This window comes from Methylobacterium sp. Leaf104, assembly GCF_001422885.1.
Taxonomy (GTDB): Bacteria; Pseudomonadota; Alphaproteobacteria; order Rhizobiales; family Beijerinckiaceae; genus Methylobacterium.
In genome coordinates this window covers 1-86,836 of record NZ_LMMZ01000006.1, presented here as the reverse complement: position 1 = coordinate 86,836, position 86,836 = coordinate 1, and the positions used below count along the sequence as shown (strand labels likewise).

At 68.7% G+C, this 86,836-nt stretch carries 87 protein-coding genes, 3 tRNA genes and 4 pseudogenes; 49 read left to right on the top strand and 45 right to left on the bottom strand.

What is annotated here, in order from left to right:
• The 3 genes and pseudogenes from ASF49_RS23550 to ASF49_RS24160 form a co-directional block, all read right to left on the bottom strand.
• Nucleotides 1-350 (bottom strand): annotated as a pseudogene (locus ASF49_RS23550) (SIS domain-containing protein); the annotation flags it as partial.
• A 1-nt stretch (nt 351) separates the two neighbouring features.
• Nucleotides 352-1,508 (bottom strand): glutamine--fructose-6-phosphate transaminase (isomerizing) (glmS, locus tag ASF49_RS07930; protein WP_156652933.1); only part of this gene is annotated, 1,157 nt, incomplete at its 3' end.
• Between the two features lie 821 nt (nt 1,509-2,329).
• A pseudogene (locus ASF49_RS24160) lies at nt 2,330-2,434 on the bottom strand (IS630 family transposase); the annotation flags it as partial.
• Between the two features lie 328 nt (nt 2,435-2,762).
• Here ASF49_RS24160 and ASF49_RS22970 point away from each other — a divergent pair.
• From ASF49_RS22970 to ASF49_RS22965, 3 genes and pseudogenes are all read left to right on the top strand, one after another.
• Nucleotides 2,763-3,706, top strand: a protein-coding gene (locus tag ASF49_RS22970) for an IS630 family transposase (protein WP_156652931.1) whose coding sequence is annotated in 2 segments (ribosomal slippage) — nt 2,763-3,099 and nt 3,099-3,706 — 945 coding nt in all. Because the reading frame shifts where the segments join, the coding sequence is not laid out codon by codon here.
• 21 nt (nt 3,707-3,727) lie between these two features.
• Nucleotides 3,728-3,790, top strand: a pseudogene (locus ASF49_RS24845) (hypothetical protein); the annotation flags it as partial.
• Nucleotides 3,787-4,386, top strand: a complete 600-nt coding sequence (locus ASF49_RS22965) for a transposase (protein WP_431739904.1) — start codon at nt 3,787-3,789, stop codon at nt 4,384-4,386. The pseudogene ASF49_RS24845 and the gene ASF49_RS22965, both read left to right, overlap by 4 nt.
• Nucleotides 4,387-4,511: 125 nt before the next feature.
• Here ASF49_RS22965 and ASF49_RS07905 read toward each other — a convergent pair.
• Nucleotides 4,512-5,036, bottom strand: a pseudogene (locus ASF49_RS07905) (IS3 family transposase); the annotation flags it as partial.
• 141 nt (nt 5,037-5,177) lie between these two features.
• On the opposite strand from ASF49_RS07905, the gene ASF49_RS07900 reads away from it, so the two are divergent.
• Complete coding sequence (locus ASF49_RS07900) at nt 5,178-6,470, top strand: Y-family DNA polymerase (protein WP_056470345.1); 1,293 nt, start codon at nt 5,178-5,180, stop codon at nt 6,468-6,470.
• 181 nt (nt 6,471-6,651) lie between these two features.
• Here the strand turns inward: ASF49_RS07900 and ASF49_RS07895 are convergent, their stop codons facing one another.
• From ASF49_RS07895 to ASF49_RS07885, 5 genes are all read right to left on the bottom strand, one after another.
• Nucleotides 6,652-6,876, bottom strand: a complete 225-nt coding sequence (locus tag ASF49_RS07895) for a hypothetical protein (RefSeq protein WP_056470342.1) — start codon at nt 6,874-6,876, stop codon at nt 6,652-6,654.
• On the bottom strand, nt 6,873-7,037 hold the full coding sequence (locus tag ASF49_RS23545) for a hypothetical protein (RefSeq protein ID WP_156652924.1): 165 nt from the start codon (nt 7,035-7,037) through the stop codon (nt 6,873-6,875). The genes ASF49_RS07895 and ASF49_RS23545 overlap by 4 nt, the downstream gene beginning before the upstream one ends.
• Before the next feature lie 217 nt (nt 7,038-7,254).
• Nucleotides 7,255-7,518 (bottom strand): hypothetical protein, encoded by a 264-nt coding sequence (locus ASF49_RS23540; protein WP_156652922.1) that lies wholly within the window; start codon nt 7,516-7,518, stop codon nt 7,255-7,257.
• Between the two features lie 30 nt (nt 7,519-7,548).
• Complete coding sequence (locus ASF49_RS07890; protein WP_056470339.1) at nt 7,549-7,929, bottom strand: hypothetical protein; 381 nt, start codon at nt 7,927-7,929, stop codon at nt 7,549-7,551.
• A 191-nt stretch (nt 7,930-8,120) separates the two neighbouring features.
• Nucleotides 8,121-8,195, bottom strand: a tRNA-Gln gene (locus ASF49_RS07885).
• A gap of 100 nt (nt 8,196-8,295) precedes the next feature.
• Here ASF49_RS07885 and ASF49_RS07880 point away from each other — a divergent pair.
• From ASF49_RS07880 to ASF49_RS07870, 3 genes are all read left to right on the top strand, one after another.
• Complete coding sequence (locus ASF49_RS07880; protein WP_056470337.1) at nt 8,296-9,048, top strand: SDR family oxidoreductase; 753 nt, start codon at nt 8,296-8,298, stop codon at nt 9,046-9,048.
• A 102-nt stretch (nt 9,049-9,150) separates the two neighbouring features.
• Nucleotides 9,151-10,770 (top strand): peptide chain release factor 3, encoded by a 1,620-nt coding sequence (locus tag ASF49_RS07875; RefSeq protein ID WP_056470334.1) that lies wholly within the window; start codon nt 9,151-9,153, stop codon nt 10,768-10,770.
• Nucleotides 10,771-11,006: 236 nt separating this feature from the next.
• Complete coding sequence (locus ASF49_RS07870) at nt 11,007-11,798, top strand: DUF2189 domain-containing protein (RefSeq protein WP_056470331.1); 792 nt, start codon at nt 11,007-11,009, stop codon at nt 11,796-11,798.
• A gap of 155 nt (nt 11,799-11,953) precedes the next feature.
• Here the strand turns inward: ASF49_RS07870 and ASF49_RS07865 are convergent, their stop codons facing one another.
• Nucleotides 11,954-12,406, bottom strand: coding sequence for a response regulator (locus ASF49_RS07865; protein ID WP_056470328.1), 453 nt, complete (start codon nt 12,404-12,406; stop codon nt 11,954-11,956).
• 57 nt (nt 12,407-12,463) lie between these two features.
• A complete protein-coding gene (locus tag ASF49_RS07860; protein ID WP_056470325.1) occupies nt 12,464-12,931 on the bottom strand; it encodes a BLUF domain-containing protein in 468 nt (155 codons plus the stop codon).
• A 252-nt stretch (nt 12,932-13,183) separates the two neighbouring features.
• Here ASF49_RS07860 and ASF49_RS07855 point away from each other — a divergent pair, with 252 nt between their 5' ends.
• The 4 genes from ASF49_RS07855 (at nt 13,184) to ASF49_RS07840 (ending at nt 18,779) form a co-directional block, all read left to right on the top strand.
• Nucleotides 13,184-14,575 carry a flagellar hook protein FlgE gene (locus ASF49_RS07855; RefSeq protein ID WP_056470321.1) on the top strand — a complete coding sequence of 464 codons (1,392 nt, stop codon included), beginning with the start codon at nt 13,184-13,186 and terminating at the stop codon, nt 14,573-14,575.
• Between the two features lie 46 nt (nt 14,576-14,621).
• Nucleotides 14,622-16,499, top strand: coding sequence for a flagellar hook-associated protein FlgK (flgK, locus tag ASF49_RS07850; protein ID WP_056470318.1), 1,878 nt, complete (start codon nt 14,622-14,624; stop codon nt 16,497-16,499).
• A 71-nt stretch (nt 16,500-16,570) separates the two neighbouring features.
• Nucleotides 16,571-18,379 carry a hypothetical protein gene (locus ASF49_RS07845; RefSeq protein WP_056470314.1) on the top strand — a complete coding sequence of 603 codons (1,809 nt, stop codon included), beginning with the start codon at nt 16,571-16,573 and terminating at the stop codon, nt 18,377-18,379.
• A gap of 76 nt (nt 18,380-18,455) precedes the next feature.
• A complete protein-coding gene (locus tag ASF49_RS07840) occupies nt 18,456-18,779 on the top strand; it encodes a porin (RefSeq protein ID WP_156652920.1) in 324 nt (107 codons plus the stop codon).
• 40 nt (nt 18,780-18,819) lie between these two features.
• On the opposite strand, the gene ASF49_RS07835 is transcribed toward ASF49_RS07840, so the two are convergent.
• Genes ASF49_RS07835 through ASF49_RS07825 form a run of 3 tightly spaced genes read right to left on the bottom strand, consistent with a single transcriptional unit; the run spans nt 18,820 to nt 20,788 of the window.
• Nucleotides 18,820-19,308, bottom strand: a complete 489-nt coding sequence (locus ASF49_RS07835) for a hypothetical protein (protein WP_056470308.1) — start codon at nt 19,306-19,308, stop codon at nt 18,820-18,822.
• Entirely contained in the window at nt 19,292-19,669 is a 378-nt protein-coding gene (locus ASF49_RS07830; RefSeq protein ID WP_056470305.1) for a rod-binding protein, read from the bottom strand. The genes ASF49_RS07835 and ASF49_RS07830 overlap by 17 nt, the downstream gene beginning before the upstream one ends.
• Before the next feature lie 45 nt (nt 19,670-19,714).
• Entirely contained in the window at nt 19,715-20,788 is a 1,074-nt protein-coding gene (locus ASF49_RS07825; protein WP_243214644.1) for a flagellar basal body P-ring protein FlgI, read from the bottom strand.
• A 308-nt stretch (nt 20,789-21,096) separates the two neighbouring features.
• Here ASF49_RS07825 and ASF49_RS07820 point away from each other — a divergent pair, with 308 nt between their 5' ends.
• Complete coding sequence (locus tag ASF49_RS07820) at nt 21,097-21,522, top strand: flagellar assembly protein FliX (RefSeq protein WP_056470300.1); 426 nt, start codon at nt 21,097-21,099, stop codon at nt 21,520-21,522.
• 29 nt (nt 21,523-21,551) lie between these two features.
• Here the strand turns inward: ASF49_RS07820 and ASF49_RS07815 are convergent, their stop codons facing one another.
• Entirely contained in the window at nt 21,552-22,094 is a 543-nt protein-coding gene (locus ASF49_RS07815; protein WP_056470297.1) for a YciE/YciF ferroxidase family protein, read from the bottom strand.
• A gap of 584 nt (nt 22,095-22,678) precedes the next feature.
• Here ASF49_RS07815 and dksA point away from each other — a divergent pair.
• The gene (gene dksA / locus ASF49_RS07810) at nt 22,679-23,098 is read left to right on the top strand and encodes an RNA polymerase-binding protein DksA (protein WP_055951344.1); all 420 of its coding nucleotides are present in this window, start codon (nt 22,679-22,681) and stop codon (nt 23,096-23,098) included.
• Between the two features lie 52 nt (nt 23,099-23,150).
• On the opposite strand, the gene flgH is transcribed toward dksA, so the two are convergent.
• The 4 genes from flgH to flgF are packed head-to-tail and all read right to left on the bottom strand — an operon-like array spanning nt 23,151 to nt 26,568.
• Nucleotides 23,151-23,897, bottom strand: a complete 747-nt coding sequence (gene flgH / locus ASF49_RS07805; protein ID WP_056470294.1) for a flagellar basal body L-ring protein FlgH — start codon at nt 23,895-23,897, stop codon at nt 23,151-23,153.
• 47 nt (nt 23,898-23,944) lie between these two features.
• Nucleotides 23,945-25,009 carry a flagellar basal body P-ring formation chaperone FlgA gene (flgA, locus tag ASF49_RS07800; RefSeq protein ID WP_056470285.1) on the bottom strand — a complete coding sequence of 355 codons (1,065 nt, stop codon included), beginning with the start codon at nt 25,007-25,009 and terminating at the stop codon, nt 23,945-23,947.
• A 14-nt stretch (nt 25,010-25,023) separates the two neighbouring features.
• The gene (gene flgG / locus ASF49_RS07795) at nt 25,024-25,815 is read right to left on the bottom strand and encodes a flagellar basal-body rod protein FlgG (protein WP_056186239.1); all 792 of its coding nucleotides are present in this window, start codon (nt 25,813-25,815) and stop codon (nt 25,024-25,026) included.
• A gap of 12 nt (nt 25,816-25,827) precedes the next feature.
• Complete coding sequence (flgF, locus tag ASF49_RS07790; protein ID WP_056470281.1) at nt 25,828-26,568, bottom strand: flagellar basal-body rod protein FlgF; 741 nt, start codon at nt 26,566-26,568, stop codon at nt 25,828-25,830.
• A gap of 285 nt (nt 26,569-26,853) precedes the next feature.
• Here flgF and fliL point away from each other — a divergent pair, with 285 nt between their 5' ends.
• The 8 genes from fliL (at nt 26,854) to ASF49_RS22960 (ending at nt 35,119) form a co-directional block, all read left to right on the top strand.
• Entirely contained in the window at nt 26,854-27,357 is a 504-nt protein-coding gene (gene fliL, locus ASF49_RS07785) for a flagellar basal body-associated protein FliL (RefSeq protein WP_056470277.1), read from the top strand.
• Between the two features lie 54 nt (nt 27,358-27,411).
• Nucleotides 27,412-28,629, top strand: coding sequence for a flagellar motor switch protein FliM (gene fliM / locus ASF49_RS07780; RefSeq protein WP_056470274.1), 1,218 nt, complete (start codon nt 27,412-27,414; stop codon nt 28,627-28,629).
• 11 nt (nt 28,630-28,640) lie between these two features.
• Nucleotides 28,641-29,156, top strand: a complete 516-nt coding sequence (locus ASF49_RS07775) for a DUF6468 domain-containing protein (protein ID WP_056470271.1) — start codon at nt 28,641-28,643, stop codon at nt 29,154-29,156.
• Nucleotides 29,153-29,968 carry a MotE family protein gene (locus tag ASF49_RS07770; protein ID WP_056470268.1) on the top strand — a complete coding sequence of 272 codons (816 nt, stop codon included), beginning with the start codon at nt 29,153-29,155 and terminating at the stop codon, nt 29,966-29,968. The genes ASF49_RS07775 and ASF49_RS07770 overlap by 4 nt, the downstream gene beginning before the upstream one ends.
• 124 nt (nt 29,969-30,092) lie before the next feature.
• On the top strand, nt 30,093-30,758 hold the full coding sequence (locus ASF49_RS07765) for an invasion associated locus B family protein (RefSeq protein ID WP_056470264.1): 666 nt from the start codon (nt 30,093-30,095) through the stop codon (nt 30,756-30,758).
• A 38-nt stretch (nt 30,759-30,796) separates the two neighbouring features.
• Nucleotides 30,797-31,210 carry a hypothetical protein gene (locus ASF49_RS07760; RefSeq protein WP_243214638.1) on the top strand — a complete coding sequence of 138 codons (414 nt, stop codon included), beginning with the start codon at nt 30,797-30,799 and terminating at the stop codon, nt 31,208-31,210.
• Nucleotides 31,211-31,403: 193 nt separating this feature from the next.
• Nucleotides 31,404-34,754, top strand: coding sequence for a hypothetical protein (locus ASF49_RS07755; RefSeq protein WP_082510984.1), 3,351 nt, complete (start codon nt 31,404-31,406; stop codon nt 34,752-34,754).
• A gap of 191 nt (nt 34,755-34,945) precedes the next feature.
• Nucleotides 34,946-35,119 (top strand): DUF3606 domain-containing protein, encoded by a 174-nt coding sequence (locus ASF49_RS22960; RefSeq protein ID WP_082510982.1) that lies wholly within the window; start codon nt 34,946-34,948, stop codon nt 35,117-35,119.
• A gap of 82 nt (nt 35,120-35,201) precedes the next feature.
• On the opposite strand, the gene fliP is transcribed toward ASF49_RS22960, so the two are convergent.
• Together fliP and ASF49_RS07745 are read right to left on the bottom strand one after the other, a co-directional pair.
• A complete protein-coding gene (gene fliP, locus ASF49_RS07750; protein WP_056470257.1) occupies nt 35,202-35,957 on the bottom strand; it encodes a flagellar type III secretion system pore protein FliP in 756 nt (251 codons plus the stop codon).
• 136 nt (nt 35,958-36,093) lie between these two features.
• Entirely contained in the window at nt 36,094-37,470 is a 1,377-nt protein-coding gene (locus ASF49_RS07745; protein ID WP_056470253.1) for a hypothetical protein, read from the bottom strand.
• Between the two features lie 366 nt (nt 37,471-37,836).
• Between ASF49_RS07745 and ASF49_RS07740 the strand changes: the two genes are divergently transcribed.
• From ASF49_RS07740 to recA, 10 genes are all read left to right on the top strand, one after another.
• On the top strand, nt 37,837-38,313 hold the full coding sequence (locus ASF49_RS07740) for a nucleoside deaminase (protein WP_056470250.1): 477 nt from the start codon (nt 37,837-37,839) through the stop codon (nt 38,311-38,313).
• Between the two features lie 5 nt (nt 38,314-38,318).
• Complete coding sequence (locus ASF49_RS07735) at nt 38,319-38,534, top strand: hypothetical protein (RefSeq protein ID WP_056470247.1); 216 nt, start codon at nt 38,319-38,321, stop codon at nt 38,532-38,534.
• A 114-nt stretch (nt 38,535-38,648) separates the two neighbouring features.
• Entirely contained in the window at nt 38,649-39,071 is a 423-nt protein-coding gene (gene flgB, locus ASF49_RS07730; RefSeq protein ID WP_056470243.1) for a flagellar basal body rod protein FlgB, read from the top strand.
• Nucleotides 39,072-39,101: 30 nt separating this feature from the next.
• The gene (flgC, locus tag ASF49_RS07725) at nt 39,102-39,512 is read left to right on the top strand and encodes a flagellar basal body rod protein FlgC (RefSeq protein ID WP_056470240.1); all 411 of its coding nucleotides are present in this window, start codon (nt 39,102-39,104) and stop codon (nt 39,510-39,512) included.
• Between the two features lie 34 nt (nt 39,513-39,546).
• Nucleotides 39,547-39,861, top strand: a complete 315-nt coding sequence (fliE, locus tag ASF49_RS07720) for a flagellar hook-basal body complex protein FliE (protein WP_056470237.1) — start codon at nt 39,547-39,549, stop codon at nt 39,859-39,861.
• 81 nt (nt 39,862-39,942) lie between these two features.
• Complete coding sequence (gene fliQ, locus ASF49_RS07715; RefSeq protein WP_056470232.1) at nt 39,943-40,209, top strand: flagellar biosynthesis protein FliQ; 267 nt, start codon at nt 39,943-39,945, stop codon at nt 40,207-40,209.
• A gap of 19 nt (nt 40,210-40,228) precedes the next feature.
• A complete protein-coding gene (gene fliR / locus ASF49_RS07710) occupies nt 40,229-40,993 on the top strand; it encodes a flagellar biosynthetic protein FliR (protein ID WP_056470228.1) in 765 nt (254 codons plus the stop codon).
• 23 nt (nt 40,994-41,016) lie between these two features.
• A complete protein-coding gene (flhB, locus tag ASF49_RS07705; RefSeq protein WP_056470225.1) occupies nt 41,017-42,084 on the top strand; it encodes a flagellar biosynthesis protein FlhB in 1,068 nt (355 codons plus the stop codon).
• Between the two features lie 135 nt (nt 42,085-42,219).
• Nucleotides 42,220-44,898 carry a cell cycle histidine kinase CckA gene (cckA, locus tag ASF49_RS07700; RefSeq protein WP_056470220.1) on the top strand — a complete coding sequence of 893 codons (2,679 nt, stop codon included), beginning with the start codon at nt 42,220-42,222 and terminating at the stop codon, nt 44,896-44,898.
• A 142-nt stretch (nt 44,899-45,040) separates the two neighbouring features.
• On the top strand, nt 45,041-46,132 hold the full coding sequence (gene recA / locus ASF49_RS07695) for a recombinase RecA (protein ID WP_056470214.1): 1,092 nt from the start codon (nt 45,041-45,043) through the stop codon (nt 46,130-46,132).
• Nucleotides 46,133-46,255: 123 nt separating this feature from the next.
• Here the strand turns inward: recA and ASF49_RS07690 are convergent, their stop codons facing one another.
• The 3 genes from ASF49_RS07690 to ASF49_RS07680 form a co-directional block, all read right to left on the bottom strand.
• Nucleotides 46,256-46,591: a c-type cytochrome gene (locus ASF49_RS07690; RefSeq protein WP_243214635.1), complete on the bottom strand. Its 336-nt coding sequence runs from the start codon at nt 46,589-46,591 to the stop codon at nt 46,256-46,258.
• A gap of 2 nt (nt 46,592-46,593) precedes the next feature.
• The gene (locus ASF49_RS07685; RefSeq protein WP_056470210.1) at nt 46,594-47,883 is read right to left on the bottom strand and encodes a PQQ-dependent sugar dehydrogenase; all 1,290 of its coding nucleotides are present in this window, start codon (nt 47,881-47,883) and stop codon (nt 46,594-46,596) included.
• Nucleotides 47,884-47,993: 110 nt separating this feature from the next.
• Nucleotides 47,994-48,410: an MAPEG family protein gene (locus tag ASF49_RS07680; protein ID WP_056470207.1), complete on the bottom strand. Its 417-nt coding sequence runs from the start codon at nt 48,408-48,410 to the stop codon at nt 47,994-47,996.
• A gap of 213 nt (nt 48,411-48,623) precedes the next feature.
• Between ASF49_RS07680 and alaS the strand changes: the two genes are divergently transcribed.
• Nucleotides 48,624-51,287, top strand: coding sequence for an alanine--tRNA ligase (gene alaS, locus ASF49_RS07675; protein ID WP_056470202.1), 2,664 nt, complete (start codon nt 48,624-48,626; stop codon nt 51,285-51,287).
• 48 nt (nt 51,288-51,335) lie between these two features.
• On the opposite strand, the gene ASF49_RS07670 is transcribed toward alaS, so the two are convergent.
• The 5 genes from ASF49_RS07670 to ASF49_RS07650 all read right to left on the bottom strand — a co-directional run bounded on the left by ASF49_RS07670 (nt 51,336) and on the right by ASF49_RS07650 (nt 53,519).
• The gene (locus ASF49_RS07670; RefSeq protein ID WP_056470199.1) at nt 51,336-51,764 is read right to left on the bottom strand and encodes a DUF2147 domain-containing protein; all 429 of its coding nucleotides are present in this window, start codon (nt 51,762-51,764) and stop codon (nt 51,336-51,338) included.
• A gap of 97 nt (nt 51,765-51,861) precedes the next feature.
• A complete protein-coding gene (locus ASF49_RS07665) occupies nt 51,862-52,416 on the bottom strand; it encodes a hypothetical protein (protein ID WP_056470196.1) in 555 nt (184 codons plus the stop codon).
• A 145-nt stretch (nt 52,417-52,561) separates the two neighbouring features.
• Nucleotides 52,562-52,637, bottom strand: a tRNA-Ala gene (locus ASF49_RS07660).
• Between the two features lie 247 nt (nt 52,638-52,884).
• Nucleotides 52,885-52,960 (bottom strand) — tRNA-Ala (locus tag ASF49_RS07655).
• A 166-nt stretch (nt 52,961-53,126) separates the two neighbouring features.
• Nucleotides 53,127-53,519: a TIGR02300 family protein gene (locus ASF49_RS07650; protein ID WP_082510980.1), complete on the bottom strand. Its 393-nt coding sequence runs from the start codon at nt 53,517-53,519 to the stop codon at nt 53,127-53,129.
• 276 nt (nt 53,520-53,795) lie between these two features.
• Between ASF49_RS07650 and aroA the strand changes: the two genes are divergently transcribed.
• Complete coding sequence (aroA, locus tag ASF49_RS07645; protein ID WP_056470369.1) at nt 53,796-55,145, top strand: 3-phosphoshikimate 1-carboxyvinyltransferase; 1,350 nt, start codon at nt 53,796-53,798, stop codon at nt 55,143-55,145.
• A gap of 5 nt (nt 55,146-55,150) precedes the next feature.
• Complete coding sequence (cmk, locus tag ASF49_RS07640; RefSeq protein ID WP_056470190.1) at nt 55,151-55,783, top strand: (d)CMP kinase; 633 nt, start codon at nt 55,151-55,153, stop codon at nt 55,781-55,783.
• Nucleotides 55,784-55,870: 87 nt separating this feature from the next.
• On the opposite strand, the gene gltA is transcribed toward cmk, so the two are convergent.
• Nucleotides 55,871-57,160: a citrate synthase gene (gene gltA / locus ASF49_RS07635; RefSeq protein ID WP_056470188.1), complete on the bottom strand. Its 1,290-nt coding sequence runs from the start codon at nt 57,158-57,160 to the stop codon at nt 55,871-55,873.
• Nucleotides 57,161-57,408: 248 nt separating this feature from the next.
• On the bottom strand, nt 57,409-58,830 hold the full coding sequence (gltX, locus tag ASF49_RS07630; protein WP_056470185.1) for a glutamate--tRNA ligase: 1,422 nt from the start codon (nt 58,828-58,830) through the stop codon (nt 57,409-57,411).
• A 182-nt stretch (nt 58,831-59,012) separates the two neighbouring features.
• Here gltX and ASF49_RS07625 point away from each other — a divergent pair, with 182 nt between their 5' ends.
• Complete coding sequence (locus ASF49_RS07625; RefSeq protein ID WP_082510978.1) at nt 59,013-61,292, top strand: ComEC/Rec2 family competence protein; 2,280 nt, start codon at nt 59,013-59,015, stop codon at nt 61,290-61,292.
• Here the strand turns inward: ASF49_RS07625 and lexA are convergent.
• Complete coding sequence (gene lexA, locus ASF49_RS07620) at nt 61,286-62,038, bottom strand: transcriptional repressor LexA (protein ID WP_056470182.1); 753 nt, start codon at nt 62,036-62,038, stop codon at nt 61,286-61,288. The genes ASF49_RS07625 and lexA overlap by 7 nt on opposite strands.
• A gap of 236 nt (nt 62,039-62,274) precedes the next feature.
• Entirely contained in the window at nt 62,275-63,066 is a 792-nt protein-coding gene (locus ASF49_RS07615; RefSeq protein ID WP_056470179.1) for a DUF937 domain-containing protein, read from the bottom strand.
• A 165-nt stretch (nt 63,067-63,231) separates the two neighbouring features.
• Between ASF49_RS07615 and sfsA the strand changes: the two genes are divergently transcribed.
• Nucleotides 63,232-63,939 carry a DNA/RNA nuclease SfsA gene (gene sfsA / locus ASF49_RS07610; RefSeq protein ID WP_056470176.1) on the top strand — a complete coding sequence of 236 codons (708 nt, stop codon included), beginning with the start codon at nt 63,232-63,234 and terminating at the stop codon, nt 63,937-63,939.
• A 50-nt stretch (nt 63,940-63,989) separates the two neighbouring features.
• Here the strand turns inward: sfsA and ASF49_RS07605 are convergent, their stop codons facing one another.
• Nucleotides 63,990-64,820: an FkbM family methyltransferase gene (locus tag ASF49_RS07605; protein WP_056470173.1), complete on the bottom strand. Its 831-nt coding sequence runs from the start codon at nt 64,818-64,820 to the stop codon at nt 63,990-63,992.
• 346 nt (nt 64,821-65,166) lie between these two features.
• Here ASF49_RS07605 and ASF49_RS07600 point away from each other — a divergent pair, with 346 nt between their 5' ends.
• Entirely contained in the window at nt 65,167-66,432 is a 1,266-nt protein-coding gene (locus tag ASF49_RS07600; protein ID WP_056470170.1) for an outer membrane beta-barrel protein, read from the top strand.
• Between the two features lie 152 nt (nt 66,433-66,584).
• Nucleotides 66,585-67,349 carry an alpha/beta fold hydrolase gene (locus ASF49_RS07595; RefSeq protein WP_056470167.1) on the top strand — a complete coding sequence of 255 codons (765 nt, stop codon included), beginning with the start codon at nt 66,585-66,587 and terminating at the stop codon, nt 67,347-67,349.
• 16 nt (nt 67,350-67,365) lie between these two features.
• Here the strand turns inward: ASF49_RS07595 and ASF49_RS07590 are convergent, their stop codons facing one another.
• The 9 genes from ASF49_RS07590 to ASF49_RS07550 all read right to left on the bottom strand — a co-directional run bounded on the left by ASF49_RS07590 (nt 67,366) and on the right by ASF49_RS07550 (nt 73,494).
• Nucleotides 67,366-68,127 (bottom strand): ABC transporter permease, encoded by a 762-nt coding sequence (locus tag ASF49_RS07590; protein ID WP_056470163.1) that lies wholly within the window; start codon nt 68,125-68,127, stop codon nt 67,366-67,368.
• A complete protein-coding gene (locus ASF49_RS07585) occupies nt 68,124-69,050 on the bottom strand; it encodes an ABC transporter ATP-binding protein (protein ID WP_056470160.1) in 927 nt (308 codons plus the stop codon). Before ASF49_RS07585 ends, ASF49_RS07590 begins: the two co-directional genes overlap by 4 nt.
• Nucleotides 69,051-69,178: 128 nt before the next feature.
• Nucleotides 69,179-69,664, bottom strand: a complete 486-nt coding sequence (locus tag ASF49_RS07580) for a F0F1 ATP synthase subunit B family protein (RefSeq protein ID WP_200930021.1) — start codon at nt 69,662-69,664, stop codon at nt 69,179-69,181.
• Between the two features lie 87 nt (nt 69,665-69,751).
• A complete protein-coding gene (locus ASF49_RS07575; protein WP_056470154.1) occupies nt 69,752-70,315 on the bottom strand; it encodes a F0F1 ATP synthase subunit B family protein in 564 nt (187 codons plus the stop codon).
• A gap of 109 nt (nt 70,316-70,424) precedes the next feature.
• On the bottom strand, nt 70,425-70,652 hold the full coding sequence (locus ASF49_RS07570) for a F0F1 ATP synthase subunit C (RefSeq protein ID WP_018044493.1): 228 nt from the start codon (nt 70,650-70,652) through the stop codon (nt 70,425-70,427).
• A gap of 109 nt (nt 70,653-70,761) precedes the next feature.
• Nucleotides 70,762-71,517: a F0F1 ATP synthase subunit A gene (locus ASF49_RS07565; protein ID WP_056470150.1), complete on the bottom strand. Its 756-nt coding sequence runs from the start codon at nt 71,515-71,517 to the stop codon at nt 70,762-70,764.
• A 115-nt stretch (nt 71,518-71,632) separates the two neighbouring features.
• Entirely contained in the window at nt 71,633-72,007 is a 375-nt protein-coding gene (locus ASF49_RS07560; RefSeq protein ID WP_056470147.1) for an AtpZ/AtpI family protein, read from the bottom strand.
• 259 nt (nt 72,008-72,266) lie between these two features.
• A complete protein-coding gene (locus tag ASF49_RS07555) occupies nt 72,267-72,920 on the bottom strand; it encodes a thioredoxin domain-containing protein (protein ID WP_056470144.1) in 654 nt (217 codons plus the stop codon).
• An 88-nt stretch (nt 72,921-73,008) separates the two neighbouring features.
• Nucleotides 73,009-73,494 (bottom strand): DUF721 domain-containing protein, encoded by a 486-nt coding sequence (locus ASF49_RS07550; protein ID WP_056470140.1) that lies wholly within the window; start codon nt 73,492-73,494, stop codon nt 73,009-73,011.
• Nucleotides 73,495-73,639: 145 nt separating this feature from the next.
• On the opposite strand from ASF49_RS07550, the gene mutY reads away from it, so the two are divergent.
• Nucleotides 73,640-74,995: an A/G-specific adenine glycosylase gene (mutY, locus tag ASF49_RS07545; RefSeq protein ID WP_056470138.1), complete on the top strand. Its 1,356-nt coding sequence runs from the start codon at nt 73,640-73,642 to the stop codon at nt 74,993-74,995.
• A gap of 10 nt (nt 74,996-75,005) precedes the next feature.
• Here the strand turns inward: mutY and ASF49_RS07540 are convergent, their stop codons facing one another.
• Nucleotides 75,006-76,115, bottom strand: a complete 1,110-nt coding sequence (locus ASF49_RS07540; RefSeq protein ID WP_056470367.1) for a site-specific DNA-methyltransferase — start codon at nt 76,113-76,115, stop codon at nt 75,006-75,008.
• Between the two features lie 152 nt (nt 76,116-76,267).
• Here ASF49_RS07540 and ASF49_RS23535 point away from each other — a divergent pair, with 152 nt between their 5' ends.
• The 7 genes from ASF49_RS23535 to ASF49_RS07510 all read left to right on the top strand — a co-directional run bounded on the left by ASF49_RS23535 (nt 76,268) and on the right by ASF49_RS07510 (nt 84,831).
• A complete protein-coding gene (locus ASF49_RS23535; RefSeq protein WP_156652918.1) occupies nt 76,268-76,699 on the top strand; it encodes a hypothetical protein in 432 nt (143 codons plus the stop codon).
• Between the two features lie 97 nt (nt 76,700-76,796).
• Entirely contained in the window at nt 76,797-77,147 is a 351-nt protein-coding gene (locus tag ASF49_RS07535; protein ID WP_431739903.1) for a septal ring lytic transglycosylase RlpA family protein, read from the top strand.
• A 77-nt stretch (nt 77,148-77,224) separates the two neighbouring features.
• Entirely contained in the window at nt 77,225-77,539 is a 315-nt protein-coding gene (locus ASF49_RS07530) for a polyhydroxyalkanoic acid system family protein (RefSeq protein ID WP_056215767.1), read from the top strand.
• An 88-nt stretch (nt 77,540-77,627) separates the two neighbouring features.
• Nucleotides 77,628-77,855: a hypothetical protein gene (locus tag ASF49_RS07525; protein WP_056470132.1), complete on the top strand. Its 228-nt coding sequence runs from the start codon at nt 77,628-77,630 to the stop codon at nt 77,853-77,855.
• A gap of 80 nt (nt 77,856-77,935) precedes the next feature.
• Nucleotides 77,936-79,759, top strand: coding sequence for an ABC-F family ATP-binding cassette domain-containing protein (locus tag ASF49_RS07520; RefSeq protein ID WP_056470129.1), 1,824 nt, complete (start codon nt 77,936-77,938; stop codon nt 79,757-79,759).
• 90 nt (nt 79,760-79,849) lie between these two features.
• On the top strand, nt 79,850-81,802 hold the full coding sequence (locus ASF49_RS07515; protein WP_243214630.1) for a BON domain-containing protein: 1,953 nt from the start codon (nt 79,850-79,852) through the stop codon (nt 81,800-81,802).
• 467 nt (nt 81,803-82,269) lie between these two features.
• Nucleotides 82,270-84,831: an HWE histidine kinase domain-containing protein gene (locus tag ASF49_RS07510; RefSeq protein ID WP_056470123.1), complete on the top strand. Its 2,562-nt coding sequence runs from the start codon at nt 82,270-82,272 to the stop codon at nt 84,829-84,831.
• On the opposite strand, the gene ASF49_RS07505 is transcribed toward ASF49_RS07510, so the two are convergent.
• Nucleotides 84,828-85,472, bottom strand: coding sequence for a biliverdin-producing heme oxygenase (locus tag ASF49_RS07505; protein WP_056470120.1), 645 nt, complete (start codon nt 85,470-85,472; stop codon nt 84,828-84,830). The two genes, ASF49_RS07510 and ASF49_RS07505, sit on opposite strands and share 4 nt — an antisense overlap.
• Before the next feature lie 112 nt (nt 85,473-85,584).
• Here ASF49_RS07505 and ASF49_RS07500 point away from each other — a divergent pair, with 112 nt between their 5' ends.
• The 3 genes from ASF49_RS07500 to ASF49_RS22950 form a co-directional block, all read left to right on the top strand.
• Nucleotides 85,585-86,028 (top strand): DMT family transporter, encoded by a 444-nt coding sequence (locus ASF49_RS07500; RefSeq protein ID WP_056470117.1) that lies wholly within the window; start codon nt 85,585-85,587, stop codon nt 86,026-86,028.
• Between the two features lie 98 nt (nt 86,029-86,126).
• A complete protein-coding gene (locus tag ASF49_RS07495; RefSeq protein ID WP_056470115.1) occupies nt 86,127-86,588 on the top strand; it encodes a hypothetical protein in 462 nt (153 codons plus the stop codon).
• Between the two features lie 144 nt (nt 86,589-86,732).
• The coding region (locus ASF49_RS22950; RefSeq protein ID WP_244472826.1) for a GTP-binding protein at nt 86,733-86,836 on the top strand (104 nt) is incomplete at its 3' end.

Here is an 86,836-nt window from a genome sequence, read left to right as displayed (position 1 = left end):
GTCGCGTCGGCCATCAGGCCCGGCACGGTGATCAGCGCGTCGACCAGGCGGCGCTCCGCCTCGGCGCCGAGGGTGCCGCGCGCCCGGCCCGCATGGATGGCCAGACACAGCAGCACGGTGAGCTGGCACGAGAACGCCTTGGTGGAGGCGACCCCGATCTCGGGGCCGGCCAGGGTCGGCACGGTGGCGGAGGCCTCCCGGGCGATGGTGGAGGTCGGCACGTTGACCACGGCCAGGGTGTGCTGGCCCTGCGCCTTGGCGTAGCGCAGCGACGCCAGGGTGTCGGCGGTCTCGCCCGATTGCGAGATGACGAGGGTGAGCCCGTCCCGGTCGAGCGGCGGCTCGCGGTANCTCCTCGGTCTTTCGGCACGCCCTGAAATCGGAGCGCCGTTGACCACCGCCAGGGTGTGCTGGCCCTGTGCCTTGGCGTAGCGCAGCGACGCCAGGGTGTCGGCGGTCTCGCCCGATTGCGAGATGACGAGGGTGAGCCCGTCCCGGTCGAGCGGCGGCTCGCGGTAGCGCGCCTCGGAGGCGACGTCGATCTCGACGGGGAGCCGGGCCAGGCTCTCGAACCAGTACTTGGCCACGAGGCCGGCATAGTAGGCCGTGCCGCAGGCGGTGATCGAGATCCGCGAGAGCCGGGCGAAGTCGAAAGGCAGGGCCTCGGGCAGCGCCACGCGGCCCTGGGCGAGGTCGACGTAGTGGGCGAGCGTGCGGCCCACCACCTCGGGCTGCTCGTGGATCTCCTTGGCCATGAAGTGGCGGTGGTTGCCCTTCTCCACCCGGAAGGCCTGGGCGACGATGCGCTGGCGCTCGCGGGTGACGGGCCGGCCGGCCTGRTCGCGGATCTCGGCGCCCGCGCGCGACAGGATCGCCCAGTCGCCCTCGTCGAGATAGGTGATCGCTTCCGTGAAGGGSGCCAGCGCCAGGGCATCCGAGCCGAGATAGGTCTCGCCCTCGCCGAACCCGATGGCCAGCGGCGCCCCGTGGCGGGCGCCGATCAGGAGGTCGTCGTGCCCGGCGAAGACGAAGCCGAGGGCGAACGCCCCGTGCAGGCGCGGCAGGCAGGCGGCCACCGCCTCGACGGGACCCAGGCCYCCSTCCATGGCGTGGCTGACGAGCTGGGCCACCACCTCGGTGTCGGTCTCGCTCTCGAAGCGCACGCCCTGCGCCTGGAGCTCGGCCTTCAGCTCGCGGAAGTTCTCGATGATGCCGTTGTGCACGACGGCGAGGCGCGCCGTGGCGTGCGGGTGGGCGTTGGTCTCGTTGGGGCGCCCGTGSGTGGCCCAGCGGGTGTGGCCGATGCCGATGCTGCCGGCSAGCGGCGCGTCGCGCAGGCGCATCTCGAGGTTGGAGAGCTTGCCCTCGGCCCGCCGGCGCTCGAGGTGSCCCTGGGTCAGGGTGGCGATGCCGGCCGAGTCGTAGCCGCGATATTCGAGCCGGCGCAGGGCTTCCACCAGCTGCCCGGCCACGGCGTCCCGTCCGACGATGCCAACGATTCCGCACATGGGTTTAAGGCCGTCGAGGTCACCGAGGCCGAGACCTTCCAGTGGGATTNCGCAGGCGCATCTCGAGGTTGGAGAGCTTGCCCTCGGCCCGCCGGCGCTCGAGGTGCCCCTGGGTCAGGGTGGCGATGCCGGCCGAGTCGTAGCCGCGATATTCGAGCCGGCGCAGGGCTTCCACCAGCTGCCCGGCCACGGCGTCCCGTCCGACGATGCCAACGATTCCGCACATGGGTGTAAGTCTCTCAAGGTTAGGTTTTCGTTACCCCGTGAGCGCCTAGGCAGCCCTAATCTCGTAGGAGCATGAAAGAATGCTTGATTAGATTTCTGGCCAATCACTTTGTATGATGATTCAAGTCAGTGTTAATCGTCATCCAAGTATCACGCTTCTGAAACATGAACGTGGTAACGCCACGAGTCGAACTGATCGATTTGCGTTAAAGGGTCGGGGACGCTGTTAACGCTAATGCGTCGCTGCATCAAGCGACTGGGTCAATGTCAGCCCCTGAGGAGCATACGCATAGGGAGACTCAAATGAAATTCGCAATTATATAACTTCGCTCGGTATAATGACGTACTAATCGTATGAAAATTTAAATTTAATTTCCTTCAACATTAATTTGTAAAAACATCAAACAGGTTTTAATTATATATGTGTTATAAATTATAAAATTCGACAAATTATATGATGTATATCTATGTCCTCTAGCGATATATAGAATTTATTGTTTTAAATTTTTAACGCTGCTACCGGCCTGGGCGGCGTAAAACGAGGGCCTTTAAGCCTCTTTCCATTTCAAGCTCAGTACCGCTATAGCGGTTTCGGTTTAATTTGGTTCGTCTCTTGCGGCGGAGATGAAGTTGGCGCACTGGACGGGCGTGACGGTGTCGACGAGGTGCCCGATGGCTGACCACAGTCCCTCGACGGTTCGCACTGAGTGCCTGTTTGAGCCCCTCAGCCGTCCGTCCCCATCTGCCTCGTGTGCAAACACGAATTCCGCCTGGCGGGGCGGAGTGGAGAGCAGATGTGGACGGACCGACATCGGGCGCGTCATGAGGCGCGTCTGAAGGACATGGTGCTGCAGGCAGGCTTGGACGAGGTCACTCGCTTCGTGGAGCGGGCAGATCCGCCAAGCAGTCCGGGAGCGACGCCTGCGCGCCAAGTGCTAGAGCGTTTTCGGCTTTAGCTGAGTCGGGGTTTTTGGGTTCACAAGGCTTTTGCGAACTGATTCCCTTGACGCTTCGGATGAGGAGCGCGACATGGGGCGACCCTACAGCCTGGACTTGCGCGAGCGGGTCGTGGACGCGGCGGCGGCAACCTCTCGGCGCCGGGCCGCCGCCCGCTTCGGGGTCGGGATCGCCACTGCAATCCGCTGGGCTGCCGCCGTCGAGGCTACCGGTACAGTGGCGGCCCATCCCCAGGGACGTCCGCGCACGTCGAAGCTCGATCCGCACGAGGCGTTCCTGCGGGGGCTGATCGCGGAGAAGCCCGATCTCACCCTGGAGGAGATGCGCGCCCGGCTACTGGCCGAGCATGACCTCGAGGTCGGGCTGGGGACGCTGTGGGCTTTCCTCGACGCCCGCGACCTCACGTACAAAAAAAGACAGCCCATGCCGCCGAGCAGGAACGGCCGGATGTGAAGGCGGCCCAGGAAGCCTGGTTCGAAGCTCAGCCAGACCTCGAGCCGGCCCGCCTGATCTTCATCGACGAGACCTGGACTGCCACCAACATGGCCCGCACCCACGGGCGCTGTCAGCGCGGCCAGCGGCTGCGCTCCGCCGTTCCGCACGGCCATTGGAAGACCACGACCTTCGTGGCGGGCCTGCGCCTGACGGGGGTGGCGGCTCCGTTCGTCCTCGACGGACCCATCAACCGCACGGCCTTCCAAGCCTATGTCGATGAGGTGCTGGTGCCCGAACTCACGCCCGGCGACATCGTCGTGATGGACAACCTCGGAAGCCACAAGGGCGCGGGCGTGCGGGCCGCCATCGAGGCAGCTGGCGGGCGACTCCTGTTCCTGCCGCCCTACAGTCCGGACTTCAACCCGATCGAAATGGCGTTCTCCAAGCTCAAAGCCCTTCTGCGCTCGGCGGCTGAGCGCACGCGCGATGGCCTATGGTCGGCCATCGGAAACCTCATCGACACCGTCACCGCCCGCGAATGCGCAAACTTCTTCAAAGCCGCTGGATATGATCCTGATTAAACCGAAAATGCTCTAGCAGCGATTGCTTGGCACCTGCGGGTTGGCGGCGCGTGGCGGGCGCTGCCGGGGAGCTTTCCGCCCTGGCGTACGGTCTACGGCTGGTTCCGGCGCTGGATCGAGAAGGGCCTGTTCGAGGACCTGATGCGAAATCGACCCGCCGGCAACGACAGCGTTGCGGACGCCGGCCGGAGCCGCGGCTGGCAATCGTCGACACGCAAAGCATCAAGTGCATCGGTGTGCGCGGACCACGCGGTTATGACGGAGCCAAGAAGCTGGTCGGGCGCAAACGCGTCGCATTGGTCGATGCCGAAGGGCACGTGCTGGCGCTCGCCGTCGTGCCAGCGAACGTGCAGGATCGCGACACGCTCCCGGCTCTCGATAATGGCAAGGAAACGTGGCCCAGCCTGCGATTGGCCATCTTCGACGGTGCCTTCACAGCCGAGCGCGGCCAAGAATGGTGCCTCGTCCATGGCATGCGCCACCGCGTCGTCGAGAAATTGCCGGACCAGAAGGGCTTCGTCGTCTTGGAGCGGCGCTGGGTCGTGGAGAGGACCTTCGGCTGGCTCAGCCATTGGGCCGGCCTACACCGCGAGCGCGCCGGTCGCCTTGACGTCGCAACAGGTCGCCTCGCCTGCGTCGCCAGCCTGATGGCCGCCAACGCCCTCAACAACCCAGCCTAAAAGAAACCGCCTCAAACAGGCTCTGATGATCGGCCCCCACGCGGTGGTCCAAGGGTAAAGTTAGTGCGCGGTAGGCCTGAGGGTCCCCCGGATCTTGGTCCGGCCGAAAGGTGAGGTTCCGGGTCTCATTTGGCGGCCCGCAGGGCCGCCGCCAGGGCGAATTCCTGGGGCGTTCGCCACCCCAGGGCGGTGTGAGGACGGCTCTCGTTGTAGTGCCGCCGCCACGTCTCGATCTTGCTCCTCGCGTCGGCCAACGACAAGAACCAGTTCGCGTTCAGGCACTCGTCGCGCAGGCGACCGTTGAACGACTCGACCAGCGCGTTGTCGGTCGGCTTGCCAGGGCGCGAGAAGTCCAACGTGACACCGTTCTCGTAGGCCCAGCGATCGAGTGCCTTCGAGACGAACTCAGGCCCGTTATCGACCTGAATCGCGCACGGTGCTCCGCGCAGCAGCGCCAAGCGGCCGACAACTGCCGCGACCTGCTCGCCCTTGATGCCTTGATCGACCTCGATCGCCAGAGCCTCGCGCGTGAACGCATCGACGACCGTCAGGGCCCGCAGCCGGCGGCCGTCGAACAGCGCGTCGGAGACGAAGTCCATCGACCAACGTTCGTTCGGCCGGAGCGCAGCAGGCTGACGCTCGCGACGAGCCGTTCCACCGGTGAGGCGCCCACGACCTGCGCCGTTGCGATGACTTCGCGTAGGATTCGTTCGAACGTAGCACTGGTCATTCCCAGGCTCATTGCGACGGCCTCGATCCCATGCAACTCGGCCGCCTCCTCGCTGAAGGTCATGGCTGCCTCAGGCGTTCTGCAATGCCTCGGCAAAGTCGTCAGGGATCTCGCCGAACTGTTCGATCCCAAGCTCGCCCGCGTGCCGGTCATCGTGCTCTCCAACAACGACGGCTGCGCCATCGCCCGGACGGCGGAGGCCAAAGCGCTCGGGATCAAGATGGGCGATCCCTGGTTCAAGATCCGCCAGCAGTGCCAGCACGAGGGCGTGCGCGTCTTCTCGTCGAACTACACCCTCTACGGCGACATGAGTGCCCGCACGAACGCGGTCTACCGGGACTTCTCGCCAGCGGTGGAGATCTACTCCATCGACGAGAGCTTCCTCGACCTCTCGGACGTGCGCGACCGGCACCGGGTGGCGGTGGCCCGGGACCTGCGAGCCACGGTGCGGGCCTGGACCGGCATCCCGACCTGCGTGGGCATCGGCCCGACGAAGACACTGGCCAAGCTCGCCAACCACATCGCGAAGTCCATCCCGGATCTCGACGGTGTCTGCGACCTGACCGCCCCGGTCGCTTACGACCACTGGCTCTGCCGGATCTCGGTGGCCGAGGTCTGGGGCATCGGCCGGGCCTCGCTCCCCAAGCTGATCGGCCTCGGGGTCGACACGGTGGCGGATCTACGCGACCTCGACCCACGTCCGGTGCGCAAGGCCATGACAGTGGTGGGCGAACGCATCATCTACGAGTTGCGCGGACTGGCCTGTCTGCCCCTCGAGCTCATGCCGGCCCAGCGAAAGGGCTGCGCGGTCACCCGCTCGTTCTCCCGGCGCATCACCGAGCGCGAGACCCTGGAGCAGGCGGTTGCCGCGCACGCGACGCGGCTCGGCGAGAAGCTTCGGCGTGGCGGCCTTGGGACCACGCATGTCTCGGTTTTCTACCACACGAGCGAGCATGACCGCGGCGATCCGATGCGCTCGGTCTCGACGACCGTGACGCTACCGGAGGCGACGAACGACACGCTGGCGCTGATCAAGGCAGCGCAGGCTGGCGTGGCGCGAACCTGGCGAGAGGCGCCTGGCGACCGGCCCTGGCGCTACAGCAAAGCCGGCGTGGTCACGACCGACCTGACGCTGCTTGAGGACGCACCGCGGGCGCTGATCGGCCGGTTGGACCGCGGGCGCAGCGCGCCGCTGATGGCGGCCATGGACGCCTGCAACGAGCGCTTCGGTCGGGGCGCCGTCGTGCCGGCCCGCGCCGGGCTTACCGAGAAGCGAACCTGGTCGACGAAGTTTGAGATGCGAACCCCGCGCTACACCACGCAGGTGAGCGAGCTCCCGACGGCCCATGCCTGAGGGAAGCCGAAAGCTCGCGCTCGAAGGCTCAGTTCGCCGGCTGCTCGACCGGCGTGGGCGACCGCAGGAAGATCAGCACGCCGCCGACGACGGATAGGCCGAGGGCGATGGCGAATAGGAGGAAGAACCAGCGAGGCATGCCACCGGATAGCATGCTTCGGCCCTCAGCTTTTGCCCCCACTCACGGTTTCTTCGCTGGCTTGGGCGCGGGACTGTCCTGCTGTCCGCCAATCTTCCAGCCTGCCATCACCGCGTGCCGCACCACGTCGTGCCCGGTGCTGATGTGCCCGTCGATCTTGTAGAGCCCTGCCTTGTCACCTGGGATGGGCTCGACGTTTCGGCCACGCTTTTTCAGGAACGCGGCCGCACGCAAGATCTCGTCGGACGTGGGGGCTTGTTGAGTCATGCTTTCTCCAAGCGGGGCAGACGGATCACGTTGTGCACGACGACACTCTCGTTCTCGGCTACGGATGGCGCCTTGTAGAGCCCACTGATCATCGCGTGCGTATCAGGCTTGCGATCGATTGCATCGTCATCGAACCCGCTTGGGGTGAGATGCTGCAGCAATCCATTTCTTCGGTCTGCCAATGTTCACGCTGGCGGACCCGACGCGGTATTCTGGCAATATCGCTTCCTCGGCATATGCCAGAGCTTCGGCTTCGCTCGTGAAGACCCCTTCAAACTGCCCCTCGTGGAAAAGCTCCACCCTTCCTAGAGCGTCAGCTGCCGGACGCAGATTGAAGCGCGCTCCCTCAACGACTTTCCGGTGCCCCCGCATTCCGCTTCAGCCCTTCTGCGGCCGGGCCAAGAGGATCGCGGTGCGCACAGCCATCTGACGATAGCTGGCGTCGGCGTTGAGGCTGGCAACGGCCCGGCTGGCGAAATCGTCAGCTCGCACCACAGCGGCGACGTCGATGGTTCGGCCTTCGCTAGAGATGATCACGTAGGCTCTCGGGTTTTCCAGAAATGCTGCAACGGCTCCGTCGAGATCGTCGACGGCAAAGACGAGCGGCGGCAGTGGGTGATCAGCGGGCAGTGACGAATCCATCGGGGCTGAATAACATGTGATGGCACGCCGTCACCGACCGAACAGCCAGATCGGCACTGCGCCCTCGGGCCGACCGGGCTTGTCCCAATAGAACGTCATATTACCGAATCGCATGTGCTTCTCGGAGACTCCGGACACCCGTTCCGCGCTGAGCACCATAGCGCCGCAGAAGTCGACTGGGATGGTGCCGATCTCCGGATGAACCCCGAACACCTCCAGCGTCGTCCATCCGAGGGCCACGGCCTCATCCGCCCAGCGATCGAGGAAGTCGACGCACGCCTCGTGCGCGCCGCCCCAGGATTGGAGCGTGAAGCCAGGGCACGGGACGACGCTGGACCGGAGGTTCAGGAAGGCCTCGCGCCAGATCTTCGCATCGGCGGGGACGAGTTTCAGCTTCGGTGAGGCTGGCATGGGATCCGGCGGCTGATGCGGGCCGGACGGGATAGGGGAGGTGGGCCTGCGAGCCTATGGCGGGAGGGCCACAGAAGCCGTTTCGTACGCCTCAGTCGACTGTGCCGACTCTTGTGCGTCTCAAAAACACGGTCTGTTCCGCTGTGGCCGAGAAGTCCGCGCGGCCATCTCCCTGAAACACAAGGAAAGTTTGGCTGGGGCGCCAGGATTCGAACCTGGGAATGGCGGTACCAAAAACCGCTGCCTTACCACTTGGCGACGCCCCATCGCGCTCGGCGGAGGTGTGTCTAGACGCAGTGTCGGGTGCTGGCAACAGGGGGAGGGGGCGCTTATGGCTCTCGCGGGTTCGGCAGGAGGGATCGGGACATGAGCGGGCGGATCGCGGTGGTCACGGGGGCGGGGTCGGGGATCGGGCGGGGCGTCGCCTTGGCGCTCGCCGCGGCGGGCTATGACCTGGCCCTGGCGGGGCGGCGCCTCGCGCCCCTCGAGGAGGTGGCAGGGCTGGCCGGGGCCGCGGGTGTTACAGCGGAAGCCGTGATGACCGATGTGGCGGATGCGGAGTCGGTGGCGCGGCTGTTCGCCCGGGTGGGCGAGCGGTTCGGGCGGCTCGACCTCCTGTTCAACAATGCGGGCGTGTTCACGCCCGCGGCGGCGATCGACGCGGTCGCCCTCGACGACTGGCGGCGCTCCGTGGACGTGAACCTCACCGGCGCGTTCCTGTGCACGCAGGGCGCCTTCCGGATGATGAAGGCGCAGGATCCGCGCGGCGGGCGCATCATCAACAACGGCTCCATCGCCGCGCAGGCGCCGCGGCCGCACTCGGCCCCCTACGCGGCCACCAAGCACGCGATTACCGGACTGACCAAGGCGACCTCCCTGGACGGGCGCCCCTACGACATCGCCTGCGGACAGATCGACGTCGGCAATGCCGAGACGGAGATGACGGCCGGCATCGCCAAGGGGGCCCGGCAGGCGGATGGCAGCATCCGCCCCGAGCCCGTGATGGATGCGCGGCATGTGGCCGACGCGGTGGTCTACATGGCGGGCCTGCCGCTCTCGGCCAACGTCCAGTTCCTGACCGTCGTCGCCACCGCCATGCCCTATCTCGGACGCGGCTGAGTTTTGCGCATCGCGCCCGAAACGCCTACAGAACAGCCCTTCGTCGCTTACCCGTCGCGAACGCAAAGCCGCCAGGCGCGGACCCGGAAATATTTGCCCGCCATGCTGATGCAGTCTGAGATCAAGCCGCCGGAGGCGAAGGCCGACCCCGTCGCCCGCCGCCGCACCTTCGCGATCATCTCGCACCCGGATGCCGGCAAGACCACGCTCACCGAGAAGCTGCTGCTGTTTGGCGGCGCGATCCAGCTCGCCGGCGAGGTCAAGGCCAAGCGCAACCGGGTGTCGACCCGCTCGGACTGGATGGGCATCGAGAAGGAGCGCGGCATCTCCGTCGTCACCTCGGTGATGACGTTCGAGTACGGCGACTGCGTCTTCAACCTCCTCGACACCCCGGGCCACGAGGACTTCTCCGAGGACACCTACCGCACCCTGACGGCCGTCGACTCGGCCGTGATGGTGATCGACGCGGCCAAGGGCATCGAGGCGCGCACCCGCAAGCTGTTCGAGGTCTGCCGCCTGCGCGACATCCCCATCGTCACCTTCATCAACAAGCTCGACCGCGAGGCACGCGACCCCTTCGAGCTCCTCGACGAGATCGAGAAGGTGCTAGCCCTCGACGTGGCGCCGGTGACCTGGCCGATCGGGCGCGGCCGGAGCTTCGCCGGCACCTACGACCTCGGCAACGGCCGCGTGCGCCGCCTCGACGCGGCCGACGATGCCGGCACCGTGGCGGTCACCGGCGTGGAGGATCCGCTGTTCGACCAGTTGCTGACCGAGGACGGGGAGGCCGCGACCTGGCGCGAGGAGGCGGAACTCGCCGAGACCGGCCTGAAGCGCTTCGATCTGGCGGCGTTCCGGGAAGGACACCTCACGCCGGTGTTCTTCGGCTCGGCCCTGCGCAATTTCGGCGTGCGCGACCTCATCGACGGGCTCGCCCGCTTCGCGCCGCCGCCGCGCGGCCAGGATGCCGACAAGCGCCTCGTGGTGCCGACCGAGCCGAAGATGACCGGCTTCGTCTTCAAGATCCAGGCGAACATGGACCCGAATCACCGGGACCGCATCGCCTTCATGCGAGTCTGCTCGGGGCGGCTGAACCGGGGCATGAAGGCCAAGCTGGTGCGCACCGGCAAGCCGATGTCGCTGTCCGCGCCGCAATTCTTCTTCGCCCAGGACCGCGCCATCGCCGACGAGGCCTTCGCGGGCGACGTCGTGGGGATCCCGAACCACGGCACCCTGCGCATCGGCGATACCCTGACGGAGGGCGAGGAGATCGTTTTCCGCGGCGTGCCGAGCTTCGCACCCGAGATCCTGCGGCGGATCAAGCTCACCGATGCCATGAAGGCCAAGAAGCTGAAGGAGGCCCTGCAGCAGATGGGCGAGGAGGGCGTGGTGCAGGTCTTCCGCCCGCATGACGGCTCCCAGGCCATCGTCGGCGTCGTCGGTGCCCTCCAGCTCGACGTGCTGAAGGAGCGCCTCCAGGCCGAGTACGGCCTGCCGATCGACTACGAGCCGACCCGATTCTCGATCTGCCGCTGGATCACCGCCGAGAAGGAGCCCGAGCTCGACAAGTTCATCGGCAGCCACGGCTCCGCCATGGCGAGCGACCTCGATGGCGCCCCGGTCTTCATGGCGACCACCGCCTTTTCCCTGCGCTACGAGGAGGAGCGGGCGCCGGACGTGCGATTCAGCGACATCAAAGATTACCAGAAGCGTGCGGCCTGAGCCGCGGCGCCAAACGTCAAGCTTTCGCACCGCAAGATCAGTATCCGAAAATCTTCGCCTTCGGACTTACATCCTAAAGACAGGATCACGAAAAGGGATTAGCGTCGGGGACATCCGCTCTCGGCGCCACCACGCACGGGCACGCGCGGCAGGAACCGCCCGGATGGGCGCGATCTGTCGAGACATCGCTTGGGCGTCGCCGTCGTGAGCTTTCCTCCTGCGTGAGGGCTTGAGCCATGACGACCCTTCCCGTCCACGATTTCGGCCACAGCATGGCCCGCCCGGTGGTGAACGCCATCGACGGGCGCGACCTCTCGACGGCCCTGCGGCGCGGCGTCGACGACTTCCTGACGATGCCGACCCACGCCCTGTTCATCGGGCTGATCTACCCCATCGTCGGCATCGTCCTGGCCACCGCCGCCTTCGGCACGGAGGTCCTGCCGCTGGTGTTTCCGCTGGCGGCGGGCTTCGCCCTGATCGGCCCCTTCGCAGCGATCGGCCTCTACGAACTGAGTCGCCGCCGCGAACAGGGCCTGCCCACCGACTGGGCCTATGCCTTCGCCAACCTGACGCGGCCGGCGGCGGGCGCGCTCGCCGGGCTCGGGCTGCTCCTGGCGGTGGTCTTCGCCTGCTGGCTGGTGGCGGCTCAGGGGATCTACTGGGCGCTCTACGGAGCGAGCGTGCCGGATTCCATCTTCGCCTTCGCCCAGGACGTGCTGACGACGCCGCGGGGTTGGGCCCTGATCGTCATCGGAAACCTCGTCGGCTTCGCCTTCTCCCTGGTGGTGCTGGCGGTCAGCGTGGTCTCGGTGCCGATGCTGGTGGACCGGGATGTCGACATGCTGACCGCGATCGAGACTTCCCTCGCCGCCTTCCGGCGCAACCCGCGCACCCTCACGGCCTGGGGCTTCGTCGTCGCCGGGCTGCTCGTCCTCGGCTCCCTGCCGCTCTTCGTCGGACTCGCCGTGGTGATGCCGATCCTCGGTCACGCGACCTGGCACCTCTACAGGCGGGTCATCCCCGCCTGAGACGTTCGCCGCGGCCGGCGCCTCGATCGGCGAGGGTTCGCCCGTCCCCGTCGATAAGACCCGGGTGCCTGGACCGATCCGGCCTGGCGCCGGATCCGAACGCCTGAGAACTTTCCCTGTTTCAGAACTTGCCCTGTTTCAGAACTTGCCCTGCTTCAGAACTTGCCCAGCATCGGAAAATCGATGCTGATCGCCGATTCGGCGGCGAGCGGCGCCTCGCGCCGGCGCGGCTTGCGGTTGATGACCTGCTTCAGCTTGGCCTTCAGCACCGACATGTCGAAGGGCTTGAGGATGAAGGCGTCGGCGCCGGCCTGGTGCGCGAGGTTGATGTCCTCGAAGTCGAAGGACGCCTCGGTCAGCAGGAAGGGCGTGTTCATCAGGGCGTCGTCCGCGCGGATCTCGCGCAGGAACGAGAGCCCGTCCATGGGCTCCATGTCGAGATCCGAGATCACGAGGGCGTAACGCCGCTGACGCATGCGCTCGAGGGCCGTGACCGCGTCGGTCACACCCTCGACGTCGGGAAAGCCGAGCCGGTTCATCAGCAGGATGACCAGCTTGAGCAACTTCTCCTGGTCATCGACGATGAGGATCGCGGGCGTATCGCTCATGGAATTTCACGGGTTCTCGAGAACGGCGCGAGGACGGCGCGCCAGGCGACCGCAGGATCAGACGAAGAGGTGGTCGATACCCTGCTTGGTCATCGACTCCGCCTGAAGCGTCGCCGCGAGGGCATGGATGGCCATTCCCTTCGGGGTTCCGCGCTGGAACATCGGGAGCAGGTTCGCCTTCTGGAAGATCGCGTCGTTCACCGGGCCACGGATCCCGGTGGTGAAGGAGTTCACGAACTCCCGCTTCAGGATCTCGCGCCACTCGACGATCTGCACGTCGCGATGCCGCGAATCATTGCTGATCCGGGCGAAGGTCTCGCTCACGGACGTGCGCTCGCCCTCGATGACCTGGGCGGCGAAGTTCTGCTCGATGACCAGGAAGCTGGTGATCACCGAGAATTCGTTCTTCTTCTGCGCCTGCCGCGTGATCTCGCCGATCTGTCGGGTGCGCGTGGGCGCATCCGCCGCGAGGTTCAATCGCGAGAAGTAGATCAGATGGACGAGGGTCGACCGTTTGGCTCTCATGATCGCGATCCAACACCTTGGTCCGGCGACCATAGGCGGGACGACGATAACGCCGCGTAAACGTCCACCTCCGCGCCGGGCGACCCGGCAAAACCTGCCGTGTCGCCACGCGGTAGGCGGTTCCTGCCGGGTCTACGTCTGAGAAAACCCTTTAAAAACAGCTATTTGTCGCTGGCACACCGATTGCTCGACGGCCTAGGGACCCGGGCGGGAACGCGCCGGCACCACCACTGTGACGCAAGGTTCTCGGCCATGGATGTCTTCACCGCGATGCAGACGGCCGTTTCCGGCCTGAAGGCGCAGTCCTTCGCCCTCGACAATATCTCGGGCAACATCGCCAACTCGCAGACGACCGGCTTCAAGCGGGTCGACACGAGCTTCGTCGATCTCGTCGCCGAGCAGCAGACGCCGAGCCGGCAGGTGGCCGGGACGGTCGCGGCCAATTCCCGCCAGACCACCACGGTGCAGGGCAGCCTGAACGCCACCGACATCGGCACCAACATGGCGCTCAACGGCGAGGGTTTCTTCGCCGTGACGTCGAAGTCCGGCGACGCCAACGGGCAGGCGAACTTCGCGAGCGGCGACACCTATACGCGCCGCGGCGACTTCGCCCTCGACAAGGACGGCTATCTCGTCAACGGCGGCGGCTCCTACCTGAAGGGCACCAGCCTCGACCCCGTCACCGGGCAGGCCACGAGCGAGGGTCCGATCCGGGTCGCCAACACGATCCTGCCGGCCCATCCGACCTCGACCATCACGTATTCGGCCAACCTGCCGAAGACGCCCGCCACCACCAACGCCAAGGCGAACGTGGCCGGCTCCGAGCTCCTCGGGACCCTGGCCTCGGGCGCCAACCCCGCCATCCTCTCCGGCACCGGCGCCGCGACGGTGTCGGCGGCCGATGCGTCGAGCTTCATCAACGGCAGCATCGCCGGCCCGTCTCTGACCGCCTACACGGCGAGCGGCGGCCCCGTCGGCATCCAGACCCGCTGGGCCAAGGTCCAGAACGCTGACACGGCGAGCGGCACCAGCGACGTCTGGAACCTGTTCTACGCCAACCAGAGCACCGTCACGAGCACCGCGACCCCCTGGACCAATGCCGGCACGGCCTTCCAGTTCAACAGCAGCGGTCAGCTCACATCGCCCTCCGCCACCGGCGTGACGATCCCGGCGCTGACCGTGGACGGGGTCAACCTCGGCAACATCCAGCTCAGCTACGGCAGCGGCGGCCTGACCGCCTACACCGCAGCGGCCGGCACGGTGACGACCAACACGCTGACCCAGGACGGCTACACCTCCGGCACGCTCAACAATCTCAGCATCACCACGGACGGCAAGGTCTCGGGCACCTACAGCAACGGCAACACGATCGCGCTGGCCAACATCAAGGTGGTGCAGTTCACCAACTCGGACGGCCTGAAGGCGAATTCGAACGGTACCTACCAGCAGACCCTCGAATCCGGCACGCCCCTCGTGGGCCTGAATGGCACCACCGTCGTGGGCAGCAACGTGGAGCAGTCGAATACCGACATCGCGAGCGAATTTTCTAAGATGATCGTAACCCAACAGGCGTATTCGGCCAACACGAAGGTCATTTCGACCTCCCAGGACATGATGTCCGCGCTGATCAACATCATTCGCTGAGGACGCCTGACACCGGACGCGATCCGACACCCAGGGGAGGGGCTTCGTGAGCTTCAACGCCATCAACACCGCCTCCGCCGGCCTGAAGGCGACTCAGGCCGCGATCGGCGTCGTCTCGCAGAACATCGCCAATGTCGGCACGGTCGGATACACGAAGCGCACCCTCGACTCGGTCTCGACGGGCGTCGGCAATTCCGGCGTCTCAGTCGGTACGATCGGCCGGGCCCTCGATGCGGCCTCGCTCAAGCAGCTGCGCATGGAGACTTCGGGCGCCGCCTATACGGGTTCCCTCTCGGCGGTGCGGACGCAGCTCGACCAGCTCTACGGGACACCCGGGACGGCCACCGCCCTCGACGGCGTCGTCAACGACTTCGCCCTGTCGCTGCAATCGCTCGCCAGCGACCCGACCTCGGCGCCGGCCCGGTCCACGGTGGTGACGAAGGCCGCGAACCTCGCCTCCACCATCGGCACCATCGCGCAAGGCGTGCAGGACCTGCGCTCGGCCACCGAGAGCCAGCTCGGCAGCGATACCGCCAAGGCGAGCGAGTATCTCGCCTCGATCGCCAAGCTGAACATGCAGGTCACCGGCACCACCGACGAGGGCGCCCGCGTAAGCCTGCTCGATCAGCGCGACCAGGCCATCACCGGCCTGTCCGCCTTCCTCGACGTGCAGACCGTCGACCAGCGCGACGGCACCGTCTCGGTCATCACCACTTCGGGCATGACGCTGGTCGACCGCGGCGCGGCGGCGATCCTGAGCTTCGACGGGCGCGGCACCCTGTCACCCGATTCGGAATACACCGACAACCCGGCCACGCGCGGCGTCGGGACGATCACCGCGACCACGCCGGGCGGCTCCCGGATCGACCTCATCGCCACCAAGGCGATCCGCTCGGGCTCGCTCGCGGCCGGGGTCGAATTGCGCGACGCGGTCCTGCCGCAGGCCCAGCGGCAGCTCGACGAACTGGCGGCCGGCCTGTCCCGCTCCCTCTCGGATCGCAGCGCCGCGGGGACGGCGGTGACGTCGGGGACCTCCACGGGCTTCGACATCGACCTCGGCGGGCTCAGCGCCGGCAATGCCGTGACGGTGAGCGTGCGGGACGCCGCCGGCACGCAGCGCAACCTCGTGCTGATGCCCTACACCTCGGACCAGCCGCCGAGCATCGACCCGGCGGACACCAACGATCCGACGGCGACGATCCTCCCGATCAAGCTGACGGGCACGGCGACCGGGCTGCGCGACGCGATTCAGACCGCCCTCGGGTCGAGCTTCAGCGTCACCAGCCAGCCCAGCGCCGGCACGGGCGGCCTGCGCATCCTCACCAATCCGACGGGCGGGGCACCGACCCTGCTCGGTGTGAGCGCCAGCGTTACACAGCCCCAGACCACGGCGGACTTCCAAAGCGGGCAGCTGCAGATTCCGCTCTTCGTTGACGGCGATGGAAAGGGCACGCTCTATACGGGTTCCTTCGACGGCGGCTCGCAGCTCACCGGGTTCGCGCAGCGCATCAGCGTGAACCAGGCGGTGGTCGGCACCACCGCCAACCTCGTGAACACCTCCTCCAAGACCCTGGCTTCGGACGCGTCGCGGCCGCAATACCTCTACCAGGCCCTCACCGGCGCGAGCCGGACCTTCGCGGCGGCGAGCGGCATCGGCGGCGTCGATGCGCCCTACACCGCGAGCGTGCAGGATTTCGCCCAGCGCATCATCGACGCGCAGGGCGCTGGCGCGGCTTCCGCGCAGAATCTCGACGAGGGGCAGGGTATCGCGCTCGCCACCGCCCAGTCCCGCGTCGCCTCCGTGTCCGGCGTGAGCATCGACGAGGAGATGTCGAAGCTCGTGCAGCTCCAGACCGCCTACAGCGCCAATGCGCGGGTGCTCACGGCCGCCCGCGACCTCCTCGACACCCTGCTGCGGATCTAGGCCGAGACCGCCATGTCCGGATCCCCCCTGCGCCGAATCCCACCGAGGCCCCCCACGCTTCAGAGGCATCGATGAGCATCGCTCCCTTCAACGCCAGCACCTATCTCGGCGACCGCAACACGGCCAACCTCGTCGGGCTGAAGAGCCGCCTCGACACGCTGACGAACCAGCTCTCCAGCGGCAAGGTCGCCGCCACATATGGCGGCCTCGGCACCGGCCGGACCACCAGCCTCAGCGCGCATGCCGCTCTCAGCGCCCTCGACGGCTACGACGCGGCCATCACGAACGCCACCACCCGGGTCACCCTCGCCAATGCGAGCGTGACCCAGATCAACACCCTCGGTGCCGGGCTGCAGCGCTCGCTGACCGCCAGCAACAACTCGACCGTCGCCAACACGCCGCAGATCGCCCGCAACAGCCTCGACGCGGCGGTGGACGCCCTCAACGTCGATCTCGCGGGCCAGTACATCTTCGGCGGCCGCGCCACCGATTCGCCGCCGGTGGTCGCCTCGGACACGATTCTCAACGGCGACGTCGCGAAGGGCCTCGACGGTCTCAAGACTCTGATCGCGGAGCAGAAGAACGCCGATCTCGGAACCGGCACGGGACGTCTTAGCGCGAACGTGACCGGAACGACGGGCCAGACCGTCACGATCAGCGAGGACGGCACCGGGGCCGCCGGGACGGAGACACGCGCCAATTTCGGCTTTCGCCTGCTCTCGGCGACGAGTTCGAACGCGGCGGCGATCGCCGCGAGCGCGACCACGCCCGCGACCGCGCCGGCCGTGACCTTCACCCTCGCGAAGCCGCCGGCCGAGGGAGACCGGCTCCGGATCGCGGTCAACCAGCCGGACGGAACCCAGAGCTTCGTCGATCTGACCGCGAAGGCGTCCGCCACCCCGGGTGCGACCGACACCATGCCGGTCTTCGCCACGGCGGCCGAGGCACAGACCTACCTCAACGACCGCTTCAAGACCGCGACCGTCGCCAGCATCCAGGGTCCCGCCGGCCTCGGGGTTCAGGCCGATTTCGGGACCGGAACGCCGGCCTCGCTGACGCTGGGCGTGACCGGAACACCGGTCGCGGGCGATACCGTGACGGTGAGCGTCGCCCTGCGCGACGGCACGACCCAGACGCTGACCCTAACGGCCGCCGCCACCGCAGACCCCGCCTCCGCCACCACGTTCTCCCTGGCGGGCGACCAGGCCGCCGTCGCCAAAAGTCTCAGCAATGCCGTCACCAACGCCCTGAAGGGCGCGGCCTCCACGAGCCTGGCGGCGAGCTCGGCCTCGCGCGCCGCGCAGGATTTCTTTGCCGGATCGCAATCCGCCGGGCTCGCGCCCCGCCGCATCAGCGCCGACGGTAACGGCTATGCCGAGCAGGCGAGCACCAAGACCGTGATCTGGTACACCGGAGACGATACCTCGGCCGATCCGCGCGGCACGGCCACGGCGCAGATCAGTGGGAACCGGGTCCTGAACATCGGCGTGCAGGCGAACGAAGCGCCCATCCGCACCGTGCTCGCCGGGCTCGCCATGATCGCGGCCGATGCGGGCACCACCGCCGTGAGCGGAACGCCGGAGGCCCAGCGCTTCAGCGCCCTGTCCGATCACGCCCGCACCCTGCTCGTCTCGGACAACACGACGGGCGGCGTGCCCGGCATCGCCAGCGACCTCGCCCTGGCCGCCAGCACGCTTTCCGACACCAAGACGGACAACCGAACCAGCCGCGCTGCGCTGCAGGGATCCCTCGACGGCGTCGAGAACATCTCGGCCGAGGACGTGACCGCGCAGTTGCTGCAGCTCCAGACCCAGCTCCAGGCGAGCTACCAGGTGACCTCGATGCTCTCGAAGCTCAACCTGGTGAATTACCTCAGCTGAGGAGCGTGACGGGCGAGCGTTGGTCCGGCGGCCGGGATGGCTTAACCAGGGCCGGTTCGAACGCGGGAGCCCGGTCATGAATCACAGGATGCGCACCGCACTGGCCGTGTTGGTGCCGGCAGTCTGCGGCGGCATGAATGGAGCCGGCGCGGCGGAGCGGCCTCGGCCGCAGGCGCAGGGGGAGACACGCCTACCCTGTCCGAAGCAGGGGGCCGGCTTCGTTCGCGTGCCGGGCTCGCCCACCTGCATCCGCCTCAGCGGTCGCGCCGTGGGCGGGATCGCGATCGGTGGCCACGGCGCCGCGCCGGTCACCGCGGGACAGCTCTCCATCGATACGCGCAGCGAATCCGAACTCGGGCCCGTGCGCGCCTTCGTCCGCATGGGCCACGGGCGACCCTGACTTCGCGCGGATCGGCCTCCCCTCCGCGCGGCGCAGTCGTTCAGAGGCTGCGCGACAGCACGAGGGGCTGGCTGCGCGCGACCCCGCTGCGGCTGTAGGGGGAGGGCGCCTGTGACGGGCGGCCATAGACGGTCGGCGTACGGGTCCGACCGATCTCGTCCGCCAGGGTCTTCACGAGGCCCTCCGACACGGTCCGGGCCGTGGCCAGCACGGCCTGGTTGGTCTCCAGCGCCTGGGTGAAGCGGGCATGGGCGGCCTTGAGGGTGGCGATGCCCTCCGGCGCGAAGCGGGCGAGCGCGATGGCGTTGGCCTTCGTCGCCTCGAGGCCCTGGAGATAGGCGGCGGCGAGGGCGGATTTCCGCTCCGTGTCGGCGAGACCCTCCCGCAGCCGGCCGACCCGGATGTGATCGCTCTCCCGCGCCAGTACGGTTTCCAGCGCTTCGAGGCTCGCGATCACGCCCGCCACCAGGGCCGTCGCCCCGGCCCGGTCGGACACGCGGGGCGGCGGGGCGTCAGCTGACCTTTGCACCGGTGCCCTCCTGCATCTTCATCATCTCGCGGAACACCTGATCGGCGATCCCGACGCCGCCGCTCTTCACGATCTGGCCGGCATATTCCTTGGTCAACATCGAACGATAGACGCCGCCGCCGGTGCCGTTCTCGCCGAGCAGGCCGTCCGTGCCCTCCGATTGCGACAGGCGGTCGAGGGACTGCTCCAGGAACATCGATTCGAAATCGGTCGAGGCCTTCTTCGCCTTCGCCTCGGCGGCCGACTTGGCCGCGGAGCCGGCGCTGGAACCGACCGCGCTCTGCACGGTCTTGGCGATGTCGCCGACGATGGCCTTGCCGACCCCGAGGGCGGCACTGGCGGCGAGGGGCGCGAACAGCATGGGATCAGCTCTCCGTCTGAGGATGGGGGAGGGTGGCGGCGATCATCACATCACCTCGATGTCGGCCTGGAGGGCACCGGCGGCCTTGATCGCCTGCAGGATCGAGATCAGGTCACGCGGGCCGATGCCGAGGGCGTTGAGGCCGTCGACGAGTTCGCGCAGGGTCACGCCCTCCTTGACCAGGGCGAGCTTGTTGCCGTCGCCGGTATCGACCTTGACGCCGGTGCGCGGCACGACCGTCGTGGTGCCGTTGGAGAACGGGGCCGGTTGGCTCACCTGCGGCTGCTCGGTGATCGTCACCGTCAGGTTGCCCTGGGCGATCGCCACCGTGGAGACCCGAACGTCGCGGCCCATCACGATGATGCCGGAGCGCTCGTCGACGATGACCCGGGCGGTCTGGTCGGGCTCGACCTTGAGCTGCTCGACCTCGGTCACGAGCCGGATCATGTTGCCGCTGTAGCGGGCCGGGATCTGCAGGGTCACCGTCGCCGGATCGGTCGGCTCGGCGGTGTCGGCGCCCATGAAGTCGTTGATCGCGGCCGCGATGCGCTTCGAGGTGGTGAAGTCCGGGTTGCGCAGGGACAGCCGCAGCGAACGCATGTCGTTCATCTTGAACGCCATCTCGCGCTCGATCATCGCGCCGTTGGGTACGCGCCCATTGGTGGGAACACCGCGGGTGATCTTGGCGGCGTCGCCCTCGGCGGAGAAGCCCGCGATGGCGACGGAGCCCTGCGCGAGGGCGTAGACCTCGCCGTCGGCGCCGAGCAGCGGGGTCACCAGCAGGGTGCCGCCCTGGAGGGACTTGGCGTCGCCGAGGGACGAGACGGTGATGTCGATGCGGTTGCCCTGCGTGGCGAAGGGCGGCAGGCTCGCCGTCACCATCACGGCCGCTAGGTTCTGCGTGCGCATGGTGGCGCCGCGGGTGTTCACGCCGAGCCGTTCCAGCATCGCCTGCAGGGACTGCTTCGTGAACGGGATGTTGTTCAGGGTGTCGCCAGTGCCGTTGAGCCCGACGACGATGCCATAACCCACGAGCTGGTTCTGGCGCACGCCCTCGACGCTGGCGAGGTCCTTGACCCGTGACAGGGCGGAGGCGGGCGTCGCCTGGCCGACCAGCATCGCCCACCCTGCCAGGATGCAGAGGGCGAGGCGCCGGGTTCGCGTGGGGCCGTTCGGAGCGTCGGTCATGGAGCACTTTGCGGCGGGAAGGTCTCCCAACAGTCTGCCAGGGCCATGCCAACCGGACGATTGCGCCAATGCGTTGGTTTTGAATGATCTTTTTTGAAGGCACCGGCATCTGTCCGCTGCGCGACAGGGGCGCTTCGTGCCGGGTCGGCAGGTTCTGCCGGGCCGTTTACGACCGGTTAACCAGGGCGGACGAATTCTGCCGGAGCCGGGCGGACCTTCGCCCCGATCGGTCCCACCTCATGCGCGTCGACACCCGCTTCGTCATTGCCCCCACCAGCCCGAATGCGGGACCACGCCGGAGCGAAGGCGCGCCGGCCTTCGCCGTCGCAGGTCCGGCCCCCCAAGCCAGCGGCCCGGGCGCGACGGCGGCGGCCTCGCTGGCCGGCCTCGACGCGATCCTCACCCTCCAGAGCAACGCCGACACGCCGGAGGAGCGCCGGCGTCGGTCGGCCCGGCGCGGCAACGACCTGCTCGACGGGCTCGACCGGCTCAAGGCCTCGCTGATCATGGGCCGCGTCTCGACACGCGACCTGCAAGCCATTGCCTGGCGCCTGGCCGAGCGCGGAGGCAGCAGCGGCGACCCGCGCCTCGACGCCCTGATCGCCGAGATCGAGTTGCGGGCCGCCGTCGAGCTCGCCAAGCTGTCCGCCGCCCGCGCCGCCTGAGACGGGAGAGGGACCGGCGCGGGCCGAACTCAGCCCTTCTTCGTCTTGGCGCGCGGCCTGTCGTCCGCCTCGTCGCCGGACTCGCTGCCCTCGGTGTTGATCCGCTCGGCGATCTGGCTGAGCAGTGCGTCGGTCTTCTTCTCTTCTTCGAGCGTCTGCTCCAGGAGCTTGGCGGCATCCGCGTAGCCGAGCTGACGCGCCCAGGTCTTCAGTGTGCCGTAGCGGGCGATCTCGTAGTGCTCGACGGCTTGGGCGCAGGCCGCGAGTACGGCATCGGCGGCCGGACTGTCCCCGAAGTCTTCGAGGTCCTCCTCCATCTCGGAGGTGATGCCCTGCATCGCCTCACAGGTCTTGGCGCGGGCCGGCTTGCCGATGATCTCGAACACCTGCTGCAGGCGCTCGACCTGCTCGGCGCTCTCCTCCGCATGGGTCTCGAAGGCGCTGCGCAGCTCCTCGTGCTCGGCCGCCTTGGCCGACTTCTTCAGGGCTCGCACGGATTGCTTCTCGGCGTAGTAGACGTCCTTGAGCGTCTCGTAGAACGCGTCGTGAAGGGTCTTGGCCTTGGCTGCCATGGGGCGGTCTCCTGATCGAGGATGGTGCGGAAGCGGCGCGCTCGCGAGGAGGGTCCCGAACGGGGGACCCGCACGCCATAGCCAGCATCGCCTCGGGTGAACCGCACGGCTCGATGCCTGTTCCCTCGTCTCCGTCGGCCAATCGGAGACGATCGCAGGAATCGATCAATCCATAATCCATCGAATAATTCGATTATCGTCGACCAAAGTAAATCGATCCATGAAAGAGAATACAGCTGAATCCGCCAGAGTTTTTACTTGAGCCATATCGGTCGGACCAACCTCATGGAAACCGCGGAATCCTGCGCGCCAGGGTATCTCGGAGTTTCGATTTAACGGACGGCCCGCCGCGATCGATCGGACACCTGCAATTTAACGCAAGATGGAAAGTGAGTGACAAAGCAGGGCCAGTGTTGCAGTGCACAGCGTCCAGTGGCGTCTTTGCAGCCGTTGCGTGTTTGCCGCAGCGCGCAAAACATCCGAGAGGATTGCGGTGCGCAGGGACCACGATGCGTTGTCGTGGCCTGCCCCCTGCATTATAGCCACGCAAAATGATCGCCGCGGACCGGCTGCAAGAGGCGCGAATGGCGAAGGTCACGATTGAGGACGGGTACGTACCGAGCGAGAGCGAGCCGTTCATGAACGATCGGCAGCGGGAGTATTTCCGCCGCAAACTGCTCGGATGGAAGTCTGATATTCTGCGCGAGGCTCAGGATACGCTGGTCGCGTTACAGACCGAGAACGAAAATCATCCCGACCTAGCGGATCGGGCCTCGTCCGAGACCGACCGGGCGATCGAGTTGCGGGCCCGCGACCGGCAGCGCAAGCTGACCGGCAAGATCGACGCCGCCCTGGCGCGGCTGGAGGACGGGTCCTACGGCTACTGCGAGGAGACCGGCGAGCCGATCTCGCTGAAGCGCCTGGATGCCCGCCCGATCGCGACCCTGTCGCTCGAGGCGCAGGAGCGCCACGAGCGCCGCGAGCGGGTCTACCGCGACGACTGAGCGGAGCCACACCGCGGCGCGGGCCTCGAACCTCGAGCGCCCGCCCCGAGGCTCAGAACGGCAGCAGCACGTCGACCAGCTGCTGACCGTAGCGCGGCTGCTGCACGTCGGTGATCTGGCCGCGTCCGCCGTAGGCGATCCGCGCCTGGGCGATCTTGCTCGAATCGATGGTGTTGTCGGATTCGATGTCCTCGGGCCGGACCACGCCGGCCACGATGAGTTCGCGCACCTCGAAGTTGATGCGGATCTCCTGCTTGCCCTCCACCACGAGGTTTCCGTTGGGCAGGACCTGGGTGACGATCGCCGCGACGCTGGTGGTCACGGTCTCGTTGCGCTGAACCGACCCGGCGCCGTCGCTCGAGGTGGTCGAGGTGGCGTTGAGGAGCTTGTCGGGGGTGATCCCGGCCGCCGCCACCCCCTTGCTGCTCTCCAGGCCGAAGGCGTTGGGCAGGCCGAAGCCCTCGGCGTTCGAGCGCGAGCGCTTGGTCTCGTTGTTGAGGTTCGCCTTGTCCGTGACATTGACCTTCACGGTCACGAGGTCGCCGATCCGCGCAGCCCGCTGGTCCTTGAAGAAGGCGCGGGAACCGGTCCGCCACAGCGAGTTCGGGGCGTAGGAGACCGGCTGGATCTCCGGCATCGGCAGGCGAACCGGCTTGTAGCCGGCCTGAGCGGTCGGGTCCTCGATGGCCGAGAGGGCCGGCGTCGCACCGATCTGCGAGAGGCGGTCGGCGGTGTTGCAGGCACCGAGGCCGGTGCAGAGCAGCGCGACGGCGAGGACGGGGGAAGCGCGGTGGGTCATCGGGACCGGACCTTTGGCAAACCGGAAGGGGACGCGGACGAAGCGGATCAGCGCTGCAGCGCGGAGCCGTCGAGGGCGGCATTGGCCTGTCGCACCAGGGGCGCGGGGCCGACGGAGACACGGCCGGGTCCGGTCACGGTGGCGGAGAGGATCTTCTTCGAGACCGGATTGGTGACGGTGACCACGGCACCGAGGCGGCCGCTCTCGTTGGCCTGACCCCGGAGGGAGAGATTGAGCCCCGGGGAATCGAACACGATGGTCACGGCCTCGCCCCGGGCCACGAGGTCGGGCGGCGCGAGGTCGCCCGCGCGCAGGATCGCGCCGGCGCTGAGGCCGCGCTGGGCCACCTGCCCGGCGAGGTCGCCCAGCGACCCCTGCGCATCCGACGGCGTCGCCTCGCGGGGGCGGCGCTCCAGGGAGAGGTCGGCGGCGTTGATCGTCTCGCCGCGGTTGAGACTGCGGCCCAGGATCGCGACCTCGCGGATCTCCATGACCTGGCCCGAGACCCGAAGTGAGGCCTGCCGTTCGCCCAGGGTGATCAGACCGGCGATCCGGCGCGATCGTGGATCGTAGCTGAGGTCGAGGGCGACCGCCTGGCCGTTGAGCTCCAGGGGCGCCAGGAGGGTCGGGGCCTCACCGTCGAGACGGATGGCGAGGTTGCGCGGATCGACGCCGAAGCCCGATTCCAGGGCGCGCTTCAGGGCGGCCTCGATCTCGGGCTGGGTCACCCGGCGCGCGGCGCGCTGGACCGAGACCTGGACACGACCGCCGGTCTCGACGGGGCCGAGCCCGAGGCCGGCGACCGCGTCGGCGATGCGACGCGCCTGGATCGTGCCGGTGGCGCCGAGGGCCGGCGCCCGGAACAAGGGACGCTGTGCCACCTCGGGCGCCGCCCCCTCGACGAGGTCGCCGAGGGTCAGAACGTCGCCGCGCGCGGTGACGTCGCCGCGCAGGCGCAGGCTCGCGGCGCCGGACCGGACCTCCTGCGCCAGCACCTGAAGGGTGAGGAAGGAGAAGGCCAGCACGGCCAGCAGGGTCCGGCCGACGACGGAGACGCTCAGGGTCGAGACCCGGGGCCGGCGGCGAGGCGTGATCTGTCTGAGGGCATGCATGGTCAGGACCCCGGTCAGCTGCGGAACATCTGGGAGGTGGTCGAGAGCATCTGGTCGGCGGCGGTCACCACCTTCGAGTTCATCTCGTAGGCGCGCTGCGCCGCGATCAGCGACGAGATCTCGGTGACGGCGTTGACGTTCGCCTCCTCGAGGTAGCTCTGCTGGAGGTTGCCGAATCCTTCCGCACCCGGCAGCCCGTTGATCGCCGGGCCGGAGCCGGCGGTCTCGATGAACAGGTTGTCGCCGATCGATTCGAGGCCGACCTTGTTGACGAAGCGGGCGAGCTGGAACTGGCCGAGCGCCTGCGGCGCCGTCTGTCCCGGCACGGTGGCCTGGACGGCCCCCTGGGCGCTGATGGTCACCGAGGTGGCGTTGTTCGGCACGGTCACGCCGGGATCGACGAGGTAGCCGTCGCGGGTGACGAGCTGGCCCTGGGCCGAGAGGTCGAAGGATCCGTCGCGGGTGTAGGCGGTGCGCCCGTCCGGCAGGGTCACCCGGAACAGGCCCTCGCCGCGGATGGCGACGTCGTATTCCTTCTCGGTGCTGGTCAACGTCCCCTGCGACATCACCCGCGCGGTCGAGGTCGTCTTCACGCCCGAGCCGATGGCGAGGCCGGCGGGAAGCTGGGTGTTCTGGTCGGAGGTGGAGGAGCCGGCCCGGCGCAGGTTCTGGTAGAGCAGGTCCTGGAAATGCGGCTGCTGCCGCTTGTAGCCCGTGGTGCGCAGGTTCGCGATGTTGTTCGAGATGACCTGAACGTTGAGTTCCTGGGCCGCCATGCCGGTGGCGGCGGCGTAGAGGGCACGCATCTGCGGAGATCCTTACGCGACGTCGGCGAGACGGCGGATCGCCGTGCCGCGCAGGTCGTCGAGGCGCGAGATCACGCCCGAGACCATGGTGTAGGTGCGGTTCACGTCCATGAGCCGGGTCATCTCGAGCACCGGCTTCACGTTCGAGCGCTCCAGGGCACCGGCCTCCACCCGGCCGGCGAGACCCGCCGCCTGGGGTTGCGCGGTGGAGGCGTAGAGGTTCGCGCCCTCGTTGGTGAGAGCCTGCGGATTGGCGAAGGTGACGAGGCGGACGCGGCCGCGGATTCCGAGATTGGTGGAGACCGTGCCGTCGGGGCCGATGGCGATCCCGGTCTCCTGCTGGCCGATCTGGATCGGACCCGCCTCGCCCTGGACCGGGTAGCCGTCGCTGGTCACTAGAGTGCCCTGCGCGTCGGTCTCGAAGGCGCCGTTGCGGGTGTAGCGGTCGCCGTTCGGCGTTCGCACCACCAAGAACGCCTCGCCGCGCACCGCCACGTGGAGCGGGTTGCCGGTCTGCTCGATCGGTCCCTGGGCGAGGTCGAGAGCGGTGCCCTGGTCGATCACGTAGGAGACGCGCCGGTCCGGCTTCTGGAACGAGTCCGCGCTCGCCACCGGCATCAAGTATTCCTGGAAACGGCTGTTGCGCCCCTTGAAGCCGTTGGTGGAGATGTTGGCCATGTTGTTGGCGATCACGTCCAGTTCGCGCTGGAGCGCGACCTGGCTCGAAACCCCCACGAACAATGCGTTCTGCATGACACTCTCAGCTCCGACGAGCGACGACGCCTCCATCTCTGCACGGGCCGTGCCATTCCATCGCGAAACGAATTACCATTCAATTTCATGGATTTACATCTGATTCCGCTGGGCGGCAGCGCCTGCCGGTCCCGGCCGCGCGGCAACTCCGACCCGGCAGCTTTTGCCGCCTTAACGACACGTTAACCCTGTTCGCCCGATACCTTCTGGAGTGCCGACATTCTGAGATGCCGACGCCGTCGAGCGGCCGTCGCTCACCCCACCGCGCAGTCCCGAGGTCCAACGATGGCCAAGAAGCCGAAGAAGGCCGCCGCCGAGGGTGAGGAGGGCGCCGAAGGCGAAGCCCCGAAGGCCGGCAAGAAGAAGCTCGTCATCATCGGCGCCGTGGTGCTGGCGCTCGCCGGCGGCGGCGGTTTCTTCTTCATGAAGAAAAAGGCCGGCGACGGACACGGCGAGGCGGTCGCCGAGGTCAAGAAGCCGGTCGTGTTCCTGGATGTCCGCGAGATGATGGTCAATCTGGCCAACGAGCCGGGCCAGGACCGGACCCGCTTCGCCAAGATCAAGGTCGCGATCGAACTCAAGGACGCCAAGGTCGAGGGAGAGGTGAAGCCCCTGATGCCGCGCATCGAGGACGCCTTCCAGGTCTACCTGCGTGATCTGCGCGCGAGCGATCTCGCCGGGTCGGCCGGCATCTACCGCCTGCGCGAGGAATTGCTGCGCCGGGTCAACGTCGCCATTCAACCGGCCCGGGCCGAGGCGGTCCTGTTCAAGGACGTGGTCATCCAGTAGGCGGCCGCGGCCTCGTGCCGGGAGTTTTTGAGTTTTGCAGGTGACGAGAGTCTGATGGCCGGACCGGACGACGAGATCGACGAGGACGACTGGGCCGCCGCACTCATCGCCCAGAACGGCGAGGGCGGTGAAGCCTCGCTCGCCGACGAGTGGGGCGCGGCGCTGGCCGAGCAGGGCACCACGACCCATGCCAGCGACGTCGCCGCCGAATGGGCGACGATGATCGAGGACGGGGAGACCGACAATCTCCCCGAACTCGCCGGCAACGACCGCATCCTGAACCAGGACGAGATCGACGGCGTCCTCGGCTTCTCCCTGCGCGAGCTCTCGGCCTCCGGGGCGGGCGGCGTCCGCGCCATCGTCGATTCCGGCGTCGTCCAGTACGAACGCCTTCCGATGCTGGAAATCGTCTTCGACCGGATGATCCGGTTGTTGTCGACGAGCCTGCGCAACTTCTTCCAGGACAACGTCGAGGTGACCCTCGACAACATCACTTCGGTGCGCTTCGGCGACTATCTCAACGCGATTCCGCTGCCGACCCTGCTCGGCGTCTTCCGCGCCGATGCCTGGGAGAATTCAGGGCTCGTCACCGTGGAGTCGAACCTCGCCTACTCGACCCTGGACCTGCTCCTCGGCGGCAAGCGCGGCGGCTCGTCGACCCGCCTCGACGGGCGGCCCTTCACCACCATCGAGATGCAGCTCGTGCGGCGCCTCGTGGAGATCATCCTCACGGACCTCGAGCTCTCGTTCCAGCCGCTCTCGCCGGTGCGCTTCGCCATCGACCGGATCGAGACCAACCCGCGCTTCGCCACCATCACCCGGCCCGCCAACGCCGCGATCCTGATCAGCCTCAAGCTGGACATGGACGGGCGCGGCGGCCTGCTGCAGATCCTGTTCCCCTACGCCACCATCGAGCCGATCCGTGAACTGCTGATGCAGAGCTTCATGGGCGAGAAGCTCGGCCGCGACCACGTCTGGGAAAGCCACCTCGCCACCGAGATCTGGCAGGCCGACGCGACCATGGAGGCGGTGCTGCACGAGATGATGCTGCCGCTCAAGAAGGTGCTGTCGCTCAAGGTCGGGGACACCCTGATGTTCGACACCAAGCCCTCGGACCTCATCGCGGTCCGCTGCGGCGACTGGGCCCTGACGCAGGGGCGGATCGGCCGGATCGACGACAACATCGCGGTGCAGCTCACCCGGCCCCTGCGCCGGTCGCGCACCACGCTCCAGGCCTTCGAGGCCTCCATGAACAACCGCAACGACGGGTGACGCGACCAGCCATGAGTCTCCTCGTCACCCTCCTCGCCGACGGCCTCGTCGCCGTCCTGCTCGTCGCCAGCATCGTCTCCTCGATGCGCCTGAGCGGCCGCATCACCAAGCTCAAGGCCGACGAGGCGGCCCTGCGCCAGACCATCGGCGACCTCGTCATGGCGAGTTCCACCGCGGAGCGGGCCATCGTCGGCCTGCGCGCGACCCTGGACGAGTGTGACCGGACCCTGGCCGACCGCCTCGGCACCGCCGAGCGCTACGCCACGGATCTCGCCGCGCACGTGGCGGCCGGTGAGACGGTGATCGCCCGCATCGCCTCCATCGTCGCCCAGGCCACCCCGGCCCGCGAGATCGCGCGGACCGCGAGCCCGGCGCCGGCGTCGGAACCGCGCGATCTCGAGCGCGTGGTTCCGCCCGTCCGGGTCGCGCCGCCGAGCCCCAACGGCGAGCGCCTCGGGGTCGCAGCCGCGGCCGCTCTCGCCATGTCCGAGCGCGCCCTCGGCCGGCTGCGGAGCAAGGCCGCATGACGAAGCCGGCGCCCGCCAGGCGATCCAACAGCTTCGTCCGGTTCCGTCAGACGCGGCCGCTGAAGCTGCGCCTGATCGATGCCGTGACCCTCGCGGCCGCCGGGCTTCTGGTGCTGAAGGTCGCGGCCATCGCCGTCGAAGAATCCAAGCCGGATCTCACGGCGCCGCTGCCCGAATTCGCGCGCGTCCTCGCCAAGGCCCGCACGAACTACGAGCCCGCCGATCCCTCCACCACCGGCTCGGTCACCCCGAAGGAGCCGGAGAAGCCTCCGGAGCCGGAGAAGCCGGCCTCCCGTCCGCCGCCGCCCCCGGAGCCGATGCCGGCCTCCGAGCGCGCGATCCTGGAGCGGCTCGCCGCGCGGCGGGACACCCTGAAGCAGCGCAGCGACGCCCTGGACCTGCGCGAGCAGCTTCTCGGCACCGCGGAGCGCAAGCTCGAGGAGGGCGTCGACACCCTGAAGCAGGGCGAGGACAAGGCCGAGGGAGGCGGCTCGCAGCGCGCGGAAGCCGAGCGCGCGGCGCTGAAGAACATCGTCACGATGTACGAGACGATGAAGCCCAAGGACGCCGCGCGGGTGTTCGACCGGCTCAGCCTCGACGTGCTCGTGCCCATCGTCCTGGCGATGAACCCCCGCAAGATGGCCGAGGTGCTGGCCCTCATGCAGTCGGAACCCGCCGAGAAGCTCACCGTGGCCCTGGCCAACCGGGCCCGCGGGCAAGGCGGCGGCCCGGCCGCGACGGTCGCGGCCGGGCTCGGTCCCAACGAATTGCCGGCGATCGACGCACCGATGCAGCCCCCGCCGCGGCGCTGAGCCTTGCAGGCGCTCGTCCACCGGGTTGTGCCGGCGTCCATTGCGCGTTCGGCCGCGCCCGACTAGGGGCAGGCATCCCGGGCGGGTCAGGTCCCCGCCGCGCGGATTCCGGGAGCCAAAGCACGTGCCGTCCACCAGCCTGATTCGAGTCCTCGCCGCCTTTGGCCTCGCCCTCCTGACGACGGCCCCCGCCCGCGCGCAGGACGCCGAAGTACCGGAGGCCGCCGAGGCGCCGGCCAAGCCGAAGCCGCGCAAGCCCGCACCGCCGAAGCCGGCGTCCGCCAAGCAAGCGGCGCCCACCCCGACCGCTGCCGCGACACCGGCGCCCGTCGCCGGCTGGCCCGCGGGCGCGACCTCCCTGAGCGAGGTCTATGGCGACTGGACCGTGACCTGCGCCAGGGAGGCCAAACCCGAGGCGAAGGCCGAATGTGCGATCATGCAGGCCCAGGGCGCCAAGGGCCGGCGGGAATTCGCGCTGGAGATCCGGCCGCCGAGCGAAGGCCGGGCCCAGGGCTTCATCCTGATGCCCCTCGGCCTCGCCATCGAGCCCGGCATCTCGTTCAAGCTCGACGAGGCCGTGCTCGGCAAGGGCGCGCCCTATCTGTCCTGCAGCCAGGAGGGATGTCTCGTCCCGATCAGCCTGCCCACCCTGGCGACCGACACGATGAAGACCGCCAAGAGCCTGCTGGTGTCCGGGATCAAGCCGGAGGCCAAGGACCCGGTGACCATCACGGTTCCGCTCGAAGGTTTCGCCAATGCGCTGGCCCGCGCCGCCGCCCTGACGAACTGAGCCGGACCGTGGCGGGGCCGAACCCGAGGAGCGTACCCGTGAAGAGATCGGCCCTGCTGACCCGAAGCCTGACCGCCCTGCTGCTGGCCGGATCGCTGGCGCACTCCGCGCGTGCCCAGGAGGAGCAGCCTCCGGAGAAGCCGCCCGGCCCCCCGCCGACGGCGGCCGAGGCCAGGGCCGAGCGCCAGAAGAACAGCGCGGCCAAGCTCGCCGGCCTGCTCGCCTTCGTGGAGACGTCCTGTCCGGATCTCAAGCCGAACACCGAGCGCTTGAACGCCGTCGTCTCGGGCCTCGGTGTCGCGCCGGACGATCTCGCGCAAGGCGACCTCAAGCTCCGCAGCCGGGCCTATACGGAGATCTACGGCAAGGACGTTCCGGCCAACTGTGCCCGCGCCGCCGAGAATTTCGGCGAGACCGGCCGGACGATCCCTGGCCTGATCGCGAAACGTTAGCGGTCGGGACAAAGCCGCCCGGCGTCTTAAGCGCCCGTTAGCCTCGACGGGCGAGAGTACCCGGACAGTGCGGCGTAAGGCGAACCGGCTCGGGTGCGAGCGGGTCCGTCCCATGGGTTTGGCGTATCCTGCGATGGCTCTCGGTGCCGGAATTCCGACACGACGGCGTCGGCTTCGGGCTGGACTCGCCGCGATGTCGATCGTGGCCGTGACCCTGTGCGGGGGCACGGGCGCGATCGCCGCCCGCCTCACGGCGATCAAGGGCGCGCAGATCGAGCGCTACGGTCGCCTCATCCTGACCTTCGACGCCCCCGTTTCGGTCAAGGCGCGCATTTCCGGATCCGTCCTCGTCCTCGGCTTCTCGGAGAAGGCGAGCGCCGGTCCCGAGCAGATCGCCGCCGAGATGCCGGACTACGTTTCCGCCGTCCGACGCGATCCCGACGGCCTCGGCCTGCGCCTCGCGCTGCAGCGTCCCTACCGCGTCAACGTCCAGGACGCCGGCGAGACGGTGTTCGTCGACCTCCTGCCTCAGGATTGGACCGGGCTGCCTCCGGCGATGCCGCCGGAGGTGGTGGCCGAGCTGTTTCGGCGGACCCAGGCGGCGGAAGCGGCCCTGCGCGCGGCGAGGCCGCCCGCCGAACCGAAGACCCTGCGGCTGGAACTCGCCCATCTTCCGACCCTGACGCGCCTCAGCCTGCGAGCGCCGGCATCCGCCGCGCCGCAATTCGGCGCCGTCGGCCCCGCCACCCGCCTCGCCATTCCGGGCGCGTGGCGGATCGACGATGTCGCCACCCGGGGGCGCTTGAAGCCAGCGATCGAAGCCCTGGCGGTCGAGGGCGACGAGACCGGTGCCCGCCTCCTCGTCACCCCTGCCGCCGGCTACGAGATCCGGACCTTCCACGACGAGGACGGGGCGACCCTCGACGTCGTCCGTAAACCCGCCGAGAAGCCGAAATCCGCCGCGGCAGCGGACGCGAAGGCCGGGGAGGGGGCGATGCCCGCCGGCGAGGCCAAGGTCGTCGAGAGCAAATTCGACGAGAGCAAGTCGGCCGACCCCAGGACCGCAGAAGTCAGGTCCGACAAGCCTCCGGTGCGCATGCCGGGTCGGAGCGCGGAGCCCGCTGAGAACAAACCGACGGCCCCCGCTGTGGTGACGGTCCCGCGCCCGAGCGGTCCGGGCCTCGTCTTTCCATTCAAGATCCTGCCTCCGGCCGCCCTGTTCGAGCGGGCCGGCATCGCGAACCTCGTGTTCGAGACCGCGGAGGACGTCGGGGCGCCTCCCGGCGATCCGATGCTGACGCCCCTCGGCCCACCTCAGCGGACCGGGCGCGTCGTGACCTTGCGCTTTCCCGTCCCGCGCGACCGCCTGTTCGACCTCGTGCCCGTCGGCCCGGCCGAAGCGCCCACCGGGTGGGAACTGGTCGCCGGTGAGAATCTGGCCGCGAGCGAGGCCCTCGCGGCGATCCGGATCACCGACCCGGCCGGTCGGATCGGCATCGGCGTACGCCTGCCGAACCCCGGCATCGCATCCTGGCTCAAGCTCGACGGGGAGCGCATCGCCGTCGTCACCGGTCGCGGCCCGAAGCCGGCGGGCATCCCGAAGCGACAGGCCTTCGTCGATTTCGAGCTGTTGCCGAGCCGCCAGGGCGTCGCGGTCCTGGCGCAGGCCGACGACCTCCTCGTACGACCGGATCTCGACGGGGTCGCGATCGGTCGCGAAGGGGGCATGGCGGTCTCGGGCGTGGCGCGCCCGGCCGAGGTCCCCCTCACGACGCTTAGCGATCTCGCCGTCGACCGGGGGCCTTGGGAATCTTCCCAGCGGGGCGACATTCGCGAGTTGATGCGCGACCAGCTGCAGGCGGCCGCCGAGGCGCCGCGTGCCTCGCGCGGCTCCCTCCGGCTGGTTCTGGCCCGGACCATGCTGGCCAATCGGCTGTCGTTGGAAGCCCTCGGCGTCCTGAACAGCATCTATTCGGACGATCCGGTCCTGGCCGGCCAGCGCGACATTCCGATGCTGACCGTGATCGGCAACGCCCTGATGGGGCGCACCGGCGACGCGCGCGCGGGCCTCGCCGTCGACATCCTCAGGAACGATCCCGAGGCGCGCCTGTGGCAGGGTTACGTCGAGGCCCTCGAAGGCCGCTGGAGTGCGGCGGACGGCTCGTTCCGCGCCACGGCGAGCGTGCTCGACCGCTATCCGACCGATCTCCAGGCCTTCCTGCGCACCGCGGCGGCCGAGGCTGCGGTCGAGACCGGCGACTGGGATTCGGCCAACCGCCAGATCATTGCGGCCGCCCGGGTCGCCGACCGGCCGACCCAGGAAGACCTCTCGCTGCTGCGGGCGCGGATCGACGAGGTCACGGGCCAGACCGTGGCCGCCCTCGATGCCTATGAGCGCCTCGGCGAAAGCAGCGAGGCGGACGTCGCCGCCGCGGCGCGCCTGCGCGCCACCCTGCTCGGCCACGCCGCCGGCAAGCTCCCGACGGCGGACGCCATCGAGCGCCTCGAGCGGCTGGCCCTGGCCTGGCACGGCGGCGACATCGAGCCGCGGACGATCGCCGGCCTGGCCAAGCTCTACATGGAGGCGGGGCGCTGGCGCCAGGCGCTCCTCACCGCTCGTCGCGCCGATGCCCTCGGGACGGATACGCCCGTGGTGCGCGAGGTGCACGACATGGCTCAGGCGCTCTTCGACGACCTCTATCTCGGCGAACGAAGCCTCAAGGTGCCGGGGGTCGAGGCCCTGGCGATGTATTTCGACTTCAAGGACTTCGCACCCCTGGGCCGACGCGGCGACGAGATCGTCCGCCGCCTGTCCGACCGGCTCGTCGAACTCGATCTCCTTGATTCGGCGGGCGAGCTGCTGCAGCATCAGGTCGATCACCGCCTGACCGGCGCGAGCCGAGCCGGTGTCGCGGCGCGGCTCGCCGCGATCCGCCTCATGGACGAGAAGCCGCTCCAGGCCCTCCAGACGCTCGACGTCACCTACCTGCCGGAACTGCCGGAGGACCTTCGCCGCGCGCGGGCCCTGCTGCGGGCCCGCGCCCTGTCCGACCTGTCCCGCACCGACCTCGCCCTGGAGACCATTGAGGGCGAAACGGGGGCGGATGCCGAGCGCCTTCGCGCCGACATCCTGTGGACCGGGCGGCGCTGGCGCGAGGCGGGGGAGGCCCACGAGGCGCTGGTCGGCGATGCCTGGCGCCGGCGCGCCCCCCTCGACGACGCCGCCCGGACGGACGTGCTGCGGGCGGCGATCGCCTACGGGCTCGCCAGCGAGACCCTCAGCCTGGAGCGCCTGCGTGCGAAGTTCGCGGGTCCGATGGCCGAGAGCGTCGATGCCCGCACCTTCGCGCTCCTCAGCCAGTTCAACGCCACCCGCACCGCCGGCTTCCGCGAGATCGCGCAGAAGGCCACCAGCGCCCAGACCCTCCAGGCGTTCCTCTCGGAGTACCGCAAGCGCTATCCCGAGAGCGCCGTTCCGGCTCCGGGCAAGGGCGAAGCGGATGCGCTTGCCGACGCGCAGACCCCGGCGACACCGCCTGGCTGAACCGCGCCGACGCCGCTCGGAGGCGCCGGACGCGCGTTTCGGGAGCGGGTCCACCATGCGGCGTAAAAGCTTGATGCGATTCGGCGAATTCTGTTCGCGCGAGCGCAACAAACGCGTCCGCGCCACGTTCTGCCCTCAATCGCTATCACCCGTGCGGCGCACGTTCCAGCCGGCACAGCAGAGGCCTCCCCATGCTCACGGAACCGCTCGACACCAAGACCGGAAAGACCCACCTCGACATCTTCGACAGCCAGCAGCGCACCGCGATGGCCACACGCCTCGGCGTGTCGGAGGACCGCCTGAAGCGCGCGGTCCGCCTCGTCGGCAACCGCATCTCGACCCTCAAGAGCTATCTCGAGCGCTGATCGCTCGCACAGTTCGCTGGCTGGCGGTGAAGGGCGCTCTCGGGCGCCCTTTTTCCTGTGCGCTCGCCGTCCGCGCTGACGCTCAGGTGCCGTAGCTCTGCACCAGGGAGCCGGCCACCAGGGTCCAGCCGTCGACGAGAACGAAGAAGATCAGCTTGAACGGCAGGGCCACGGTGGCGGGCGGCACCATCATCATGCCGACGGCCATCAGGATCGAGGCGACCACGAGGTCGATGATCAGGAAGGGGATGAACAGCAGGAAGCCGATCTCGAAGGCTCGGCGCAGCTCGGAGATCATGAAGGCCGGCGTCACCACCTCCAGGCCGACGGCTTCGGGTCCCGCCGGCACCGGGGCCTTCGCCATGTCGAGGAAGAGCTTGAGGTCCTTCTCGCGCACGTTCTTCAGCATGAAGGTCTTGAACGGGGCAGAGGCCCGCTCGAAGGCGACGCTCTGGGTGATCTGCCCCGCGATCAGCGGCTCGATGCCGGTGCGGTAGGCTTCCCGCCCCACCGGCGCCATGACGAACGCGGTGAGGAACAGCGCGAGGCTTGTGACCACGGCGTTCGGCGGCGCGCTCTGGGTGCCCAGAGCCGAGCGCAGGATCGACAGCACCACCACGATCCGGGTGAAGGAGGTGGCCATCACCAGAACCGAGGGCGCCAGGGCCAGAACGGTGAGGAGCGCGACGAGCTGCAGCGCCCGCTCGGTCACCCCGCCCGTGCCGAGATCGACCGAGAGGCTCTGAGCCCGTACCGCCGCTGTCGTGCAGGCCAGCGCCAGACCGACCAGGATCGGCAGGCGCAGCCGTCTTTGCAGCGAGGGGCGGGGTTCGGACATACCGGCTCCGGATGATGCGGCGCGACGCGACCGCGCCCCCTCTTATCATCCACGGCCCGGCGCGCATCCCCGAACGAACCCGGGACGCCCCGTTCGGCAGCGACACCCGGGCGGGTTCCGGCCCGCCGGTGCCGATCTACTGCTTGCGATCGAGAGGGCGGCCGAGGAGGCGCGCGAACTCCGCCTCGATCTCTTCCACGGAGAAGGGGTTGGGACTGGCCGGAGCCTTCGCGGGCGCCGCCGGGGAAGGCGGCGGGGCCTGGGCAGGGACGGGCGCCGGCTCGACGGCAGCCGGCGGCGCCTCCGGTTGCGCGATCGCCTCTGCCTTCGCCGCATCGGCCAGCGACGCACGAAAAATGGGAGGCGGCTCGGCCGGGGCGGATGCAGGAGGAACCGGTGGCTCCGCCGACGCGACCTCGACGTCCCGGTCCTCGGGGCGTTCGGCGAAGAGCGCGTCGTCCGTGGCCGGCTCGGGCTCGATTGCCTGCGCTTCGGAGGCCGGAGCCTGCGCCGTGGCGGCCATCGCGGCCGCCATCGGATCGACGTCGGGCGGCCCCGCGAGCGTTTCCCGGGTCGGCTCGGGTTGCGGCGCCGACTCCATGCGTGCGGGAGACTGCGGTGCTGGGGGCGGTAGGTCCGGCTCGCGCGCCGCGGATTGATCCGCAGCGGCCGGACGGACAGCCGCGGACGGCCGGCGCAGGGCCTCCTCCAGTTGGCGGGCCATGTCGGAAAGGATCGCGGCATCGATCGCGCGGGCCGCCGGTGCCGGAACGACGGGCGGCGGCGCGGCGGCACTCTGCGTGTCGCGGGCGGGCTCGGCCTCGGATCCGCGTTCCGGCAGGCCGACCCGCTCCGCGATCGCGGCCGGGACGAGGTTCGCAAGGGTGGGTGGGGTCCGGCGGATGACGCGCGCGAGCTGCGAATCGCGCTGGCGGGGTGCAACCGCCGGATCCGGGACCGCGAGGCTCGGGCCGGGCTCGGGGACCGCCCCGCGTCCGCGCGCGATCTCGGGCGGTGCCGCCGCGACCTCGACGACGGGCGCGACCGTCACCGGCATCTCGAAGGACGGCTCGCGGTAGGTCGGGACGGGCGGGACCACCGGTGCCAGGCTCGGCATCGAAGCCTGCTGGCTCACCGGCGGCTCCGGCATCGGGTTCAGCACCGACTCGGGCGCTTCGTCGAAGGGGGCTTCCTCCGCCGCCAAGCGGGCGCTCATGCCCCGCAGAATATTGCGCTCGATCACCACGTCATTGGGTCCGCCGACCAGGAGCAGGTGCTCGACGTTGTCGCGGCGCAGGAGGATCAGCTGACGCTGGCGATCGAGTTCGTAGATGTCGACGATGCCGAGCCGTGGCTGACGGCCCCGCGGGGAGTTTTTGCCGGAGAGGGGTGAACCCTTCCCACCAACGCGCCGGACCAGGAAGACACCGGCCGCGAGGACGAGGAAGATGACGACGAAGATGATGGCGAACTGGAGGGGAAAGGAGCCATCCGAGCTGAAGAACGATGACAAGACCGGGGTCTCTCGCTTTTGGGGCTCGTGGCCCGACGCAACATTTGAGCACCCACTATCATGTCCGGCGCCAGCGCGGGCAACTCCGTTAAGACTTCGTTAACAGCTCCTTTGCCCGAACGGGGTTCGGCAATGGCTGACGGGGCTTAGGGGTCGTGCGGTGCCCCACCGCCCGGGTTCGGGACGGCGGGGCGTGCCGTGTCTCCACGACGGAGCCGATACGCAACGCGGCCTGGAGCAACCGTGCGGCGACCGCGGTTAGCGGCCGATCAAAGGCTCGTGCGTGGGCCGTCTCGAATCGGGACCCGCCGGCGTTCCTGGAGCGTTGGCGCAGCGGCATCGCCGTATCGGGTCGAGGTGGAACCAGTGGAAGACGAGCATCAGGCACACCTGCGCGACGCGGTCGCGCTGGCCCGGGACAACGTTCTCCAGGGCGGGCGTCCCTACGGCGCGGTGATCGTGCGCGACGGTGCGGTGCTGTCGCGGGCCGTCAACACCACGGCCGTGACCAACGACCCGACCGACCATGCCGAGATGGTGGCGATCCGGGAGGTGAGCCGGCATCTCGGCCGCACCAAGCTCGACGGCTGCATCGTCTACGCCAGCGGGCGGCCCTGCCCGATGTGTCACGCGGCCATGCGCCTGGCCGGGATCACGCAGGCCTACTTCGCCTACAGCGCGGAAGAGGGCGAACGCTACGGCCTGATCGGCGCCGGCATCTACGCCGAACTCTGTCGGTCCCCGAGCGAGCAGCCGATGCGTGTGGAACATCGCCCCGTCGCAGTCGACGACCATCCGTACGCGCTCTGGCAGAGCCGACAGGGCCTGTCCGAGAAAGGCTGACATCGATGACCGTTCCGCGCTGGATCCCGTTCCTCGCAGCCGCCCTGTTCGTCGCGGCGGCCGTCACCATGGGGCTCCTCTGGAGCCGAGGCGCTCTGCGCCATCCGAGCGAGGATGCGCGGACCGCCGGCGCGCCCGTCGCCTGCGCCCCCCTCAACCCGAGCGGGCCGGCGCCGCCGGAATGCCCGCAGGCGCAGCAGCCGACCCAGAGGGCGCCCTGAGCCCTGCCTCCACGCGGACGCGCCCGAAGATTTAACCGGGCGTTAACCATGGGGGCGGCAGATTTTGCCGGTCCCACCGGGCAGATTCTTCCGGGTGAGGCGAGGGTCCAGCCCATGTCCGTCACAGACCTGCCCATCCTCGGCATGCTGCGCACCCGCATGCAGTGGCACCAGACCCGCCAGAAGCTGCTGGCCGAGAACGTCGCCAACGCCGACTTGCCCGGCTTCAAGCCGCGGGACCTCGCGAGTCCGGAGCTCGGGCGTTCCGGCCCCGTCCTGGCGCAGCCCTCGGGCGCCACGACGAGCAGCAGCCTCGCGGTCACCAACGCGTCCCACATCGCGCCGGGCGGAGGCCCGGACGGCCCCGGCGCCGATCCGCGCCGCGTGAAGGGCTTCGAGATCCGCCCCAGCGGCAACGGGGTCAATCTCGAGGAGGAGATGATGAAGGCCGGCGACAACCAAGCGGACTACCAGATGGCCGCCTCGCTCTATCAGAAGAGCCTCGAGACCATCAAAATCGCCATCGGCAAGCGCTGAGCGGCAATCCATCGTCTCACGGAGCGCGCCATGGACTTCCTGAAATCCCTCACCACCGCCGCCTCGGGCCTGAAGGCCCAGTCGAGCCGGATGCGGATCATCGCCGAGAACATCGCCAACGCGGATTCGGCGCCCACCTCGGTCGGCGGCCAACCCTACCGGCGCAAGATCCCGACCTTCACCCAGCAGGTGGACCGGGAGACCGGCGCGTCGCTGATCGAGGCGGGCCGGGTGCGCCGCGATACCTCGCCGTTCCGGACCAAGTACGACCCGGGCAATCCGAGCGCCAACGCCAAGGGCGAGGTGGCGATGCCCAACGTCAACGGCCTGATCGAGAACATGGACATGCGCGAGGCCCAGCGCTCCTACGAGGCCAACCTCAACATGGTCACGGCGACCCGCCGCATGGTCGCCAAGACCCTCGAGATCCTCAAGGCCTGATCCCCGCTTCCGACCCGCCTGAAAGTCCGCCGCCATGACCACCAACGCCTTCGCCGCCGGCGCCTACGCGGCGATTCAGAACATCGGCGCAAAGGGTGCTCCGAAGATCGCGCCGGCCACCGGTGCCTCGGGCTCGAACTTCACCTCGCTCCTGACTTCGACCCTGGACAACGTCGGCGAGGCGGGGCGCAAGGCCGACAGTCAGGCGCTCGCGGTGGCCGGTGGCAAGGCGAACGTGGTCGACGTGGTGACGGCCGTGGCCGAGAGCGAGACCGCCCTCCAGACCCTCGTCGCCGTCCGCGACCGGGTGATTTCCGCCTACGAGGAAATCATGCGGATGCAGATCTAGCCCGTCGCCGCCTCGCTGCGCCGGGCCACCCGCCCTTGCTCGTCCGACACCTCCGCCCTGACGCGAGATGACATCCCCCTCATGACCGGTCTCGCCATCATCGACGTCGCCCGCGACGGCATCTTCGTCTTCCTCAAGGTGGCGGGGCCGATCATGCTGGTCGCCCTCGTGGTCGGCCTCGTGGTCTCGCTGTTCCAGGCCCTCACCCAGATCCAGGAGCAGACGCTGATCTACGTTCCCAAGATCGTGGCCGTGTTCGCGACCTTGCTACTCATGCTGCCCTTCATGGGTGATGCGCTGGGCAGCTACATGACCCGGATCGCCGCGCGCATCGTGTCCGGCGGCTGAAGCCCTGCTATGAGAGGGCATGAATCTCCTCCTGCCGGGCATCGCGGCGGCCTTCCTCCTGACCTTCGCGCGGATCGGCACCCTGGTGATGCTGATGCCGGGGGTGGGCGAGCAGCTGGTCTCGCCGCGGCTGCGCCTCGCCTTCGCGCTGCTCCTCTCGCTGATCCTGTTCCCCACGGTGCGGCCGCTCCTGCCGATGCAGGGCGGCGCCATCGCGGGACCCGGCCTGATCGCGCTGCTCATCGGCGAGTTGCTGGTCGGCCTGGTGCTCGGCCTCACCGTGCGGATGGTGCTCGCCGCCCTTCAGACCGCCGGCATGATCGTCTCGCAGCAGCTCGGTCTGTCCTACGCGATGACGGTGGACCCGACGCAGGGCGGACAGCAGACGGCGATCGGAAATTTCCTGGCGCTTCTCGGCGTCACCCTCATCGTGGCCACCGACCTCCATCACGTCGCCCTCGGGGCGATCGGGCGCAGCTACGTTCTGATTCCACCGGACGGGGTGCCGGGCATGGGCGAGGCGGCGAGCCTCGCGCTGAAGGCCATCGCCCGCGGGTTCTCCCTCGGGGTTCAGATCTCGGCCCCGTTCATCGCCTTCGGCATCCTGTTCAATGTCGGGCTCGGCGTCCTGGCGCGGCTCATGCCGCAGATGCAGGTCTTCTTCGTGGCCGTCCCGGCCTCGGTGCTGATCGGCATGGTGCTGCTGCTGGGCAGCCTCGGCGTCATGATGGGCGTCTTCCTCGACGATATCGGGCGCTACCTGGCGGATCTCGCCGGGCGTTGAGCCGCGCCAGGGAGGCCTGAGCGGTGGCGGACGATTCCGATCCGGAAGACAAGACCGAAGACCCGACTCCACGGCGGATCGAGAAGGCGATCGAGCAGGGCAACGTTCCCAACAGCCCCGAGATCAACACCTTCTTCATCCTGGCCGCCTTCACCATGGCCCTGCTCATGGCCTCGGGCATGATCGCCCAGAACCTCGTGGCGAGCCTGCGCGGCTTCCTGATGAATGCCCACATGGTTCCGTCGGACCCGACGGCCTACACCGAGATGGGCGTGCGCACGCTCATCATCTGCGCCCAGGCGCTGGCGGTGCCGATCGGCCTCGTGGTGGTGGCCGGTCTCGCCGCCGGCCTGATCCAGCATCCCTTCGTCTTCAGCACCGAGGCCCTCGGGCCCAAGTGGGACCGGGTCTCGCCGATGGCCGGCGTGAAGCGTGTCTTCGGGATGGAAGCGCTGTTCCAGTTCCTGAAAGGGCTCGCCAAGCTCGGCATGGTCGGCGTGGTGGCCGGCACCATCCTGTGGGGCGAGCGCGACCGGATGGAGGTGTTCGCGCGCCTCGATCCCGCCGCCGTCCTCGCGGCGATCCTCACCCTGGCCCTCAAGCTGATGGCGGGCATGCTCGGGGTCTTCATCGCCATCGCCCTCGGCGACGCCCTCTACCAGCGCTTCCGCTGGCGCCAGCGCCTGCGCATGTCCAAGGAGGAGATGAAGCAGGAGCACAAGGAAAGCGAAGGCAGCCCCGAGGTGAAGGGCCGCATGAAGCAGATCCGCGCCCAGCGCGTGAAGAAGCGGATGATGGCCGCCGTCCCCACCGCCACCGTCATCGTGACGAACCCGACGCACTACGCGGTGGCCCTACGCTACGAGGCCGGCATGGCCGCGCCCATCTGCGTGGCCAAGGGTGTCGACTCGCTGGCTCTCAAGATCCGCGCGGTGGCCAAGGACCATGATGTCCCGATCCTCGAGAACCCGCCGCTCGCGCGCGCGCTGCACGCCACCGTCGAGATCGACCAGGAGATCCCGGCGGAGCATTACCGCGCGGTGGCCGAGGTCATCGGCTACGTCATGCGCCTGCGCCGGCGGGCCGCGTGAGGATTGGCGCTTGCGCTCGCCACGCTTTATGCACCCTCTTTCGTGAGAATTCTCGGCGACATACGCCGGTTTGCCCTTGCTGCGAGCGGAAGCGGGGCGCTAACCGGATGGGCTTCAGGGGTGGGTCGGCGGCGGATGGTTGAGTTCAGCGGACACGGCAAGCCCGCGTCGAACGCGATCGATCGCTCGGAGCGGCCCGGACGCGTCGGGCTCCTTCTCGTCCTCGCGGGCCTCCTCGTCGGGGCGGCCGTCGGCCTGTCCTTCGTCGCGAGCGAGCAGGCGCAGCCGCTGATCCTCGGCCTCCTGGCGCTCCTCGCCATGGCGGGCGTGTTCTGCCTCTTCGCCCTCGCCATCGGGGCGATCCAGTTCGCGGGTCAGACCACGCGCGACGACATCACCAAGGCGATCGTCGACGCGGCGCCCGAGGGCGCGATCGTGGTCGAGGAAGGCGGGCGCCTGATCTACGCGAACGAATCCTACCTGCGCCTCGCCGGCGGCGAGACCTTTGCCAGCCTGCGGCCGGTGGAGCGGGTCTTCGTCGGTTCGCCGGAGGTCTCCGAGGCGGTCTATCGCCTCGCCCAGGCGTCCCGCGACGGCCTCGGCCACGCCGAGGAGATCCGGATGGCTCCGCCGCCCGGAAGTGCCGCCGAACGCGCCTTCGCGTGGTTCCGCATCGGCGTACGCCCGATCGAACGGCCCCGGCGCGCCGCGACCCTGTGGACGGTGAGCGACATCACCCACGAGCGCGAGCGCCAGGAGAACGTCTTCCAGGAGCTCCAGCACGCGATCGACTACCTCGACCACGCCCCCGCCGGCTTCCTCTCGATCGATCCGGCCGGCTCGATCGTCTACATGAACGCGACCCTGGCGGCCTGGCTCGGCTACGACCTCGCGACGGTCGGCTCCGGCGGCCTGCGCCTGCCCGAGATCGCCCCCGGCGCCGACGTCCTCACCGCCTCCGAGGGCTTGCCGGGCGAAGTCCGGACCGACCGGTTCGACCTCGACCTGCGCCGCCGCAACGGCCATCCGCTCCCGGCGCGCCTCTACCATCGCGTCGCCTTCGGCCAGGACGGCCGGCCCGGCCCATCGCGTACCTTCGTGCTCAACCGCTCGGCCGGCGCCGAGAGCGACGAGCCCCAGCGCGTCGCCGAGGTGCGGCTCGCGCGCTTCCTGAACAACAGTCCGATCGCCATCGCGACCCTGGACCAGGGCGGCCACATCGCCCGCGCCAACGCCTCCTTCGCCCGCCTGTTCGGCGGCCTCCCGCGCCAGGCGCTCCCCGACGGGCGCAACGACCTGCAGGGCGAACCCACCATGTGGGACGCGGTCGCCGAACGGGATCGCGCGGGCCTGGAGGCGGCCCTGGGCAAGGCCGCGGCCGGCCTCGTCGAGGTCGAGCCCATCGAGATCGCCCTGTCGGGTCCCGGCAACCGGTCGGCCCGCGTCTGGCTGAGCCCGGCAGGCGGCGAGGCGACCGGGGTCGGACGGGACGAGGCCGAGCAGAGCGACCGCGAGCGGGTCATCCTCTACGCCCTCGACACCACCGCGCAGCGCCAGCTCGAGCAGCAGGTGGCGCAGGCGCAGAAGATGGACACGGTGGGCCAGCTCGCCGGCGGCATCGCGCACGACTTCAACAACGTCCTGCAGGCGATCATCGGCTACTCGGACCTGCTCCTGGCCAGCCACCGGCCGACCGACCCGGCCTTCCAGGACATCATGCAGATCAAGCAGAACGCCAACCGGGCCGCGAGCCTGGTGCGCCAGCTGCTGGCCTTCTCGCGGCGCCAGACCCTGCGTCCGGAGGTGATGAATGTCGGCGAGGCGCTGTCCGACCTGACCTTGCTGCTCAAGCGCCTGCTCGGCGAGCGCGTCGACCTCGACCTGAAGCACGGACGCGACATCTGGCCGATCAAGGCCGACGTCAACCAGTTCGAACAGGTCATCGTGAACCTCGCGGTCAACGCCCGCGACGCGATGCCGGAGGGCGGGCGCCTGCTGATCCGCACCGCCAACGTCGCGCACGAGGCCGTGCCGAGCGAGAACCGCGTCGGCATGCCGGTGGGCGACCACGTGCTGATCGAGGTCCTGGACACCGGGCAGGGCATCCCGCCCGACGTCATGGAAAAGATCTTCGAACCGTTCTTCACCACCAAGGAGATCGGCAAGGGCACCGGCCTCGGCCTCTCGACGGTGTTCGGCATCGTCAAGCAGAGCGGCGGCACCATCGACGTGCGCTCCACGGTGGGCGAGGGCACCGCCTTCCGGATCTACTTCCCCCGCCACGAACCCACCGCCGAACCCGCGCCCGAGACGGACGTCGCGCTGGCGCCCCCGTCGCAGCAGACGACCGCCGCCATCGCGGCCGGCCGGCTCAAGGGAACCTCGGACCGCGCGCGACCCGACGGCGAGAAGCCCGCGCCCCGCAAGCCCGCGCCGGACCATACCGGCCAGGGCGTGATCCTGCTGGTGGAGGACGAGGACCCCGTGCGCGCCGTCAACAGCCGCGCGCTCTCGGCCCGCGGCTATACGGTATTGGAGGCCGCCTCCGGCCTCGACGCCCTGCGGATCATCGCCGAGACTACCGAGACCATCGACCTCGTCGTCTCGGACGTGGTGATGCCCGAGATGGACGGGCCGACCCTGCTGCGCGAGCTCCGCAAGCAATCCCCCGACCTCAAGGTGATCTTCGTCTCGGGCTACGCGGAGGATGCCTTCCGCAAGAACCTCCCCGACGGCGAGGATTTCAACTTCCTGCCCAAGCCCTTCAGCCTGAAGCAGCTCGTCGAGACGGTGAAGGAGATCATCGCCCGCTGAGGGGCGACGCCGGCGAATTCGTGGCCCCAGAACCGCGAATTCTCCGGCGCAGCCCTTGTCCGATGAGAACAAAACGGGTACACAATCGGCAACCGAGGCGCATTGAGCCTTGCTCCTCCCCCATGCATAAGGATGCCGACGAATGGCCCAGCCCGCGCTGAAAGTTGTGGAATCCCCGATGGTGGACAAGGACAAGGCGAAGGCGATCGACGCCGCGCTGTCGCAGATCGAGCGGGCCTTCGGCAAGGGCTCGATCATGCGCCTGGGCAAGAACGACAAGGTCCAGGAGGTCGAGGTGGTCTCCACCGGCTCGCTCGGCCTCGACATCGCCCTCGGCGTCGGCGGCTTGCCCCGTGGCCGCGTCATCGAGATCTACGGCCCGGAATCCTCGGGCAAGACCACGCTCGCCCTGCACACCATCGCCGAAGCCCAGAAGAAGGGCGGCGTCTGCGCCTTCGTCGATGCCGAGCATGCCCTCGACCCGGTCTACGCGCGCAAGCTCGGCGTGCAGCTCGACGACCTCCTGATCTCGCAGCCCGATACCGGCGAGCAGGCCCTCGAGATCACCGACACCCTGGTGCGCTCGGGCGCCATCGACGTGCTGGTGGTCGATTCGGTGGCGGCCCTGACGCCGCGGGCCGAGATCGAGGGCGAGATGGGCGATTCGCAGCCCGGCCTCCAGGCCCGCCTGATGAGCCAGGCCCTGCGCAAGCTCACCGGATCGATCTCGCGCTCGAAGTGCATGGTCATTTTCATCAACCAGATCCGCATGAAGATCGGCGTGATGTACGGCAGCCCCGAGACGACCACGGGCGGCAACGCCCTGAAGTTCTACGCCTCGGTGCGCCTCGACATCCGCCGCATCTCGACCCTGAAGGATCGCGACGAGGCCATCGGCAACCAGGTCCGCGTGAAGGTCGTCAAGAACAAGGTCGCGCCGCCCTTCAAGCAGGTCGAGTTCGACATCATGTTCGGCGAAGGCGTCTCGAAGGTCGGCGAGCTCATCGACCTCGGGGTCAAGGCCGGAATCGTCGAGAAGTCCGGCGCCTGGTTCTCTTATGCCAGCCAGCGCCTCGGCCAGGGCCGCGAGAACTCGAAGGGCTTCCTGCGCGACAACCCGGAGATCGCCGGCAAGATCGAAGCCTCGATCCGCCAGAATTCCGGCCTCGTCGCCGAGAAGATCCTCGAGAATGCCAAGCCGACCGAAGACGAGCTCGACGAGGGCGAAGCCTGAGGAAGGTACTCTCCGCCGAGCGGCGGAGAAGTGGTTGCTCGCAGACGAGGAAGGCCGCCGGGACACACCCGGCGGCCTTCTTCATTTGAAGCCTTCAGCGTCTCGGCCAAACGGACCTGCCGCCTATCCCGGCGGAAGAACGTCGATCTGGATCCCCGCGTAGTGGGCGGCCAGATCGGCGATCTCCGCGTCGGTCAGGGGCTTTGCCACGACGTTCATGATCTCGTTGCGGCGAACGCCATCCCGATACTCCGTCAGCGCCTTGACCAGGTAGGGCTCGACCTGACCCGAGAGATTCGGGGCTTCGGGCAGCTTCGAGACTCCGTCGAGGCCGTGGCAGGTCTGGCAGGCGATGGCGGCCTTGCGTCCGGCCTTCGCGTCGCCTGCCTGTGCAGCCGACGGGATCGTGGCGGATGCGAGCAGGCAGAGCAGCGCCGTGGTGTGACGGGCGCGGATCACCCTCACTTTCCCTCGTACGAGATGCGGTAGATCGCGCCGGCCGTGTCGTCGGCCACGAGGAGCGAGCCGTCGAGGAGCACCGCCACGTCGGTGGGGCGGCCGAGATACTCACCGTCCTGGGTCAGCCAGCCTTCGGCGAAGGGCTTCGGCGCGCCGGCCTTTCCATCCTTGTCGACGGGCACGAACATGATCCGGGCCCCGAGCGGCTGAGTCCGGTTCCAGGAGCCGTGCTCGGCGGTGAAGATGCCGCCCTTGTAGGCGTCGGGGAACATGCGCCCGTTGTAGAAGGTCATGCCGAGATCGGCCGCGTGCGGCGGCAATTCGGCCTGCGGGAAGACCACGTCCTTCGGCGGCGTCTCGTCCTTGTACTCGACGGTACGGACATGGCCGCCGCCGAACCACGGGAACCCGAAGTTCTCGCCGGCCTTCGAGATGCGGTTCAGCTCGCCGGGCGGGATGTCGTCGCCCATGCCATCGACCTGGTTGTCGGTGAACCACAGCGCCTTGTCGGCGGGGTTGAAGTCCATGCCGACCGAATTGCGGATGCCGGTCACGTAGACCTCGCGGTTCTTGCCGTCGGCATCCATGCGGACGATGCCGCCGATGCCGGTCTTGGCGTAGAGGTCGCGCTTGGCCGCGGGCGGCACGTTGTAGGGCTGCCCGAGGGAGATGTAGGTCTTGCCATCGGGACCGACCCGGCACATCCGGGCGGTGTGATTGTAGCTCTCCTCGGCGGCCGGGATCAGGTCGCCCTGCTTCACCAACACGCCGGCGGCGACGTCGGGGCTCTCGTAGAAGAACTCCGCTGCCGGGAAGGACAGGACCCGGTTCTGCTCGACGATGGTCAGGACGCCGTCCTTCGAGAAGCAGACGCCGTTGGGGATCTTGAAGTCGATGCCGGGCGCGAAGGCCCGGACCTCGTCGCCGACGCGGTCCTTGTCGCGGTCGGTGACCGTGTAGACCTTCGACTTGCGGGTTCCGACGAACAGCACGCCGGCATTGGGCCCGACCGCGATCGAGCGGGCATCCGGCACCACGGCGTAGAGGTCGATCTTGAAGCCCTCGGGCAGCTTGATCTTGGCGAGCGTCTTGCGCAACGCGTCGGCGCGGCGGCCGGTCTGGGGAATCTCCGGCGCCTCGGCTGTGCCGGTGCTCTGCATCCCCCCGAGCTTCTCGAGGGCGTCGGCCTTCGCCTTGGTCTCGGCGGGGGCCGCGCCCTGCGCGAGGGCGCCGGCTGTGAGCGCCAGCGCGGCACAACCGGCCAGCAGCGTTGCGGTGAGGACCGATCGCATGGATGTCTCCCGGAATCCGCCCGCATGATCGGGGCGGTTGAGCTCCGACGATATGCGCCTGCCGGGCGCGCCGACAAGGGGAGGAGCGCGGTCGCCGTGCCGCCGGTGCCTCAGGGCGTGTAGGGCAGAAGCTTGATGAACAGGCCCCACAGCACGAACAGGATGCCGGCGATCGAGACCAGCCAGACCAGGGACCGCACCTTCGGAATGCCGAAGCCGTAGACGGGCAGGTAGACCAGCCTGGCGAAGAAGTAGAGATAGGCACCGAGGACCACCGCCGTATTGTGCCGGCCGGTCGCCACGCAGGCGAGGACGAGGGCGGCGAAGATTGGGAAGGTCTCGAAGAAGTTCTTCGACGCCTTCTCCAACCGGCTCGCAGCGCCCGTCACCTCGGGCGTCGGGCCCTCGCGGTTGCTGGACGCCCACCCGAAGCCGCCTCGCTGCTGCACGCCGCTCATGGAGGCGGCGATGACGTGGACGAGGCCGAGCAGGCAGGACCAGGCAAGTAGGCGTATTTCGACCGGCATGGCGGGATGTCCGTGTTGGAAAGAGAGATGCGTTCCTAGCTCGGCGGTGAGCAAAAGCGAAACGACCGTGACTTGCGCCGGAACGCTCCTTATGAGTGCGCCAGCGTGGGACACCTCCAAACTGGCGGGGCGCTCCGCGCGCGGCATGCGTGCGCATCGGACGAGCCCGGCGCGTCCGCATCCGGCGGCACCCTACGATAGAGTTGTGATGCGATGAGCGGCGTCAACGAGATCCGGTCGACCTTCCTCGACTACTTCGCAGCAGCGGGCCACGAAGTGGTGCCGTCCTCCTCGCTCGTGCCCCGCAACGACCCGACGCTGATGTTCACGAATGCCGGGATGGTGCAGTTCAAGAACGTCTTCACCGGCGTCGAGAAGCGGCCCTACGACCGCGCGACCACGGCGCAGAAGTGCGTCCGCGCCGGCGGCAAGCACAACGATCTCGACAATGTCGGCTACACCGCCAGGCACCACACCTTCTTCGAGATGCTCGGCAACTTCTCCTTCGGCGATTATTTCAAGCCGCGGGCGATCGAACTGGCCTGGAACCTGATCACCAAGGAGTTCGGCCTTTCCAGGGACCGGCTCCTGGTGACCGTCTACGCCGACGACGACGAGGCCGCCGAGCTCTGGCGCAAGATCGCGGGCTTCTCGGACGACCGCATCATCCGCATCGGCACCTCCGACAATTTCTGGCAGATGGGCGATACCGGCCCCTGCGGGCCGTGCTCCGAGATCTTCATCGACCAGGGGCCGACGCTGCAGGGCGGCCCGCCCGGCTCGCCGGACGAGGACGGCGACCGCTTCCTCGAATTCTGGAACCTCGTGTTCATGCAGTACGAGCAGGTGGAGCCGGGCAACCGCTTGGCACTGCCGCGCCCCTCCATCGACACCGGCATGGGACTGGAGCGCATGGCCGCGATCCTCCAGGGGGTGAAGAGCAACTACGACACCGACCTGTTCCGGGCGCTCATCGACGCCGTGAGCCACGCGGTCGGCCGCCCGCCGGAGCCCGGCAACGTCGCCTCGTATCGGGTCATCGCCGACCATCTGCGCGCCGCCGCGTTCCTCGTGGCCGACGGCGTTCTGCCGGGCAACGAGGGCCGCGGCTACGTCCTGCGCCGCATCATGCGCCGCGCCATGCGCCACGCCGAGCTCCTCGGCTCGCGCGAGCCGATGATGTACCGCCTCGTGCCGACGCTCCTGCGCGAGATGGGCCAGGCCTATCCGGAACTGACCCGCGCGGAGGGACTCATCGGCGAGACTCTGCGCCTCGAGGAAACCCGGTTCCGCCGCACCCTGGAGCGCGGCCTCGCGATCCTCGACGCCGAGAGCCGCGACCTGAGCAGCGGTCAGAATCTCTCGGGCGAAACCGCCTTCACCCTCTACGACACCTACGGCTTTCCCCTCGACCTCACCCAGGATGCCTTGAAGGCGCGCGGCATCGGCGTCGACACGGAAGCCTTTGGCCAGGCCATGGAGCGCCAGCGCAACGCCGCCCGTGCCGCCTGGACAGGCTCCGGCGAAGCCGCCACCGAGACGGTCTGGTACGGCCTGAAGGAGCGCGTCGGTGCCTCCGAGTTCCTCGGCTACGAGACCGAGAGCGCCGAGGGCATCGTCACCGCCCTGCTGCGCGACGGCGCCGAGACGGAAAGCCTCACGGCGGGCGAAACCGGCCTCGTCCTCGTCAACCAGACGCCGTTCTACGGCGAATCCGGCGGCCAGGTCGGCGATACGGGCACCCTGTCGGCCTCGGGCCTCAAGGCACGCGTCGCGGCCACGGAGAAGAAGCTCGGAGACCTGTTCGTTCACCACGTCACCGTGGATGCGGGCACGCTGTCGCTGAACCAGGCCGTGGAACTCGCCGTCGACCACGGCCGCCGCTCCGCGATCCGCGCCAATCACTCGGCCACCCACCTGCTGCACGAGGCCCTGCGCCAGGTGCTCGGCGACCACGTCGCCCAGAAGGGTTCGCTGGTTTCCCCGGACCGCCTGCGCTTCGACTTCAGCCACCCGAAGCCGATGGACGAGGCCGAGATCCGGGCAGTCGAGGACATCGCCAACGCGGTGCTGCTGCAGAATACGCCGGTGGTCACCAAACTGATGGCGGTGGACGAGGCGATCGAGTCCGGCGCCCGCGCGCTGTTCGGCGAGAAGTATGGCGACGAGGTCCGCGTGGTCTCCATGGGTGAGCCGGTCGCGGGCGAGGGCGGGCGCACCAAGGCCTTCTCGGTGGAGCTCTGCGGCGGCACCCATGCCGGGCGCACCGGGGAGATCGGCCAGGTCTCGGTCGTCGCCGAGAGCGCGGTCGGTGCCGGCGTGCGCCGCATCGAGGCGCTGACCGCGGATGCCGCGCGGCGCCACCGTGCCGAGGAGAGCCGGACGCTCGCACAGATCGCGGGCCTGCTGAAAGCCTCCCCTGCCGACGTGCCGGACCGCCTCGCGTCCCTGATCGAGGATCGCCGCCGCCTCGAGCGCGACCTCACCGACGCGCGCAAGAAGATCGCCATGGGCGGCGCCGGCTCGGGCGGCGACGACGGCATCGCGGAAATCGCCGGCGTGAAGGTCATGGCCCGGGTGGTCGAGGGCGTCGAGATGCGCGACCTCAAGAGCCTCGCCGACGAGGGCAAGACCCGCCTCGGCTCCGGCATCGTCGCCATCGTGGGCGTCGCCCCCGACGGCAAGGCCGGTCTCGTCGTCGGCGTGACCCCCGATCTCACCGAGCGCTACGACGCCGTGGCGCTGGTCCGGGCCGGCGCGGGGCATCTCGGCGGCAAGGGCGGCGGCGGACGCCGCGACATGGCCCAGGCCGGCGGCCCGGAGGGCGCGGGCGCCCAGGCGGCCATCGACGCGATCCGCGCCGCGCTCGCCGCCTGACCCTGGAAGGACCGCCCCTCCGCGCAATCCGGAGGGGCGGACGGTCGCTCAGTTCACGCGCTTCCAGCTCTGGGTCTTGCAGAAGACGCTCATCACGCAGCCCGAGACCTCGACGGTGTCGGGACCCTTGATGGTCATGGTGCCGGCGTAGGTCTTGCCGTCGTTGGGGTTGTACAGCGTCCCCTCGTAACCCTTCGTCCCGGCGGTGCGGGTGTTCATGATCTGCACGCCGACCAGGCTGCGGGAGCGCAGGGCTGGATCCGGATTCTTGGCGTCGAGCCCCGGACCGGCGACGCTCGTCAGCGTGCCGCAATAGCCGTCGCCGCAGCGGCTGATCCGCACCTTCGACGCACCGGTCTCGGTCAGCCACAGGCCCGAGGCGTCCTTCCCCTGCTGGGCCGTCGCCACGCCCTCGAGAAGGACCGTGAGCGCCACCGCGCATCCGACACTCCGCAGCACCCGTCCCGTGATCGCCATGTCCGAATTCCTCGACCTGAGCCCCTTCAGGGCGAGGGGCATAGCGCGAGGCCTCGGCACTGGCCAGACCTCATGCGAGAAGGCCATGGCCCCTGGTTCAGGCGGCCCCTAGGACCGCCCCGGTATAGACCTCGCCGACCTCGCACAGGGGCAGGCCGTCCTTCCGCAGGAGCAGCGCTTCGATCGCGAAGAGCGGTTCGGCGAGCCCGGCCTTGTCCGGGATAGCGGCAGCGGACAGGAGGCGGAGGGACAGGGTCCGGCGCGAGGGCGACAACGCCTGCACGACGCGCCCGAAGGGCACCTCGCTGGTCTCAAGGAGCCAATTCATCGCCGGTGTGAGGCGCGACGGGACGTACCAGTTCTCGGCCTCCGACAGGACGAGGGGTCCGCAGGTCAGGCGGACCCGGCGATAGCGCACGAGCGCTTCGGGGGGCACCGCGAGGCGTTCCCGCTGAGCCGGGCTTGCGGGGCGCTCGGGCGCCGGGACCGCATGAGCGACGAGACCCGGGTCCTGCGCGAGACCGCGTTCGAGGCACCATTGCTCCAGGACCGCCGTGGCGCTCGGGCCGGCGAGCAGGCGATCACGGAGGTCGGTCAGGAGGGTCGACGCAGCAGGGATCGTGACCGGGTCGCCGGGGAGGGACGTCGCCATGAACACCGAAGCCCTGAGCACCGAACCACGTCCAATTCACCTGCATCGCGCGACGTCGTGGCCGTCGCGCGTGCTCATACCGCACCGCCATACGCAGGAGGTGCGGAAAGGTCCACGTCGATGTCGAGGCATTTCAGGGAAGTTTTGGTGGAGCCTAACGGGATCGAACCGATGACCTCTTCCATGCCATGGAAGCGCTCTCCCAGCTGAGCTAAGGCCCCACTCTCAACACCTTGGCGTCTGGACCGCTCAAGATGGTCGTTCGCACCGGAAGGCCCTGAGCCGCACCGGCGATGGCGGTGACATACTGGGATCGGGCCGCCGCCTCAACCCCTATTTCGCACGCATGCCGTTTTCCTCGGGATCGAGACCGCGCCGCGACGAGGCAGGCGAAACGCAAAGAACCGCACGACGCGGGCGCATCGGGCGGGTGGCGGCAGGAGGGATATCAAAGTGTCAGAGCGAGATTGGTGGAGCCTAACGGGATCGAACCGATGACCTCTTCCATGCCATGGAAGCGCTCTCCCAGCTGAGCTAAGGCCCCACTCTCAACACCCCGGATCCTGGAAATCCCGGGGTGGTCTTCGTCGGCGGGCGCTTCGCCCGCCGTCGATAGCGGTCATGTACTGGGGCTTGTCCGCCGCCTCAACCCCCTTTGTGCCCCGCCGGCAAACTTTTTTCCCGGCGAGTTCGAAAGGGGTGGGCGAAGATCAGCTCTCCTCGTCGTTCTCGATGTCACCGTCGATCAGGTCGGCCACGTCATCGTCGCCGGTGTCCTCCTCCTCGAGGAAGGTGTCGTCGGCATCGTCGTTGCTGTCGCCGTCGACGTCCTCGGTCGTCGTATCGGCGTCATCCTCGGCTGCTTCGACCTCGTCGAGGGACACGATCTCCGGACCACCCTTCTCGGCGTCCGTATCCTCGTCGTCATCGGCAGGGGCCGCGGATGCGCGTGCCGCCAGAGCCGGAGCGGCACGGCCGGAGACCGCGGCGACCTGGTAGATCGTTCCGCATTTCGGGCAGGTCGGCGGGTCGTTGTCGAGGTCGTAGAACTTGGCGCCGCAGCTCATGCATTGACGCTTCAAGCCGAGTTCCGGTCTGGCCACGGGCGAACCTCTAGTACGTGCGATCTTTTGGGAGAGGCGCCCCGTTAGTCGCGTGGGACGCTCCTGTCAAATTCTCCTGCGAATCGTGGGCGTTCCACGCCCGGAACCGCCTTTCCGTGGGGGTTTCCGGACGCGGGGCACCCCGGAAGCGCACCGGTCGGATGACGGCGACAGCGACGCATGTTAACCGGCCCCATGAATTAACCGGCCCCCTGATCGATGCGCCTGCCGGCCAGCCCGCAGGCGCTGCAGCGCCCAGCCGAAAAGTCGACGCCCGTGTCTCATGATTCTCCGCCGCAACCCCTGACCGCTCATGCGGGCCTGCCCCTGCAGGGCAGCCTGCGACCTCCGGGGGACAAATCCATCTCGCATCGCGCGATGATCCTCGGACTCCTCAGCATCGGCGAGACCAACGTCGAGGGACTTCTCGAAGGCGACGACGTCCTGCGTACCGCCGCCGCCGCCCAGGCTCTCGGCGCCGACGTGGAGCGGGTCGGCGAGGGGCACTGGCGCCTCCGCGGCGTCGGGATCGGCGGTCTCAGCGATCCCGAGGACGTGCTCGACTTCGGCAATGCCGGAACCGGCTCGCGCCTGATGATGGGCGTCGTCGGCGGCCAGCCCGTCACCGCGACCTTCGACGGCGACGCCTCCCTGCGAAAGCGGCCGATGCGTCGCATCCTCGATCCTCTAGTGCGCATGGGCGCCGAAGTGGTGAGCGAGGAGGCGGGCGGGCGGGTGCCCCTGACGCTGCGCGGGCCGCGCGAGGCGATCCCGATCACCTACGAGACGCCGGTGGCCTCGGCCCAGATCAAGTCGGCGGTGCTACTGGCTGCGCTGAACGCGCCCGGGACCACGACGGTGATCGAGGCGGCCGCCACCCGCGACCATACCGAGCGGATGCTGCGCCTGTTCGGGGCCGAGGTGACGGTGACGCCCCACGGACCCGACGGGCACGGTCGGACGATCACCCTCACGGGCCAGCCCACTCTGCGCGGCACCAAGGTCGTCGTGCCCGCCGACCCGTCCTCGGCGGCCTTCCCCCTGGTGGCGGCGCTGATCGTCCCGGGTTCCGAGGTGACGCTGGAAGGCGTCATGATGAACCCTCTGCGGATCGGGCTGATCACGACCCTGGTCGAGATGGGCGCCGATATCGAGCGCCTGCGCGAGCGGGAGGAGGGCGGCGAGACAGTCGCGGACCTGCGCGTGCGTGCGAGCCGCCTGCGCGGCGTCGAGGTGCCTCCGGAGCGCGCGCCTTCCATGATCGACGAATACCCGGTGCTCGCCGTTGCCGCCGCCTTTGCCGAGGGCACCACGCGGATGCGCGGCCTGCACGAACTGCGCGTGAAGGAATCCGACCGTCTCGCCGCGGTGGCGGACGGCCTGAGTGCCAATGGGGTCGCCTACGTCGTCGAGGGCGACGATCTCATCGTCCACGGCACCGGCGAGCCGGCGCGGGGCGGCGGCACGGTCGCGACCCATCTCGACCATCGCATCGCCATGGCCTTCCTGGTGATGGGGCTCGCCACCCGCGACCCGGTCACCGTGGACGACGGTGCGATGATCGCCACCAGTTTCCCGAGCTTCCTGCCGACGATGCAGGGCCTCGGCGGCCGGATCGAAGGGTAATCGCGATGCCGATGGTGATCGCGATCGACGGACCCGCCGCCTCGGGCAAAGGCACCCTGGCCAAGCGGCTGGCGACACATTACGGCCTGCCGCACCTCGATACGGGTTTGCTGTACCGGGCCGTCGCCCTGACGGTCATCGACGCAGGCCGCAACCTCGACGATCATCAGGCGGCGGCGCGAGCGGCCGCCAGCCTGATCGCCGACCGCCTCGCCGACCCGCGCCTGCGCGAGCGCGCCATGGGCGAGGCGGCCTCACGCATCTCGGCGGTGCCGGCCGTGCGAGCGGCCCTCCTCGCCTGGCAGCAGCGCTTCGCCGGCAATGCCACCGGCGCGGTGCTGGATGGGCGGGATATCGGGACCGTCGTCTGTCCGAATGCGCAGGTGAAGTTGTTCATCACGGCCAGTCCCGAGGAACGGGCACGCCGGCGCCATCTCGAATTGCTGAGGCGGGGCGAATCGGCAAGTCTCGGGGCGATCCTGGCCGACATCGTCGCACGGGACGCGCGAGACGCGCAGCGCTCCACGGCGCCGCTGAAGGCGGCGGCGGACGCGGTCATCCTCGACACCACCGATCTCGATGCCGACGAGGCCTTCGCGGCCGCCCGCGAGGTCGTGGATCGCGCCCGGCCGCACTGAGAGCGGCCACATCCCCGCCGTTTCGCTGACGCTGTCTTTCAGGAACGAAGGACGCCTCGCCGGATGGTCCGGCGAGGCGGGAACGGATCAGCTGCGCTGATCGATCGGCGTGTACTCGCGCTTGTCGGGACCGATGTAGAGCTGACGCGGACGGCCGATCTTCTGCGAGGGATCCTCAATCATCTCGGCCCACTGGGCGATCCAACCCGTCGTGCGGGCCAGGGCGAACAGCACCGTGAACATCGAGGTCGGGAAGCCCATCGCCTTCAGGGTGATGCCCGAGTAGAAATCGATGTTCGGGTAGAGCTTCTTCTCGATGAAGTAGTCGTCCTTGAGCGCGATCTGCTCGAGCTGCACCGCGACCTCGAGCAGCGGATCGTCCTTGATGCCGAGCTGTCCGAGCACCTCGTGGGTGGTCTTCTGCATGATGCGCGCGCGCGGATCGTAGTTCTTGTAGACCCGGTGACCGAAGCCCATCAGGCGGAACGGGTCGTTCTTGTCCTTGGCCTTCGCCACGTACTTGGCAACGTTCTCCGGATGCCCGATCTCTTCGAGCATCTTCAGCGCCGCCTCGTTGGCGCCGCCATGGGCGGGGCCCCACAGGCAGGCGATGCCGGCCGCGATACAGGCGAAGGGGTTGGCGCCCGAGGAGCCGGCGAGACGGACCGTCGAGGTCGAGGCGTTCTGCTCGTGGTCGGCATGCAGGATGAAGATCCGGTCGAGCGCGCGGGCGAAGATCGGATTGACCTTGAACTCCTCGCAGGGCACCGCGAAGCACATCCGCAGGAAGTTCGAGGTGTAGTCGAGGTCGTTCTTCGGATAAACGAACGGTTGGCCGATGGAGTACTTGTAGGCCATCGCAGCCAAGGTCGGCATCTTGGCGATCATCCGCATCGAGGCGACCATGCGCTGCTGGTCGTCCGAGATATCGGTCGAATCGTGATAGAACGCCGAGAGCGCGCCAACGCAGGCGACCATGATCGCCATCGGGTGCGCGTCGCGGCGGAACCCTTGGAAGAAACGGTTCATCTGGTCATGCACCATGGTGTGGCGCGTGATCCGGTAGTCGAAATCCGCCTTCTGGGCCGGGGTCGGCAATTCGCCGAACAGCATCAGGTAGCAAGTCTCGAGGAAGTCGCCCTGCTCGGCGATCTGCTCGATGGGGTAACCGCGGTAGAGAAGGATGCCCGCATCGCCGTCGATGTAGGTGATCTTCGACTCGCAGGAGGCGGTGGAGGTGAAGCCGGGGTCGAAGGTGAACTTGCCCGTCTTCGCGTAGAGCTTCCCGATGTCGATGACGTCCGGACCGATCGTGCCGGTCTTGATCGGAAGTTCGACGTGGTCGTCGCCCACGGTGATCGTGCTGGAGGCGCTCATGGAGACCTGGACCCTTTCGTGGCAGCGGGGCGGCGGCGGCCCGCGTGGCGATGCAATCGACCACCCGGGTCCGGGATGCAAAGGCAGCGCATGCTGCACTTGCTCACACGAGCATGGGGGTAGCGGATCGGCGGACCGTCATCAACTGACGGCCCGTCTCACCTCGGCGTCGGAGCGAAATCCAGGCCGATTTGTCATTCTTGCGCACGAAATGCCGAACCGAATCGGCAATTTTGTGCGCTGCGATCTCAGCCGATCTGGTCGCGCAGGCGGCCGAGGCATTCCTCGCGACCGAGAACGGCCATTACGTCGAAGACGGGCGGCGAGGTGGCGCGCCCGGTGAGCGCAGCCCGCAGGGGCTGCGCGATCTGGCCGAGCTTGAGCCCGTTGGTCTCGGCGAAGTGCCGGACCGCGCCTTCGGTGGTGGCGGCGGTCCAATCGGACAGCGCTTCGAGACCGGGCAGGAGCGTGGCGAGACGATCCCGAGCCTCGTCGCCGAGAAGCCCCTTCGCCTTCTCGTCGGGTACCAGGGGGCGGGCGGCGGTGAGGTAGTAAGCGCTGTCGAGAAGTTCGACGAGGGTCTTGGCGCGCTCCTTCAGACCCGGCATCGCGGCGGTGAGCGTCGCGCGCAGGGACGGGCTCATGGGCACCGCGATCCCCCGTGCCGGACCGAGGACCGGCAGCACATCGTCGATCGCCGCGACGAGGTCGGCATCGGCGGCGCCCCGGATGTAGAGTCCGTTGAGATTCTCCAATTTGGCGAAATCGAATCGGGCCGGCGAGCGACCGATCGCCTTGAGGTCGAATGCGGCGACCATCTCCTCGGTGGAGAACACTTCCTGGTCGCCATGGCTCCAGCCGAGGCGCACGAGGTAGTTGCGCAGGGCGCTCGGCAAGTAGCCGAGGTCGCGATAAGCGTCGACGCCCAGGGCGCCGTGGCGCTTCGAGAGCTTGGCGCCGTCGGCCCCGTGGATCAGCGGAATATGCGCCATGGCGGGCGCCTCCCACCCCAGGGCGTCGTAGATCTGGCGTTGGCGCGCGGCGTTCGTGAGATGGTCGTCGCCTCGGATGACCTGCGTCACGCCCATGTCGTGGTCGTCCACCACCACGGCGAGCATGTAGGTCGGATTGCCGTCCGAGCGCAGCAGCACGAGATCGTCGAGATCCTTGTTCTGCCAGACCACGCGCCCCTGCACGCCGTCCTCGACCACCGTCTCGCCGGCGGTGGGCGCGCGCAGGCGAATCACCGGCTTGACGCCGGAAGGCGCCTCCGACGGATCGCGGTCGCGCCAGCGGCCGTCATAGCGCAGGGGCCGTCCCTCCGCCCGGGCGGCCTCGCGCATGGCCGTCAGTTCCTCGGGCGTGGCATAGCAGCGATAGGCATTGCCGGAGGCCAGCAGAGCCTCGGCGGCCTCCCGGTGACGGGCGGCACGGGCATACTGGTAGATGACATCCCCATCCCAATCGAGGCCGAGCCAGCGCATGCCGTCGAGGATCGCGTCGATGGCGCCCTGGGTCGAACGTTCCCGGTCGGTGTCCTCGATACGTAGCAGCATGCGACCGCCGAAGCGGCGGGCATAGAGCCAGTTGAACAGGGCCGTGCGAGCACCGCCGATGTGGAGGTAACCCGTAGGCGAGGGCGCGAAGCGCGTGACGACGGCTGACGACATCAATCTGGACTTGAATGGCTCGTGAAACGGGCGGGAAGCGGATCGACCGGCCCGGAACCGCGCGTGTAGCATGCGCGAGGGCCAGCGTTAAGAAATCGTCCAGTTCCCCGGGTCGCAGGACCCGAGGCTCGCCGCGCACATCGCTGCCTCCTCGATAGGGACATGGGCCGGAGGTTCACGCGATGGCACAGGCACGTGCGGCGGCTGCGATGGGGCGCATCACGCGCCACCTCGCCGCGCGTCGACCAGGTGCCGGCCTCGTCGTCGCTTGGCTGCGCACCGGGTGGACCCGCGAGATCGAGCAGCGCCGCCTGTTCGCATGGATTGCCGTCGCGTTCGGCTGTGGCATCCTGGTGTTCTTCCTGGGCACCCGAGGGACACCGTCGCTCCTGGCGCCGCTCGTGGCGGCGGCCCTGTTGGCCGGGACGACTCCGTTCCTCGCGAGCCGTCCGATCGGGCTCGCCCTCGCGGTCGCAGCCATCGCGGCGTTCCTCGGCTTCGCGGCGGCAACGGCGCGGGTGCAGCGCGTCAGCGGTCCGATCCTGGCCCGCACCACCATCGCGCCCCTGCTCGGAACCATCGAGGGGTTGGACGAGCGGGAGGAAGGCGCACGCCTGATCATCCGCGTCGAGCGCTTCGGCACGCTTGGCTCCGAGGTCCGGCCGGCCCGGGTGCGCGTCTCCTACCGCAAGGCGAACACCTTGAAGCCCGGCGACCGCATCGCCGCGACCGCGCGGCTGCTCCCGCCACCGGAAGCCGCCCGGCCCGGTGGCTACGACTTCGCCCGGGATGCCTTCTTCCGCGAGATCGGCGCGGTCGGCTCGCTCGTCGGTAAGATCGAGGTGCGGCCGATGCCCGAAACCGCGGATCGGCAGTTCCGCCTCGCCGCCGCCGTCGACGCGGCGCGGAACGCCCTGACGCGCCGGATCACGGATGCCAATGGCGGGCAGGCCGGAGCCGTGGCGGCAGCCCTCGTCACGGGCAAGCGCGGACTGATCAGCGGCGAGACCAACGATATCCTGCGCGCCGCCGGAATCTACCACGTCGTCTCGATCTCTGGTCTGCACATGGTCCTGGCGGCCGGCGTGGTGTTCTGGCTCGTGCGTGCGCTGCTGGCCATCCTGCCGTACGCAGCGTTGCAGTGGCCGATCAAGAAGCTCGCGGCGATCGTCGCCATGGTGGGCGTGACGGCCTATTGCGTCTTCTCCGGCTGGGACATCGCGGCCGAGCGGTCGCTGATCATGACCCTGGTGATGCTCGGCGCGATCCTGGTCGACCGGCCGGCCCTCAGCATGCGGAACTTGGCGATCGCCGCCCTGATCGCCCTGGCGCGCGAGCCGGAGGGGCTCCTCGGCCCGAGCTTCCAGATGTCGTTCGGAGCGGTCACCGGCCTGATCGCCTGCGCACCGCTGATCGGCGGCCGCGGGCTGCGCCGCGATGGGATCGGCCTGCTGCCCCGCGCTTTCGCTCTGGTGGTCACGGCGATCGTCGGCACCCTGGCGACGACCCTCGTCGCACAGATCGCCACGGCCCCCTTCGCGACGTATCATTTCCAGACGATCCAGCCCTTCGGACTCGTGGGGAATGCGCTCACCCTGCCGCTGGTCTCCCTGGCCGTGATGCCGTCGGCCGTCCTCGGCATCCTCGCCTATCCGTTTGCCCTGGATCAGCCGGTCTGGTGGGCGATGGGCCTCGCTGTACGAGGGATGCTGACGATCTCCACCTGGATCGCGGGCTTCGGGCACGCGGTCGTGGTGATTCCGGCGTTCGGCGCGGGTGCTCTCGGTCTCATGGCAACCGCGCTGATCGTCCTGACCTTCCCGGCCTCGTCGTTGCGCTGGCTCGGCCTGCTTCCGGCGGCAATCGGCATCGCCTGCGCGGCCACTCCGGATCGCCACGACATCTACATCGATCGCGAGGGGGCGGGTGCGGCGATCCGGGACCGCAGCGGGCGGCTCGCCACTCTGGGGCGGCCACCCTCCTTCGTCCTCGGGCAATGGCTGAAGGCCGATGGCGACGGCCGCAAGGTGGAGGACGTCCCAGCGTTTCAGGGCGCGCGCTGCGATCGCCTCGGCTGCACCCTGATCACGCCAGACGGCCGCGCGCTCGCGCTGACCACCGACAAGCGCGCGCTGGGGGAGGATTGTGCCAGGGCCGAGATCCTGATCTCCCGGCAATCCGCCCCTTCAGGCTGTGCCGCGCCGATCATCGTCGATCGGAATTTCCTGCAGTCGCACGGCGCGACGTCGATTCGCCTCGCCCGCGATGGCCCGGCGCTCGCGACGGCCAAGCGTCCCGGTGACCTCGTCCCCTGGCGCGCGAATTGGTCACGGAAATCGACGGAAGCGGTAGCGACCCCATCGGACCTATTCAGCCCGCCGAAGCCGCGGGCGGCGCCGGACCGAACTGGCGATCCGTCGGATCCGTCCGGTGACGAACCGGACGGCGAGAGCCTTCAGTAGCGACGTACCAAGCTGACCAGGCGCCCCTGGATCTGGACCCGGTCCGGACCGAGCACGCGCGTCTCGTAGGCCGGGTTCGCGGCTTCCAGGGCGATGGATGAACCGCGCCGACGCAGGCGCTTCAGGGTCGCCTCCTCGTCGTCAATGAGCGCCACGATGATGTCGCCGGTATTGGCGGTGTCCTGCTTGCGGATGACCACGAGGTCCCCATCGAGGATTCCCGCCTCGATCATCGAGTCGCCGCGCACCTCCAGGGCGTAATGTTCGCCGCCGGCGAGGAAGTCCGGCGACATCGTCACCGAGTGACTCTGTTCCTGGATGGCCGAGATCGGCGTTCCGGCCGCGATCCGGCCCATCACCGGGATGGTCACCGCCCGGCCACTCTCATCGGTCGCCTGCGTCGTCGGCAGGCGGGACACCGAGGCACCCGCCGGCAAGCCCTTGCCCTTGCCGCCTTCGACCACGCTCGGCGTGAAGCGGCGCACCTCGGGAGCCGGAGCGGCGCGGGACACACCCGCGCTCCCGCCCAGGCTCTCCGGCATGCGGATCACCTCGATGGCGCGCGCCCGATTCGGCAGCCGGCGCAGGAAGCCGCGCTCCTCGAGGGCCGTGATCAGGCGGTGGATACCCGATTTCGACTTCAGATCGAGGGCGTCCTTCATCTCGTCGAAGGACGGAGGAACGCCGCTCTCGCGCATCCGAAGCTGGATGAACTGGAGCAGGTCCAGCTGCTTACGCGTCAACATGCGGGACACTCTTCGTTAGCGCCACGAAACGCGGCGGATGGCACCAGAAACAAACCACGAACACGTTAAACGTTCCGTAAGTGTTCTGCAAGGGTTCCTGTCAAGCGCCCTCGAGATGCCGGGGGTAGCCGGAACCGCGCCGTGGGCAGATCCCGTCACGGACGACCTTTGCCGCGGATGCGTCGCGGACCTGGCCCGATCGGGAGCGGCCCGTCGCCGACGACCGTGTGGTGGCGCTACGACGTCCGGGTCCGTCCGCTCCGGGGCTTGGCACCGGGGGCCTCGCCCCGCGCCTCGGTGGAAGCGCGGGGATCCTGCCAGAAGGTGTCGAACAGGCGCTGCATGGCGCGCGCGTTTTCCTGCTGCACCTCCAGGCCGGTCTGGAACATCTGCTGCATCACGTCGAAGGGGGCGTCCGCAGCAGCCTTGTCAGGTGCATCGGCCCCTGGTCGTGACGGGGCCGTGAGCCGGGGCGGCGTCGGGCGCGCCCGCGCCTGAGGCGGCGAGGGCGGGGGACTCGCGGCGGAGGCGCCCGATTTCAGGAATGCCTCCATCATCTCCGACCAGGCGTTGGGGGGAAAGCCGAAGGGATTCGCCTCGGCGCGCGGGGACGGCGCAGGCGCAGGCGCAGGCGCCTGATTGATCATGACGTGGACGATCCCAGCCACCACCATACCGGCCATGACCGGCAGCATCTGCTTCAGGGCCGGCATCGCGACGCCGCTGACGGTCGCCGCCTGCTGCAGCACCGCCTGGCTGAGATGCGGCGAGCCGAACAACTGCTTGACCAGCATGTCCATCTGCGGCGTCGCGCTCGGTGCCATGGGGGCAGTCGGCCCCACGAGGTTGAACAGGTGGGCGAAGCCGGTGGGATCGTGAGCGACGTTGCGCTGCAGGCCCATGGTCAGCGCCGGCATCAGAGCCTCCATCGCACGCAGGCTCTGTTCCGGCGACAGGCCGAATTGCCGTCCGAATCCCTGCGCATTGGCGCCCGCCTGCGCCTGGAGAATGTCGAACAGATTGAACATGGCGGCCTCGCGGACGAACAGCGGCTTTCCCGGCTAACGACCCGGGGCGCGCCCCACGAATTCTGTCGCATCCGGGAAGCACTGACCAGCCCAGGCGCCTCAGGACTGCCCGATTCCGCGCCGACGGGAGCCCGCATCAACCTGTTTCTTGCCCCGGATCCGCCGATGCGCTTCTCCGCGCCCCTGATCGAGGCGCGCCTCGTGCGTCGCTACAAGCGCTTTCTGGCCGACATGGAACTGGGCGACGGCTCCCTGGTCACCGCCCACTGCCCCAATCCCGGGGCGATGCTGGGCCTCGCGGTTCCGGGCGCGCGCGCACTCGTGTCCGAGACCCGCAGCCCGACGCGCAAGCTGGCTTTCTCCTGGGAACTGGTGGAGGCGGACCTGCCCGGCGGGCGGCAATGGGTGGGCATCAACACGATGCGGCCGAACGCCCTGGTGGCGGAGGCCTTCGCGGACGGCAGCCTGCCGGTGCCCGGCGGCTACACCGTCCTGCGCCCGGAAGTCCGCTACGCGCAGGCCAGCCGCGTCGACTTCCTCGCCACGGGCGAGGGAATGCTGCCATGCCACGTCGAGGTGAAGAACTGCCACCTGATGCGCCGGGCCGGCCTCGCGGAGTTCCCGGATTGCGTCGCCGCTCGCAGCGCCCGCCACATGGCGGACCTGGCTGCGGTCGTGGAGGCCGGGGGCCGCGCGATGGTCGTCATCGTCGTGCAGATGTGGGCCGACCGCTTCGACGTGGCCCGGGACCTCGACCCAGCCTTCGACCGGGCGTTCCAGGCCGCACGGGCCGCTGGCGTCGCCGTGCACGCCCATCGTTGCCGCATCGGCCCCGGCGGGATCACCATCGCCGACGCCATCCCGGTACTGTAGGCCACTCGGCTCGGCGAGAGCCGGCTCGGAAGAGGGGGAACGACGCGCCATCAGGCGGCCCGCTCGAAGATCAGGTTGAGGCGCGTGCGGGCGATCCGGCGATAGCCGTGCTGTTCCAGGAGGGCAGGCAGGTCGATCTGCCACTGATCGGTGCCGTTCTCGACGATGAGCAGGCCCGGCCTGAGTGCGGCCGGGGCCGCCCGCAGGAACGGCTCCAGGATCAGGTCCTCGGCCCCTTCGACGTCGAGTTTCATGGCGTCGATACGCTCGATCCCCTCGCCGCGGGCAAGATCGAGCAGTGGCAGGGCCGGCACCCGGATCTGCGCGCCTTCGTTCGTCCCGACGATCTTCAAGCTCGATTCGCCCCGGTTGCGCGGATCGACGAACAGGGTGAGTTCGCCGGCCTTGTCGGCGACGGCACACGCCACCGCCTTCACCGTCCCGAACGGATTCTGAGCGATGTTGTAGGTCAGGCGGTCGAATACGTCCGGCTGCGGCTCGACTGCGAGGATGCGCGCGCGCGGCCCTGCGAAGGCTGCCACGAACAGCGCATAGGCACCGATATTTGCGCCGATATCGAGGAAGGTGCAGCCCGGCCGAAGCTTCGAGCGCAGGAGTTCACGCTCCTCCGGATCGAAGAATTGCGGCGTGAAGAGCACCTTCTTCTCGCAGTTGTTGTTGTAGGGGTAGAGCCGCATGCGCGCGCCGTAGCGCTCGACGTCGAGGGGGGCGCCCCGCAAAAGGCCGATCGCCACCCGGCGCAGGAACAGGGCGAGGCGCCGGCCCGCCCAACTGGCGTAGGAGATCCGCCCCGTCTGCTGGGCGATGCGGGCGACGAGGCCGGTGGGAGCGTAGGTGCCGTAGGGCTGCGTGTGTTTCATCGTGCCTGCTGATGCCAGCGCGCGGGCGCGGCGGCAAGCGAAGGCGACACGATCGCGTCCGCACGGAGTCGATGCCGGACGCCGAAACTCTCTCAGCGTGCGAATGGAAACCGGGGAACGGCTGCGCCACCTGTCCAGCTAGAAAACCTTCCTGCAAGCTGGGCCAAATTCCCGGAATCGGCCTTCCAAGGCCAAAGCTGTTCCATTGTGGCAACACCACGACCGAAACCAGTATGGGCGGGGCTAGATTGCCTTAAAAGTAGGCGCATGCACAAAGGATAGCTTTGCCGTAGCAGGGAACCTTTGAGAACGTCGCCACAACGCAGATTCCTCCGCAGAGTTCCCCATGATCATGCACCGCTCGCTTCTCGTCCTCTCGGCCGTCCTGCTATCGTCGGTCTGTGCCTTCGCAGCCGACATCCCGGCGAAGGTGCTGGCCGTTCCGGCTTCCCCGGCCTCCTGCAAGGCCGAGATCACGTTCCCGGCCTATGGCGGCTTCATCAAGCAGAACCCGAACCCGGCCTGCCTGACGCTGGGCGGCTTCGGCGACATCTATGTCGGCGGCGCGGTGAGCGGGTACTTCTACGATCAGAGCACCGTGACGACCATTGCGCTCCCGGGCATCGCCGCCGATCGCTATGCACGCGCCGACTTCTCGAACCTGATGGGCTTCATCCAGAAGGCCGACGGTCCGTTCCAGTTCTACGCCGCCTTCGGCGCCTACTCGATCCCGGGCCTCGGCGCGCCGATCTTCAGCGCCATCGACCAGACCAACGTGCTCTTCTCGCCGGCTCCGATCGTCTTCGGCAAGTACGTGATCAACGACAACTGGTCGGTCCAGGGTGGCCGGATGCCGACCCTGATCGGCTCGGAACTGCCCTTCACCTTCCAGAACCTCAACATCTCGCGCGGCCTGCTCTTCGCGCAGGAAAACATCATCAACCACGGCGTGCAGGTGAACTACTCCGACGGTCCGTGGGCCGCCTCGTTCGCCGCGACAGACGGCTTCTTCTCCGGCGAGATCAACTGGGTTACGGGTGCGATCACCTACAAGATCGACTCCGCCAACACGATCGGCATCAACGGCGGTACGCATTTCAGCAAATACAACGGCTTCGACTTCTCCACGCCGGCCGGCAACCGCAACCTGTTCGCCACGCCCACGACGCTCCAGAACAGCAGCATCGTCAGCGCCAACTACACCTACGCCGACGGCCCCTGGATCGTGACGCCGTACATCCAGTACACCAACGTCGAGCGGAACGACGCGCTCTTCCTCACCGGCGCCGAGACCTTCGGCGCGGCCCTGCTCGCCGGTTACGCCTTCACGGACAAGTTCTCCCTGGCCGGGCGCGTCGAGTACATCACCCAGAGCGGCAACCGGAACAACCCGTTTGGCCGGACTAACATCCTCTACGGCGCCGGCAGCTCGGCCTTCTCCTTCACGGTGACGCCGACCTTCACCCTCGACCGCTACTTTCTTCGCGGCGAGTTCTCGACCGTGCAGCTCTACGACATCACCGATTTCGGTGGCTTCGGCACCGGCTTCGGCCGCAACGGCCTGAAGACGTCGCAGGAGCGCTACATGATCGAGACCGGCATCACCTTCTGATCCCGGCATCCGGTCCAAACAGTCCAACGCGGCGGCAGGGGCGACCTGCCGCCGCTTTCATTTCGGGGTCAGCGTCACGCCGGGGCTTCCGTCCGCGCGCGCGCCGGTCCAAGGAGACGGGCACCATGCCCCGACCCATAAGGCCCGAGCCCATGCAGAGCTTCGATTCCGACGGCGTCGCCATCGCGTATATCGACGTGCCGGCGGTGGGTGGCCCCGGCGACCCGGTCCTTCTGATCCACGGCTTCGCCTCGAACCACGCGGTGAACTGGGTCAACACCCTCTGGGTCCGCACCCTGACGCAGGCCGGCTACCGGGCGGTCGCCTTCGACAACCGGGGGCACGGCGAGAGCCAGAAGCTCTACGATCCGGAGGCCTACGGCGCCGACCTGATGGCCCAGGACGCGCGCCGCCTGCTCGACCATCTCGGGATCGAACGCGCCGACGTGATGGGCTACTCGATGGGCGCGCGCATCGCCGCTTTCCTTGCCCTCGACGCGCCGCAGCGCGTGCGCTCGCTGCTCCTCGGCGGCCTCGGCCTGCACCTCGTGGAAGGCAAGGGCCTGCCGGATGGGATCGCCGAAGCCCTGGAAGCGGATCCCGGCGCACCCGCGCCGAACCCGACGGCCGCCGCGTTCCGCACCTTCGCCGAGCAGACGAAGAGCGACCTGCGGGCGCTCGCCGCCTGCATGCGCGGCTCGCGCCAGGCCCTGTCGCGCGCCGAGGTCGCGGAGATCCTGACACCCACCCTGGTCACGACGGGCACCTTCGACATGGTCTCGGGCTCTGGTCCGGCGCTGGCGGCCCTGTTCCCGAACGCCACCGCTCTCGAACTGCAGAACCGCGACCACAGCACGGCCGTGGGCGATCGCGGCCACAGGACGGGCGTGCTCGATTTCCTGTCCCGGCGCCCCTGACGGGACGCCCGGCGCCTCAGCTCTTCAGACGGTAGCCTGTCCGGAAGATCCAGGTCACGCCGGCCAAGCACAGAACGAGGAAGACCAGCGCCATGGCGAGGCTGATGCCGACGCCGACATCCGAGGTGCCGAAGAAGGCCCAGCGGAAGCCGCTGATGAGGTAGACTACCGGGTTGGCGAGACTCACCGCCCGCCAGAACGGCGGCAGCATCTCGATGGCGTAGAAGCTGCCGCCGAGGAAAGTCAGCGGCGTCACGATCAGGAGCGGCACCAATTGCAGCTTCTCGAAGCCGTCGGCCCAGAGGCCGATGAGGAAGCCGAACAGGCTGAAGGTCACCGCGGTGAGGAGCAGGAATAGCACCATCACGAACGGATGCTCGATGCGCAGGGGCACGAACAGGGCGGCGGTCGCCAGGATTATCAGCCCGATGAGGATCGATTTCGAGGCCGCGGCACCGACATAGCCGAGCACGATCTCAAGGGGCGAGACCGGAGCCGACAGGATTTCGTAGATCGTTCCGGCAAAACGCGGGAAGTAGATGCCGAACGAGGCGTTGGCGATGCTCTGCGTCAGCAACGAGAGCATCATGAGCCCGGGCACGATGAAGGCGCCGTACGCCACACCGTCAACCGAGGCGACGCGCGAGCCGATGGCAGCGCCGAAGACGACGAAGTACAGCGAGGTGGCGATGACCGGGGCAACGATGCTCTGCAGCGCCGTGCGCCAGAAGCGCGCCATCTCGAAGCCGTAGATGGCGCGGACCGCGTACCAGTTCATGCGCGTTCCTTCACGAGGTCGACAAAGATCTCCTCCAGCGAGGACTGGCTGGTCTGGAGGTCGCGAAAACGGATGCCGGCGGCGGCGAGGTCTGCCAGCAGCGCGGTGATCCCGGTCCGCTCGCCCTTTGTGTCATAGGTGTAGACCAGGTCCTGGCCGCCCGGCTTCAGGGTCAGGTCGTGCCGCGCCAGGGCCGGGGGCAGGGCCGCAAGGGGCTCCTGCAAGTTCAGGGTCATCTGCTTCTTGCCGAGCTTGCGCATCAGCTCGGCCTTCTCCTCCACCAGGATAATCTCACCCTTGCGGATCACTCCGATGCGATCGGCCATCTCCTCGGCCTCGTCGATGTAGTGAGTGGTCAGGATGATGGTGACACCCTTGTCGCGCAGGGAGCGCACGAGGCGCCACATGTCCCGGCGCAACTCCACATCGACGCCGGCGGTGGGCTCGTCGAGGAACAGGATTCGCGGCTCGTGGCTCAGCGCCTTGGCGATAAGCACCCGGCGCTTCATGCCACCCGACAGGGTCATGATTCGCGCGTCGCGCTTCTCCCACAGGGAGAGGTCGCGCAGCACGCGCTCGATATGCGCAGGATCCGGCCGCAGTCCGTAGAGCCCGCGGCTGAAGCTCGTCGTGGCCCACACCGTCTCGAAGGCATCAGTGGTGAGCTCTTGCGGCACGAGACCGATGAGGCGGCGGGCCTGGCGGTAATCCCGGCCGATGTCGTGCCCACCGGCGAGAATGCGGCCGGCGCTCGCCGTCACGATGCCGCAGAGGATGCTGATCAGCGTTGTCTTGCCAGCCCCGTTTGGACCGAGCAGGGCGAAGATCTCGCCCTCCGCAATCTCGAGGTTGATGCCGTTGAGGGCCTTAAGGCCCGAAGCGTAGACCTTGGACAGATTCTGGATCGAGATGATCGGCTGCATCGGGACTCCGCTGCGGCATGGTGCCGGCGCGATCGGGGCGGCCTTTTAGCACGCCCACCTCGCAAGTCGGTCCTGAAAACGAGAAAGCCGCCTCGCGGCGGCTTTCCCTGGGCTCGTGATGATGGCGATCAAGCCCACAGGCGGGTCCGGACTTCGCCGAGGCTTTGCCGGACAAGATCCTGGGCCGCGTCGCCCTGCATGCGCTCGCGCAGGATCACCTCGGAGACCTTCACCGCGGCATCGGCGGCAGCGGCCCGGACCTGGGCGGTCGCCTGAATCTCGGCCTGGGCGATCTTGGTCTCGGCCGACTTGGTGCGGCGGGCGATGAAGTCGTTCAGGCGGGCATGGCCCTCGTCGGCGATGCGCTGAGCCTCCTCGCGGGCGGAAGCGACGATGGCCTCGGCCTCCCGCTCGGCCTCGGCGCGACGCTTCTTGTAGTCGGCGAGGACGCCGGCGGCCTCCTCACGCAGGCGACGCGCCTCGTCGAGTTCGTGGCGGACGCGCTTGGCGCGCCCATCGAGGCCCTTGGTGACCTGGTTGAAGCCGCCGACCTTCCAGACCACGGCCATGAACAGGACGAAGGCGACTGCGACCCAGAATTCGGCTTCCAACAACATGCTCGTCGTCCCAACTCGATGGTGTCCGGCGGGGTCTTCCGCGTCAGGTGGCCCTGCCGGTCAGATATGGTTTGGCGTCCCGCCTCAGTGCGGGAAGGCGACGCTGTCGAGAGCCTTGGCCAGGGCGGCCTCGTCCGGGCTGCGGCCGGTCAGGCGCTCCACGATCGCCGAGGCGGTCTCGCCGGCGATGCCGCGAACGTTGCCCATGGCCTCGGTGGTGCGCGTGCGCAGGGTCGCCTCGGAGGCGGCGATGCGCGCGTTCAACTCAGCCTCGAGCGCCTTGCGCTTGGTCTCGGCTTCCTGCGTCAGCGCCGTGCGGGTCTCCAGGGCGATGGCCTGGGCCTTGGCCTGCGCGTCGCTGAGGGATTTCTCGTAGGCCGCACCGGCGGCATCCGCCTCGGCCTTCAGGCGCTGGGCCTCGTCGAGGTCGCTCGACAGGCGCACGGCGCGGTCGTGCAGGATGGCCTGGATGCGCGGCAGCGCGATCTTGTCCATCAGGTAGTAGAGCAGCCCGAAGGCCAGAGCGAGCCAGATGAGCTGGGACGCGAAGGTGTGGCTCTCGAAGGGCGGGAAGCCGCCGCCGTGCTCGGCGGCCGGCGTCGCGGCGAAGCCTTCATGCGTTGCGGTCGAATGGGCCGGCTGAGCCATGACGTCCTTCGCGTAAAATCAAGGAGTGGGGACCGGACACCTCTGCCATCCCTGCGGGAGGCGGCGTCCGGTCCGGTATCGGTTCGAGATCCGAGACGACGAGCGTGTCTTAGACGGCGAACAGGAGCAGCAGCGCGACGAGCAGCGAGAAGATGCCGAGCGCTTCCGTGAGGGCGAAGCCGAGGAGCAGGTTGCCGCGCTGGCCGTCGGCGGCCGACGGGTTGCGGAGCGCGCCGGCGTAGAACTGGCCGAAGAGGTTGCCGAGGCCGATGGCGGCCCCCGCCATGCCGAGACAGGCGAGGCCGGCACCGATGTACTTGGCAGCTAAGGGATCCATCAAATTGCTCCTGGTGTCCGTGTCGTCGTTGCGTGGAGAGAAATCCGGCCTGCGACCGCGGACCGGGGACGGAAGGGGGTATCCCGGCCGATGGCCGGGAGGCCCCGGCTCAGTGGCCGGGATGCAGGGCGTCGCTGAGATAGATCGAGGCGAGCGTCGCGAAGACGTAGGCCTGCAGACCGGCGACGAGGAATTCGAGGGCCGTGACGGCGACGCTGAGGGCCAGCGGCAGCGGCGAGATCGCACCCCAGGCACCGGCGGCGAGCAGCGCCGGGACGAAGCCCGCGAAGATCTTGAGCGCGATGTGGCCGGCGAGCACGTTGGCGAAGAGACGGACGGCGAGGCTGATCGGGCGCGAGATGAAGGACACGATCTCGATGGCGACGATCATCGGCATGAGCCACCCGGGCACGCCCGAGGGCACGAACACCTTCAGGAACTTCGTGCCGTGGGCCATGAAGCCGTACACGATGACGGTGCCGATCACGAGCAGCGCCAGCGCGAAGGTGACGATGATGTGGCTGGTCACCGCGAAGGCGTAGGGGATCATCCCCAGCATGTTGAGCACGAGCACGAACATGAAGAGCGAGAAGATCAGCGGCATGAACCGCTCGGAACCGTGTCCGGCAGACTGGCGCAGGGTCGAGCCGATGAACTCGTAGAAGAGTTCGGCCATCGACTGCATGCGGCCCGGCACCACCGAACGGCGGGCGGTGGCGACGACGGTGATCAGCGCGATGATCCCGACGGCCGCGAACATGTAGAGCGCGGACTGGGTGAACGCGATCTCCTGGTTGCCGATATGACCGAAGGAGACCAGCGGCTTGAGCTCGAACTGGTGGATCGGATCCATCTTTACGGCCATTGCCGCTCCCGTCCTTCTGAATCTCGGCCGGCCAGACGGCCCGCCACCACCGGTGCCGCGTGAGCGGCATGCTTCGCATTCGATCCGCCGCAGACGCGGCGCTTCCAGAGAACCGCTAGCGGTCCCGATCCTTCGTCGGCGCCTTGGGAAGAGACCCCGAGACGCGCATGACGTTGTAGACGCCGGTGGCGAACCCCAACATCAGCAGGACGATCAGTCCCCAGGGTTTCGTCCCGAGGTAACGATCGAACATCCAACCGAGAATGCCCCCGGCGAGGACGCCCGCGATGAACTCGGTCGAGAGCCGCATCGCCTGGCCGAGAGGAGAGGGCCCGGCCGCAGAACCGGGACGCGTCGAATGATCGGGAGTGGCGCTCGGCCGCTTCCGCTCAATCTGCGTCTCAAGACGTTTGAGCCTCTGAGAGAGGTCCGCGTCCAGTGCTTTCTTCCGCCCGTCCCCGCCTTCGTCCGCTGTTTCGTTGCCGCTCACGGCGAGAACTCACATTGGCGAGAGCGGAGGGAACCGGCGGAACGCCTCCTTCAAGCGGGGCGCACCATAGTTTCGCCCACCTTGGGTGTCAAGGCGCCCTCCACCTCACGTAAGATCTTGTCACGCCAAGAGAATTCGGTGTTTTGCAGAACCGCCCTCAGGTGTTCGCCGAAAGGGTCGGCGAGGGGACGAGAGACCGACACCGCGGGCACCGATAATTCGGGCTCGTGGGTATCCACGGATCCTCGGTATCCAGGGATCAGGCGCCCAGAAGGGGCTTGATCACCTTCTCCATGCCCTCGATGGTCATCTCGCCCTTGAAGCGCTCTCCGTTGATGAAGAAGGTCGGGGTCGAATCGACCTTGAAGGTGTCCATGCCCTTCTGCTTCACCGCGTTGACGGCGCTGTAGAGCTTCTGATCCTTCAGGCAGGCCTCGAATTTCTCCTTCGAGAAGCCGGCCTGGCGCAGCATCTGCTCCATGGCATCCACCGGTGATTGCGGCTTCTGCACGTAGGCCCAAGCCTGCTGCTGGTCGAAGAGCAGGCCGGTGATGGGGTAGTACTTCGCGTCCCCGTCGCAGCGGGCCAGCATGAAGGCGGCGGTGGCGAGCGGATCCAGCGGGAACTCGCGCAGCGTGAAGCGCACCTTGTTGGTGTCGATGTAGCGCTCCTTCAGGGCCGGCCAGGTGAACTTGTGGAAGGCCGCGCAGTGGGAGCAGGTCATCGAGGCGTACTCGATGATGGTGACCTTGGCGTCCTTCGGACCGAGCCAGACGTCGCCGAGGGGGCCGGGCTCCATCAGGGTCGCGAGGTTCGCCTCTTCGGCCAGGGCCGGCAGGGTGAATCGCGGCAGGAGGACCGCGGCGCCGACGGCAAGGCCGGTGGCTTTCAGGGCATCGCGTCGGGTGATCATGATCGGGAGGGCTCCGGTCGCGGACCAAATCTTCTGAAGCGATGCGGTAGAATCCTGCAGGCGTCCTGACAAGGCGGAGCGCGACTCCCTAGCGCTTGTGTGTGGTCGCGACGATCGCCGTCCCGAGGCGGTCGAGGGCGTCCCGCAGGCCGTCGTGCTCGATCGCCTCGACCGCAAGCGCCACTTCGCCGCGGCGGACGGGATCGATGACGGGCGGTGCGGGGCGGCGCCCGATCCGATCCACACGGCCCTGTCGCATCACGATCTTTCCGACGCAGGCCCAGCCGTAATGGGCGTTGATGCGCTGGATCACCACCGGTGCGAGATGCTGCAATTCGAGGGCGAACACCCCCTCGACCCGGACCACGAGGGTACCGGGATCAGGCCGCCCCTCCTCCTCGCGCCGGCGCCGGCGCGGCCATTCGAGCTTCGAGGGCTGGCAGTAGCGCGCGAGCCGCTCGCCGACGATCTCGGGCCAAGCGGCCAGGATATCGGTGGAGGCGAACCCTTGCGCCGCGAAGGCGGGGCCGATGCAGCCCTCCAGCAACTCGGCGAGGGGTTTGACACGCGCCATGCGCAGGGATTCCGTGTGTCCGACAGGGACGGGACCGAGGCTCCGGTATCGTGCGCAATGGTTAGCATGCCGTTCCGTCCGGCCGAAGCCGGGCGGCGGGATCGGGCTGGACAGGCCGGCCTTGGACGCATCGGGCCGGCGGTCTATGCACGGGCATCCCCACCATGCGCCGGTGCCCGTGCCCCACACCACAGCTCCCGCCCCCGAGGCCGCGGACCTCCTGACCTGGTACGACCGGCACCGCCGCGTCCTACCCTGGCGGGCACTCCCCGGCGAGACGCCCGACCCGTATCGGGTCTGGCTCTCGGAAGTGATGCTGCAGCAGACCACGATCGCGGCGGTCAAACCCTATTTCGCGAAGTTCCTGGCCCGCTTTCCCACCGTCGAGGACTTGGCGGGGGCGCCCGAGGAGGCCGTGATGTCGGCCTGGGCCGGGCTCGGCTACTATTCCCGCGCCCGCAACCTGCACGCCTGCGCCAAGGCGGTGGCGGCGGCCGGGCGATTTCCCGACACGGCCGCATCCCTGCGCAAGCTGCCGGGCATCGGCGCCTACACGGCGGGTGCCGTCGCCGCGATCGCGTTCGACCGCCAGGAAGCGGCGGTGGACGGCAATGTCGAGCGGGTGATGACGCGGCTCTTCGCCATCGAGACCACCCTGCCGGCGGCCCGGACCGAGATCCGCACGGCGACCCAGGCCCTGGTTCCGGAGGATCGGCCGGGCGATTTCGCCCAGGCGGTGATGGATCTCGGCGCGACGCTGTGCACCCCCAGGCGCCCGGCCTGCGCGCTCTGTCCCTGGATGGCGCCCTGCCGCGCCCGGGCGCTGGGCTTGCAGGAAACTTTCCCTAGGAAGGTCAAGGCGGTGAAAGGCACCCTGCGTCGTGGCGCGGCCTTCGTGGCGATTCGCAGCGGCGACGAGGCAATCCTGCTCCGCACCCGGCCGCCGGAAGGATTGCTCGGCTCCATGGCCGAGCCGCCGATGAGCCCCTGGGAGCCGGATTACGATCCGGCCCAGGCCCTGCTCGACGCGCCCCTCGATGCGCGCTGGAAGCGGCTGCCGGGCCTCGTGCGGCACGGCTTCACGCATTTTCCGCTGGAGCTGACGGTGTTCGTCGCCAAGGTGGCGCTCAGCACGACCCCGCCGGCGGGCCTGCGCTTCACGCCGCGGCGCGACCTCGACGAGGAACCGCTGCCGGGTGTGATGAAGAAGGTCCTGGCGCACGCCTTCGACCCGAAGCCCGAGGCGGCCGAGCCGGGAGCGGACAAGCCCGCAAAGCGCGGCCGGCCGAAGGCGATGCGGAGTGTGGCCGACACGCCGCTCTTCGCCGAGCCCGAACCGGAGGCGCCAGCCCCGTCGCCGCGCTTTCGCCCGGTGCCGAAGCCGGCCCCGCGCGCGGCGCCGTCCCCGATTCATGACGAGCCCGTCGATGAGTTCGAGGAGCCGTCCGAGGTAGTCCCTTCGCCGAGCCCCCGCAGGCGGGGACGGCCGCGGATCCGATGACCGCGGGCGCTCAGGCGGCCGAGCCCATGGCGGAGCGCATCTTGGCCCGGAAGACGTCGATGAGCACCGGCTTGCCGTCGCGGGTCGCGTGCCAGAAATCCCAGCCGTTGCAGGCCGGGAAGCCCTGCACCAGGGCGCCGATCTTGTGGATCGAGCCCGTGGCCGGTCCGGCCATCAGGGTGCCGTCGGGCCGCACGATGGCGCTGTGGCGCCCACGGGCGTCGGTGAGGGTCTCGCCGGCCCGGATGTGCCCGGCCTCGATGACGCTGAGGAAGGCGACGCGGGGCTCGGCGCGCTTGCTCGGAGCCACCAGCAGGGCGGCCTGCGACAAGGGCTCGACGGCATCGATGCGTGCGCGGGCGGCCTGCGCATAGGCCGTCTCCCGCTCGATGCCGATGAAGCGGCGTCCGAGGCGCTTGGCGACGGCCCCGGTGGTGCCGGTGCCGAAGAAGGGGTCGAGCACCACGTCGCCCGGGTTGGTGGCCGACAGGAGGGTGCGGGCCAGCAGGGCCTCCGGCTTCTGGGTCGGATGCACCTTCTGTCCGTCGGCCCCCTTCAGGCGCTCGTCGCCCGTGCAGAGGGGAATGAACCAGTCGGAGCGCATCTGGACGTCGTCGTTGCCACCCTTCAGCGCCTCGTAATGGAAGGTATAACCCTTCGATTCGGCCGAGCGTGAAGCCCAGATCAGGGTCTCGTGCGCATTGGTGAAGCGCTTGCCGCGGAAGTTCGGCATCGGATTGGCCTTGCGCCAGACGATGTCGTTCAGGATCCAGTAGCCGAGATCCTGCAGCGTCGCGCCGACCCGGAAGATGTTGTGGTAGGAGCCGATGACCCACAAGGTGGCGTTCGGCTTCATCACCCGACGTGCGGCGGCGAGCCATTCGCGGGTGAAGGCATCGTAGGCGGCGAAGGTCGAGAACTTGTCCCAGTCGTCGTCGACCGCGTCGACTCGGCTCTGGTCGGGACGCAGGAGCGAACCTTCCCCGAGCTGGAGATTATAGGGCGGATCGGCGAAGACGCAGTCGACGCTGGACGCCGGGAGGGCGTTCATCGCGGCGATGCAGTCTCCAACGAGAATCTCATCGAGGGGGAGACGCTGAGCGGGGGGTACGAGACCCATCCGCGGCGCCGACACGGGTCGCCCGGTACGCGAGACACTTTTCCGGGCGACGGTGTCGGCAACCGCGGTACGCAGGGAAGCCATGGCAAACACCGGTTACGCGACTGACCGGCAGACCTTGGCCCCGTTAACGTAAAGGCCGAGTTGCCGGGATGCCGACAAGGCGTCTCGATTTGGGGCTGCAATTTTTGCCGGGCTGGTCTTTCTGTGCACGGCGAGCTTTGTTTCAAAACCTCGTAAAGTCGATCGATCGTATCCGGTACTATTCGCGAACAGGTTTTTCAGATGACGACCGTGCGGCCGCCCCCGGCGCTCGCGTCGTGAAGAGGCCGGGAATTACCGGCCGGCGTATTGAGAAGAGAACTTTCTTCTTCCAAAGCGTGTGCCGGCCCTTCGCAGGACAGGGTTTCGCTCAGCGCAATGCTGGTTTCGTTTTACTCGCCCAGACGTTGCGAGCCAGCGCCGAACGCGAGGCGATTTCGGAGCCCCTCAAGGTCATCCAGAATTCCCAATTCACCAGCGAAAATCAGACGGTCCGTCGACAATACGGCCACACACAACCGGAGATTAAAAAATCGTTATAGCCTCGAATTTGACGGCTGTTGCCACATTCGACCGGTCTCATTTTGGCCCTGATCCGCTTCATTTTGCCGGCCATCCGAAACAACAAAGGGAATGCGGATGACTATCAAGCCTGTTCGTGGGGCCGCTGCCATCATCGGGACCGTCGTGACACTCGCCGCCGTTCATCCAGCCAGCGCCCAGAGCGGCGCCGCCTCCTGGTATGCGAGCGGCCATCGGACGGCGAATGGCGAACGCTTCAATCCGAACGGGATGACCGCCGCCCATCGCACGTTGCCGTTCGGCACCCGGGTCCGGGTCGAGAACAAGCGCAACGGCCGCTCGGTGGTGGTGCGCATCAACGATCGCGGCCCGTTCGTCCGCGGCCGGATCATCGATCTCGCCAAGGGCTCGGCCCGCGCGCTCGGCATGGGCGGCACGACCTACGTCGCCCTGAGCGTGGTGAACTGAGCGAATCGGGCCGGTCGGCGTTGTGAGAGGGACCGGCCGGCCCCATCTGGCAGGCGGAACCGAGAGCTCAGACCCCCATGGCAAAGCCGCTGATCGTCGAAATCCCCCATGAACTCGGCCTGGCCGAGGCCCGTCGGCGCATCGCGGACGGCATCACCCAGGCCGACGGTCTGTTCGCCAAGGCGGGCGTCGCCGTCGAGAAGATGGCCTGGACAGACGACCGCCTCGACTTCGCCATGGCGGCCCTGGGTCAGAAGGTCGACGGGCAGGTGGATGTCCGCCCCGAGACCGTGCGGGTCGAGGTCCGGTTGCCCCTGCTCCTGGCGCTGTTCGCCCAACAGATTCAGAAGAAGCTCGGCAACGAGGGCAACCTGCTCCTGACCAAGAAGTGACGGAAACCGGCCGCGTCGCGCCCGGAACCTCCCTCGGCGGCGGACTGTTCCACCGGTCCGTCCCTGAGGCTCTTGAGAGGCGCAAGCGATGTCGAACCCCGGCCCGATCCCGGAAGCCCCAATCCCCGAGACGCCCTACGAAGCCCCTCAGACACCGGCGCCCGGCCCCGATACCCCCGGCACCGACGTGCCGGGCACGACGCCGACCGAAGCGCCCGACGTGACGCCCACCGAGATCCCGGTCAACGATCCGGATATCGGGCCGGCGATCGCTCCCGACCCGATGCCCACGGGGCCCGCCAACCCCACGATGTGAGCAGGACGCGCCGGGGGATTGGTCCGGCACCCCCATTGCGGGTTTGTCCGGCGACGCGGTCGCTGCCATAAGCCCGCCCCATGGCCGCTCCTCCGCTCCTCACCCTCCAAGACGTCGCGCTCACCTTCGGCGGAACCCCGCTGATCGAGCGCGCCGAGCTCGCGATCTCCCCCGGCGAGCGCACCTGCCTCGTGGGCCGCAACGGCTCGGGCAAGTCCACCCTGATGAAGATCGCCGCGGGGCTCGTCGAGCCCGACCGCGGCGTGCGCTTCGTCCAGCCCGGCACCACGATCCGCTACCTGGCGCAGGAGCCCGACTTCTCCGGATTCGAGACCACCCTCGACTTCGTCGAATCCGGCCTCACCCAAGGGGACGACGCTTACCGGGCGCGCTACCTCCTCGAGAATCTGGGGATGACCGGCGCCGAGAATCCGAAGAGCCTTTCGGGCGGCGAGGGGCGGCGGGTGGCGCTCGCCCAGGCCCTGGCGCCGGAGCCAGACATCCTGCTCCTCGACGAGCCCACCAATCACCTCGACCTGCCGGCGATCGAGTGGCTCGAAGCCGAGCTGAAGAGCGTGCGCGGCGCCCTCGTGCTGATCAGCCACGACCGGCGCTTCCTCTCGGCCCTGTCGAAGACCACGATCTGGCTCGACCGCGGGGTCACGCGCAGGATCGAGCAGGGCTTCTCCACCTTCGAGGCCTGGCGCGACGCCTTCTTCGAGGAGGAGGAGCGCGACCGGCACAAGCTGGAGCGCAAGATCGCCGACGAGGAGCACTGGCTGCGCTACGGCGTCACCGCGCGCCGCAAGCGCAACGTGCGCCGCCTCGGCAACCTTCACGCCCTGCGCAAGGAGCGGCGTGAGGATCGCCGGCCGGTCGGCACCGCGACCATGACCTCGACGGAGGCCGAGAGCTCCGGCGCCCTGGTGATCGAGGCCAAGCACGCGGCCAAGGCCTACGGCGCGCGCGAGATCGTCGACGATCTCTCGCTCCGGGTGATGCGCGGCGACCGCCTCGGCATCGTCGGAGCCAACGGTGCCGGCAAGACCACGCTGATCAACCTGCTCACCGGGCAGCTCGCGCCGGATTCCGGTTCGGTGGCGCTCGGCACCAATCTCAAGATGATGCTCCTCGACCAGGCCCGTGCGGTGCTGGAACCGACCATGACGGTGACGGAGGTGCTCACCGGCGGCAGCGGAGATTCGGTGATCGTCGGCGGCGTCAGCCGGCACGTCATCGGCTATCTCAAGGACTTCCTGTTCGCCCCCGAGCAGGCCCGGACTCCGGTGAGCGTACTCTCCGGCGGCGAGCGCAACCGTCTGCTCATCGCCCGCGCCCTGGCCCAGCCCGCGAACCTCCTCGTCCTCGATGAGCCCACCAACGACCTCGACCTCGAGACCCTCGACCTCCTGCAGGAGATGCTGGCGGATTACTCCGGCACCCTGATCCTGGTGAGCCACGACCGGGACTTTCTCGACCGGGTCGTGGGCAGCGTTCTGGTCAGCGAGGGGGAGGGCCGCTGGGTCGAATATGCCGGCGGCTACACCGACATGATCGCACAGCGTGGTGAGGGCGTGCAGGCCCGGGCGGCGGCCGGGCGGGCCGAGAAGGCCGAGGCCCGCGCCGATGCGAAGGATCGCGCCAAGTCCGGCGATGCGGTTAGCCCTGTCGGCAAGCCGAAGCTCGGCTTCAAGGACCAGCACGAACTGAAGACCCTGCCTGACCGGATGAGGAAGCTGGAATCCGACATTGCCAAGCTGCGCGATGTCCTGGCCGATTCGGGCCTCTACGCCCGCGACCCGGCCCGCTTCGCGAAGGCTTCGGACCTCCTCGGCGTCGCCGAGACCGAATTGGCCAAGGCCGAGGACCGCTGGCTCGAACTGGAGATGCTGCGCGACGCCTGAGCGGCGCCCGGCCTTCATGATGCCGCGAAATGCGTGTGGGATACCATCCTGGCGTTCGCTCCCGCGCGCCGCCTGCCATCGGGGTCCGACGTGTCCGCCGCTTCCGTACTCCGTGACCGATGCCGCCGTCTCGGCTGGGCCGCCGGCCTGCCCGGGCTCGCGCTGATCCTCGGCCTTTCCGCCGCCTGGATCACGCCGCGCTTCGAGACGCAGCTCGGCGTCGAGGCCGACGCGATAGCCCGGGCGACGGCGGCGGCGGGCGCAGAGCCGTGGCTGCGCGTGGCCGTCGACGGTCGCGACCTCCTGGTCACCGGTGAGGCGCCCGATGCCGCCACCCGCGATGCGGCCCATCGGCGCCTCGCCGCCATCGAGGGTGTTCGACGCGTCGTCGGCCCGGTCGGGGTGGTCGAGCTGGCCTCGCCCTTCGTCTGGATCGCGACCCGGGAGCGGGACGGCGTCGCGCTCACGGGGGTCCGGCCGGCCGAGATCGGCGCAGGCGCCCTGGCCGAGCAACTCACACCCGCCCTCGAGCCGGGGATGGTCCTGCGCGATCGCGCGCGCGCCGCTCTCGGGGCGCCCACGGATTTCGCCACCGCGGCCGCCTACGCCCTGGCACGCCTGCGCGCCCTCGCCCCCGGCGGCCGGGTGATGCTGGAAGACACGCGCCTCTCGGTCGTCGGCGAGGCGGCCTCGATCGCCGACGACGCGGCCGTGCGGAGCGCCCTGACCGATCTGCCCACCGGCTACAACCTCGGCCGGATCGAGATCCTTCCGGCCATCGTCCCGGATTTTCGCTTCGTGGTGATGCGCGAACCCGGTGGCGCGGTCACGCTCTCGGGTCACGTGGTCTCGGAATCCGTCCGTGCCGAGATCCGGGCCCAGGCGGCGCAGGTGTCCGAAACCGGGCAGGTCGAGGACCGGATGCGCAACGCCCGCGGGCTTCCGGCGGACGTGAACGCCGGCGCCATGGCCCGCTTCGTCCTGCAACTCGCAGCTTTGATCCAGGAGGGCAGCGTCGGCGTCGCCGATGGGCGCGTGGCCGTGAATGGGGTCGCCCTCGACGCGCAGGCCATTCCCGAGATCGAGGCCTTGCTGCGTGACGGGATGCCCGCCGGTCTGGGTCGGGGCGGCACCGCCCTGACGACGCGGCCGCTGTCGCCCTACCGCGTCGCACTTCGGCGCGATGTCGAGGCCGTGACGGTGACGGGCCACCTGCCGGATGCCGAGACGCGGGAGATCCTGCTCGGGACTCTGCGGCCGCGGCTGTTCCGCGAGCGCCTGATCGACCGCACACGCCTCGGCGAAGGAGCTCCGCACGAGCTCGCCCGGGTGCTCCGGTCCACCGCGACGGCCCTCGCTCTGCTGGCGCGGGGCGAGGCCCAGATCGCCGATCGCTCCCTGACCCTGACGGGCGAGAGCCCGTATGCCCAGGGCTCCCGGCGGATCTCCGACGATCTGTCGTCCGCCATGCCGCCGGGCTGGACCGCAGAAGTCGCCGTGACGACGCCCGACGCGGCACCGGCCCGTACACCGGAGGCCTGCGCCGCCGCGATCGAGGGCCGTCTCGCCGCGGGCCAGCCCCTCGTGTTTCCGCCCGGAAGCACGACCCTGAAGCCGGCCTTCTACCCGCTCCTCGACGGGATCGCCGCCCTCGGCAAGACCTGTCCGACCCTGCGCCTCGTGATCACGGGTCACCTCGACCCGACCGGGGCCGCGGCCCCCAAGCCCGTCGCCGAGACCGCGGTGGAGAGCACCGCCTCGCTGGAGACGTCCAAGGACGCGACCAAGGATTCTGCCAAGGCATCGATCAAATCCTCCGGAGACAAGGCATCCGGCAAGACGGCCTCGAAGGACAAGGCCGCCAAGCCGGAACCCAAACCCGCCATGCCCACGGAACCCGCCCCCGACCTCGCGCAAGTGCGCGCCCTCGCCATCGTGGAGTACCTGCTCCAGGCCGGACTCCGCCCGGAGCAGGTCACGGTCGCACCGCCGGGCCTGCAGCGGCCGCCTGGGCAGGGTGTCGGCATCGCGGCGCGATCATGACGATTCAACCGAGGCCGATGGCGTGACCCTCCTGGCAACGACGCTCTGGCCCCTGGCGATCGCCAGCGCACTCCTCGGCTGCACCGTCGGCATGCTGACGGGCCCGCCACGCACGCCGGCTGCCCGATGGAGTGCCCGCGCGCTTGTCGGGGCAGCGGCCCTGGCCGGCTGCCTCGCCGCCTCCGGAGTGGTTCCGGGCCGCACAGGCTTCTGGTTGGAAGGCGGAGCGCTGGGTCTTGCCACCTATCTGATCGGAGCCGCCCTCACGGCTGGACTCGCGCACCGGATCGGAACCCGGTCCGATGGGGGTCGAACGGGCTGAGTCGGCGGTCGCCTGTGGCGCCTCGAACACGGTCGACCGGGAACTGTGTCCGTTGCACGACTATCGAGGAGACTTTCGCGACGGTCCGTCGTTGTTCTCGACGCGCCACTCGGAGCGGACTTGGGACCGACGAACCAGAAACCTGATGACCGATCATTTAGAATCAGCCCGGCTCGTCGACCTGACCTCCTGCGATCGCGAACCGATCCACATCCTCGGCGCGGTCCAGCCCTTCGGCTTCCTGATCGCCGTCTCGCCGGATTGGATGGTCGTCCGGGCCTCCGAGAACGCGGGAGAGTGGCTCGGTCATGGCGGGATGGACCTTCTCGGCCTTCCGTTGGCGGATCTCGTCGACGGCGAGGCGATTCACCTGATCCGCGGCCATCTCCAGGCGCTTCGCGGGCCGGATGCCATCGACAGGATCTTCGGCACCGCCCTGCAGCCGGGGGGTGCCCCCTTCGACATCGCCCTGCACCTGTCGGGCGGCACCATCGTCATCGAGGCCGAGCCGAGCGTCAGCGAGCACCTGAACGCCGGCAATCTCGTGCGCAGCATGGTCGGGCGCCTCCAGCAGACCGTCGGCTTCGAGCCGTTCTGCCGGGAGGCCGTGCGCCAGATGCGGGCGCTGACGGGGTTCGACCGGGCCATGGTCTACCGCTTCGACCCCGACGGCTCGGGCGTGGTGATCGCCGAATCCGCCCGTTCCAGCCTGCCTCCCTATCTCGGTCTGCACTACCCGGCCTCCGACATCCCGAAGCAGGCACGCGCTCTCTACGAGCGCAACTGGCTGCGCATCATCGCCGACGTCGATGCGCAGGCCGTCGCCGTCCTGCCACAGCGCGATCCGGACGGGCGTCCGCTCGACCTGTCGTTGAGCACCCTGCGCACGGTGTCGCCGATCCATCTGGAATATCTGCGCAACATGGGCGTAGGGGCCTCGCTCTCCGTGTCGATCCTGCGCGGCGGAAAGCTCTGGGGCCTGTTCGCCTGCCACCACACCGAGCCGCGCCACATTTCCCTGGAGCGTCGGACCGGGGCCGAACTGTTCGGACAGATGTTCTCCCTGATCCTGGAAAGCCGCGAGCGCGAGGCGGAGGCCGCCTACGAGGGCAGTTCCCGCGCGCTGCACGACCGGCTGATGGGCGCGCTCGCATCGGGCGGGACGAGCCTGGAGAACATCACCGACTTCCTCGACGATATCGCCGGCATCGTCACCTGCGACGGCATCGGCGTCTGGGTCAACGGCGAGATCACCCTGCGGGGCGCGACGCCGACGGCGGAGGAATTCACCGGACTCGTGCGCTTCCTGAACCGTACGGCCACGAGCCGCGCCTTCGCGACCCACGAGATCGGCGCGGTCCATCCGCCGGCAGCCGATTACACCGAGCGTGCGGCCGGCCTCCTGGCGATCCCCATCTCCCGGGCACCGCGGGATTTCCTCGTGTTCTTCCGCCGCGAGATCGCCCGCACCGTCACCTGGGCCGGCAATCCGGAGAAGCCGGCGAGCCTCGGGCCGAACGGCCTGCGCCTCACCCCGCGCAAGAGCTTCGAGGCTTGGACGGAGGTGGTTCGTGGTCAGGCCGCGCCCTGGAGCGCGGCCGACCTGCGCATCGCCGAGGCCCTGCGCATCACGCTGCTCGAAGTCATCCTGCGCCTCACTGATTCCGCCGAGAAGGAGCGCAAGACCGCGCAGGAGCGCCAGGAGCTGCTGATCGCTGAGTTGAACCACCGGGTCCGCAACATCCTCAACCTCATCCGCGGCATCGTCGCGCAGAGCCGCTCCGGGGCCGACAGCGTCGAAGATTTCGCAGGGGTCATCGGCGAGCGCATCCAGGCGCTCGCCCGGGCGCACGACCAAATCACCACCACCAACTGGGGGCCGGGCTCCCTGCGCGACCTCATCACCCTCGAAGCCGAGGCCTACCTCGACCAGCAAGCCGGCCGCGTCCGCCTGGACGGTCTCGACGTGCTCCTCGAACCCCAGGCGTTCTCCACCCTCGCCCTCGTCATCCACGAACTGATGACGAACTCGGCGAAGTACGGCGCCCTGTCGGAGGCGGCTGGGGAAGTCGACGTGTCTTGGGAGCGCGACGCCTCGGAGTGCCTCGTCATCCACTGGCGCGAGAGCGGCGGCCCTCCGGTGAAGCCGCCCCGCCGGCGTGGATTCGGCACCACGCTGATCGAGCGCTCGATCCCCTACGAGTTGAAGGGTGAGGCGGAGATCGCCTACGAGCTCACCGGCCTGCGCGGCCGTTTCGCGGTGCCGGCGCGCTACGTGCGTGCCGCCCCGGCCGCCGTGGCATCGCCGTCCCGGGAGCGCGAGCGCTCGCCCGAGCTCGACGCGAAGGCGCTGTCGGGCTCCGTCCTGGTCGTCGAGGACAACATGATCATCGCCCTCGAAGCGGAGGAGATCCTCGCAACGCTGGGAGCGAGCGCGGTGGACATGGCAGGCTCCGTGCACGAGGCCCTGCGGCAGATCGAGGCGGCCCGACCGAGCTTCGCCCTGCTCGACGTCAATCTAGGCGCTGAGACGAGCCTGCCGGTGGCCCGCCGCCTGGTCGCGGCCGGCGTGCCCTTCGTCTTCGCCACCGGATACGGCGAGAGCTTCCGCATCCCGCCCGAACTGGGTGCCGTGACGATGATCAAGAAGCCCTACACCGCCGACACGCTGCGGCGAGCCCTGGCGAGCCCCCCCGTCCCAGCCTAGCCCCGGGCCTGGGCGGTCTCGAACAGCGCGAAGGCACGCAGGGCACCGCGGATCGCGGCGGCTTCGGCGTCCGCTGGGCGAGTGGCGAGCCAGGCCGCGAAGCTCGGCCACAGGCGGGCACCCTCGCCATGCCGAAGGAAGCGGGCATTCCCTCGGACGTCGGGGTCGGAACTGGCCAGGACCTGTCGCAGCAGGACCTTCCCGCCGAGGCGGGAGCCTTCGAGCACGTAGAGAAGGCCAGGCGCCTCGGCCCCGGCCAAGCCCTGGGGCAGGGGCTCGGGAAGGGTGTCGGGCGCCCCGATCGCCAGACCCCGTAGGTCGGCAAGGAGAAAATCGGCGCGCCGGCGCGCCGGCCAGTCCGGCGGCAGGTCCGCCGCATCGGCTCCGTCGAGCCAAGCCTCGATCTGCACGAAGGGATCGCGCATCGCCGACAGGAAGGTCGCATAGTCGGTCCGCCGGCTCAGATCATGCGCGGCAAACCCCGCATCGAGGCGACGGTGCGCCGCGTCGGTCGCCGCGCGCAAGGCGAAGCGGAGATCGCGCGGTTCGGTCGCGCTGCTCTCCGCAGGTCCCGGCTCGACGGCGTCCGCCGACGAAATGGCCGTCCCGTCCATGCCCGGATCCTCGATGTTCTGCGGCATCGGCGTTCTTAGACGATCCCGAACCCTCGCCAAGGACTTATCGCAGGCTACCTTCCAGACCCGGCCACGCCCCCGCGGCCCGGTCCGCAACGCTGAAGGCCGAGGATCGTCCATGTGGTTCCTCTACGGTTTCGCTCTCCTGGCCGGCATCGCCAATGCGGTCCAGTCGGGGGTGAACGCGACCCTTTCCAAGAACCTGACGCAGCCCTTCGCCGCAGGGATCGTCGTGTCGCTGGCCGGTGGAGTGACTCTGCTCCTGATCGGACTGGTCCTCGGCCGTTTCGCCCTGCCGAGCCTCGGCGACATCCGGGCCGTACCGCTCTGGGCCTGGTTCGGCGGCGTGGTGGGCGCGTTCCTGATCCTGTCGCAGCTCTTCGTCGCCCAGCAGATCGGCGCCGCGCCCTATCTCGGGCTCCTCGTCACCGCCGGTGTCATCACCTCGATCCTGCTCGACCACTTCGGGTGGATCGGATTCGAGCAGCATCCGCTCACCCTGTGGCGCGCGCTCGGAGGCGTGCTGATGATCGGCGGCATCGCCCTGGTGGCGTTGTTCTGAGCAGGGGCAGCGGCTTGTCTTCGGCGCGCGGAACCGCGATGCCTGCCCCGGCGTGGATGCCACGCAGCCCCCCGATGCCGTCCGCTTCCAGAGTCCCCATGAACATCTTCCAGGACATCGTCAGCCGGTTCAGCCAGACCGTGACCGCCTATGCCGGCGACAAGGCCCTCATGCAGGCGATGGTCGCGGCCGCCGCCAACGTGATGGTCGCCGACGGGGAGATCGCCAGCGCGGAATTCGACACGGCCCTGGCGGGCCTGCAGGCCAATCCGATCCTCGAGAAGGGCTACGACCGGCTGATGCTCGAGAGCGAGCTCTACGACGGTATCGCCCGCGCCCGGACCCGCGCCGGCCGGGCCGAGAACCTGCGCCGCGTCGCCGCCATCGAGGGGCGCGGACAGGACGAGCGCGAGGCGACGTTCCTCGTCGCAGCGGACGTCGCCGACCTCGACGGCATCGCCGACGTGGAGGCGCGGGCGCTGGAGGAAATCGCCGCCGCCCTGGGACTGGACCGGGCCGCGCTGCTCGCCGCCTCGCCCGTCCGGCGCCCGGTTCCGTAGCCGGCCGGAGCGGCTTATCCCGCAAGGCCCTTGATCAAAGGACGGCAAGCCTCTAAGCGGGCCCCCGTCTTTCGCCCGGCTCGACACCTTGTCGAGCGACAGCCCGGGCGACCGCTCGTGTGAGCTTGCCGCAGGAAAGAGACGATGGCCAAAGAGAAATTCGCGCGTACGAAGCCGCACTGCAACATTGGCACGATTGGTCACGTGGATCACGGCAAGACGTCTTTGACGGCGGCGATCACGAAGGT

Excerpts from the sequence above, each read along its gene's own strand:
- ASF49_RS07855 (WP_056470321.1), top strand. The coding sequence starts at position 13,184 with ATGGATGTCTTCACCGCGATGCAGACGGCCGTTTCCGGCCTGAAGGCG.
- cckA (WP_056470220.1), top strand. The coding sequence starts at position 42,220 with ATGGTTGAGTTCAGCGGACACGGCAAGCCCGCGTCGAACGCGATCGAT.
- fliP (WP_056470257.1), bottom strand. The coding sequence starts at position 35,957 with ATGTCCGAACCCCGCCCCTCGCTGCAAAGACGGCTGCGCCTGCCGATC.
- ASF49_RS07685 (WP_056470210.1), bottom strand. The coding sequence starts at position 47,883 with ATGCGATCGGTCCTCACCGCAACGCTGCTGGCCGGTTGTGCCGCGCTG.
- ASF49_RS07520 (WP_056470129.1), top strand. The coding sequence starts at position 77,936 with ATGGCCGCTCCTCCGCTCCTCACCCTCCAAGACGTCGCGCTCACCTTC.
- ASF49_RS07500 (WP_056470117.1), top strand. The coding sequence starts at position 85,585 with ATGTGGTTCCTCTACGGTTTCGCTCTCCTGGCCGGCATCGCCAATGCG.
- ASF49_RS07575 (WP_056470154.1), bottom strand. The coding sequence starts at position 70,315 with ATGGCTCAGCCGGCCCATTCGACCGCAACGCATGAAGGCTTCGCCGCG.
- sfsA (WP_056470176.1), top strand. The coding sequence starts at position 63,232 with ATGCGCTTCTCCGCGCCCCTGATCGAGGCGCGCCTCGTGCGTCGCTAC.
- ASF49_RS07670 (WP_056470199.1), bottom strand. The coding sequence starts at position 51,764 with ATGGCGATCACGGGACGGGTGCTGCGGAGTGTCGGATGCGCGGTGGCG.
- ASF49_RS07605 (WP_056470173.1), bottom strand. The coding sequence starts at position 64,820 with ATGAAACACACGCAGCCCTACGGCACCTACGCTCCCACCGGCCTCGTC.
- flgA (WP_056470285.1), bottom strand. The coding sequence starts at position 25,009 with ATGCATGCCCTCAGACAGATCACGCCTCGCCGCCGGCCCCGGGTCTCG.
- ASF49_RS07880 (WP_056470337.1), top strand. The coding sequence starts at position 8,296 with ATGAGCGGGCGGATCGCGGTGGTCACGGGGGCGGGGTCGGGGATCGGG.
- ASF49_RS07875 (WP_056470334.1), top strand. The coding sequence starts at position 9,151 with ATGCTGATGCAGTCTGAGATCAAGCCGCCGGAGGCGAAGGCCGACCCC.
- ASF49_RS07775 (WP_056470271.1), top strand. The coding sequence starts at position 28,641 with ATGAGTCTCCTCGTCACCCTCCTCGCCGACGGCCTCGTCGCCGTCCTG.
- ASF49_RS07505 (WP_056470120.1), bottom strand. The coding sequence starts at position 85,472 with ATGCCGCAGAACATCGAGGATCCGGGCATGGACGGGACGGCCATTTCG.
- ASF49_RS07825 (WP_243214644.1), bottom strand. The coding sequence starts at position 20,788 with ATGCTGGTCGGCCAGGCGACGCCCGCCTCCGCCCTGTCACGGGTCAAG.
- recA (WP_056470214.1), top strand. The coding sequence starts at position 45,041 with ATGGCCCAGCCCGCGCTGAAAGTTGTGGAATCCCCGATGGTGGACAAG.
- mutY (WP_056470138.1), top strand. The coding sequence starts at position 73,640 with ATGCACGGGCATCCCCACCATGCGCCGGTGCCCGTGCCCCACACCACA.
- flgG (WP_056186239.1), bottom strand. The coding sequence starts at position 25,815 with ATGCGTGCCCTCTACGCCGCCGCCACCGGCATGGCGGCCCAGGAACTC.
- ASF49_RS07895 (WP_056470342.1), bottom strand. The coding sequence starts at position 6,876 with ATGACTCAACAAGCCCCCACGTCCGACGAGATCTTGCGTGCGGCCGCG.
- ASF49_RS07865 (WP_056470328.1), bottom strand. The coding sequence starts at position 12,406 with ATGAGCGATACGCCCGCGATCCTCATCGTCGATGACCAGGAGAAGTTG.
- lexA (WP_056470182.1), bottom strand. The coding sequence starts at position 62,038 with ATGTTGACGCGTAAGCAGCTGGACCTGCTCCAGTTCATCCAGCTTCGG.
- ASF49_RS23540 (WP_156652922.1), bottom strand. The coding sequence starts at position 7,518 with ATGGATTCGTCACTGCCCGCTGATCACCCACTGCCGCCGCTCGTCTTT.
- fliR (WP_056470228.1), top strand. The coding sequence starts at position 40,229 with ATGAATCTCCTCCTGCCGGGCATCGCGGCGGCCTTCCTCCTGACCTTC.
- gltX (WP_056470185.1), bottom strand. The coding sequence starts at position 58,830 with ATGTCGTCAGCCGTCGTCACGCGCTTCGCGCCCTCGCCTACGGGTTAC.
- ASF49_RS07890 (WP_056470339.1), bottom strand. The coding sequence starts at position 7,929 with ATGCCAGCCTCACCGAAGCTGAAACTCGTCCCCGCCGATGCGAAGATC.
- fliM (WP_056470274.1), top strand. The coding sequence starts at position 27,412 with ATGGCCGGACCGGACGACGAGATCGACGAGGACGACTGGGCCGCCGCA.
- ASF49_RS07840 (WP_156652920.1), top strand. The coding sequence starts at position 18,456 with ATGAATCACAGGATGCGCACCGCACTGGCCGTGTTGGTGCCGGCAGTC.
- flgF (WP_056470281.1), bottom strand. The coding sequence starts at position 26,568 with ATGCAGAACGCATTGTTCGTGGGGGTTTCGAGCCAGGTCGCGCTCCAG.
- ASF49_RS07570 (WP_018044493.1), bottom strand. The coding sequence starts at position 70,652 with ATGGATCCCTTAGCTGCCAAGTACATCGGTGCCGGCCTCGCCTGTCTC.
- ASF49_RS07830 (WP_056470305.1), bottom strand. The coding sequence starts at position 19,669 with ATGCTGTTCGCGCCCCTCGCCGCCAGTGCCGCCCTCGGGGTCGGCAAG.
- ASF49_RS07860 (WP_056470325.1), bottom strand. The coding sequence starts at position 12,931 with ATGAGAGCCAAACGGTCGACCCTCGTCCATCTGATCTACTTCTCGCGA.
- ASF49_RS07680 (WP_056470207.1), bottom strand. The coding sequence starts at position 48,410 with ATGCCGGTCGAAATACGCCTACTTGCCTGGTCCTGCCTGCTCGGCCTC.
- fliQ (WP_056470232.1), top strand. The coding sequence starts at position 39,943 with ATGACCGGTCTCGCCATCATCGACGTCGCCCGCGACGGCATCTTCGTC.
- ASF49_RS07770 (WP_056470268.1), top strand. The coding sequence starts at position 29,153 with ATGACGAAGCCGGCGCCCGCCAGGCGATCCAACAGCTTCGTCCGGTTC.
- fliE (WP_056470237.1), top strand. The coding sequence starts at position 39,547 with ATGACCACCAACGCCTTCGCCGCCGGCGCCTACGCGGCGATTCAGAAC.
- ASF49_RS07550 (WP_056470140.1), bottom strand. The coding sequence starts at position 73,494 with ATGGCGCGTGTCAAACCCCTCGCCGAGTTGCTGGAGGGCTGCATCGGC.
- ASF49_RS07870 (WP_056470331.1), top strand. The coding sequence starts at position 11,007 with ATGACGACCCTTCCCGTCCACGATTTCGGCCACAGCATGGCCCGCCCG.
- ASF49_RS07845 (WP_056470314.1), top strand. The coding sequence starts at position 16,571 with ATGAGCATCGCTCCCTTCAACGCCAGCACCTATCTCGGCGACCGCAAC.
- ASF49_RS07530 (WP_056215767.1), top strand. The coding sequence starts at position 77,225 with ATGGCAAAGCCGCTGATCGTCGAAATCCCCCATGAACTCGGCCTGGCC.
- ASF49_RS23535 (WP_156652918.1), top strand. The coding sequence starts at position 76,268 with ATGCCGACAAGGCGTCTCGATTTGGGGCTGCAATTTTTGCCGGGCTGG.
- ASF49_RS07590 (WP_056470163.1), bottom strand. The coding sequence starts at position 68,127 with ATGAACTGGTACGCGGTCCGCGCCATCTACGGCTTCGAGATGGCGCGC.
- ASF49_RS07595 (WP_056470167.1), top strand. The coding sequence starts at position 66,585 with ATGCAGAGCTTCGATTCCGACGGCGTCGCCATCGCGTATATCGACGTG.
- ASF49_RS07510 (WP_056470123.1), top strand. The coding sequence starts at position 82,270 with ATGACCGATCATTTAGAATCAGCCCGGCTCGTCGACCTGACCTCCTGC.
- gltA (WP_056470188.1), bottom strand. The coding sequence starts at position 57,160 with ATGAGCGCCTCCAGCACGATCACCGTGGGCGACGACCACGTCGAACTT.
- ASF49_RS07540 (WP_056470367.1), bottom strand. The coding sequence starts at position 76,115 with ATGGGTCTCGTACCCCCCGCTCAGCGTCTCCCCCTCGATGAGATTCTC.
- ASF49_RS07625 (WP_082510978.1), top strand. The coding sequence starts at position 59,013 with ATGGCACAGGCACGTGCGGCGGCTGCGATGGGGCGCATCACGCGCCAC.
- ASF49_RS07900 (WP_056470345.1), top strand. The coding sequence starts at position 5,178 with ATGGCTGCCTCAGGCGTTCTGCAATGCCTCGGCAAAGTCGTCAGGGAT.
- ASF49_RS07665 (WP_056470196.1), bottom strand. The coding sequence starts at position 52,416 with ATGGCGACGTCCCTCCCCGGCGACCCGGTCACGATCCCTGCTGCGTCG.
- ASF49_RS07815 (WP_056470297.1), bottom strand. The coding sequence starts at position 22,094 with ATGGCAGCCAAGGCCAAGACCCTTCACGACGCGTTCTACGAGACGCTC.
- ASF49_RS07535 (WP_431739903.1), top strand. The coding sequence starts at position 76,797 with ATGACTATCAAGCCTGTTCGTGGGGCCGCTGCCATCATCGGGACCGTC.
- flgC (WP_056470240.1), top strand. The coding sequence starts at position 39,102 with ATGGACTTCCTGAAATCCCTCACCACCGCCGCCTCGGGCCTGAAGGCC.
- ASF49_RS07495 (WP_056470115.1), top strand. The coding sequence starts at position 86,127 with ATGAACATCTTCCAGGACATCGTCAGCCGGTTCAGCCAGACCGTGACC.
- ASF49_RS07820 (WP_056470300.1), top strand. The coding sequence starts at position 21,097 with ATGCGCGTCGACACCCGCTTCGTCATTGCCCCCACCAGCCCGAATGCG.
- flgH (WP_056470294.1), bottom strand. The coding sequence starts at position 23,897 with ATGACCCACCGCGCTTCCCCCGTCCTCGCCGTCGCGCTGCTCTGCACC.
- alaS (WP_056470202.1), top strand. The coding sequence starts at position 48,624 with ATGAGCGGCGTCAACGAGATCCGGTCGACCTTCCTCGACTACTTCGCA.
- ASF49_RS22960 (WP_082510982.1), top strand. The coding sequence starts at position 34,946 with ATGCTCACGGAACCGCTCGACACCAAGACCGGAAAGACCCACCTCGAC.
- ASF49_RS07555 (WP_056470144.1), bottom strand. The coding sequence starts at position 72,920 with ATGATCACCCGACGCGATGCCCTGAAAGCCACCGGCCTTGCCGTCGGC.
- cmk (WP_056470190.1), top strand. The coding sequence starts at position 55,151 with ATGCCGATGGTGATCGCGATCGACGGACCCGCCGCCTCGGGCAAAGGC.
- ASF49_RS07585 (WP_056470160.1), bottom strand. The coding sequence starts at position 69,050 with ATGCAGCCGATCATCTCGATCCAGAATCTGTCCAAGGTCTACGCTTCG.
- ASF49_RS07615 (WP_056470179.1), bottom strand. The coding sequence starts at position 63,066 with ATGTTCAATCTGTTCGACATTCTCCAGGCGCAGGCGGGCGCCAATGCG.
- ASF49_RS07525 (WP_056470132.1), top strand. The coding sequence starts at position 77,628 with ATGTCGAACCCCGGCCCGATCCCGGAAGCCCCAATCCCCGAGACGCCC.
- ASF49_RS07565 (WP_056470150.1), bottom strand. The coding sequence starts at position 71,517 with ATGGCCGTAAAGATGGATCCGATCCACCAGTTCGAGCTCAAGCCGCTG.
- ASF49_RS07600 (WP_056470170.1), top strand. The coding sequence starts at position 65,167 with ATGATCATGCACCGCTCGCTTCTCGTCCTCTCGGCCGTCCTGCTATCG.
- fliL (WP_056470277.1), top strand. The coding sequence starts at position 26,854 with ATGGCCAAGAAGCCGAAGAAGGCCGCCGCCGAGGGTGAGGAGGGCGCC.
- ASF49_RS07735 (WP_056470247.1), top strand. The coding sequence starts at position 38,319 with ATGACCGTTCCGCGCTGGATCCCGTTCCTCGCAGCCGCCCTGTTCGTC.
- flgB (WP_056470243.1), top strand. The coding sequence starts at position 38,649 with ATGTCCGTCACAGACCTGCCCATCCTCGGCATGCTGCGCACCCGCATG.
- dksA (WP_055951344.1), top strand. The coding sequence starts at position 22,679 with ATGGCGAAGGTCACGATTGAGGACGGGTACGTACCGAGCGAGAGCGAG.
- ASF49_RS07755 (WP_082510984.1), top strand. The coding sequence starts at position 31,404 with ATGTCGATCGTGGCCGTGACCCTGTGCGGGGGCACGGGCGCGATCGCC.